Origin of the sequence: Bradyrhizobium sp. KB893862 SZCCT0404, assembly GCF_018130885.1 — a bacterium.
Taxonomy (GTDB): Bacteria; Pseudomonadota; Alphaproteobacteria; order Rhizobiales; family Xanthobacteraceae; genus Bradyrhizobium; species Bradyrhizobium stylosanthis.
Genome location: NZ_JAFCLT010000010.1, coordinates 113,961 through 227,002 on the forward strand (window position 1 = coordinate 113,961; position 113,042 = coordinate 227,002).

General features: G+C 65.3%; 106 protein-coding genes (2 of these 106 cut by a window edge). 64 read left to right on the forward strand and 42 right to left on the reverse strand.

Translation table 11 applies throughout. The features are described 5' to 3' along the window. From JQ617_RS32360 to JQ617_RS32370, 3 genes are all read left to right on the forward strand, one after another. Positions 1–311: the 3' end of an aldo/keto reductase gene (locus JQ617_RS32360; protein WP_212029910.1), read on the forward strand. The gene continues 529 nt to the left of window position 1, outside the view; only the last 311 of its 840 coding nucleotides appear in the window; the start codon falls outside the window, past its left edge; it ends in the stop codon at positions 309–311. Between the two features lie 187 nt (positions 312–498). After that, positions 499–1,443, forward strand: coding sequence for a DMT family transporter (locus JQ617_RS32365; protein WP_212029911.1), 945 nt, complete (start codon positions 499–501; stop codon positions 1,441–1,443). 58 nt (positions 1,444–1,501) lie between these two features. After that, positions 1,502–2,581, forward strand: a complete 1,080-nt coding sequence (locus JQ617_RS32370) for a zinc-binding dehydrogenase (protein WP_212029912.1) — start codon at positions 1,502–1,504, stop codon at positions 2,579–2,581. A 99-nt stretch (positions 2,582–2,680) separates the two neighbouring features. Here JQ617_RS32370 and ppk2 read toward each other — a convergent pair whose 3' ends face one another. After that, a complete protein-coding gene (gene ppk2 / locus JQ617_RS32375) occupies positions 2,681–3,601 on the reverse strand; it encodes a polyphosphate kinase 2 (protein WP_212029913.1) in 921 nt (306 codons plus the stop codon). 119 nt (positions 3,602–3,720) lie between these two features. Continuing rightward, a complete protein-coding gene (locus JQ617_RS32380; protein ID WP_027546512.1) occupies positions 3,721–4,182 on the reverse strand; it encodes an Lrp/AsnC family transcriptional regulator in 462 nt (153 codons plus the stop codon). A 135-nt stretch (positions 4,183–4,317) separates the two neighbouring features. Between JQ617_RS32380 and JQ617_RS32385 the strand changes: the two genes are divergently transcribed. Both JQ617_RS32385 and JQ617_RS32390 read left to right on the forward strand, forming a co-directional pair. Then, positions 4,318–6,681, forward strand: coding sequence for a thiamine pyrophosphate-binding protein (locus JQ617_RS32385; RefSeq protein ID WP_212029915.1), 2,364 nt, complete (start codon positions 4,318–4,320; stop codon positions 6,679–6,681). Positions 6,682–6,984: 303 nt separating this feature from the next. Further along, positions 6,985–8,415, forward strand: a complete 1,431-nt coding sequence (locus tag JQ617_RS32390; RefSeq protein WP_063691364.1) for an aldehyde dehydrogenase family protein — start codon at positions 6,985–6,987, stop codon at positions 8,413–8,415. A 270-nt stretch (positions 8,416–8,685) separates the two neighbouring features. Here the strand turns inward: JQ617_RS32390 and JQ617_RS32395 are convergent, their stop codons facing one another. Then, positions 8,686–9,663 carry an SMP-30/gluconolactonase/LRE family protein gene (locus JQ617_RS32395; RefSeq protein ID WP_212029917.1) on the reverse strand — a complete coding sequence of 326 codons (978 nt, stop codon included), beginning with the start codon at positions 9,661–9,663 and terminating at the stop codon, positions 8,686–8,688. A gap of 89 nt (positions 9,664–9,752) precedes the next feature. On the opposite strand from JQ617_RS32395, the gene JQ617_RS32400 reads away from it, so the two are divergent. Next, the gene (locus JQ617_RS32400) at positions 9,753–10,577 is read left to right on the forward strand and encodes an NAD-dependent epimerase/dehydratase family protein (RefSeq protein ID WP_212029919.1); all 825 of its coding nucleotides are present in this window, start codon (positions 9,753–9,755) and stop codon (positions 10,575–10,577) included. A 124-nt stretch (positions 10,578–10,701) separates the two neighbouring features. On the opposite strand, the gene JQ617_RS32405 is transcribed toward JQ617_RS32400, so the two are convergent. Together JQ617_RS32405 and JQ617_RS32410 are read right to left on the reverse strand one after the other, a co-directional pair. After that, positions 10,702–11,532 carry a potassium channel family protein gene (locus JQ617_RS32405; protein ID WP_249157725.1) on the reverse strand — a complete coding sequence of 277 codons (831 nt, stop codon included), beginning with the start codon at positions 11,530–11,532 and terminating at the stop codon, positions 10,702–10,704. Positions 11,533–11,563: 31 nt separating this feature from the next. Next, the gene (locus JQ617_RS32410) at positions 11,564–12,469 is read right to left on the reverse strand and encodes a transglutaminase family protein (protein ID WP_212029921.1); all 906 of its coding nucleotides are present in this window, start codon (positions 12,467–12,469) and stop codon (positions 11,564–11,566) included. A gap of 134 nt (positions 12,470–12,603) precedes the next feature. Here JQ617_RS32410 and JQ617_RS32415 point away from each other — a divergent pair, with 134 nt between their 5' ends. After that, positions 12,604–12,864, forward strand: a complete 261-nt coding sequence (locus JQ617_RS32415) for a GlsB/YeaQ/YmgE family stress response membrane protein (protein WP_212030037.1) — start codon at positions 12,604–12,606, stop codon at positions 12,862–12,864. 59 nt (positions 12,865–12,923) lie between these two features. Here the strand turns inward: JQ617_RS32415 and JQ617_RS32420 are convergent, their stop codons facing one another. Beyond that, entirely contained in the window at positions 12,924–13,901 is a 978-nt protein-coding gene (locus JQ617_RS32420) for a LysR family transcriptional regulator (protein ID WP_212029922.1), read from the reverse strand. Between the two features lie 215 nt (positions 13,902–14,116). Here JQ617_RS32420 and JQ617_RS32425 point away from each other — a divergent pair, with 215 nt between their 5' ends. The 4 genes from JQ617_RS32425 to JQ617_RS32440 all read left to right on the forward strand — a co-directional run bounded on the left by JQ617_RS32425 (position 14,117) and on the right by JQ617_RS32440 (position 17,133). Continuing rightward, on the forward strand, positions 14,117–15,337 hold the full coding sequence (locus JQ617_RS32425) for an ABC transporter substrate-binding protein (RefSeq protein ID WP_212029924.1): 1,221 nt from the start codon (positions 14,117–14,119) through the stop codon (positions 15,335–15,337). Further along, complete coding sequence (locus JQ617_RS32430) at positions 15,313–16,041, forward strand: nitroreductase (protein ID WP_212029926.1); 729 nt, start codon at positions 15,313–15,315, stop codon at positions 16,039–16,041. The genes JQ617_RS32425 and JQ617_RS32430 overlap by 25 nt, the downstream gene beginning before the upstream one ends. Before the next feature lie 24 nt (positions 16,042–16,065). Then, on the forward strand, positions 16,066–16,608 hold the full coding sequence (locus tag JQ617_RS32435; protein ID WP_212029927.1) for a 4-hydroxylaminobenzoate lyase: 543 nt from the start codon (positions 16,066–16,068) through the stop codon (positions 16,606–16,608). A 111-nt stretch (positions 16,609–16,719) separates the two neighbouring features. Continuing rightward, a complete protein-coding gene (locus tag JQ617_RS32440) occupies positions 16,720–17,133 on the forward strand; it encodes a hypothetical protein (RefSeq protein ID WP_212029928.1) in 414 nt (137 codons plus the stop codon). Between the two features lie 36 nt (positions 17,134–17,169). Here JQ617_RS32440 and JQ617_RS32445 read toward each other — a convergent pair whose 3' ends face one another. Both JQ617_RS32445 and JQ617_RS32450 read right to left on the reverse strand, forming a co-directional pair. After that, positions 17,170–18,108 carry a translation factor GTPase family protein gene (locus tag JQ617_RS32445; RefSeq protein WP_212029929.1) on the reverse strand — a complete coding sequence of 313 codons (939 nt, stop codon included), beginning with the start codon at positions 18,106–18,108 and terminating at the stop codon, positions 17,170–17,172. Between the two features lie 31 nt (positions 18,109–18,139). Beyond that, complete coding sequence (locus tag JQ617_RS32450) at positions 18,140–18,817, reverse strand: GntR family transcriptional regulator (RefSeq protein WP_212029930.1); 678 nt, start codon at positions 18,815–18,817, stop codon at positions 18,140–18,142. A gap of 172 nt (positions 18,818–18,989) precedes the next feature. Here JQ617_RS32450 and JQ617_RS32455 point away from each other — a divergent pair, with 172 nt between their 5' ends. The 4 genes from JQ617_RS32455 to JQ617_RS32470 all read left to right on the forward strand — a co-directional run bounded on the left by JQ617_RS32455 (position 18,990) and on the right by JQ617_RS32470 (position 23,796). Continuing rightward, positions 18,990–20,702, forward strand: a complete 1,713-nt coding sequence (locus JQ617_RS32455; protein WP_212030038.1) for an IlvD/Edd family dehydratase — start codon at positions 18,990–18,992, stop codon at positions 20,700–20,702. Positions 20,703–20,759: 57 nt separating this feature from the next. Continuing rightward, positions 20,760–21,755: a TRAP transporter substrate-binding protein gene (locus JQ617_RS32460; RefSeq protein WP_212029932.1), complete on the forward strand. Its 996-nt coding sequence runs from the start codon at positions 20,760–20,762 to the stop codon at positions 21,753–21,755. Between the two features lie 125 nt (positions 21,756–21,880). Then, positions 21,881–22,459 (forward strand): TRAP transporter small permease, encoded by a 579-nt coding sequence (locus JQ617_RS32465; protein WP_212029933.1) that lies wholly within the window; start codon positions 21,881–21,883, stop codon positions 22,457–22,459. Then, positions 22,456–23,796, forward strand: coding sequence for a TRAP transporter large permease (locus tag JQ617_RS32470; protein WP_212029934.1), 1,341 nt, complete (start codon positions 22,456–22,458; stop codon positions 23,794–23,796). The genes JQ617_RS32465 and JQ617_RS32470 overlap by 4 nt, the downstream gene beginning before the upstream one ends. Before the next feature lie 4 nt (positions 23,797–23,800). On the opposite strand, the gene JQ617_RS32475 is transcribed toward JQ617_RS32470, so the two are convergent. Then, entirely contained in the window at positions 23,801–24,373 is a 573-nt protein-coding gene (locus tag JQ617_RS32475) for a histidine phosphatase family protein (RefSeq protein ID WP_212029935.1), read from the reverse strand. Then, positions 24,370–25,164 (reverse strand): enoyl-CoA hydratase/isomerase family protein, encoded by a 795-nt coding sequence (locus JQ617_RS32480; protein ID WP_212029937.1) that lies wholly within the window; start codon positions 25,162–25,164, stop codon positions 24,370–24,372. Before JQ617_RS32480 ends, JQ617_RS32475 begins: the two co-directional genes overlap by 4 nt. Positions 25,165–25,454: 290 nt before the next feature. On the opposite strand from JQ617_RS32480, the gene JQ617_RS32485 reads away from it, so the two are divergent. After that, the gene (locus JQ617_RS32485) at positions 25,455–26,675 is read left to right on the forward strand and encodes an NAD(P)/FAD-dependent oxidoreductase (RefSeq protein WP_212029938.1); all 1,221 of its coding nucleotides are present in this window, start codon (positions 25,455–25,457) and stop codon (positions 26,673–26,675) included. Here JQ617_RS32485 and JQ617_RS32490 read toward each other — a convergent pair. Together JQ617_RS32490 and JQ617_RS32495 are read right to left on the reverse strand one after the other, a co-directional pair. Next, positions 26,672–27,604 carry a ribokinase gene (locus tag JQ617_RS32490; RefSeq protein WP_212029939.1) on the reverse strand — a complete coding sequence of 311 codons (933 nt, stop codon included), beginning with the start codon at positions 27,602–27,604 and terminating at the stop codon, positions 26,672–26,674. The genes JQ617_RS32485 and JQ617_RS32490 overlap by 4 nt on opposite strands. Beyond that, the gene (locus tag JQ617_RS32495; protein WP_063691337.1) at positions 27,605–28,498 is read right to left on the reverse strand and encodes a sugar kinase; all 894 of its coding nucleotides are present in this window, start codon (positions 28,496–28,498) and stop codon (positions 27,605–27,607) included. 208 nt (positions 28,499–28,706) lie between these two features. On the opposite strand from JQ617_RS32495, the gene JQ617_RS32500 reads away from it, so the two are divergent. From JQ617_RS32500 to JQ617_RS32550, 11 genes are all read left to right on the forward strand, one after another. Next, positions 28,707–29,555 (forward strand): VOC family protein, encoded by an 849-nt coding sequence (locus tag JQ617_RS32500; RefSeq protein WP_063691335.1) that lies wholly within the window; start codon positions 28,707–28,709, stop codon positions 29,553–29,555. Between the two features lie 243 nt (positions 29,556–29,798). After that, positions 29,799–30,458 carry a TetR/AcrR family transcriptional regulator gene (locus JQ617_RS32505; RefSeq protein WP_063691334.1) on the forward strand — a complete coding sequence of 220 codons (660 nt, stop codon included), beginning with the start codon at positions 29,799–29,801 and terminating at the stop codon, positions 30,456–30,458. Between the two features lie 314 nt (positions 30,459–30,772). After that, complete coding sequence (locus tag JQ617_RS32510; RefSeq protein ID WP_145663816.1) at positions 30,773–31,582, forward strand: ABC transporter permease; 810 nt, start codon at positions 30,773–30,775, stop codon at positions 31,580–31,582. Positions 31,583–31,691: 109 nt separating this feature from the next. After that, complete coding sequence (locus JQ617_RS32515; protein WP_212029940.1) at positions 31,692–32,684, forward strand: ABC transporter substrate-binding protein; 993 nt, start codon at positions 31,692–31,694, stop codon at positions 32,682–32,684. A gap of 129 nt (positions 32,685–32,813) precedes the next feature. Next, the gene (locus JQ617_RS32520; RefSeq protein ID WP_502754905.1) at positions 32,814–33,650 is read left to right on the forward strand and encodes an ABC transporter ATP-binding protein; all 837 of its coding nucleotides are present in this window, start codon (positions 32,814–32,816) and stop codon (positions 33,648–33,650) included. A gap of 203 nt (positions 33,651–33,853) precedes the next feature. Further along, positions 33,854–35,260, forward strand: a complete 1,407-nt coding sequence (locus JQ617_RS32525; protein ID WP_212029942.1) for an enolase-like domain-containing protein — start codon at positions 33,854–33,856, stop codon at positions 35,258–35,260. Then, on the forward strand, positions 35,257–36,408 hold the full coding sequence (locus JQ617_RS32530; RefSeq protein WP_212029943.1) for a Gfo/Idh/MocA family protein: 1,152 nt from the start codon (positions 35,257–35,259) through the stop codon (positions 36,406–36,408). The genes JQ617_RS32525 and JQ617_RS32530 overlap by 4 nt, the downstream gene beginning before the upstream one ends. 127 nt (positions 36,409–36,535) lie before the next feature. Then, the gene (locus JQ617_RS32535) at positions 36,536–37,726 is read left to right on the forward strand and encodes a dihydrodipicolinate synthase family protein (protein WP_212029944.1); all 1,191 of its coding nucleotides are present in this window, start codon (positions 36,536–36,538) and stop codon (positions 37,724–37,726) included. Further along, positions 37,726–38,589 (forward strand): sugar phosphate isomerase/epimerase family protein, encoded by an 864-nt coding sequence (locus JQ617_RS32540; RefSeq protein WP_212029945.1) that lies wholly within the window; start codon positions 37,726–37,728, stop codon positions 38,587–38,589. Before JQ617_RS32535 ends, JQ617_RS32540 begins: the two co-directional genes overlap by 1 nt. A gap of 723 nt (positions 38,590–39,312) precedes the next feature. Then, positions 39,313–39,576: a DUF3551 domain-containing protein gene (locus tag JQ617_RS32545; protein ID WP_212029946.1), complete on the forward strand. Its 264-nt coding sequence runs from the start codon at positions 39,313–39,315 to the stop codon at positions 39,574–39,576. A gap of 157 nt (positions 39,577–39,733) precedes the next feature. Next, entirely contained in the window at positions 39,734–39,934 is a 201-nt protein-coding gene (locus JQ617_RS32550; RefSeq protein ID WP_212029947.1) for a hypothetical protein, read from the forward strand. A 164-nt stretch (positions 39,935–40,098) separates the two neighbouring features. Here JQ617_RS32550 and JQ617_RS32555 read toward each other — a convergent pair whose 3' ends face one another. From JQ617_RS32555 to JQ617_RS32565, 3 genes are all read right to left on the reverse strand, one after another. Further along, positions 40,099–41,598, reverse strand: coding sequence for a Spy/CpxP family protein refolding chaperone (locus JQ617_RS32555; protein WP_349630667.1), 1,500 nt, complete (start codon positions 41,596–41,598; stop codon positions 40,099–40,101). Between the two features lie 423 nt (positions 41,599–42,021). Beyond that, entirely contained in the window at positions 42,022–43,236 is a 1,215-nt protein-coding gene (gene rocD / locus JQ617_RS32560; protein ID WP_212029948.1) for an ornithine--oxo-acid transaminase, read from the reverse strand. A gap of 225 nt (positions 43,237–43,461) precedes the next feature. Then, the gene (locus JQ617_RS32565) at positions 43,462–44,682 is read right to left on the reverse strand and encodes a cytochrome P450 (protein WP_212029949.1); all 1,221 of its coding nucleotides are present in this window, start codon (positions 44,680–44,682) and stop codon (positions 43,462–43,464) included. Positions 44,683–44,802: 120 nt separating this feature from the next. Between JQ617_RS32565 and JQ617_RS32570 the strand changes: the two genes are divergently transcribed. The 9 genes from JQ617_RS32570 to cnbZ all read left to right on the forward strand — a co-directional run bounded on the left by JQ617_RS32570 (position 44,803) and on the right by cnbZ (position 56,279). Beyond that, entirely contained in the window at positions 44,803–45,345 is a 543-nt protein-coding gene (locus JQ617_RS32570; RefSeq protein WP_212029950.1) for a phosphonopyruvate decarboxylase, read from the forward strand. Continuing rightward, complete coding sequence (locus JQ617_RS32575) at positions 45,342–45,932, forward strand: thiamine pyrophosphate-dependent enzyme (protein WP_212029951.1); 591 nt, start codon at positions 45,342–45,344, stop codon at positions 45,930–45,932. Before JQ617_RS32570 ends, JQ617_RS32575 begins: the two co-directional genes overlap by 4 nt. Positions 45,933–46,080: 148 nt before the next feature. After that, complete coding sequence (locus JQ617_RS32580; protein WP_063691310.1) at positions 46,081–46,782, forward strand: TetR/AcrR family transcriptional regulator; 702 nt, start codon at positions 46,081–46,083, stop codon at positions 46,780–46,782. Position 46,783: 1 nt separating this feature from the next. After that, positions 46,784–47,977 (forward strand): efflux RND transporter periplasmic adaptor subunit, encoded by a 1,194-nt coding sequence (locus JQ617_RS32585; RefSeq protein ID WP_186467498.1) that lies wholly within the window; start codon positions 46,784–46,786, stop codon positions 47,975–47,977. A gap of 71 nt (positions 47,978–48,048) precedes the next feature. Further along, positions 48,049–51,144 carry a MexW/MexI family multidrug efflux RND transporter permease subunit gene (locus JQ617_RS32590; RefSeq protein ID WP_063691307.1) on the forward strand — a complete coding sequence of 1,032 codons (3,096 nt, stop codon included), beginning with the start codon at positions 48,049–48,051 and terminating at the stop codon, positions 51,142–51,144. A 163-nt stretch (positions 51,145–51,307) separates the two neighbouring features. Next, a complete protein-coding gene (locus tag JQ617_RS32595; protein ID WP_212029952.1) occupies positions 51,308–53,890 on the forward strand; it encodes a sensor histidine kinase in 2,583 nt (860 codons plus the stop codon). Then, positions 53,887–54,276 (forward strand): response regulator, encoded by a 390-nt coding sequence (locus JQ617_RS32600; RefSeq protein ID WP_212029953.1) that lies wholly within the window; start codon positions 53,887–53,889, stop codon positions 54,274–54,276. The genes JQ617_RS32595 and JQ617_RS32600 overlap by 4 nt, the downstream gene beginning before the upstream one ends. Further along, positions 54,273–55,523 carry an adenylate/guanylate cyclase domain-containing protein gene (locus JQ617_RS32605; RefSeq protein ID WP_212029954.1) on the forward strand — a complete coding sequence of 417 codons (1,251 nt, stop codon included), beginning with the start codon at positions 54,273–54,275 and terminating at the stop codon, positions 55,521–55,523. Before JQ617_RS32600 ends, JQ617_RS32605 begins: the two co-directional genes overlap by 4 nt. Before the next feature lie 9 nt (positions 55,524–55,532). Next, positions 55,533–56,279, forward strand: coding sequence for a 2-amino-5-chloromuconate deaminase CnbZ (gene cnbZ, locus JQ617_RS32610; protein ID WP_212029955.1), 747 nt, complete (start codon positions 55,533–55,535; stop codon positions 56,277–56,279). Positions 56,280–56,500: 221 nt separating this feature from the next. On the opposite strand, the gene JQ617_RS32615 is transcribed toward cnbZ, so the two are convergent. The 12 genes from JQ617_RS32615 to JQ617_RS32670 form a co-directional block, all read right to left on the reverse strand. After that, positions 56,501–57,388: an ABC transporter permease gene (locus JQ617_RS32615; protein ID WP_212029956.1), complete on the reverse strand. Its 888-nt coding sequence runs from the start codon at positions 57,386–57,388 to the stop codon at positions 56,501–56,503. 4 nt (positions 57,389–57,392) lie between these two features. Continuing rightward, the gene (locus JQ617_RS32620) at positions 57,393–58,334 is read right to left on the reverse strand and encodes an ABC transporter permease (protein WP_212029957.1); all 942 of its coding nucleotides are present in this window, start codon (positions 58,332–58,334) and stop codon (positions 57,393–57,395) included. Positions 58,335–58,341: 7 nt separating this feature from the next. Beyond that, a complete protein-coding gene (locus JQ617_RS32625) occupies positions 58,342–59,850 on the reverse strand; it encodes an ABC transporter substrate-binding protein (protein ID WP_212029958.1) in 1,509 nt (502 codons plus the stop codon). Between the two features lie 24 nt (positions 59,851–59,874). Continuing rightward, positions 59,875–60,984: an ABC transporter ATP-binding protein gene (locus tag JQ617_RS32630; RefSeq protein ID WP_212029959.1), complete on the reverse strand. Its 1,110-nt coding sequence runs from the start codon at positions 60,982–60,984 to the stop codon at positions 59,875–59,877. 175 nt (positions 60,985–61,159) lie between these two features. Next, positions 61,160–62,149: an ABC transporter ATP-binding protein gene (locus JQ617_RS32635; protein ID WP_212029960.1), complete on the reverse strand. Its 990-nt coding sequence runs from the start codon at positions 62,147–62,149 to the stop codon at positions 61,160–61,162. After that, the gene (locus JQ617_RS32640) at positions 62,146–62,856 is read right to left on the reverse strand and encodes a DUF1028 domain-containing protein (protein WP_212029961.1); all 711 of its coding nucleotides are present in this window, start codon (positions 62,854–62,856) and stop codon (positions 62,146–62,148) included. The genes JQ617_RS32635 and JQ617_RS32640 overlap by 4 nt, the downstream gene beginning before the upstream one ends. A 9-nt stretch (positions 62,857–62,865) precedes the next feature. Continuing rightward, on the reverse strand, positions 62,866–64,671 hold the full coding sequence (locus JQ617_RS32645; RefSeq protein WP_212029962.1) for a gamma-glutamyltransferase family protein: 1,806 nt from the start codon (positions 64,669–64,671) through the stop codon (positions 62,866–62,868). Positions 64,672–64,753: 82 nt separating this feature from the next. Beyond that, the gene (locus tag JQ617_RS32650; protein ID WP_212029963.1) at positions 64,754–65,743 is read right to left on the reverse strand and encodes an ABC transporter ATP-binding protein; all 990 of its coding nucleotides are present in this window, start codon (positions 65,741–65,743) and stop codon (positions 64,754–64,756) included. Continuing rightward, positions 65,740–66,726, reverse strand: a complete 987-nt coding sequence (locus JQ617_RS32655; protein WP_063691283.1) for an ABC transporter ATP-binding protein — start codon at positions 66,724–66,726, stop codon at positions 65,740–65,742. The genes JQ617_RS32650 and JQ617_RS32655 overlap by 4 nt, the downstream gene beginning before the upstream one ends. A gap of 4 nt (positions 66,727–66,730) precedes the next feature. Continuing rightward, on the reverse strand, positions 66,731–67,699 hold the full coding sequence (locus tag JQ617_RS32660; RefSeq protein WP_212029964.1) for an ABC transporter permease: 969 nt from the start codon (positions 67,697–67,699) through the stop codon (positions 66,731–66,733). Positions 67,700–67,709: 10 nt separating this feature from the next. After that, on the reverse strand, positions 67,710–68,690 hold the full coding sequence (locus JQ617_RS32665) for an ABC transporter permease (RefSeq protein ID WP_212029965.1): 981 nt from the start codon (positions 68,688–68,690) through the stop codon (positions 67,710–67,712). Between the two features lie 103 nt (positions 68,691–68,793). Continuing rightward, positions 68,794–70,389, reverse strand: coding sequence for an ABC transporter substrate-binding protein (locus tag JQ617_RS32670; RefSeq protein ID WP_212029966.1), 1,596 nt, complete (start codon positions 70,387–70,389; stop codon positions 68,794–68,796). A gap of 307 nt (positions 70,390–70,696) precedes the next feature. Here JQ617_RS32670 and JQ617_RS32675 point away from each other — a divergent pair, with 307 nt between their 5' ends. The 6 genes from JQ617_RS32675 (at position 70,697) to JQ617_RS32700 (ending at position 78,457) form a co-directional block, all read left to right on the forward strand. Then, on the forward strand, positions 70,697–70,954 hold the full coding sequence (locus tag JQ617_RS32675; protein ID WP_018648137.1) for a DUF6489 family protein: 258 nt from the start codon (positions 70,697–70,699) through the stop codon (positions 70,952–70,954). Next, on the forward strand, positions 70,954–71,754 hold the full coding sequence (locus tag JQ617_RS32680) for an esterase/lipase family protein (protein ID WP_212029967.1): 801 nt from the start codon (positions 70,954–70,956) through the stop codon (positions 71,752–71,754). The genes JQ617_RS32675 and JQ617_RS32680 overlap by 1 nt, the downstream gene beginning before the upstream one ends. Before the next feature lie 48 nt (positions 71,755–71,802). After that, complete coding sequence (locus tag JQ617_RS32685) at positions 71,803–73,353, forward strand: WS/DGAT/MGAT family O-acyltransferase (protein WP_145663743.1); 1,551 nt, start codon at positions 71,803–71,805, stop codon at positions 73,351–73,353. A 10-nt stretch (positions 73,354–73,363) separates the two neighbouring features. Further along, on the forward strand, positions 73,364–74,359 hold the full coding sequence (locus tag JQ617_RS32690; protein ID WP_212029968.1) for an alpha/beta fold hydrolase: 996 nt from the start codon (positions 73,364–73,366) through the stop codon (positions 74,357–74,359). A 135-nt stretch (positions 74,360–74,494) separates the two neighbouring features. Next, positions 74,495–77,734 (forward strand): bifunctional cytochrome P450/NADPH--P450 reductase, encoded by a 3,240-nt coding sequence (locus tag JQ617_RS32695; RefSeq protein WP_212029969.1) that lies wholly within the window; start codon positions 74,495–74,497, stop codon positions 77,732–77,734. A 48-nt stretch (positions 77,735–77,782) separates the two neighbouring features. After that, a complete protein-coding gene (locus JQ617_RS32700; protein ID WP_212029970.1) occupies positions 77,783–78,457 on the forward strand; it encodes a spermidine synthase in 675 nt (224 codons plus the stop codon). A 106-nt stretch (positions 78,458–78,563) separates the two neighbouring features. On the opposite strand, the gene JQ617_RS32705 is transcribed toward JQ617_RS32700, so the two are convergent. Together JQ617_RS32705 and JQ617_RS32710 are read right to left on the reverse strand one after the other, a co-directional pair. Then, positions 78,564–79,028, reverse strand: a complete 465-nt coding sequence (locus JQ617_RS32705; RefSeq protein ID WP_212029971.1) for a nuclear transport factor 2 family protein — start codon at positions 79,026–79,028, stop codon at positions 78,564–78,566. A 136-nt stretch (positions 79,029–79,164) separates the two neighbouring features. Further along, on the reverse strand, positions 79,165–80,079 hold the full coding sequence (locus tag JQ617_RS32710; RefSeq protein WP_212029972.1) for an alpha/beta fold hydrolase: 915 nt from the start codon (positions 80,077–80,079) through the stop codon (positions 79,165–79,167). A 164-nt stretch (positions 80,080–80,243) separates the two neighbouring features. Here JQ617_RS32710 and JQ617_RS32715 point away from each other — a divergent pair, with 164 nt between their 5' ends. From JQ617_RS32715 to JQ617_RS32790, 16 genes are all read left to right on the forward strand, one after another. Continuing rightward, the gene (locus tag JQ617_RS32715) at positions 80,244–80,627 is read left to right on the forward strand and encodes a hypothetical protein (protein WP_212029973.1); all 384 of its coding nucleotides are present in this window, start codon (positions 80,244–80,246) and stop codon (positions 80,625–80,627) included. Then, complete coding sequence (locus JQ617_RS32720; protein ID WP_212029974.1) at positions 80,624–81,706, forward strand: PHA/PHB synthase family protein; 1,083 nt, start codon at positions 80,624–80,626, stop codon at positions 81,704–81,706. Before JQ617_RS32715 ends, JQ617_RS32720 begins: the two co-directional genes overlap by 4 nt. Further along, positions 81,703–82,296 carry a GNAT family N-acetyltransferase gene (locus tag JQ617_RS32725; RefSeq protein WP_063691260.1) on the forward strand — a complete coding sequence of 198 codons (594 nt, stop codon included), beginning with the start codon at positions 81,703–81,705 and terminating at the stop codon, positions 82,294–82,296. Before JQ617_RS32720 ends, JQ617_RS32725 begins: the two co-directional genes overlap by 4 nt. A 236-nt stretch (positions 82,297–82,532) precedes the next feature. Further along, positions 82,533–82,988, forward strand: a complete 456-nt coding sequence (locus JQ617_RS32730) for a phasin (protein ID WP_212029975.1) — start codon at positions 82,533–82,535, stop codon at positions 82,986–82,988. A gap of 245 nt (positions 82,989–83,233) precedes the next feature. After that, on the forward strand, positions 83,234–84,520 hold the full coding sequence (locus tag JQ617_RS32735) for a DUF445 domain-containing protein (RefSeq protein WP_212029976.1): 1,287 nt from the start codon (positions 83,234–83,236) through the stop codon (positions 84,518–84,520). Positions 84,521–84,707: 187 nt separating this feature from the next. Next, positions 84,708–85,478, forward strand: a complete 771-nt coding sequence (locus tag JQ617_RS32740; protein WP_212029977.1) for an esterase/lipase family protein — start codon at positions 84,708–84,710, stop codon at positions 85,476–85,478. A 260-nt stretch (positions 85,479–85,738) separates the two neighbouring features. After that, positions 85,739–86,605: a phenylacetic acid degradation operon negative regulatory protein PaaX gene (gene paaX / locus JQ617_RS32745; protein ID WP_063691252.1), complete on the forward strand. Its 867-nt coding sequence runs from the start codon at positions 85,739–85,741 to the stop codon at positions 86,603–86,605. 76 nt (positions 86,606–86,681) lie between these two features. Beyond that, entirely contained in the window at positions 86,682–87,674 is a 993-nt protein-coding gene (gene paaA, locus JQ617_RS32750) for a 1,2-phenylacetyl-CoA epoxidase subunit PaaA (protein ID WP_212029978.1), read from the forward strand. Positions 87,675–87,684: 10 nt separating this feature from the next. Beyond that, positions 87,685–87,972 (forward strand): 1,2-phenylacetyl-CoA epoxidase subunit PaaB, encoded by a 288-nt coding sequence (paaB, locus tag JQ617_RS32755; RefSeq protein ID WP_008136594.1) that lies wholly within the window; start codon positions 87,685–87,687, stop codon positions 87,970–87,972. After that, a complete protein-coding gene (paaC, locus tag JQ617_RS32760) occupies positions 87,972–88,748 on the forward strand; it encodes a 1,2-phenylacetyl-CoA epoxidase subunit PaaC (RefSeq protein WP_212029979.1) in 777 nt (258 codons plus the stop codon). Before paaB ends, paaC begins: the two co-directional genes overlap by 1 nt. Continuing rightward, entirely contained in the window at positions 88,742–89,245 is a 504-nt protein-coding gene (paaD, locus tag JQ617_RS32765; protein ID WP_212029980.1) for a 1,2-phenylacetyl-CoA epoxidase subunit PaaD, read from the forward strand. Before paaC ends, paaD begins: the two co-directional genes overlap by 7 nt. 2 nt (positions 89,246–89,247) lie before the next feature. After that, positions 89,248–90,330: a 1,2-phenylacetyl-CoA epoxidase subunit PaaE gene (paaE, locus tag JQ617_RS32770; protein ID WP_212029981.1), complete on the forward strand. Its 1,083-nt coding sequence runs from the start codon at positions 89,248–89,250 to the stop codon at positions 90,328–90,330. Positions 90,331–90,385: 55 nt separating this feature from the next. Further along, complete coding sequence (gene paaI, locus JQ617_RS32775; protein WP_212029982.1) at positions 90,386–90,835, forward strand: hydroxyphenylacetyl-CoA thioesterase PaaI; 450 nt, start codon at positions 90,386–90,388, stop codon at positions 90,833–90,835. A 39-nt stretch (positions 90,836–90,874) separates the two neighbouring features. Beyond that, positions 90,875–92,206: a phenylacetate--CoA ligase PaaK gene (gene paaK / locus JQ617_RS32780; RefSeq protein WP_212029983.1), complete on the forward strand. Its 1,332-nt coding sequence runs from the start codon at positions 90,875–90,877 to the stop codon at positions 92,204–92,206. 53 nt (positions 92,207–92,259) lie between these two features. Continuing rightward, on the forward strand, positions 92,260–93,264 hold the full coding sequence (locus JQ617_RS32785; RefSeq protein ID WP_212029984.1) for a quinone oxidoreductase family protein: 1,005 nt from the start codon (positions 92,260–92,262) through the stop codon (positions 93,262–93,264). 2 nt (positions 93,265–93,266) lie between these two features. Continuing rightward, positions 93,267–94,325 carry a YeeE/YedE family protein gene (locus JQ617_RS32790; RefSeq protein ID WP_212029985.1) on the forward strand — a complete coding sequence of 353 codons (1,059 nt, stop codon included), beginning with the start codon at positions 93,267–93,269 and terminating at the stop codon, positions 94,323–94,325. On the opposite strand, the gene JQ617_RS32795 is transcribed toward JQ617_RS32790, so the two are convergent. Further along, on the reverse strand, positions 94,304–95,218 hold the full coding sequence (locus JQ617_RS32795) for a DMT family transporter (RefSeq protein ID WP_212029986.1): 915 nt from the start codon (positions 95,216–95,218) through the stop codon (positions 94,304–94,306). The genes JQ617_RS32790 and JQ617_RS32795 overlap by 22 nt on opposite strands. A gap of 100 nt (positions 95,219–95,318) precedes the next feature. On the opposite strand from JQ617_RS32795, the gene pdxR reads away from it, so the two are divergent. Further along, entirely contained in the window at positions 95,319–96,749 is a 1,431-nt protein-coding gene (gene pdxR, locus JQ617_RS32800) for a MocR-like pyridoxine biosynthesis transcription factor PdxR (RefSeq protein ID WP_212030040.1), read from the forward strand. A gap of 4 nt (positions 96,750–96,753) precedes the next feature. Here the strand turns inward: pdxR and JQ617_RS32805 are convergent, their stop codons facing one another. The 5 genes from JQ617_RS32805 to JQ617_RS32825 are packed head-to-tail and all read right to left on the reverse strand — an operon-like array spanning position 96,754 to position 101,529. Further along, a complete protein-coding gene (locus JQ617_RS32805) occupies positions 96,754–97,977 on the reverse strand; it encodes a bifunctional alpha/beta hydrolase/OsmC family protein (RefSeq protein ID WP_212029987.1) in 1,224 nt (407 codons plus the stop codon). A gap of 26 nt (positions 97,978–98,003) precedes the next feature. Next, entirely contained in the window at positions 98,004–98,669 is a 666-nt protein-coding gene (locus JQ617_RS32810; RefSeq protein ID WP_212029988.1) for a sulfite oxidase-like oxidoreductase, read from the reverse strand. 17 nt (positions 98,670–98,686) lie between these two features. Further along, positions 98,687–100,009, reverse strand: a complete 1,323-nt coding sequence (locus tag JQ617_RS32815) for an MFS transporter (protein WP_212029989.1) — start codon at positions 100,007–100,009, stop codon at positions 98,687–98,689. Between the two features lie 33 nt (positions 100,010–100,042). Further along, a complete protein-coding gene (locus tag JQ617_RS32820) occupies positions 100,043–101,263 on the reverse strand; it encodes a cytochrome P450 (RefSeq protein WP_212029990.1) in 1,221 nt (406 codons plus the stop codon). A gap of 56 nt (positions 101,264–101,319) precedes the next feature. Next, positions 101,320–101,529, reverse strand: coding sequence for a ferredoxin (locus JQ617_RS32825; RefSeq protein WP_063691226.1), 210 nt, complete (start codon positions 101,527–101,529; stop codon positions 101,320–101,322). 156 nt (positions 101,530–101,685) lie between these two features. Here JQ617_RS32825 and JQ617_RS32830 point away from each other — a divergent pair, with 156 nt between their 5' ends. Continuing rightward, a complete protein-coding gene (locus tag JQ617_RS32830; RefSeq protein WP_063691224.1) occupies positions 101,686–102,333 on the forward strand; it encodes a TetR/AcrR family transcriptional regulator in 648 nt (215 codons plus the stop codon). Here the strand turns inward: JQ617_RS32830 and JQ617_RS32835 are convergent. The 4 genes from JQ617_RS32835 to JQ617_RS32850 all read right to left on the reverse strand — a co-directional run bounded on the left by JQ617_RS32835 (position 102,330) and on the right by JQ617_RS32850 (position 106,401). Continuing rightward, positions 102,330–102,980, reverse strand: coding sequence for an aspartate/glutamate racemase family protein (locus tag JQ617_RS32835; protein ID WP_212029991.1), 651 nt, complete (start codon positions 102,978–102,980; stop codon positions 102,330–102,332). The genes JQ617_RS32830 and JQ617_RS32835 overlap by 4 nt on opposite strands. Before the next feature lie 172 nt (positions 102,981–103,152). Next, positions 103,153–104,163 (reverse strand): amino acid ABC transporter substrate-binding protein, encoded by a 1,011-nt coding sequence (locus JQ617_RS32840; RefSeq protein ID WP_212029992.1) that lies wholly within the window; start codon positions 104,161–104,163, stop codon positions 103,153–103,155. Between the two features lie 12 nt (positions 104,164–104,175). Further along, positions 104,176–105,525: an aspartate aminotransferase family protein gene (locus JQ617_RS32845; protein WP_212029993.1), complete on the reverse strand. Its 1,350-nt coding sequence runs from the start codon at positions 105,523–105,525 to the stop codon at positions 104,176–104,178. Positions 105,526–105,528: 3 nt separating this feature from the next. Continuing rightward, on the reverse strand, positions 105,529–106,401 hold the full coding sequence (locus JQ617_RS32850; protein WP_212029994.1) for a MurR/RpiR family transcriptional regulator: 873 nt from the start codon (positions 106,399–106,401) through the stop codon (positions 105,529–105,531). 88 nt (positions 106,402–106,489) lie between these two features. Here JQ617_RS32850 and JQ617_RS32855 point away from each other — a divergent pair, with 88 nt between their 5' ends. The 3 genes from JQ617_RS32855 to JQ617_RS32865 all read left to right on the forward strand — a co-directional run bounded on the left by JQ617_RS32855 (position 106,490) and on the right by JQ617_RS32865 (position 109,122). Beyond that, positions 106,490–107,677, forward strand: a complete 1,188-nt coding sequence (locus JQ617_RS32855; RefSeq protein WP_212029995.1) for an amino acid ABC transporter permease — start codon at positions 106,490–106,492, stop codon at positions 107,675–107,677. Positions 107,678–107,679: 2 nt separating this feature from the next. After that, positions 107,680–108,789: an amino acid ABC transporter permease gene (locus JQ617_RS32860; RefSeq protein ID WP_212029996.1), complete on the forward strand. Its 1,110-nt coding sequence runs from the start codon at positions 107,680–107,682 to the stop codon at positions 108,787–108,789. Between the two features lie 123 nt (positions 108,790–108,912). Further along, complete coding sequence (locus JQ617_RS32865) at positions 108,913–109,122, forward strand: hypothetical protein (protein WP_212029997.1); 210 nt, start codon at positions 108,913–108,915, stop codon at positions 109,120–109,122. 103 nt (positions 109,123–109,225) lie between these two features. On the opposite strand, the gene JQ617_RS32870 is transcribed toward JQ617_RS32865, so the two are convergent. Together JQ617_RS32870 and JQ617_RS32875 are read right to left on the reverse strand one after the other, a co-directional pair. Next, the gene (locus JQ617_RS32870; protein WP_212029998.1) at positions 109,226–110,644 is read right to left on the reverse strand and encodes an amidase; all 1,419 of its coding nucleotides are present in this window, start codon (positions 110,642–110,644) and stop codon (positions 109,226–109,228) included. Between the two features lie 116 nt (positions 110,645–110,760). Beyond that, complete coding sequence (locus JQ617_RS32875; RefSeq protein WP_212029999.1) at positions 110,761–111,537, reverse strand: SDR family oxidoreductase; 777 nt, start codon at positions 111,535–111,537, stop codon at positions 110,761–110,763. 155 nt (positions 111,538–111,692) lie between these two features. On the opposite strand from JQ617_RS32875, the gene JQ617_RS32880 reads away from it, so the two are divergent. Continuing rightward, positions 111,693–112,766: a tartrate dehydrogenase gene (locus tag JQ617_RS32880; protein ID WP_212030000.1), complete on the forward strand. Its 1,074-nt coding sequence runs from the start codon at positions 111,693–111,695 to the stop codon at positions 112,764–112,766. Between the two features lie 132 nt (positions 112,767–112,898). On the opposite strand, the gene JQ617_RS32885 is transcribed toward JQ617_RS32880, so the two are convergent. Further along, positions 112,899–113,042, reverse strand: partial view of a suppressor of fused domain protein gene (locus JQ617_RS32885; RefSeq protein WP_212030001.1) — the final stretch only. It continues 498 nt past the right edge of the window; only the last 144 of its 642 coding nucleotides appear in the window; its start codon lies beyond the right edge, outside the window — the gene reads right to left on this strand; the stop codon is at positions 112,899–112,901.

Sequence of the window (113,042 nt, forward strand, 5' to 3'; positions counted from 1 at the left end):
GGTGCGAGAAGCATGATGTCGCCGTCGTCGCGTACTCGCCGTTCGGGCACGACGATTTCCCGGATGAGCGCAGCAAGGGCGGCGCAGTGCTCGCGCGCATTGCTGATGCGCGTCGCGCGACGCCGCGTCAGGTCGCCCTGAGCTTCCTCACCCGTGCGACTACGGTGTTCACGATCCCAAAGGCGTCATCCGCCGAACATGCCGCCGAAAATGCGGCCGCCGGCGATCTCGTGCTGACGAAAGAGGAGATTTCGGCGCTTGATGCGGCGTTTCCGCGCGGTCCGAAGCCGCGCGGTTTGCCCATGCTGTAGCGCACAAACCCCTATTATTAATGGAGTATTGACGCGCGCGGACCTGAGCGCATATCGGCATCCTGTTTTCGGAAGTTGTGAAAGCGGCGCTTTTGTCGTTTTTTACACTCGTTCCCGAATCGCATTTTCCCAGGTTCCAGCCGTGACGCCGCCCCCCGCCGTAGCCGCAAGGCTCGACAGTATTCCCATGCCTGCCGTGCCGGAGAAGAAGCAGGAGGCTCGCCGTGCGCCTGCGCGCGTCGATCATCCCTTCAAGGGCATCGCGCTGGTTCTGCTGTCGACGATCTTCCTCGGCTGCTCCGACGTCACTTCGAAATATCTGTCGTCGAGCCTGCCGTCGATCGAGATCACCTGGATCCGGATGGCCACCTTCGCGCTGATGTTCACGCCGGTGATGCTGCCGGGCTCGCCGCTGCATGCGATGCGTACCGAGCGTCTCGGCCTGCAACTGATGCGCGGCACGGCGTTGCTCGGCTCTTCGCTGTTCTTCATCACGGGCTTGAGCTTTCTCCCCATTGCGGAAGCCTCCGCCACCGGCTTCGTCTCGCCGCTGTTCGTCACGGCGCTCTCGATCATCTTTCTGAGCGAGAAGGTCGGCATGCGCCGCTGGATCGCGACCGCAATCGGCCTGATCGGCGTGATCATCATCATTCGTCCCGGCTCGAGCGCGTTTCACGTTGCCGCGTTCTTTCCGATCGTCTCTGCGTTCTGCTGGGCTGCGGCGTTGATCATGACGCGCATGATGAGCGGTCGCGAGGCCGTGGTGACCACCATGGCTTACTCCGCGCTCACGGGCTTTGCGATCATGAGCCTGATGGTGCCGTTCGTCTGGGTGACGCCGAGCTGGAGCGCGATCGGGTTCGGAGTTCTGATCGGCGTTGCCTCCACCGTCGGCCAGTGGATCGTCGTGCTCGCCTATCGCTACGGCGATGCCTCCGTGCTGGCACCGTTCTCCTACACGCAATTGCTGTGGGTCAGCATTCTCGGCTTCTTCATCTTCGGCGAGCTGCCGGATATCTGGACCATCACCGGCGCCGCCTTCATCGTCGCCAGCGGTCTCTACATCGCCCATCGCGAGCGCATCCGCCGCTCCCAGCTGCTGGTGCTGGAAGAGCGTTCCCCGAACCCCTGACGCAAGTTCGCGCGTCCTGCTTCTGCTATGAACGGCTCCAGCAACAGGGGAGAGCCGGATGCGCGCTGCGATTTTCAGGAACGGTGAGATTGTCGTCGATGGGATCGCCGAGCCGAAGCCTGGCCCCGGCCAGGTTCTGGTCAAGACGCTCGCCTGCGGCATCTGCGGCTCCGATCTGCACGCGCGTCAGCACGCGCCCCGCATGGTCGAGATGGCGAAGATGGTCGGGCGGAAGCCGATGGACCTCAGCCGCGACGTCGTGTTCGGCCACGAATTCTGTTGCGAGGTCGTCGAATTCGGCCCCGGCACGTCGCGCAAGCTCAAGCCGGGAACGCGCGTCTGCTCTTTGCCGGCCCTCGTGACGCCGCAGGGCATCGAGGGCATCGGCTATTCCAACGAGAATGTCGGCGGCTACGCCGAGGCGATGCTGCTCAGCGAAGCGCTGTTGCTCGAAGTCCCGAACGGCCTGGCGCCGGAGCACGCTGCGCTGACCGAGCCGCTCGCGGTCGGTGTTCACGCCGTGGCCAAGGCCAACATCCGGGGCGGCGAGGTGCCGCTCGTGATCGGCTGCGGCCCGGTCGGGCTCGCGGTGATCGCGGCGCTGAAGATCAGGGGGCTGCATCCGATCGTCGCCGCCGACTATTCGCCGGCGCGGCGCGCGCTCGCGGCAAAGCTCGGCGCCGACATCGTCGTCGATCCCAGGGTGTCGCAGCCCTACGCGACCTGGGCCGAGCACGCGCAGATGTCGGAGGCCGAGAAGGCGGCGCGGCCGCCGCTGCAGGCGATGCTGCCGGCGCTCAAGCCCGCGATCATCTTCGAATGCGTCGGCGTGCCCGGCTTGCTGCAGCAGGTGTTCGAAGGCGCGCCGCGCGATGCGCGCATCGTCGTGGTCGGCGTCTGCATGGAGACCGACCGAAGCGAGCCCATGCTCGGCATCATGAAGGAGCTGAACGTCCAGTACGTGCTCGGCTACACGCCGGACGAGTTTGCGGCCTCGCTGCGCCTGATCGCGGAAGGGCAGGTGGATGCAGCGGCGATGGTGACGGCGGAGGTCGGCATCGACGGCGTCGCCAAGGCGTTCGCCGATCTCGCCAATCCCGAAGCGCACACCAAGATCATCGTGCAGCCGTGGCGGTGATGGTCCCGTAGGATGGGTAGAGCGGAGCGAAACCCATCATCTTTCCGCGTATGACGGCGATGGGTTTCGCTCCGCTCTATCCATCCTACAAGTCGTCCCTCAATACTTCGACGGCACGTACATCTCCGCCGGGACCGGGCCGCGGTGATAGTCCGGGTTGCGCACGCGCGCCGGCAGCACCACCGGGGTCCGCCCCACCTCCTGGTACGGGATCTGGGTCAAGAGATGCGAGATGCAGTTGAGCCGGGCGCGCTTCTTGTCCACGGCATCGACGATCCACCACGGGCTGTCCGGCAGGTGGGTGTGCTCGAGCATGGTCTCCTTGGCCTTGGTATAGGCCTCCCAGCGGCTGCGGGCCTCGACGTCCATCGGGCTCAGCTTCCACTGCTTGAGCGGATCCTTGATGCGCATCGTGAAGCGGAACTGCTGCTCGTCGTCGGTGATCGAAAACCAGTACTTGACCAGGATGATGCCGGAGCGGATCAGCATGCGCTCGAACTCCGGCACCGTCTTGAAGAACTCCTGGTAGTCCTCCTCGGTGCAGAAGCCCATCACCCGCTCGACGCCGGCGCGGTTGTACCAGCTGCGGTCGAACAGGACGATCTCGCCGCCGGCGGGCAGATGCGAGACGTAGCGCTGGAAGTACCATTGCGTGCGCTCGCGCTCGCTCGGCGCGGGCAGGGCGGCGACGCGGCAGATGCGGGGATTGAGGCGCTGGGTGATGCGCTTGATGACGCCGCCCTTGCCAGCGGAGTCGCGGCCCTCGAACAGCACGACGACCTTCTTCTTCTCGGCTTGCACCCAGTCCTGCAGTTTGACCAGCTCGCCCTGGAGGCGGAGCAACTCCCGGAAATAGAGTTTGCGGTCGACCGCCGGGCCGGCGGCGTCGGTCTCGTCCAGGAGCTCGTCGAGACGGGCGTCATCGAGCTCCATCTCCAGCTCCTCGTCGAGATCGTCGGTCATCTCCCGGATGATGCGCTCGCGTTTGGCCATTTCGGGGGTGCGGTCGGATGCAGTCATGAGTCTCTCTCTCGGGCCAAGGATGGCAGTCGCCCCGAACATCAACGGGGTTTATTGCGCCCATGTGACACCGGCGGCCGCCCGGGCCGAGGGAGCTCAAAATGGCCCGGGACGGCCGGTCAGACCGGAAGCGCGATCGAATACTTCACCTGGCTCAGCGCAAAGCTGGACTCGATCGAGGCGATGCCGTCGAGCCGGGTCAGCTTGGTCTTGAGGAAGGTCTCGTAGGAGGCGAGGTCGGCGGCGACGACGCGCAGGAGATAGTCGCGGTTGCCGGTCATCAGATAGCACTCCAGCACCTCGTCCCATTTCGAGATCGCGCGGGCGAAGCGGTTGAGGTCCTCTTCCTTCTGCCGCGCCAGCTTGATCGAGATGAAGACGCTGACATGCAGTCCCAGCGCCTTCTGGTCCACGGTCGCGATATAGCGCGAGATGACGCCGCGCTCCTCCAGCAGCTTGACCCGGCGATGGCAGGGCGAGACCGACAGCCCGACCTTGTCGGCGAGCTCCTGCATGGTCAGGCGGCTGTCGTTCTGGAGATAGCTGAGGATTTTGCGGTCGATGGCGTCGAGCTCGGGCATTGGGATGGAACCTGTATCAGGAGGCATTTGATTGGGAAATTATCCCAATATTGGCAGGTATGGTGCGAAAAATTGAGAAGTTTGGCGCTGCCCGCAGGCGTATCATCGCCACACCTATTTTCCGGGAGCATTGCCATGCCCGTTGATTCCGCCCGTCTGGACACGTTGACCGCACTGGCCCGCAAGGCACTCTGGCTGTCGTCATGGACCATCCATCACGCCAATCACGTCCGCCCCAATGCGGATGGCCTCAAGGTCGGCGGCCACCAGGCCTCCTCAGCCTCGCTCGCGACCATCATGTCGGCGCTGTATTTCAGCGTGCTGCGCCCTGAGGACCGCGTCGCGGTGAAGCCGCATGCGAGCCCGGTGTTTCACGCCATCCAGTATCTGTTCGGCCGGCAGAGCCGCGAGAAGCTGGAGAATTTCCGCGGCTTCAAGGGCGCGCAGTCCTATCCCTCGCGCACCAAGGACGTTGACGACGTCGATTTCTCCACCGGCTCGGTCGGCCTCGGCGTCGCGCAGACGCTGTTCGCCTCGCTGGTGCAGGACTACGTCAAGGCGCATGGCTGGATGAAGGATCGCCGCGAGGGGCGGATGATCGCGCTGGTCGGCGACGCCGAGATGGACGAGGGCAATATCTTCGAGGCGCTGGCCGAGGGCTGGAAGCACGGCCTGCGCAACACCTGGTGGGTGGTGGACTATAACCGCCAGTCGCTCGATGCCGTCGTGCGCGAGGGCCTCTGGGAAAAGTTCGAGACCATGTTCCGCAATTTCGGCTGGGACGTCGTCATCGTGAAATACGGCCGGCTGATGCGCGAGGCCTTTGCCGAGCCCGGCGGCGAGGCCTTGAAGCGCTGGATCGACAATTGCCCGAACGCGCTCTACGCCGCGCTGTGCTTCCAGGGCGGCGCCGCCTTCCGCAAGCATCTGCATGACGAGATCGGCGACCAGGGGCCGATCACGAAACTGATCGACAAGCGCAGCGACGAGGAGCTGCTGGCGCTGATGTCGAACCTCGGCGGCCACGACATGGCGAGCATGCTGGAGGCGTTCGAATCCATCGATCACGATCGCCCGGTCTGCTTCATCGCCTACACCATCAAGGGCGTCGGCCTGCCGTTCCAGGGCCACAAGGACAACCATGCCGGCCTGATGACGGTCGCGCAGATGGAGAAGTATCGCGACAGCCAGAACATCCGTCCCGGCCATGAGTGGGACAAGTACGAGGGCCTGACGCAGGATGCGGCCGAGCTCGACGCGTTCCTCGCGCGCGTGCCGTTCAACAAGGATGGCCGCAGGCTGACTGCTCCGGCGGTCGAGGTCCCGCAGCAGCTCGCCTTCAAGCCGTCGCCGCAGATGTCCACGCAACAAGGCTTTGGCCTCGTGCTGAACGAGATCGCGCGCGGCGACAGCGAACTCGCCCAGCGCATCGTCACGACCTCGCCCGACGTCACCGTTTCGACCAATCTCGGTCCGTGGGTGAACCGGCGCGGCCTGTTCGCGCGCGGCGAGAAGGCCGACTTATTCCGCAGCGAGAAAATTCCCTCCACCTTCAACTGGGACTTCTCGCCCAAGGGCCAGCATCTCGAACTGGGCATTGCCGAGATGAACCTGTTCATCATGCTCTCGGCGCTCGGCCTGTCACACCAGATCAACGGCGCCCGGCTGCTGCCGGTCGGCACGCTCTACGACCCCTTCATCGAGCGCGGTCTCGATGCGCTGAACTATGCCTGCTACCAGGATGCGCGCTTCATGGTGGCGGCGACGCCATCGGGCATCACGCTCGCGCCCGAGGGCGGCGCCCACCAGTCGATCGCGACACCGCTGATCGGCATGGCGCAGGACGGGCTCGCCTCGTTCGAGCCGGCCTTCGTCGACGAGCTCGCCGTGATCATGGGCTGGGGCTTCGAGCATATGCAGCGCGACCCCGGCGAGGGCGGCTCGGTTTACTTGCGTCTTTCGACGCGCAGCATCGAGCAGGCGCAGCGGATCATGACGCCGGAGCTGCAGCAGGGCATCACCGATGGCGCCTATTGGCTGCGGAAACCCGGCCCCAATGCCGAGGTCGTGATCGCCTATACCGGCGCGGTCGCGCCCGAGGCGATCGAGGCCACCGGCTTCATCGGCGAAAGCCGGCGCGATATCGGCCTGCTCGCGATCACCTCGGCGGATCGCCTGCATGCGGGCTGGACTGCCGCGCGAAAATTGCGGCGGGACCGGCGCGGCGTGCAGCATCTCAGCCACATTGAAAAGCTGCTCGCGCCGCTGCCGCGCGACTGCGGCATCGTGACCGTGATCGACGGCCATCCCTCCGCGCTCGGCTGGCTCGGCAGCGTCCGCGGCCATCGCGTCGAGGCGCTCGGCGTCGAGCAGTTCGGCCAGACCGGCAGCATCGCGGACCTTTATCGGCACTACGGCATCGACGCCAACGCCATCATCGATGCGGCCGAAAGCCTCACCACCGGCGCGCCGGTGCTGCATCGGAAGATGGCGGTGTAGTCGGGGTAACCGGCCGCATGGGCCCCGGCTCAGCAGCGCATCACTGAAGAAGTGCTGCGCTGCGTCCGGGGCACGAGAGTGTTTACACACGCTCTAATTTCGTGTCCCGGGCGAACTGCGGCGCGAAGTGCCGCGGTGCTGAACCGGGACCCATGGCCGCGCTTGCCTCAGTTCAAACCAAGTCCCATATTCCGCGCGTCCGCCGCAACGCTGGCCCCGCATATGGCGGGTTCAATTGCTGGCGCTTTCGTGCAAGGATGCCTGCCGAAACGCCCCCTCCAAGCCCCCAAGAAGAGGTTAACGATGGTCAATCGCATGCAATTCTACATCGACGGCGCCTGGGTCGATCCCGCCGTCAAGAAGTCCACCGCCGTGGTCAATCCCGCGACGGAAGAGGCGATGTACGAGGTTGCGCTCGGCTCCAAGGCCGATGTGGACAAGGCCGTTGCCGCCGCCAAGCGCGCCTTCGCAACGTTCTCCCAGACCAGCCGCGAGGAGCGCGTCGCGCTGCTCTCGAAAATCATCGAGATCTACAAGGGCCGCCTCAAGGAGATCGGCGCCGCCGTCTCCGACGAGATGGGCGCCCCGCTGCCGATGGCGGAGAAGCTGCAGGCCGGCGCCGGCCTCGGTCATCTCATGACCACCCTCGACGTGCTCAAGAACTATCATTTCGAGGAGCCGGTCGGCACCGCCATGGTGCTGCGCGAGCCGGTCGGCGTGGTCGGCATGATCACACCCTGGAACTGGCCGCTCAACCAGATCGCCTGCAAGGTCGCGCCCGCGCTCGCGGCCGGCTGCACCATGATCCTGAAGCCCAGCGAGTTCACCCCGACCTCGGCGCTGATCTTCGCCGAGATCCTGCATGAAGCCGGCGTGCCGAAGGGCGTGTTCAACCTCGTCAACGGCCTCGGCCCCGAGGTCGGCGCCGCCATGAGCGAGCACCCCGACATCGACATGATCTCCTTCACCGGCTCGACCCGCGCCGGCATCGACGTCGCCAAGCGCGCGGCGCCCACCGTGAAGCGCGTCAGCCAGGAGCTTGGCGGCAAGTCGCCGAACGTGATCCTCGAAGGCGCCGACCTCACGAAGGCGGTGACCGGCGGCGTGATGCACATGTTCAACAACTCCGGCCAGTCCTGCAACGCGCCCTCGCGCATGATCGTGCCGGCCTCCAAGATGAAGGAAGTCGCCGCGATCGCGAAGGCCGTCGCCGACAAGACCAAGGCCGGTGATCCGCGCGGCGAAGGCACCACCATCGGCCCGGTCGTCAACCGCGGCCAGTGGGACAAGATCCAGGCGCTGATCAAGAAGGGCATCGACGAGGGCGCAACCCTCGTCGCCGGTGGCCCGGGCCTGCCCGAGGGCGTCAACAAGGGCTTCTATGTCCGTCCGACCATCTTCGCCGACGTCACCCCCGAGATGACGATCGCGCGCGAAGAGATTTTTGGACCGGTGCTGACCATCCTCGGCGCCAAGGACGAAGCCGAGGCGGTGCACATCGCCAACGACACGCCCTATGGCCTCGCCGGCTATGTCTCGGGTCCGTCGGTCGAGGACGCCAAGCGCGTCGGCCGCCAGATCCGCGCCGGCAACGTCAACCTCCAGGGCGTGCCCAACGACCGCACCGCGCCGTTCGGCGGCTACAAGCAGTCCGGCAACGGCCGCGAGTGGGGCAAGTACGGCCTCGAGGACTTCCTCGAAGTGAAGGCGGTCGCCGGCTTCAACGCGGCGTAAGCTTTAGCGCGTGAATAACAGAGCGCCGGAGCGGGCAACCGCTCCGGCGCTTTTCGTTTCGTCATTGCGAGGAGCGAAGCGACGAAGCAATCCAGAGTGCGCCCGCAGCGGCAGCCTGGATTGCGTCGCTACGTTCGCAATGACGGAAGACGGTGCCGTAGGGTGGGCAAAGGAGCGTTAGCGACGTGCCCACGATTTTGCGCGACGGTTAGGAGATGGTGGGCACGCTTCGCTTTGCCCACCCTACGGGATCGTCGCTTGTGGCGGCGCTTATCCCCCCAACGCGCCCTGAGTGTTCACATACAGCGCGTAGATCGACTGGCTCGCCGCCATGAACAGGCGGTTGCGCTGGACGCCGCCGAAGCAGACGTTGGCACACCGTTCGGGCAATGCGATACGCCCGATCATGACGCCGTCGGGCGCGAACACCACGACGCCGTCGAGCTCGGGATCGCCCATGCCCCAGCCGCACCAGAGATTGCCGTCGATGTCGCAGCGCATGCCATCAGGCGTGCCTGGACCCGCATCGATGTGGACACGCTTGTTGGAGATCGTGGTGCCCTCAGGCGAGACGTCATAGGCTAGGATCTTGCGGTTCGGCACGCCGCGGGATTCCACGACATACAAGATCTTCTCGTCCGGCGAGAAGCACAGCCCGTTCGGCCCCAGCACGCCCTCCGCGACGATGGTCGCCTTGCCCGTCGCCGGATCGAGCCGGTACACGTTCGGATCGATCTCGCTCTCGGACTTGTAGCCTTCGTAATTGCCGAGCAGGCCGAAGGTCGGATCGGTGAACCAGATCGAGCCGTCCGATTTAACAACGACATCGTTCGGCGAGTTCAAGCGCTTGCCGTTGAATTGATCCATCAGCACGGTGATGCTGCCGTCGTATTCGGTGCGGGTCACGCGGCGGCCGCCGTGCTCGCAGGTGACGAGCCGGCCCTGCCGGTCGCGCGTATTGCCGTTGGCGAAATTGGAGGGCTTGCGGAACACGCTGACCGCGCCGGTCTCTTCCTCCCATTTGAGGATGCGCTGGTTGGGGATGTCGCTGCACAGCAGATAACGCCCGTCGCCGACCCACACCGGCCCCTCGGCCCAGCGCAGCCCGGTCGCGATCCGCTCCACCGCCGAGAGCTTCAGCCAGTATTTTTCGAAGCGGGGATCGAGCGCCTTGATCGCGGGATCGGGGTAATAGCTCGCCGGCCGCCAGCCTGGCCGCTCCTGGGGGTGGGACGATGCCTCATTCATGTCGGTTCTCTCGTTTCGTTCCCTCTGGACAATTCTGCTATCATTAGAGACACGTGACCGCAAATCGGTCACCAACGGCGAGGGAAGACATGCCGCGTATTCTGATGACGGGAGCTTCGGGCGGAATCGGCACGAGCTTGCGAAAACTGCTGCCGCCGATCTATCCGGATCTCCTGCTCTCCGACATCAAGCCGCCGGCCGATCTCGGCGCGAACGAGCAGTTTAGGGCGGCCGACCTTGCCGATCTCGCGCAGTGCGAGGCGATCTGCGAGGGCGTCGACGGCATCATCCATTTCGGCGGCTATTCGGTCGAGGGCACCTGGGACCAGATCCTGCAGGCCAACATCATCGGCGGCTACAATCTGTTCGAGGCAGCGTACCGCAAGGGCGTCAAGCGCGTGGTGTTCGCCTCGTCGAACCACGCCGTCGGCTTCTATCCGCGCCACCACAAGATCGGCACCGACGTCACCCCGCGTCCCGACGGCCGCTACGGCGTCAGCAAGGTGTTCGGCGAGGCGGTCGGCGCGCTCTACGCCGACAAGCACGGGCTGAAGGTCACCTGCCTGCGCATCGGCAATTTCGGCGACATGCCGCTCGACCAGCGCCGGCTCTCGATCTGGCTCAAGCCTGACGACCTCGTGCAGCTCTGCCGCATCGGGCTCGAGCATCCCGACATCCATTTCGAGGTGTTCTACGGCGCCTCGCTGAACGAGCGCGCCTGGTGGGACAACCATCGCGCCTACGAATTCGGCTATCGCCCGACGGGGCGCGCCGAGGATTTCCGCGAGCACGCGATGGCCGAGCAGGCCAAGCTGAAGCCCGATCCCGTCGGCGATTATTTCCAGGGCGGCACGTTCTGCAGCATGGAGTTCGACGCCGACCCGGGCCGCATCATCGACTGGAAGAAGCGGTAGGCTTTTGCCTGTAGCCCGGACGGAGCGCAGCGTAATCCGGGACAATTGCTAGTCGTCACGCGGAGACCCCCGGATTGCGCTGCGCTCCATCCGGGCTACGCTGACTGCCGCGGCGCGTCCCAGCCTAATCCGCGCCTTCGTCGGGAATGTTCAATACGGTCCCGCAGGCCTTGCAATGCACCGCGTCCACGTCGTGGCGCTGCAGGCCGCAGACCGGGCAGGGAAAGCGCACCTTGGAAGGCGCGAGCAATGCCTTGGCGAGATTCAGGAACAGCGTCACGCCGAAGATCATGATGACGACGGTGATCAGGCGTCCGACGGTGCCGGGCAGGGTGATGTCGCCGAAGCCGGTCGTGGTCAGCGCGGTGACCGTGAAATAGAGCGCATCGGCATAGTTGGCGATCTGCTGGTTGTGGGACTTCTGCGTCTCGTAGACCACGCCCGTCATCACGAAGATGAACACGCCGAGATTGGCGACGGCAAAGACGACCTCCTCGTTGCGCCGGAAGAACGCGCTGTCGATCCGCAGGCGCGCCACCATCTGGTAGTCGCGCAGGAGCCGCAGGGTTCGAAAGGCGCGCAGGAATCCGCCGGCTTCTCCGGCGAGCGGCGCGAGGAACGAGACGATGACCACGATGTCGGTCCAGGTCGAAAGCCGCGCGAGGTCTCGCAGCGGTTGGCGGCTGATGATCATCCGTGCGGAGAAATCCGCAAGGATCAGGATGCCGAACACGACATCGAGCGTCTCCACGACCTTGGTGCGCGGCAGGAACGACGTCGCGATGATGAACAGCACCGTGACGATGTCGAGCACCAGCAGGGCGTAGCGGAATCGGATGCAGCCGAACGTGTCGCCTTCGTAGAGCTGCCGGAGCCTGCCCTTCAGGACCTCGAACGGCGTGGTGACGGCGTCCACCAGCCCATGTCCCCCCTTGCTGTCGTGATCGAACACCATGGTCAGCGGCCGCCGCGCGTCTGCCGGCAGCCTATCCCTCCGACGGATCGAGCATTTCGCCGAGCTTGTTGACGGCGACATTGATCGACATGCCGAGATAGTCGCCGGCATCGCCGAACCAGGAGCCCTCCAGCGGCACGGCCTGGGCCGGATGCCGCGCAATGGCCACCGGGATGAGGTCGAAGCCGGCGCTCAGGCTGTTGGTCGGATCGTAGTCGAGCCAGCCGGCGCCGGGCAGGAATACCTGCACCCATGCATGCGTCGCGCCGGAGCCGCTCATGCCCACCGCGCCGCCGTCGAGCGCGGCGTCATAGAGATAGCCGCTGACGAAGCGCGCGGCAAAGCCGAGCCGGCGCAGCGTCTCGATCATCAGCCAGGCGAAGTCCCGGCAGGTCCCCGATCTCGCGCGCAGCGTTTCGCCCGGAGACTGGGTGCCTTGCGCCTCTCGCCCGCGATAGTCGAAGTCGCGGCGAAACGTGGCCAGCATCCGGTGCAGCAGGTCGGCGGTCCGGTCCTGATCGCCGGCGACGAAGCTCTTGGTCCAGACCGCATGCGTGCCGTCCGCGTCGTCGGCATGTGGGCGCAGGTAGCCGGCGAGGTCGGTCCACTCGTCCGGCGTATACTGCACCGGCACTTCCTCGGCCCGGGGCTCCAGCGGAAACGCCTCCAGACCTTTGATGCCGAAATAGACCCCGCGCACCTTGAAGGTGAATGTCAGCTCGCTGCCGGGTTCGCTGAAATCCATCACCGTGACGGCATTGGAGCGGGAATCGGTGATCCAGAGCACCTTCGACGGCAGGCTGGTGTGAGCCGACCAGCGCAGCAGCCGGGTCGAGGCGCCGCGCTGCGGCAGGAACATGGCGCGATGCGTGCCGAACGTCACCGGCTTTGCATAGCGGTAGGTCGTGGTGTGCGTGATCTCGCCGATGATCGCCATGCATCGAGCTTTCGGTCCGGCCGCTTCCGCCCATTGATCTAGATCAACGTTGACCCCGGCACCGTCCCGATCTTCAGGCGATCGCGCGTTCGGTCTGACATCGATGCGCGTCCTGGCCGAATGGAGCGGTGGACATGGGCATCCTGTGGACGATCATCATCGGATTCATCGTTGGACTGATTGCGAAGTTCATCATGCCCGGCGACAATGAGCCGAGAGGATTCATCCTGACCACGGTCCTCGGGATTGTCGGTGCATTCGTCGCGACCTGGCTCGGTCAGGCCGTAGGATGGTACCGGTTCGGCGAGGGCGCCGGATTCATCGGAAGCGTGGTCGGTGCCATCATCCTTCTCTTCCTCTACGGCCTTGTCATCGGTCGCCAAGGGCGCGCTTAAGCGATCCAGCGAGGCCCATGCCGGCGAGAGCTACGAGCCCTGACGTGGCCCGTGCGCGCCTAAATTCCGCGTCTGAGGTTCTCGGCCGCGCGTCGCAGGACGTCATGCAGCCACTCGTGCGCCGGCTCGCCGTCGACGCGGTCATGCCATAGCAGCCGCACCTCGAGCGGTGTCGCCGCATAGGGAAGTTCATACGTCGCGATGGGGTAGTTCCGCGCCAGTGCCTTCGCAAGCGGGCGCGGGACGATGGCCGCGAGCTCGGTGTCCTCTAGCAGTCCGGGGACGGCGAGGAAATGCGGCAATGTCACCGCCATCCGCGGCGGCCGGTCGCTCTCGGCGAGCGCTCGCTCGAGCGCGTCGCGGTCGTACATTTCCGAGCGCCGCGCCAGGCCGCGCTCGGAAATGAAGCCGCCGATCGCGCCCTCCTGCTCGCCGCCGAAGGAGACCACCACCAGCGGCAGCCCCGCCAGCATCGCCTTGTCCAGCCGGCCGAGCTTGCGCTTCTTGCTGGCGATCAGCACGTCGTCATATTCGAACAGCAGTGATGTGCGGAAGCGGCCCGGCGGGAGCGAGAACACGCCGATGGCAACGTCGATGCGGCCGAGGTCGATCTGCTCGGCGAGGTCGATCCGCGTCACCGGCTTGATGGTCAGGTCGATGTGCGGCGCCTCGCGCCCGAGTATCTGCAGCAGTTGCGACGCCAGCACCATCGTGGCGAAATCGTTGGCGGCGAGCGTAAACTGCCGGGTCGAAGTCGCGGGTACGAAAGTCGGCAGCTCCACCGCCGCTTCGAGCACGCGCAGCGCCTCGCGCACCTGCGGGGCCATCGTCAGTGCCCGCGCCGTCGGTTGCATGCCCGCGGCCGTGCGCACGAACAATTCGTCCTCCAGCATCTCGCGAAGCCGGGCGAGCGAATGGCTGACGGCGGACTGGCTGAGCGCGACCTTCTGGCTGGCGCGCAGGACGCTCCTCTCTTCCATGACGGCGTCGAACACCTTGAGCAGGTTCAGGTCCAACGTCTTGAATGAAACCGACACGGTGAGGGTCCCGTTGCTGGCTGACGGCGCGGCCGCGATGGCGACCAGTTAAGGTCAGGCCCGCCTTGGATGCAACCGGCGCAGACGACCGAACCGGGCCTCGAGCGGCCCGCCGGGCAAACTGAAGGGCGTTCAGGATCAACCTGCAAGAGTTTCACTTCCGCAAAAAACCGATCCCGGCATTATCCGGTCGCGGTGTTCGGAGGAGGTGAACCATGAGGTCGACCACGACGACAGGTACCGGCAAGGCGGCCATTGCGACGCTGCTGTCGTTGATGCTCGCGAGCACAGCGATCGCCGAGGAGGGGCCGGTCAAGCTCGGGGTGCTGACCGACATGTCCTCGCTCTACGCCGACAATGGCGGGCAGGGGTCGGTGGTCGCGGCGCAAATGGCCGTCGACGATTTCAAGGGCAAGGTTCTGGGCCGCCCGATCCAGATCGTTGCCGGCGACCACCAGAACAAGGCCGACGTGGGATCGGTGATTGCACGGCGCTGGATCGAGAACGAAGCTGTCGAGGTCATTCTCGATGTCCCCAATTCGGCCGTCGCGCTCGCCGTCCAGGGCATTACCCGCGACAAGAAGAAGCTGTTTCTCGCCACCGGCGCCGCCACGTCGCGCCTCACCGGTGACGAGTGCTCGCCCACCGGCATTCACTGGACCTACGATACCTACGCCCTGTCGCAGGGCACGACGAAGGCGATTAGCCGGCTTGGTGCCAAGAGCTGGTTCTTTCTCTCCGCCGACTATTCGCTTGGCACGCAGCTCGAAGCGGACAGCCGCAAGGTGATCGATGCGACCGGCGGCAAGGTCAAGGGCGCCGTGAAGCATCCGATCAACACGCCTGATTTCTCCTCCTTCCTGCTGCAGGCGCAGTCTTCGAAGGCGGATGTGATCGCACTGGCGAACGCCGGCGGTGATTTCATCAATGCCGTCAAGCAGGCTGGCGAATTCGGCATCACGCGCGAGCAGAAGCTTGCCGGCCTGATCGTCTTCATCGCCGACATCCACAGTCTCGGGCTGCAGAATGCACAAGGCCTGATGCTCAGCTCGGCATTCTACTGGGACACGAACGATGAGACCCGCGCATGGTCGGCTCGCTTCATCGAGAAGACCCAGAAGGTCCCGACCATGATCCATGCGGGCACCTATGGTGCGGTGATGCACTATCTCAGGGCGGTCGAGGCGGCGGGCACGCTGGATGGACCGGCCGTTGCCGCCAAAATGCGCGACCTGCCCGTGAATGATTTCATGACGAAGAACGGCCGTGTCCGCCAGGACGGCAGGTTGATCCGCGACATGTATCTGTTCCGGGTCAAGTCGCCGCAGCAATCGAAATACAGGTTCGACTATTACGAGCTGCTCGCGACCATTCCCGGAGAGGAAGCCTTCAAGCCGATGGAGGAGGGAGGATGTCCGCTCCTGAAGCAGCCGTGATGGCAATCGAGGAAGCGTGCGTCGCCGCGCCGAACCCGATCGACGGGATCCTGACCGCCCGGTTCGCATGCCGCGACTTCTGCGACGCTCCGGTTGCCCGGCAAGCGATCGAAGAGATCCTCCGTGTCGCGCGATACGCGCCCAGCGGTGCGAACATCCAGCCCTGGCACGTCTACGTGCTGACCGGCGAGATCAAGCACAGCGTCTCGGCGGCGCTGCTGGAGGCGCACGAGACCGCTCGCGACGCGCATGTCTCGGAGTACAAATACTACGCCAGCGATTTGCCTGATCGCTATCTCAGGCGGCGGCAGGAGTTCGGCCGGCTGTTCTATGGCTCGCTCGGGATTCATCAAGCCGATGCCGAGGGCAGGAGCAGGCAGACCGCGAAGAACTACTCGTTCTTCGGCGCGCCCGTGGGATTGATTGTGACCATCGACCGGCGCCTCGAGGTCGGAAGCTGGCTCGACCTCGGGATGTTCGTGCAGAACGTCATGCTCGCGGCGGCGGGACGCGGGCTGCAGTCGTGTCCGCAGGAAACGTTCGCGAAGTACCACCGGATCCTGCGTCCGCTGCTGTCGATTCCGGCGGAGCAGATGGTGGTGTGCGGCATGTCCGTCGGCAAGGCCAGGGGGCAGAGCCCGGACAGATTGATGCCGCGGGCCGAGATCGACGAGTTCGCGACGTTCCTTGGTTTCGAAGATTGAAGCTTGATCGAAGAGGAGATCACCATGGCAAGCCGGGAAGACCTGATTCAGCGCAGCATTCCGTTTCTCCGTGAGGTCAAGGACATGACCCCCGGGGCCGAGATGGAGCGTTGGCTCAACAAGACATATGGCGAGGACAGCGCGCTCTATCAGGACCTCGCCCGCCTCATCAAGATCGGCGTCGAGGAAGGATGGGCGGCAAACCAGGAGGTGGAAGGCCCGAACTACCGGCGCAGCCGCATCCTGGATCCGGTTGCCGAGACATTCCAGTTCAGCATCACGGCCGTGTACATGAACAGTGCCGATCCACGCCGCTTCAAGGACGAGGACGACCACGACGTGTTGCGCGGACAATATCACGGCCATCCCTATGGCGAGCTGAACCTCGTGGTGCCCCTGAACAAGGGCGCGGAGTTGAAGGGATTGCAGGGATGGCAGGGACCCGGCTGGACCGCGCCCGATCCAGGCAGCAGGCACTATCCCGAAGTCAGGGGCGGCGCGGTCATCGCGCTGTTCTATCTGCCGGCCGGGCGCATCTCATACGATTTCAAGGCGCCGGCCGCATAAAGCCGCGGTCCGGGCTTTTGCCTCGCTCGTTGATCTGGATCAACGGCACGCCGCCCATGGTGGGGCTCTCGAAGGGTTGCCCGCAATTCGACGGCAGCGAGAGCCCCGAGAATGAAAATCAAATTGTCTGCTGTCGCGGTGCTCGCGATCCTCTTGCCGGGATCGGCGCGCGCCGCGACGCTCAGTGATGCCGAAGCGACGTTTCTCGACCAGCTCGTCACAGCATCCGTCGTGCTCGAGCAGCGATGCGACGGCTATGAGGTCGACGGCAGCGGCGGCGTCCAGCTCGGCGCGCGGCTGCTCGGCAGCCCCGAGGCCGCGATGGCCATGATTGACGCCTATGCGGCAGCCATCAAGGCCCGCGACGGCGAGAGCTACGATCCCGGAAAATTCCGCCCCGAGGTGCTGGAGGCCGCCGGCAATACGTTCAAGCGTGTCCGGACGGATTTGATCAGGAATCCGCAAAGGGCCTGCGCCGACTATGGCGAGACCAGCGTGGAGCGGGGCTTGCTCAGGCGGTATTGATCGTTGCGCTCCGCGGCGCGCCTGCCGCAGGCTCCGTCAAGCTCGCATCCCGACCGCGGGACGAAATGGCGGGTTGTCCCAGGGCCGCGGCGCCGCGCCATAGTAGTCGAACCGCATTGTGTGGGTGGCGAGTCCCTGGCTCATCGCGCGCAGGCTGTTCGCGTAGCCGAACATCGTTATCAGCGGCACGGTCGCATCGATCGCGACAATGTCGCCTTCGACGGTCCTGAAGTGGCCTGTCCCGCGCCGTGCCTTCAGGTCGTCGGCGATGAGGTTCGCGAACGGCGAGGGCGTCGCCACTTCGACCTTCATGATCGGTTCGAGCAACACCGATTCCGCTCTTTGCAGGCCCTCGCGGAAAGCCGCGCGTGCCGCAATCTCGAAAGCGCGTACTGACGAGTCGACGTCGTGGTACTTGCCGTCGATCAGCTCAACCCTAACGTCGATCACCGGAGATCCGGCGACGACACCGCACGCAAGGACGCTTTCGAGTCCCTTCTCGATACCGGGCATATATTCGCGCGGCAGCGCATTGACGCTGACCTTGCAGTCGAACTGATACCCCTTGCCGAGCTCATTCGGTCCGATGATGAGCTTCAGCGCGGCAAACTCACCCTTGGGTCCGTAGATCTTCTTGTGGACGTAGTCCACCTCCGCACGTTTGGTCGGACGTTCGAGGAACGCCACCTGCAATGCGCCGACATTGACGGCCATTCCAAGGATCTGGCCGAGGTTATCGATTGTCCTTTTGAGATGGTCCTCGCTTGTTCCCTTGAGGATGATCTGGCCGGACATTTCATCGAGCCGTACGACCAGCGCCCGGTCTTCAGCGGCGAGCCCTGCAAGCGCGGCGATGAGTTTCTCGTGGTCGGCCTTCGATTTCGCCTCGACAGCGACTTCGACGAGCAGAGGTTCAACATCATGAGGCATAGTTCGTCTAAGCCCGACTACCTTTGAAGAACCTATGCCAACCAAGCTTGATCGGCAATGCGGACGAAGGTTCGCGCTAGACGTCGGCAGCAATCCTTCCCAGATAATCCTTCTTGCTGAATTGCATGTGGTCCACGCACAGCTGCGCCAGCGCCCAGCTGTCGCGTCCCCTGAGCAACTCGATCATCAGCTCGTGCTGCCGTCGCGATTGCGCCAGCCCGGTCGGGTCGGCAAGGTTCTTCGCGCGCATCGGCAGCGTCAGGTTCATGTAGTCCTGCAGCGAGCGCACCAGATAGGGATTGCCGCAAGCCGAGAACAGCGCGAGGTGGAAGGCGTCATTGGCTTCGTGGATGCCGCGCAGATCCTGCAAATCGGCCTTGGCGCAGTACTGCCGTTGCAGGGTGGTCAGCTCGTCGATCAGGGCTTGCGGCGCGGGCAGGGGGATCATCAGCGCGGCCTGCCGCGTCAGCATCTCCCGGACCTCGTAGATCTGCCGGACTTCCTCGGCCGAGTAGAACCGCACCGTGGCGCCGACGTTCTTCTCACGGCGGACGATGCCGCGCCGCTCCGCATCCACCAGCGCCTGGCGCACGAAATGGCGCGAGGTGCCGTAGCGCGACATCAGCGCGTCCTCGGTCAGCCGCGCGCCCGGCGCGAGGCGGCCGAAGATGATGTCCTCCTCCAGCCGCGCGACCACGTCGTCCGGGTCGTCGCGGCGGACCGGCATGGCATCTGCGGTGCGAATGTCGGACATGCCCTCGGCCTCCGGCGTTGGCCGGTCCGCTCTGTGGAGCAGGGAAGGGGTGGATTGTCAATAATTTGTGTCGTAAGCGGTGCCAGAACCCAGAAAGTGCGACGATATGGACCAATCTTATTGACAATCGAGGGGCAGGCTGTACCACAATGGCAAGTGAAGGAGTGGCATGATGACGAGTGGTCTGCGCAAGGGTCTGACGAGCTATGGCGATGCTGGCTTCTCGCTGTTCCTGCGCAAGGCGTTCATCAAGGCCATGGGCTATTCCGACGATGCGCTGGAGCGCCCGATCGTCGGAATCACCAACACCTATAGCGATTACAATCCCTGCCACGGCAACGTTCCGCAGATCATCGAGGCCGCCAAGCGCGGCGTGATGCTGTCGGGCGCGATGCCGTTCGTGTTCCCGACCATCTCGATCGCCGAGAGCTTTGCGCATCCGACCTCGATGTATCTGCGCAATCTGATGGCGATGGACACCGAGGAGATGATCCGGGCCCAGCCGATGGATTCGGTGATCGTCATCGGCGGCTGCGACAAGACGCTGCCGGCGCAGGTCATGGCCGCGATCAGCGCCGATCTGCCGACCGTTGTCATTCCCGTCGGTCCCATGGTGGTCGGCCATCACAAGGGCGAGGTGCTCGGCGCCTGCACCGATTGCCGTCGGCTCTGGGGCAAGTATCGCGCAGGCGAAATGGACGATGCCGAGATCGAGGCCGTGAACGGCCGCCTCGCGCCGTCGGTCGGCACCTGCATGGTGATGGGCACGGCCTCGACCATGGCCTGCATGATCGAAGCCATGGGTCTGTCGCTGCCGATGAGCGCGACGATCCCCGCGCCTCATGCCGAGCGTTTCCGTCTCGCCGAGGCCAGCGGCCGGGTTGCCGCCGAGATGGCCAAGACCAAGGGGCCGAAGCCGAGCGAGCTGCTGACGCCGGCGTCGTTCAAAAACGCGCAGGTCGTGCTCCAGGCGATCGGCGGCTCGACCAACGGCCTGATCCACCTGACTGCGATGGCGCATCGCTCGCCGCACCGGCTCGATCTCGAGAAGTTCGACCAGATCGGTCGCGAGGTGCCGGTGCTGGTCGATCTCAAGCCGTCCGGCGAGCATTACATGGAGCACTTCCATCACGCCGGCGGCGTGCCGAAGCTGCTGGCGCAGCTCGGCGATCTCATCGATCTCGACGCAAAGACGATCTCGGGCCAAACGCTGCGCGAGATCGCAGGGAATGCCGAGGACGTGCCCGGCCAGGACGCGATCCGCCCGCGCGACAATCCGATCAAGAAGGAAGGCGGCCTCGCCGTCCTGCACGGCAATCTCGCCCCGCGCGGCGCGGTGATCAAGCAGTCGGCCGCGAGCCCGAAACTGCTGCAGCATACCGGGCGCGCCGTCGTATTCGAATCCGTCGAGGACATGACGCTGCGCGTCGACGATCCCGATCTCGACGTGAACTCCGACGACGTGCTGGTGCTGCGCAATGCCGGCCCGAAGGGCGCGCCCGGCATGCCGGAGGCAGGTTATCTGCCGATCCCGAAGAAGCTCGCACGCGGCGGAACCAAGGACATGGTGCGCATTTCCGACGCACGCATGAGCGGCACCGCGTTCGGCACCATCGTGCTTCACATCACGCCGGAATCCGCCGTCGGCGGGCCGCTGGCGCTGGTGCGGAACGGCGACATGATCCGCCTCGATGTTGCCAAGCGCAGCATCGAGCTGCTGGTCGATGCCGCCGAGCTCGAACGGCGGCGCGCGGCGCTGAAGCCGGCCGCCGCAACGCACGAGGCCAAGCGAGGTTATGCCTGGCTGTTCGACAACACCATCTTGCAGGCCGACGAGGGCTGCGACTTCGACTTCATGCAGAGGACTGGACCTAAGACTGATTAGCGATGTGAATTGACGCTCAGACCGCACAAGCGGCGGGCGATAAAACAGGGGGAAACGATGATTGCACGATCCATGCGTGGGTTGGCGGCTATGGCTGCCGTGCTGTTCGTCACGGGGGCCGGAGCACAGGAGGTGAAGCATTATCGCTTCGCCTACGACCAGCCGCGCAACACCGGCTATTCCATCGCGGGCGACCTCTTTGCCGAAAAGCTCAAGGAATTGAGCAAGGGCACCATGATCATCGACCAGTATCCCGGCGCACAGCTCGGGCAGGAGCCACAGGTGCTCCAGCTCGTGAAGGCCGGAGACGTCGAATTCTCGATCATCTCCTCCGCCAATACCGCGACGATCTCCCCGCAGGCCGGCGTGATGTCGCTGCACTACCTGTTCCGCGACGAGAACCACGTGGTCAAGGGATTGGCCGATCCAAAGGTGTTCGAGGCGCTGAAGACCCTGATCGACGAGACCACGCAGGGCCTGCACGTGATCGCCACGGGATCGCAGGGCGTGCGCCACATGTACTCGAAGCGCGAAATCCGCAATGTCGGCGACGTCAAGGGCCTGAAGGTCCGCGTGCAGGCGACCGCGACCGAGGACACCATGTTCCCGGCCTACGGCGCCCAGACCGTGCACATGCCGTTCGGCAGCGTCTACACCAGCCTGCAGACCGGCGTCGTCGACGTCGCCGAGAACAGCATCAACGTTTATCTCGTCAACAAGCACTACGAGGTCGCGCCGGTTCTCAACATCACCGAGCACGAGGCCAACAACGCGCTGGTGTTCATCTCCGACAAGCTCTGGCAGAGCCTCTCGGCCGAGCAGAAGCAGTGGGTGATGACCGCGGCCAACGAGATCAGCACCAAGGAGCCGCAGAAGGCGTTCGACCTGGAGCGCAGTGCGGCCGACAAGCTGAAGAAGATGGGCGTGAAGATCGTCGACAACGTCGACAAGAAGAGCTTCACGGCGATCGCCGATCCCTATCTCGACAAGCTCGCCAAGGATCTCGGCCCGCACGCCGAGAAGATCAAGAATTTGATCCGGTCGGTGAACTGACTGCCAAGAAGGTCGTCATGCCCGGGCTTGTCCCGGGCATCCACGTTCTTCCTTCAATCCCGCGCCAGGAGCGTGGATGGCCGGGACAAGCCCGGCCATGACGGAAAGCCATAGCGGGAGCAACAATGGCCATCGCCGACAAACTGCTCGTGCAACGCCAGCGCCACCTGAAATGGCGCGGGCTCGACTGGCTCGAGCTCACCCTGATGATCCTGTGCGGCGTGCTCTGCTTCGGCTTCTCGCTGTCGGTGACCGCCGACATCGTCACCCGCACCATCGGCCATCCCTGGCTATGGCTGCAGGAGGTCACCTCGACGCTGTTCATCTACGCGATCTTCATCGGCACGGCGGCGGCGACGCGGCGCAATGACCACCTGTATCTCACCGCGATCTCCGAGGCGATGCACGGCACGTCGCGGCTGATCGTCGAGGTCATCATCCGCCTGGTCGTGCTCGGCGTCGCCTTCTGCCTGATCTGGTACGGCTATCAGAACTATCTTCGCGGCTTCGGCAGCTTCCGTCTGCCGTCGGGCACCCCGATTGCCTCGCTCTACGCCATCATCCCGCTCTCGGGCGTGCTGATCGGCCTGTTCACCATCGAGCAGCTCGTCAACGGCCTGCGCAACGGTTTTGACCATCCCGAACCGCCGGACGAGGATGCAACGCCCGCCGTCACCGAGGCCCAGGTGAGGGCGCAGCCGTGAGCGCACCTGTTGTCCTGGCGCTGATGTCGATCTGCTTCCTGTCGTTCGGCTATCTCGGCGTGCCCGTGCCGTTCTCGCTGATGGCCGGCGTCTTCATCGGCGCGATCCTCTCGGACGTCTCGCTCGCCGCGATCATCCAGAAGATCTTCGACGGCGTCGATTCCGAGGCGCTGGTGGCGATCCCGTTCTTCCTCCTGGTCGGCGAGCTCATGAGCTCGGCCAACGTGGTGGTGCGAATAGCCAATTTGTCGGTGTCGCTTGTCGGGCATATCAGGGGCGGGCTGTCGCAGGTCGTCGTCGTCTTCAGCATGTTCTTCTCGGAAATGTCCGGCTCGACCACCGCCGACGTCGCGGTGATGAGCCGCGCGCTCGGCGGCCCGATGAAGCGCGAGGGCTACGAGCCGGCCTTCATCGCCGCGATCATCGCCTCCGCCTCGACCATTGCGGCGCTGGTGCCGCCGAGCATCACGGCGGTGGTCTATGGTGCGGTCGGCAACGTCTCGATTGCTGGCCTGTTCATGGCGGGTGTCGTGCCCGGCCTGATGATCGGCTTTGGCCTGATGATCTACTGTTATTTCTTCGGCCCGTCCGGCCTGCGCAAGCCGCGCGCGCCGCTCCGGCAAGTGGCGTTCGCGGCCGGCGATGCCGCCCTGCCGCTGATGATCCCGGTGATCCTGCTCGGGGGCATCCTGACCGGCTGGTTCACGCCGACCGAGGCCGGCGTCGTTGCCGTGGTCTGGATCGTCCTGGTCGTGATCCCCGCGCTCAACCGCGGCCATATCAGGAAGATCCCGTATGATTTCTGCCTCGCCGGTCTGATCTTCTCGCTGCCGCTGATCACCATCGGCGCCGCCAATGCCTTCGGCTGGATGCTGGCCTATTTGCGCGGCGCGACCTACATCGCCGAGTGGATCACCTCCATCGCCGGCAACGATCCGCACCTGATCATGCTGCTGATGGTGCTGCTGTTCACCGTGGTCGGCGACTTCATCGAGCCGGTGCCGACCATCATCATCTTCATGCCGCTGGTCAACGCGCTGACGGAAGCCGGCGACATCAATGCCGTGCACATGGGCGTGGTGCTGATCGCAACGCTCGCCTTCGGCCTGATCACGCCGCCTTACGGGCTGGTGCTGCTGATGGCCTCGAAATTCGTCGGCATCAGTTTCGCCAAGGCCTTGCGCGCCGCATTACCGATCTATGTGGTGTTCCTGGCGACGATCGCGTTCGCGATCTACTTCCCGAGCGTGGTGCTGTGGCTGCCGCGGCACGTGCTCCCGGAGTCCGTCGGCTGCTTCAAGTCGCCGGCGGGGACGGGCTATATCTGTCCGCAATAGCGCCTTAAACGACGACCTGTTCGATCCGCCATTGCGGATCGCCGCAGACATAGCGGAACGGCGTGCCGTGGCTGTTCTTGAAGTAGCTGCCTGTGAGCACGTTCGCCATGCCCTGCATCACCGCGTCGTGGCAGACGAACAGGATGTCGTCGCCGGGATAGCGCGCGAGCCAGCCTGACACGCTGCGCAGCGACCGTTCGGCCATGGCGTCCCAGCGCTCGCCGTCGGCCGGCAGGATCGAGACGAGGCCCGTCGCCGATGTGACGCCGTGCTTGATCATGAGGTCGCGGACGGGCAGGCCCTCGAAGCTGCCGAAATCGAACTCGATGATTCCGTCGTCGATGCTAAGCGGCACCGCGATCACGTCCGCGATGATCTCGGCCGTTCGCGCCGCGCGCACCAGCGGGCTTGCGACGATGCGGCTGATGCCGGCATCGCGCAACATGTCTGCTGCCTCGTGCGCCTGCCGCAGGCCGTCCTCGTTCAGCGGATTGTCGGTGCGGCCCTGGAACAGGCCTTTGCGATTCCAGTCCGTCGCGCCGTGACGAAGGCCGTAGAAGCTGCGCGCGGGCGTCACTTCGACTTGCTCGTGAACTTCTTCACGGCGGTGCGGAATGCCTCCGTGTTCATCGCCATGATGATCTTGTGCTCCTCGGCGTCGAGCTGCTGCTTCACGGGCGTGGTGGCGGCCGCATAGACCAGCGATTTGGTGCCGGCGATGGCCGCCGGCGCGTTCTGCGCCAGCCGCTCGGCCAATTGTCGCGTCGCCGCCTTGAGCTCGGTCGCAGGAACCGTCTTGGCGACGAGGCCCCATTCATGGGCCTGCTGCGCGGTAAAATTGTCCTCGGCGAGAAAGATCTGCAGCGCACGGCGGGAGCCGACCGTGCCGACGATGCCGACCGTCGAGCCGCCGTCCGGCGACACCCCGATCTTGGCGTAAGCGGGCGTGAACTTGGCGTCGTCGGCGGCGACGCAGAGATCGGTGACGAAGGCGAGGCCCATGCCGGCGCCGGCGGCCGAGCCGTGTACGCTCGACAGCGAGATCTTCGGCATCCGCCTGACGATCTCGATGAAGGCGTGGTAGTGCTTGAGCAGCTCGCCGACGACGGGCGTCACCGTGTTCGCCTCGGCCGCAGCCCCGATCGTCTGCAGATCGCCGCCGGCCGAGAAGGCGCGGCCTTCGCCCTCGATCACCACGACGCGGATGGCGTCGTCGCCCTCGATATAAGCCGCGAGCTGCTCGAGCTTCTGCGCGATGGCGAGGTTGATCGAGTTGAAGGCGGCGGGGCGATTGAGCGTGATGGTTGCAATAGCGCCGTCGATCCGCAGCAGCGCGGGATCGTCGGGCTTTGAGACGGGAGCTGGCATTTGGAATATCCCCGGGAAGAGGTTCGTTGCTGCAACTAAATCGCAGAAGGTGAGGGGTGACAATCCCTGGGCGCCAGTCCCCTGGGCGACAGTCCCGGGCCGACAGTCCCCCGGCCGCCGGCGCGTGCCCTGCCGACGGCTCTTGCGCCGGACGGAGCGATCGGCTCAAATGGGGCTGCCTTCGTTTAGGGACGGACACGAGCGCCGGCTCCTCCTGGGCAAGCCAAGCCAAACTCAGTGAGAGGAGACGACATGGGTCACGCTCGTGTCTTGCGGAAATGGGCTGTCCGATGACGAATGGTCCAGTGATCATCGTCGGTGCCGGCCATGGCGGCTACCAGGTCGCGGCATCCCTGCGTCAGGCGGGATTTGCCGAACCCATCAGCCTGATCAATGACGAGGCGCATCTGCCCTATCAGCGGCCGCCGCTGTCCAAGGGCTATATCAAGGGGTCCGCCGGGCCCGAGAGCCTGATGTTCCGCCCCGAAAAATTCTACCAGGATCAGAAGATCGAGCTGATCTCCGGGCGTGCGGTGTCGATCGACCGCGTGGGGCACAAGGTGCTTCTCGCTTCGGGCGCGACGCTGCCTTACGGCCATCTCGTGCTGGCGACGGGCGCGCGCAACCGGCTGCTCGACCTGCCCAATGCCAATTTGCCCGATGTGAGATATTTGCGCATCCTCGACGACAGCGAGGCGCTGCGGCAGATCATGCCGTCCAAGACGCGCGCCGTCATCATCGGCGCCGGATTCATCGGCCTCGAATTCGCCTCCACCGCGCGGATCAAGGGGCTCGAGGTCGACGTGCTCGAGCTCGCCCCGCGCGTGATGGCGCGGGCGGTGACGGCGGAGGTCTCCGAATATTTCCAGGACCGGCATCGCGAGGCCGGCATCCGCATCCATCTCGGCGTGCAGGCCACGTCCATCGAGGCGGAGGGCGGCAAGGTCACCGGCGTCTCCTTGAGCGACGGCCGGCATCTGCCCGCCGACCTCGTCGTGGTCGGCGTCGGCGTGCTGCCGAACATCGAGCTCGCGGCCGAGGCGGGGCTGCCGGTCGCGGCCGGCATCGTCGTCGACGAATATCTCTCAACAGTCGATCCCGATATTTCCGCGATCGGCGACTGCGCGCTGTTCGCAAGCCCGCGTTTCGGCAGCTCGCTGCGGCTGGAATCGGTGCAGAACGCCACCGACCATGCCCGCTGCCTCGCCGCGCGCCTGACCGGCGACAGGAAGCCGTACGACAGCCATCCCTGGTTCTGGAGCGACCAGGGCGACGACAAGCTCCAGATCGCCGGCCTCACCACCGGCTACGACCGAGTCGTGCTGCGCGGCAGCCCTGCGAAGAAGGCGTTCTCCGCGTTCTGCTATCACGGCGACAGGCTGCTCGGTATCGAATCGATCAACCGCGCCGGCGATCACATGTTCGGCCGGAGATTGCAGGCCATGGACCGCTCGATCACGCCGGAGCAGGCTGCGGACGAAAGTTTTGACCTGAAGAGCGCGCTGGCTTAGCTCGAGCTGGGCCGCTCCGCACGAAGCGCTGCCGAGACTTCAGCAATCGTCGGCATCGACGGAGCGGCGCCCATCCGTTGCACGCTGACCGATGCGGCGACATTGGCGTAGCCCAGCGCGCTCTCGATCGGTTGACCGTCGGCGAGCAGTGCCGCGACCGCGCCGACAAAGCAATCACCCGCGCCGGTGGTGTCAACAGGGGTTACATTGCGGCCTTGGATAGACACAAATCGGTCGCCGACCAGTGCAATCACACCGCGCTTACCCAGCGTGACGCAGATGATCTGATCACGGTTCACCTGGATGTGCCTCGCTGCATCGGCAATGCGCTCATATGGATCGTTGTCCGTAAGCTCGGCGTCGGCCAGCAAACCCAGCTCGGTCTCGTTGAGCACGAGGACATCCACGAGCGCGAGCAGCTCGCTCGATATCTTCTGCGCCGGCGCCGGGTTAAGCACGGTCGTGGCTCCTGCCTCACGCGCCCGCGCAAAGAACGCGGCGATGGTCGGCAGCGGGATCTCGAACTGGCTCACAGCGACATCGCCCTTCACCAGCGGCACGTCCGCGACGTCATCCGCGCTGACCAGACCGTTGCTGCCGGGAATGACGACGATGGTGTTGTCGGCCTCCGCGACCGTGATGATGGCGGTGCCGGTGTGCGCCTCCGGCGTCTCGCGCACCGAGTCGAGATCCACGCCCTGCGCACCGAGGAACTTCCGCAGCTCTGCCCCGAAGGCGTCCTTCCCCAGCCGGCCGATCAGCGTGGTTGGCGCTTCGAGCCGCGCCGCCGCGACCGCCTGGTTGGCGCCCTTGCCGCCCGGAAAATACAGCACCTCACGCCCCGCGACTGTCTCGCCGACGCGCGGATGGCGGTCGGCCGTCGCCACCACATCCATGTTGATGCTGCCGGCGACGAAGACGCGCCCCATCTAGACCCTGACCTCGAACTCGTGCCTGACCTTCGCGATGTCGACGAGAGTCGGCAGGCCGGCCTCGTTGCCGAGACGCTGGATCTTGTAGGTCGAGGCGGCTCGCGCGAAATCGAAATGCTCGCGCCAGCTTTTGCCGGGATGGGCCAGATAGGAATAGACATAGGCACCGTGGAACACGTCGCCGGCGCCGTTGGTGTCGATCACCCGCTCGCGCGGGATCGGCATCGCCGGCATGACTTCGACTGCGCCTGTTTCGTTGTACCAGAGCAGGCCCTTCTCACCCATGGTGACGCCGCCGATCTTGCAGCCGCGGCCCTTGAGGTAGTCGAGCATCTTCTCCGGCGTCAGGTCCATCTGTTCGCAGAGACGCTCGGCGACGATGGCGACGTCGATGAATTCCAGCAGCTCATGCGTGTTGGTGCGCAGGCCGCCGCCGTCGAGCGAGGTCAGGATGCCGGCCTCGCGGCACACCTTGGCATAGTGGATCGCGGCATCCGGCTGGTGGCCGTCGACATGCAGCGCGCGGCAGCCGCCGAGATTGAGCATCGGGAAGGGGTGGATGTGCTCGTCGTCGCGGCAGCGGACGATGGCGCGCTTGCCGTCCTTGGGCATGATGAAGGACAGCGAGGACTGGTTCACCTTCCGCCCGTGCAGCGAAATCGCGTATTTCGCGCACATGTCCTGGAACATGCGTCCGAGCCAGTCATTGGCCGCGGTCGCGATCAGGTCGGGCACGATGCCGAGCTTGGCGCAGCAGAACGCCGCCGTCACCGCATTGCCGCCGAAGGAGACCGCGTAGTCGGAGGCCACGTGCTTCTCGTCGCCGGTCGGCATGTGGTCGGTGATGAAGACGACGTCGATGTAAGTCTGTCCGATAAAGAGAGCCTGCATTGCCTATCCGTGATGCGCTGGGTGGTCCCGACCGGCGGATTTACTCTAACACCGGTTCCGCGTCTGGGCCGCTGAAATTATTCGCAAAACCGCCCCTGGGCGCTTGAGGTCGGCATGTGGCCGGAATACGACCATGTCGGGCCGATGCCAAGCCCGGGCAAACGCCGACTTTCGGCTCACGGTTCCAGGTCGATCAAAAGGGACAAGCATGATCACCGGCCTCGATCACATCGTCGTTCTGGTCAGGGATATCGGCGCGGCGAAAGCGGCCTATCAGACGCTGCTCGGACGTAGTCCGGCCTGGCAGAACTCGGGTGAGGGCGCCGACCGGGTGCTGTTCACCCTCGACAACATGACCATCGAGCTGATGGCGCCGAACGGCTTCAGCGTCACCGCCGACCGCATGCGCGCGCTGCTCGACGACCAGGAGGGCGTGCTCGCCAGCCTGTGCTTTCGTGTCGCGGACATGGGCAAGATGCATCGCCGGCTGGAGCGGGTGGCGCTCAAGCCCGATCCGGTGGCCGAGGTCGAAAGCACCGATTCCGAATCCGATGCCGTCCTGCACTGGAAGCGCACCCGCGCCGCCACCGAGCTGACGCGCGGCGTGCGCATGTTCTTCCTCGAGCTCGCGGACGAGCGCCCCAAATCGGTTGCAACCGACATCGCGCCGATCGACGGGCTCGACCATGTCGTGATCACGACGGAGGATTCCGAGCGCGCCGCCGCGCTCTACGGCGCGCGGCTCGGGCTCGATCTCGCGCTCGACCGCTCGCACCAGGATTGGGGCCAGCTGATGTTCTTCCGCTGCGGCGACCTCATCGTCGAGGTGGTGCGCCGCCCCGTGGCGGGCGGCGATGCCGCCCGTGACCGGCTCTGGGGCCTGAGCTGGCGCGTCGCCGACATCGACGCCACCCGCGCCCGCCTGATCGCCGCTGGCCTCGACGTCACCGAGGTCCGCAACGGCCGCAAGCCCGGTACGCGCATCATGACGGTGCGCAACGGGACGTGCGGCATCCAGACGGTGCTGCTGGAGCGCTCGCCGAAGCCGGTGGAGTAGGCTCCGCTCTCTCCACCCGTCATTGCGAGGAGCCCTTGCGAGGAAGCAATCCAGACTGCCGCCGAGGAGGGATTCTGGATTGCTTCGCTGCGCTCGCAATGACGGTGTTGAGGCAGTTGCCCGCCTCTCTCCTATGCGGCGGCCCGCGCGCATGATAAAGGCGATCTGACGACCATCCAGCGAGCACCCGGTTTGGCGGCAAAGGCAAAGCGAACTCTGAAATGGCAGCGCGATCCCGAGGGGATGCGGCTGCGCATTCTCGAAGCCGCCAAGCAGGAGTTTTCCGCCCATGGCCTTGCCGGCGCGCGCGTCGACCGCATCGCGGCCAAGGCCGGCGCCAACAAGCGCATGCTGTACTATCACGTCGGCAACAAGGACGAGCTTTATCTGGCGGTGCTCGAAGGCGCCTATGACAAGATCCGCAGCGAGGAGCGCGGGCTCGATCTCGAGCATCTCGATCCGCCCGAGGCGATCCGCCGCCTGATCGAGTTCACCTGGACCTACTTCCTGCGCAACCCCGAATTCCTCTCGCTGCTGCAGACCGAGAACCTGGCGCGGGCAAAGCACCTGAAGAAATCGACCAAGGTCAAGTCGATGCATTCGCCCTTCGTCGAGATGATCCGCACCGTGGTGCGGCGCGGCGTCGACAGCGGCGACTTCCAGGTCGCGGTCGATCCGGTCCAGCTCTACATCTCGATCGCCGCGCTCAGCTTCTTCTATCTCTCCAATTCGGCGACGCTGAGCGTGATCTTCGGCCGCGATTTGCTGGACAAGAAGGCCAAGGACGAGCGCCTCGCCCACATGGCCGGCCTGGTGCTGGCGGCGCTCACGGGGCGGTCGTCGGAACTGTTCGAGATCGCGAAAGCGCCAAAACCGCGCGCCGCAGTGGCGCAGACGGTGTAGCCAAACTCTCCGCTGTCATCGCCTGCTTTCGCAGGGAATGACATCGAGGGTAGGGCGCGCGCTCTCGTGTCCCGGGCGCGCTGCGGCACGTAGTGACGCTGCGCAGAACCGGGACCCAGAGGTTACGTGCTCCGCCGTTAGATGGGCCCCGGCTCTGCAGCGCACCGCAAGAGCGCTGCGCTGCGTCCGGGGCACAGACCTCATAACCGATACCCCCGGAACCCGCCACAAATCGCCACAGGAAGACCCCTAGACAGTATTTATCCAACGAGTTAATTTCTCCCCACAACGAAGAAGACTGCCGGGAGTGAAAATTGGCCGAGCCGAAGCCACAGAATGCGATCTCCAAGTTGCTGAATGCGGCGTGGGTTCGGCCGTTCTTGTTCCTTGTCTTCATCGTCGTGGCCTGGGATCTCGCGATCCGCCTGTTCAGGATTCCCGCCTACCAGATCCCGTCGCCGGGCGATGTGCTCGCCGTGCTCCGCACCGAATGGCCGGAATTGCTGCGCCAGTCCTGGCCGACCACCTACGCGACCGTCTGCGGCTTCCTGCTGTCGGCGCTGTTCGGCATTCCCGTGGCGATGCTGATCGCGGGCTCGAAGACGGTGGAGAGCTACGTCTATCCGCTGCTGGTGTTTTCCCAGTCCGTGCCGAAGATCGCGATCGCCCCGCTGTTCGTGGTGTGGTTCGGCTTCGGCATCATCCCGAAGGTGATTTCGGCCTTCCTGCTCGGCTTCTTTCCCGTCGTGGTCTCGGCCGTGCAGGGTTTCAAGTCGGTCGATCCTGACATGGTCGACCTCGCCCGCGCCATGCAGGGCAGTCGCCTGCAGGTGTTCCGCGCCGTCAACCTGCCGCACGCGCTGCCCGCGATCTTTTCCGGCCTCAAGGTGTCGGTGACGCTGGCCGTGGTCGGCGCCGTCGTCGGCGAGTTCGTCGGCTCCAATTCCGGCATCGGCTATGTGATGCAGCGCTCGATCGGCACCTTCGACCTGCCGACGATGTTCGCGGCCCTCGTGATCCTGGCGCTGCTCGGCGTCATCCTGTTCTGGATCGTGGACCGGATCGAGAAGCTGGTCATTCCCTGGCATGTCAGCCAGCGCGAGGACGTGATTTTCGCCTCTTAGAGCATGATCCGGAAAAGTGTGTAGCGGTTTTCCGACAAGATCATGCTCGAACGACAAGTGAAGCAACGGCCACCAACGGCCGAAACATAACGACAAAGGGAGAGTGACGATGAAGCGGTTGATTGGGGCTGCAACGGTTGCGCTGATGGCGTTTGCCGCAATGCCGGCGCAGGCTGCCGACAAGGTTGTGCTGATGCTCAACTGGTATGTCTATGGCGAGCATGCGCCGTTCTATTACGGCAAGGCCAAGGGCATCTATGCCGCCGAGGGCATCGATCTCGAGATCCAGGAAGGCCGCGGCTCGGCCGCGACCACGCAGGCCGTCGCCGCCAAGACCGCGGACTTCGGCTATGTCGACGTTCCCACCATGATGCGCGCCGCGATCAAGGGCGCACCCGTGGTCGCGACCGGCGTGCTGCTGCAGACCTCGCCGATGTCCGCCATGGGCTTTGCCGACAAGAACATCAAGAAGCCTGAGGACATCAAGGGCAAGACGGTGGCGATCACGCCGGCCGATTCCATGACCCAGATCTGGCCGCTGTTCCTGAAGAAGACCGGCCTCAAGGAAAGCGATTTCCAGACGGTCGCCGGCGACGGCCAGACCAAGCTCAACGCCGTCATCAACGCCCAGGCCGATCTGCTGCTCGGCTACGTCATGGACCAGTCGATGAAGATCAAGGACGCCACCGGCAAGGACGTGTTCCCAATCAAGTTCGCCGACTACGGCATCAACATGGTTTCGTCGGGCATCATCGCCAATGCCGACTACGTGAAGGCCAATGCCGACCTCGTCCGCCGCTTCATGTCGGCAACGACCAAGGCGGTCGAAGCCGCCGAGAAGGAGCCGAAGGCCGCGGCGCAGTCGATCCTCGATGCCAACCCCAAGGGCGGCAAGATCGACACGCTGACGCAGGGCTTTGAGCTGACCATTCCGCTGTACCGGACCGCCGAGACCAAGAGCAAGCGGCCGTTCCAGGTCACCGACCAGAACATGACCGACTCGGTCAACCTGATGGTCGAATATGGCGGTCTCGACGCCAAGGCCAAGGAGAACCCGAAGGCCTTCTATACCAACGACTACCTGCCGAAGAGCGGCTCGTGAGCCAGCAACCACTGTCATTCCGGGATGGTCCGAAGGACCAGACCCGGAATCTCGAGATTCCGGGTTCGCCCTTTGGGCGCCCCGGAATGACGGTTTCTATCGCCGATTGGACTTGAGATGACCCCAGCAATGAAGGTGGTAGGTGAGATGCAACCGGCCGCGCATCTGAGACTGGTGAGCGACCGGGCTGCCGGCGATGCGTCGGGCATCAAGCTATCAGGCGTGTCGAAGACCTACCGGACGCGCGATGGCGATGTGCCCTCGCTGCGTCCGCTCGACTTCCACATCAATGACGGCGAATTCTTCGTCGTGGTCGGCCCCTCCGGCTGCGGCAAGTCTACGCTGCTCAAGCTGATCTCGGGATTGCTGCCGCCGACCACCGGCGAGGTCCTGGTCGAGGGCGAGAAGGTAACGACGCCGCATGGCAATGTCGGCATCGTCTTTCAGAACGCCCTGCTGCTGCCCTGGCGCAACATCCTCAACAACGTGATGCTGCCGATCGACATGAAGCGGTTGCCGCGGCAGGAATATCTCGCCCGCGCCAAGTCGCTCCTGAAGCTGGTCGGGCTCGAAGGATTCGAGAAGAAGCTGCCCTGGCAGCTCTCCGGCGGCATGCAGCAACGTGCCTCGATCTGCCGCGCGCTGGTGCACGACCCCAGGATCATGCTGATGGACGAGCCGTTCGGCGCGCTCGATGCGCTGACGCGCGAGCGGATGAATGTCGAATTGATGCGGATCCAGCGCGAGACCAGGAAGACGGTGCTGCTGATCACGCATTCGATTCCGGAGGCCGTGTTCCTCGCCGACCGCGTGCTGGTCATGACCGAGCGGCCCGGCGCGATCGCCGCGATCTACGACGTGCCGCTGCCGCGCCCGCGCTCGCTCGACGTGATGGCCGATCCGGTGTTCACGGAGCTCGTGCAACGCATCCGCAAGCATTTCTTCTCGCAAGGTTCGCTGGACTAAGGCAATGCGTTTCGTTTCGGTCGCAACCACGACAACGGTGGGCTCCCTCTCCCGCTTGCGGGGGAGGGTTAGGGAGGGGGTGTCTCCACTCGCGAGGACCCCCAAGAGGAGAAAACCCTCACCCGGCGCGTTGCGCCGACCTCTCCCGCAAGCGGGAGAGGTGCACCGCCGCCTTGGCCAGATCTTCGGGACCAATTAACACCATGGCGCCGCGCCTGAAGCTGCGAGACATCGCTTTCTTCGAACGTCCCGTGCAGTTCGCGCGGCCGTTCCGCTTTGGCGCGATCACGATCAACGCGACGCCGCAGCTCTTCGTGCGGGTCGAGATCGAGGTCGAGGGCAGGGGGACGGCAGTCGGCGCCAGTGCCGAGCTGCTGGTGCCGAAATGGTTCGACAAACGGCCGGAGCTGTCGCCGGCGCAGACGGTCGACGGCTTGCGGCGGTCGCTTCAGATCGCGCGCGGGCTCTATCTGGCGCGGACCGGATTCCAGACCGCGTTCGATCTGCACGCCTCGTGCATCGGTGCCCAGATCGCGACCTGTGCCAAGAAGAACATTCCGGCGCTTGCCGCGGCCTATGGTCCTGCGGAGATCGACAAGGCGATCCTCGATGCGCTGCTGCGTGGCGTGGAGACGAATTTTTTCAACGGGATGGCCGGCAATATCGCGGGCATCGATGCACGGCTCTCGCCGGACTTGGATGACGCCGGCATCGCGCGGTTTCTGGTTCATGCCAATCGGCACCGGTCGGAACGCGTTGCCATCCGCCATACTGTCGGCCTCGACGACAAGGTCGAGGGCGACGGAGGCGTGGCCGATCCGAAGGAAAACGCCGGCGCGCGCTATTTCAAGCTGAAGCTTGGCGGCGATCCCGAAGCGGATGCCATCAGGCTAATCCGTATCGGCCGCGAGCTGGCGACGTTGCCGTTTGACTACAAGGTGACGCTTGACGGCAATGAGCAGTATGCGGACCTGACTGCGCTTGCGACACTGGTCAGCCGGCTGGAACGCGACAGCGCGCTGGAGCCGATCTTTCGCAAGCTGATCTACATCGAGCAGCCCATGCCGCGCGACGTCACGCGTCAATCGCCGCTCGGCGATACCCTGCGCCGCCGCGGTTTCATTATCGACGAGGCGGATGATTCATATGACGCCTGGCCGACCGCCCACAAGCTCGGTTACAGCGGCATCTCGTCGAAGTCCTGCAAGGGGATCTACAAGTCGATCGTGAACTTCACCCGCATCGCCAAGCTGGACGAAGAGGGGGCGGAGTGCTTCGTCACGGGCGAAGACTTGACCTGTCAGCCCGGACTCGCTCTTCAGCAGGACCTGGCGCTCGGCGCACTGCTTTGCCTCGAACATGCCGAACGCAACGGCCACCATTATGTCGACGGCTTTGACGAGACGCCTCTCGCCGAAGCGCAGGCCTTCGCGGCCGCGCATCCCGATCTCTATGCCGATGCCGGGCAGGGCATCCGCCTCTCCATTCACGACGGCGATCTCCTGACGGGATCGCTCAACACAGTGGGCTTTGCGACGTCGGTCCATCCGGACTGGTCGGCGCTCCGCCCGCTCGAACAGCCAACATCACTTCAGGAGTATCTGGCATGACCACCCAACGCCTCGGCCTCATCATGAACGGCGTCACCGGCCGCATGGGGCTCAACCAGCATCTGATCCGCTCGATCGTCGCGATCCGCGACCAGGGCGGCGTCCGCCTGAAGAACGGCGATCGCGTGATGCCCGACCCGATCCTGGTCGGCCGCAGCGCCGAGAAGGTCGAGGCACTGGCAAAACGCTACAACATCACGCGCTGGACCACCGATCTCGACGCCGCGCTCGCCGACAAGAACGACACCATGTTCTTCGACGCCGCGACCACGCAGGCCCGTCCCGGTCTGCTCACCCAGGCCATCAATGCCGGCAAGCACGTCTATTGCGAGAAGCCGATTGCGACCAATTTCGAGGAAGCCGTCGAGGTCGTGAAGCTCGCCAACGCCAAGGGCGTCAAGCACGGCACGGTGCAGGACAAGCTGTTCTTGCCCGGCCTGAAGAAGATCGCCTTCCTGCGCGACTCCGGCTTCTTCGGCCGCATCCTCTCGGTGCGCGGTGAGTTCGGCTATTGGGTGTTCGAAGGCGGCTGGCAGGAGGCGCAGCGGCCGTCCTGGAACTATCGCGACGAGGACGGCGGCGGCATCATCCTCGACATGGTCTGCCACTGGCGCTACGTGCTCGACAATCTCTTCGGCAACGTCCAGAGCGTGGTCTGCATCGGCAACACCGACATTCCCGAGCGTTTCGACGAGCAGGGCAAGAAGTACAAGGCGACCGCGGACGACTCCGCCTACGCGACCTTCCAGCTCGAAGGCGGCGTCATCGCCCACATCAACATGTCCTGGGTCACGCGCGTCTATCGCGACGACCTCGTCACCTTCCAGGTCGACGGCACGCTCGGCTCGGCGGTCGCAGGGCTCACCGACTGCATGATCCAGGCGCGGCAGGCGACCCCGCGGCCGGTCTGGAATCCCGACGAGAAGCGGCTGCACGATTTCTACGGCGACTGGCAAAAGCTGCCGGACAACGTCACCTACGACAACGGCTTCAAGGAGCAGTGGGAGATGTTCATCCGCCATGTCTACGAGGATGCGCCCTACAAGTTCACGCTGCTCGAAGGCGCCAAGGGCGTGCAACTCGCCGAATGCGCGCTGAAGAGCTGGAAGGAGCGGCGCTGGATCGACGTCGCCCCGATCAAGGTCTGAGATAAGCCCCGATGTCTACCAAGCCGTCATTACGAGCGAAGCGAAGCAATCCAGCGTCTTTCCGCAGAGGCAGTCTGGATTGCTTCGTCGCTTCGCTCCTCGCAATGACGGGGAGAGGTTCGAAGTCATGAACAAGCCCGTCCAACCCATGTCGTCATTGTCGCTCAAGCTGCCGAAGGCCGATCGGTCGATCGAGACCTACCGGTTGGCTGCCTCGCGCACATTCCCGGCAAAGCTCGAGGGACCGCTGAACCGCATCGCCTTCTCGGCCGTGCACACGGTCGCCGATCCCTTCGCCGACAACGACCCCTGGCTGTCGGTCGCCGTCGACTGGGACAAGACCATCGCCTTCCGCGAGCACGTCTGGGATCTCGGCCTCGGCGTTGCCGAAGCGATGGACACCGCCCAGCGCGGCATGGGGCTGGACTGGCCGACCTCGCTGGAGCTGATCACGCGCTCGGTCGGCGCAGCCAAGCGGCGCAACGCGCTGGTGTTCTCTGGTGCCGGCACCGATCATCTCGCGGTGGAGGATGCCAAAAATCTCGACGACGTCATCCGCGCCTACGAGGAGCAGCTCTCGGCGGTCGAGAAGGTTGGCGGTCGCATCATTTTGATGGCCTCGCGCGCGCTGGCAAAGCTCGGCCGCAGCGCCGACGATTACGCCAAGGTCTATAATCGCGTGCTGTCGCAGGTCCGCGAGCCCGTCATCATCCACTGGCTCGGCGACATGTTCGATCCTGCCCTGTCCGGCTATTGGGGCACCAAGGATCTCGACAAGGCGATGGACGTTGCGGTGGCCATCATCAACAACAACGCGTCTAAGGTCGACGGCGTCAAGGTCTCGCTGCTGGACAAGCAGCGCGAGATCGACATGCGCCGCCGCCTCGACGAGCGCATCAAGATGTATACCGGCGACGATTTCAATTACGCGGAGCTGATCGCCGGCGACGAACAGGGCTTCTCGCATGCGCTGCTCGGCATTTTTGACGCCATCGCACCGGCGGCGTCCTACGCGCTGTCGCGGCTGGCTGCCGGCGACGAGGCCGGCTTCCACGACGTGCTGGGGCCGACCGTGCCGCTGTCGCGGCACATCTTCAAGGCGCCGACGCGCTTCTACAAGACCGGCGTGGTGTTCATGGCCTATCTCAACGGCCACCAGGACCACTTCACCATGGTCGGCGGCCAGGAGAGCACGCGCTCCACGCTGCATCTCGCCGAGTTGTTCCGTCTGGCTGACAAGGCCGGCCTGCTTGCCAACCCCGAACTCGCGACGCAGCGGATGAAGACCGTGCTCGCCACCCACGGTATCGAATCCTGATGCGCGATTTTTCGTCCGACCATCGCTGGCTGTCGCTGAACACGGCGACCGTCCGCAAGCAGGGTGATTTGGTAGAGATCATCGATGCCTGCGCGAAGCACGGCATTCGCGCCATCGATCCCTGGCGCGACCAGGTCGCTTCCGTCGGTCTCGACCGCGCTGCGCGCGCGGTGCGCGACGCTGGTCTCGACCTCTCCGGCTATTGCCGCGGCGGCATGTTCACCTCCGACGCATCGCGCCGGGGCGAAGTGCGCGACGACAACCGCCGCTGTGTCGATGAAGCCAAGGCGCTGGGCGCGTCCTGCATCGTGCTGGTCGTCGGCGGCCTGCCGCAATATTCGCGTCCGGGCAGTGAGCCGTCGAAGGACATCGTGGCGGCGCGCGGGCAGGTCGAGGAAGCCCTTGCGGAGATGCTCGACTACGCCAGACAGGCAAAGTTGCCGCTGGCGATCGAGCCCTTGCATCCGGCCTATGCCGGCGACCGCGCCTGCGTGAATACGACGAAGCAGGCGCTCGACATCTGCGATCGGCTTGACCCCGGCCGCAGCGGCATGCTCGGCGTCGCGCTCGACGTCTATCACATCTGGTGGGATCCGGAGCTGATGGGGCAGATCGCGCGCGCCGGCAAGGATCGGCTGCTCGCGTTCCATGTCTGCGACTGGCTGGTGCCGACCAAGGACATTCTCAACGACCGCGGCATGATGGGCGACGGCGTCATCGACATCAAATCGGTGCGCAAGGCGGTCGAAGCGCAGGGCTTTGCCGGCTATTCCGAGATCGAAATCTTCTCCAACGATTGGTGGGGCAGGCCGATCGACGAGGTGCTGCGCATCTGCATCGAACGCCACAAGACGGTGGTGTAGAGTTACCAGAAGTGCGGCTTTTACGGGCCTGCGGCCTGGTGCCGCGTGTCGGAGCGGGCCTTCTGCTCACTGCTCAGCGTGGCATGGAGCTCATCTAGGCCGGGGCGCCCCGCTCGGCGGCTCGTCAGTGTGCCCGTCGAGCGAGCCGGCGAAGCAGCGAGCTGGTCGGAGTACCACCAATGATGAGGTGGACCGACATCAGCATTCAGGCAGAATGTCATCATTACGATGCCGCAGCTTCGTCACAGTCTGTGCCAGATCGGATGCGGTAATCAGTGGCATCAACGTTCAGCAGGCGCGGCGGATGTACCCATGCCTGTTGATCTTGAATGGCCCCGACGTGCAACCGTCGGGGCCATTGCTGTGATCGGCGTGACAGGGCTGGCGAACTTTGGCCGCGTTTGTCGCAGCCCACCTCGAGGCTGTCCCTCCAAGGAAATCAATCAGGGATCGAAATAAGTACTAGGTGGATGGCGCCTGTTATCCCGGAAAGCCGAGTCCGGTTGTGGCCCATCGCGACATATGCGCTGCCGTACTTTGCCGCTGTGGGGTGCAGCGGACATTCAGCTTTCCGCGCGGAAACCCACCTTCGCCCTGCGGCGTGCGTTGAATCACCACAGCCCTGGCCCCGGCCACTCGCACGAATGTGAATTGATCTGAAGCAATCGGCTTTGTCTGCTTCGATGCGCTGGGGCGATGGCGTCGATCCGTGAGGAAATTCTGATGCGCATTTCAGCTTTGGCGATTTGGGCAACGATCGCGGTTTTAACGGCCGCACCAACTCAGGCCCAAACATTTGGCGGAAATGCTCCGGTTTGCCTGCAACGTTGGTACTGGGGCGGAAACGAAACTTTCTATTGCGGCTATAGCTCGATGGCGCAGTGCCACGCCACTGCTTCCGGCCTCTCCGCCACGTGTGTTACCAATCCATACTTTGCGAACGCACAAGCGTTACCAGCCTATCGGCAGCATCGTCGCGCCCACTAGCTTTGCGATCAAAGTTGCTGGGCTCGGTGAAAAGTCAGACGATTGCGCTATCATCGATTCACCGTCAAACACCGGGCTATCACTCGTCAATTCGATCTGCGAAGCTGTGACAACACAAATGCGCTTGCAAACAAGCAAGCGCGAAGGGAGGTCCGCAGTGGATAAAGTTCGACGGTTGCGTGCGATGAGCTCACTGTGCCGCCAACAGGCCGCCTACAACAGCATGAACAAGTGGAAGCTGCTTGCAGAGGCAGAATACTGGGATCATCTGGCCGAGCTTGCGTTGTCTTCTCACTTCCAGCAATGCAACGCGACCACAAGCACGAATGATGCCGAGCGGAAGACGATTTCCGCGTGATGTCAAAAACGAGGCTGTGGCTTCCGTGACGTGCCGCTGCACCCTCACGGAGGGTGCGCGGAAGGGACATACATGGTCTCGTCGAGCCTTGAAGCAGGACGATTACGTCGCCCCGCTTCGCTCGACCGCCGCGCAAATCGCAACGAGAGAATGCGACGCCGTCCTCACTGCCCTGCGACCTGCTGCAGCGTGTTGAAGCGCGCCTTCTGCTCGCTGCTCAGCGTCGCGTAGAACTCGTCCAGCGCAGGTTCGACAAGCTTGGCGGCCGTCAGCATGGCCTCGAGCCGGTGCTGCATCGCCTCCAGCCGTCCAACCGGCGTGAGCGGCACATCGTTCGGACAGGCCGCCTGCAAGCCGTCAACGCCCTTCGCCGTTGCTTCGCTGAGGCGGTCGAGCGCCTCCTTCTGCTTGCCTGCGGGGTGGAGCACAGCCTCGATCCTCTGGATCGGCAACTGCGTCAGGCCGGATTTTGGATCACCGCAGCCCGCGGTGCTGACCTCCTGCTGCTGCGGCGAGCGCTCGCCGACATTGGGACCGAGCGCGTTGAAGCGGGCCTGCTGCTCGTCACTGAGCGAGTTGTAGAAATTATCGAGCGCCGGCCGAACGATCTTGACGGCCTCCAGCGTCGCGTTGACTCGGTTCATCATCGCGCGCAAGCGGCCAGGGGGTGTCAGTGCATAAGTCTCCGCGCAGGAGTCCTTGAACACGGCGGCAGCATTGGCCGCCGCGGTCTTCAATTCGTCGAGCAGTGCGCGTTGCTCCGTCGTCGGCCGCACCGCCCGCGCGATGTCGGCCAGGGGCCAAGCGGTCACGCCCTTGTCCGGTGTGCCGCACAATTGCTGAAGCGTCTGCGGGCTCACGCTGGCGCGCGAGCGCGCGCGGGTGCCGCCGCCGGCCTGCGGAGAGTCATAGGGATTGATGCTGGCATAGGCGGAATAGGGGCCGTCACCGCCCCAGAACACGGTGTCGACGAAGTCGTCATAGGCGTACGCCCAATAGCCGGGCTCATAAGCATAGGACCAGAACGTGTAGTCAAAAATGTCGGAATAGGCGTATGGCCAGAACACCGGCCCGAGCCACGCCACGAACACTGCGGGATGGCGGTGACGCCAGGCCTGCCGGGGAGCCCAGCCGCTCTGGCGGGTGGTAAGCGCCGCCTGGGTCTGCGGGTTGGTCTGCTCACGGAAGCGCTCGGCAAACCGGCCGCGCTCGGCGGCCTGTGCGGCGGCCGTGGCGGTCGCGGTGCGCCCACCCGGAGCCAGCAGTCCAAGCCGCTGCTGACGCGCCAGGTCGCTCTGCTGCGCGCGCTGCTCACGGCCCAACAAGCGGTTCTGTGCCTGCAGCATCCGCTGCTGCTCGCGTTGCGCCCGCGCGCCTTCCGGCTTTTGCGATTGCAATTGCTGTACGCGCTGCTGCAGGCGATCGATGCGGGTCTGACGCTCCGTCGTCTGGCGCGACAGCATCTCGCGCTGCCGCTGCTGCACCATCTGCTTGTGCTGTTGCGCGCGCTGTTCGATCTGATCCCGCCGCGACAGCCGCTCGTTCACGGCTGGCGCCGCGCTTGGCCGTGAGGGGGCGGCGATGTGCGGTGTGGGCCGCGGTGCCATGGCCGGGCGTTGCGGTGGTGCCGGCGCCCGATGGAATTCAGGCCGCGGCGCCGCCACGTGCGGGGCCGCTCGCGGCGGCGGTGCAGCGAAATGTTGGGTCGGGCGCGGTGGCGGTGAGGCGATATGCGGCGCAGGATGTGGCGCCATGGCCGGGGGATGAAATGCCGGTGCGGCGGGACGCGCCATGGCAGGCGGCGCCGCCGGACGGGCCATTGCAGGTGGTGCTGCCGGCCGAACTGCCGGTGCTGCGGCCGCCCCTGGCGGCCCACCTCGACCGTGTCCCTGGCCGGGTCCTTGGGCGAACGCGCCGACGCTCGTCGCCAGCATCGAGACACCAATGAAAACAGCCGTAAGACAAAGGCCACGCGGAAGCATGATTGAAGCTCCCAGCTCGTAATCGCCCACGACTGTCAACGCACAGGCAGAGGAATCGTTCGTTGTCGGCCGCGGTCGGCATGCGATCTTCCGACGCAGGCAGGCTCAGGAGAAATCCTGGGTCAGGATCGTGGCGAACCGCTCCAGCGCCCAATCGACCTGGTCGCTGGTGATGACCAGCGGCGGGGCGATTCGGATCGTGTGCTCATGGGTATCCTTGGCGAGGATGCCCTTGCCCTGGAGCGCCTCGCAGTAGTGCCGGGCGCGCCCGGCCTCGGGATGCAGTTCGACCGCCAGCATCAAGCCGCGTCCGCGCACCTCGCGGATCGTGTTGGCGCGAATGTCCTTCAAGCCTTCCAGAAACCGCGCGCCTTGCCTCGCCGCGTTCTCGATCATGCCTTCCTCGACCAGCACGCGCATCGCCGCACGTGCTATCGCGCAGGCAAGCGGGTTGCCGCCGAAGGTCGAGCCGTGCTGCCCGGGCTTCAACGTCCCGAGCACGTCGTTGTTCGAAAGCACGGCCGACACCGGGTAGAAGCCGCCGGACAGGGCCTTGCCGAGCAGCGTCACGTCCGCCTCTATGCCCTCGTGCTGTTCGGCGAGCAGCTTGCCGGTGCGGCCGAGCCCGGTCTGGATCTCGTCGAGCACCAGCATCAAATTGTTGGCGGTGCAGAGCTCCCGCACTTTCGGAAAATAGCCGGCTGGGGGAATGACGACGCCGGCTTCGCCCTGGATTGGCTCGACCAGGAAGGCGACCGTGTTCGGGGTGATTGCTTGCTCCAGCGCTGCGGCGTCGCCGAACGGGATGATCTTGAAGCCCGGCGCGAACGGCCCGAAGTGCCCGTGTGTCTCGGCGTCGGTTGAAAAGCCGACGATGCCCAGCGTGCGTCCGTGGAAATTGTTGGCGCAGACGATGATCTCGGCCTGGCCGTCCGGCACGCCCTTCACCTCGTAGCCCCATTTGCGCACCGACTTGATCGCGCTTTCGACCGCCTCCGCGCCGCTGTTCATCGGCAGCACCTTGTGGGAGCCGGTGAGCGCTGCGATCTCCTCGTAGAACAAGGCGAGCTGGTCGTTGTGGAAGGCCCTCGAGGTGAGCGTCAGCCTGTGCGCCTGTTCGACCATCGCCGCCAGGATCTTGGGGTGGCAATGGCCCTGGCTGACGGCCGAGTAGGCCGAGAGGCAATCGAGATAGCGGTTGCCTTCGGTATCCCAGACCCAGACACCTTCGCCGCGCGAGAGGACGACCCCGATCGGCGCGTAATTATGCGCCCCAAAGCGTGCTTCCGTTGCGATGAAATCAATGACCGACGAGCTCATCTGTCGTCACTCCATTGCTGCGCGCCGGGGTCAAGCGACCGCGCCGGCCGCGCTCAAGCTGATGTGGGTATCAGTCTGCCCGCGCGGAAGCCTTCATGTGCCCGATGCGCGTCCCGGCCTGATTTGCCCGACATGTCAGATGGTTCTGCCGAACCACAGGGTATCGCTCGTGGACCTGCCGCCTACTGTGCATGGGGTTGTTTTCGACGTTTTGTTTTGGGACCCCTAGCCGAGCGCGCAGGGCACGCTCAGGAATCCGCGGAACCGCACCCGTCCGCCCCGCACCGGCTGTCCGCTCACGGTATAGTCCGGGAAGCGCGCGAGGAAGCGTGAGATCGCAATGGCACCTTCCAGCCGCGCCAGCGCCATGCCCGCGCATTGATGCGCGCCGGTGGCAAACGCGAGATGCCGGTTCGGCGTCCGCGCGATGTCGAAGCGCTCGGGGTCCGGGAATTGCGCGGGATCGCGGTTGGCAGCCCCGATGCACAAGGTCACCGACGTGCCGGCCTCGAGCATGACGCCGCCGAGCTCGACCTTTTCCGTGGTCATGCGGTTGCCGAGCTGGTTCGAGCTCTCGTAGCGCAGCATCTCCTCGACGGCGGTCTTGATCATATCGGGGTTGTCGATCAGGCGTTGCTTCTGGTCCGGATTGCGGTCGAGCGCGACGAGGCCGTTGCCGATCAGGTTGGTGGTGGTCTCGTGGCCGGCATTGAGCAGGAAGATGCAATTGTGCAGCAGCTCCTTCTCGGTCAGCCGTTCGCCGTTCTCCTCGCCCTGGATCAGCCGCGTCAGCACGTCTCTATCAGGGTTGCCCGGTTTCGCGCGCCGCCGCGCCACCAGCGTTTCGAGATAAGCGAGGAAGTCCGTCACCGCTCTGTTCCCGCGCGCGGCGACGTCAGGCGACACCACGGGCTCGAGCGCCCCGAGGATCGCGAGCGACCAGTCGCGCAGCGGTCCGCGTTCCCCGTGGGGAACGTCGAGCAGATTGCCGATCACCTCGATGGGAATGGACGCGGCGAAATCCTCGATCAGCTCGCACGCGCCTTTGGCGGCGATGGCGTCGAGCAGGCCGTCGACCAGCTTGACGAGATCGCCTTCCATCCCCGCGATCGCGCGCGGCGACAGCGCACCCATGATCAGGCGCCGCACGCGGGTGTGCGCCGGGGGATCGTTGAAGACGAGGCTGGTGGTGTGATGCTCGTAGAGCGGCGTGTCGCCGTATTTCGGCGCGAACTCGCGCTTCTTGTCCGAGCTGAACGACTTCGTGTTCTTGTAGGTGGTGACCAGATCGTCGTAGCGGGTCAGGAACACCGTGCCGTTCGGCAGGCGCTTGACCGGCTCGTTCTCCCGCAGTGCACGATAGGTCGGGTAGGGGTTGTCGTAGAAGTCAGGCGTCAGCTTCTCGAGGTCGAAGCTGGCGGCCAGCGCCTTCGCATCTGCGTTCATCCCGTTATACTCGCCGGTTAAAGCCGTTATGCCGTTTTTGTTGTTCTGGTCGGCGCATGCATGCGTCTACAGTCTTGGCATCTTTAGTCTTGGCACCTTGCTAGCCGACCGGACAGGAAAATGCACGCACGCGCTGACGCTTCCGACACGGCGCCAAATTGGCCCGATGATATTTTCGCAACCTTGCAACGCTTCGACGTCCGGCAGGTGCCTTATGTGCCCGATGCCGGCCACTCGAAACTGATCGAGCGCGTGCTGGGCTCCTCCACCATGCGCGGCATTCCGCTGACGACGGAGGAGGAGGGCGTGGCCCTGCTCGCCGGTGCCTGGGCGGGCGGCCAGCGCGGCGTACTGCTGATGCAGTCGAGCGGCGTCGGCAATTGCATCAACATGCTGTCGCTGATCCCGATCCTGCGCTTCCCCTTCCTCACGCTCGTGACCATGCGCGGCGAGTGGGGCGAGTTCAATCCGTGGCAGGTGCCGATGGGATCGACCACGCAGGGCGTGTTCGAGCTCTCGGGCGTCCAGGTGCTGCGCGCCTCCAGCGCGGCCGAGGTGCCGGCGGTGATCGAGGCGGCCGCCTCGCAGGCCTACAACGCGCTCACGCCCACCGCCGTCCTCCTGTCGCAGCGCCTGATCGGCGCCAAGGTGTTCACCAAATGAGCAAGGCCAATCTCCTCGACCGCCGCCAGGTGGTGTCCACCCTTTTGGCGAACCGCAAGGACGTCGTCGCGATCGGCGGCCTGGGGGCCTCCACCAACGACATGTGCGCCGCCGGCGACCACGCCCGCAATTTCTATCTCTGGGGCGGCATGGGCGGCGCCGCGATGATCGGCCTCGGCCTGGCGCTGGCGCAGCCGAAGCTGCCGGTGCTGGTCATCACCGGCGACGGCGAGATGCTGATGGGCCTGGGCAGCTTTGCCACCATCGGCCTGCAGAAGCCGGCCAACCTCTCGATCGTCGTGCTCGACAACGAGGCCTATGGCGAGACCGGCGGCCAGACCAGCCACACCTCGGCCGCCGCCGACCTCGTCGGCGTCGCCAAGGCCTGCGGCATCGCAGACAGCCGGTCCGTCACGACCATGGCCGAGGTCGAGGCTTTTGCGAAGGCTGTCCACGACGTCTCGGCGGGGCCGCGCTTTGTCAATGTGAAGATCGACAACGCCAGCCTCGAGCGGATCTTGCCCACCCGGGACGGCACTTACATCGTCAACCGGATCCGCGGCGATCTCGGCTTCCAGCCGATCTAGGCCGGCCCTGCTCCTCATCAGGCCTGCGAGCACGATCATGCTCGCGGGCCGTGCAGGCGCGACTGATTTCCACTGATTTTACAACGCATTCTGGTTGCGATGCAGCATAGTGCTTGACTTTTGCGTGGGTGAGTGCTTACTCACTAGCATGAGCTCATTGCGAATGACGAGCGACCTGAGGCGTCAATTGATCCTCGGCGCCGCGAAACGCTGCTTTGCCCGACACGGCTATACCGGCACCACGACCAAGAGCGTGGCGGCCGCCGCAGCCATTTCCGAAGCGCTGCTGTTCAAGCACTTCCCCTCCAAGGCGGCGCTCTACGCCGAAATCCTCAGCGACGAATGCGAGGCGGACCCGGCCTTGATGGAGCTGCTCGAGCGGGAGCCGTCGACGGCGGCCCTGGTCGAGCTGATCCGCGGCATGGTCGAGCATTTTCTCGAGGTCGCCGACGGGCCGGACCAGGAAGAGGCGCAGCGCCTGCGACTGATGGCCACGAGCCATTTGGATGATGGCGAATTCGCCCGTCTGCTATATGCCAAGATCGAGAAGCTGATCGGGGCGGTCTTCGTCACCTCGCTCGAGCGCGCAGTGGCCAGCGGTGACGCGCGGCCATTCAGCGGCGATCCGCTCAACCTGTTCTGGTTCGCGCATCACACGGTGATGATGGCTGCGCTGACCAGGCTGCCGGCCACGCCTTGCCTCGCTTACGGCAAGGCTGGCGACCTCGAGCGGCAGCTCTGTGAGTTTCTCCTGAGGGGTATCGGACTTAACGACGCCGCAATTGCTTCGCATTTGGGCCGCGATCAGGCCGCGGATGCGGGCAAGCCGGCGATTGCAGAAAGTGCATGACATGAACATCGTAGCCGAACACAAGATTTCGGGCGAACCGATCGACAACAAGGCTCCCAAGCGTCCGGTCCGGCCGGTGCTCTGGTTCATCATCGTCGGCGCGCTGCTCGCTGCGCTCGTCGGTGGTCTCGTCTGGTTCAATTATTTCCGTGGCCAGATGATCAAGCAGTTCTTCGCCAACAACAAGCCGCCGCCGACGGCCGTCAGCGCAGCCGAGGCCAAGTCCGAGGTGGTGCCGAACCTGCTCACCGCAGTCGGCGGCCTCGCCGCCGTTCACCAGGTCGACGTCAGCGCCGACGTCAACGGCCGCGTCACCGAGATCAAGTTCGAGCCGGGCACGCATGTCGAGGCCGGCACGCCGCTGGTGCAGTTCTTCGACATGCCGGAGCAGGGCGACCTCGCCAATTACAAGGCGCAGGCCACCGTCGCGCAGCTCTCGCTCGACCGCGCCAAGCAGCTGGCTTCCCGCCAGTTCGGTCCGCAGGCGACCGTCGACAACGCGCAGGCCGCCTACGACCAGGCGCTGGCAGGCATCGCCAAGACCGAGGCGGTGATCTCGCAGAAGCTGGTGCGCGCGCCGTTCTCCGGCGATCTCGGCGTCCGCAAGGTCGAGGTCGGCCAGTACCTGACGGCCGGCACGGCGATCGTCTCGCTGACCGACCTGTCGGAACTGTGGGCCAACTTCACGGTGACGGAAAAGGATTCCGGCAGCCTCAAGGTCGGCCAGCTGGTCCGCTTGAAGGTCGACGCCTATCCGGGCCGCACCTTCGAGGGCAAGATCACCACGATCGAGCCGCAGATCGCTGCCGACACCCGCAACATCCGCGTGCAGGCCACGATCGCCAATCCCGAGAAGATCCTGAAGCCCGGCATGTTCGTGACCACGACGGTGGTGCTGCCGGAGAAGCCGGCGGTGATCACCGTTCCCGAAACGGCGGTCGACTACACGCTGTACGGTGACTCCGTGTTCGTGATCACCGAGAAGAAGGAAGAGGACGGCAAGACCAGCCTCTCCGCGGTGCGCACCTTCGTGCAGACCGGCAACCGCGTCGAAGGCCGCGTCGAGATCGTCAAGGGTCTCAAGGCGGGCGACAAGGTCGTCGCCGTCGGCCAGCTCAAGCTGCAATCGGGTGCGGCGGTGTCGATCTCGACCGACCCCGCTCCGCAGATCCCGGCGCAGCCGCCCCGCTACTGATCCAAATACATCCAAGTGATCCGGCCCGGCCGGATCACTTTTCTTGAGACAAAGAAATCGAGATCGCCGCGATGCGCTTTACCGATATTTTCATCAAACGCCCGGTCCTGTCGGTCGTGGTCAGCCTGCTGATCCTGCTGATCGGCCTGCGCGCGGCGATGGTGCTGCCGATCCGGCAATATCCGAAGCTGTCGAACACGGTCATCAACATCACGACCGTCTATCCCGGCGCGTCCGCGGACCTGATCCAGGGCTTCATCACCACGCCGATCGAGCAGGCGGTCGCCTCCGCCGAAGGCGTTGATTACATGACCTCGTCCTCGGTGCTCGGCACCTCGACGATTCAGGTCTACATCAAGCTGAACTTCGATCCGAACCAGGCGCTTACCGAGGTGCTGGCCAAGACGAACTCGGTCAAATACCTGATCCCGAAGGAATCGAACGACCCGATCGTCACCAAGACCACGGGCCAGACCACGGCCGTGATGTATCTCGGCTTCTCCTCCGAGGAGCTGTCGGGCTCGGCGATCTCGGACTATCTGACGCGCGTGGTGCAGCCGGTGCTGTCGACCGTCGACGGCGTCGCCTCGGCCGATATCCTCGGCGGCCAGACCTTTGCGATGCGGCTGTGGCTTGATCCCATGAAGATGGCCGGCCGCAACGTGTCGTCGGCCGATGTCGCGGCCGCGATCACGGCCAACAACTTCCAGTCCGCGGCGGGACAGACCAAGGGCTATCTGATCGTCTCCAACATCTCGACCAACACCAGCCTCACCGACGTCAACCAGTTCAGGAAGATGATCGTGAAGGCCAAGGACGGCGGTTTCGTCCGGATGGAGGACATCGCCACCGTCGAGCTCGCCGCGCAGAGCACCGATGCGAGCGTCGCTTTTAACGGCGAGCGGGCGATCTTCATCGGCGTGAACGCGACGCCGCAAGGCAATCCGCTGACGTTGGTCAAGGGCGTGCGGGCACTGTTCCCGGAACTCGAGCGCAACCTGCCGCCCTCGATGAAGATGAAGGTCGCTTACGATTCGACCAAGTTCATCCAGTCCTCGATCGACGAGGTGGAGAAGACGCTGGGCGAAGCCGTGATCATCGTGATCGTGGTGATCTTCCTGTTCCTGGCCTCGCTGCGCTCGGTCATCATCCCGGTCGTCACCATCCCGCTGTCGATGATCGGCGTCTGCACCCTGATGCTGGCACTGGGCTTCAGCTTCAACCTGCTGACCCTGCTCGCGATGGTGCTCGCGATCGGCCTCGTGGTCGACGACGCCATCGTGGTGGTGGAGAACATCCATCGCCACCTGGAGGAGGGGAAGACACCTGTGCAGGCGGCGATGGAGGGCGCGCGCGAGATCGTCGGCCCCGTCGTATCGATGACCATCACGCTCGCGGCGGTGTACGCTCCGATCGGTTTCCTCGGGGGCCTCACCGGTTCGCTGTTCCGCGAGTTCGCCTTCACACTCGCGGGCTCCGTGATCGTATCCGGCGTGATCGCGCTGACGCTGTCGCCGATGATGTGCTCGGTGCTGCTGAAGAACACCGAAGAGGGCCGTTTCGCCAAGCTGGTCAACCGTGTGTTCGGCGCGATGACGCGCTGGTATGGCCGCAGGCTCGACCGCTCGCTGGACTACAAGGCGATCACCGGCCTGTTCGCGATCACGATCCTCGGCCTCGTCGGCTTCCTCTACATGCACACGTCGAAGGAGCTGGCGCCCGAGGAAGACCAGGGCATCGTGTTTGCGGTGACCAAGGCGCCGAAATACGCCAACATCGACTATGTCGATTTCTACGGTGACAAGCTCGACAAGGAATTCCAGAAGTTCCCCGAGACCGATTTCCGCTTCGTGCTGAACGGCATCAACGGCCCGCAGGGCGGCATCGCGGGTTTGCTGCTCAAGCCCTGGGAGGAGCGCAAGCGGTCGTCGATCCAGTTGAAGCCGCTGGTGCAGGCCGAGCTCTCCAAGATCGAGGGCGTGCAGGCCTTTGCGTTCAACCTGCCGCCGTTGCCGGGCGGCCCGGGCGGTCTGCCGGTGCAGATGGTCATCAACTCGACCGCCGGCTACCAGACCGTCTATGAGCAGATGGAGAAGCTGAAGGATGCTGCGCGCAAGAGCGGCATGTTCATCGTCTCCGACAGCGACCTCGCCTACAACCAGCCGAACGTTCAGGTCACGATCGACCGTAGCAAGGCGCAGGATCTCGGCGTCAACATGCAGAACCTCGGCTCTACGCTCGCGGTGCTGCTCGGCGGCAACTACATCAACCGCTTCAATCTCGAAGGCCGGTCCTACCAGGTGATCCCGCAGGTGCCGCGCGGCCAGCGGCTCTCGCCGGAATCGCTCGGCGGCTATTATGTGACGACCAATACCGGCCAGCAGCTCCCGCTGTCGACCGTGGTGTCGATCAAGACCAAGACCGATCCGAACTCGTTGACCCACTATAATCAGCTCAACTCGGCCACGTTCTCGGCCGTGCCGATGCCGGGTGTAACAGTGGGTGCGGCAGTGGACTTCCTCGAAGGTGAAGCCAAGAAGCTGCCCGCGGGTTTCAGCCACGATTATCTGGCCGACTCCCGGCAATATGTGCAGGAAGGCAACCAGCTCGCGATCACCTTCGGCTTCGCGCTGATCATCATCTTCCTGGTGCTGGCGGCGCAGTTCGAGAGCCTGCGCGACCCGTTCGTGATCATGATCTCGGTGCCGATGGCGATCGTCGGTGCGTTGATCCCGCTGTTCTTCGGCATGGCGACCATGAACATCTACACCCAGGTCGGTCTGCTCACCCTGGTCGGCCTGATCACCAAGCACGGCATCCTGATGGTGGAGTTCGCCAACGAGCTCCAGATCAAGGAGCGGCTCGACCGCCGCTCGGCGATCGAGATGTCGGCCCGCATCCGTCTGCGGCCGATCCTGATGACCACGGCCGCGATGGTGACCGGCCTGATCCCGCTCTTGACCGCCACCGGCGCCGGCGCGGCCAGCCGCTTCTCGATCGGTCTGGTCGTCGTCGCCGGCATGTCGATCGGCACGCTGTTCACGCTGTTCGTGCTGCCCGCGGTCTACGTGGTGCTGGCGACCGACCACCGCGCGGCGGCCGATTCCGACCGGAACAAGCAGCTCAACGAGCTCGACCTTGGTTCCAAGGCGCTGCGGCCGACCTGAGGCCGGACGCGAGCCAACCTTGGGGCGGCAGCGGAGGGGTCCGCTGCCGCCCTTTTTCATTGGGGGGCGGCACCAGTCCTGACGCCAGGGCCGCAGTCACAGGCCGGGCCCCCGGCGGCGCAGGCGAGAGACAAGGTCGGGTCTTCTTGCTAGGTTCCGGGGGATGACTCTCTCCCTCCATCCCGACACCCCGCAAGCCACGACGTCGCCGAGCGCGGCCACGGATCGCGTCGCGCCCGGTGAAGGCGCGGGGCGGGGGATCAGGACCCGGTTGTTTGCCAAGTATGTCGCGCTGTTCGTGGCGGTGGTCGCCATCGCGTTGCTGGCCAACGGCCTGTTCGAGGTCTTTTTCTATTACCGCGAGCACAAGGCCTCGCTGATCCGGGTCCAGCACGAGCAGGCCGAGGCGGCTGCGGCCAAGATCGGGCAGTTCGTCAAGGAGATCGAGAGCCAGCTCGGCTGGACCACGCAGCTGCCCTGGTCGGCCGGCTCAATCGAGCAGCGCCGGTTCGACGCGCTGCGGCTGCTGCGCCAGGTGCCGGCGATCACCGAGCTTGCCCAGGTCGATGCGACCGGCAGGGAGCGGCTGCGGGTGTCGCGGCTCGCGATGGACGCGATCGACAGCGGGATCGATTTGTCCGACGACCCCAAATTCACCCAGGCGGTCGCGCACAAGGTGTTCTACGGGCCGGTCTACTTTCGCAGGGACTCCGAGCCCTACATGACGCTGGCGCAGGCCGGGTCGCGCAGGGACGCCGGCGTCAGCATCGCGGAAGTCAATCTGAAGCTGATCTGGGACGTCGTGTCCCAGATCAAGGTCGGCCAGCGCGGGCACGCCTACGTCGTCGGCCCGGAAGGGCGGCTGATCGCGCATCCCGACATCAGCCTGGTGCTGCGCAACACCGATATGTCGAACCTGGCACAGGTGCGCGCCGCGCTGACGGGCGGCGGCACGATGAGCGACGAATTGTCCGAAGCGCGCAATATCCAGGGACAGAAGGTGCTGACCGCATCGGCTCCGATCGAGCCGATGCACTGGACCATGTTCGTCGAGCTGCCGGTCGAGGAGGCCTATGCGGCGCTCTATGCCGCGCTGGAGCGACTCGCATTGGTGCTGCTCGCGGCGTCGGTCTTCGCGGTGCTGGCCGGGATGTTCCTGGCGCGCCGCATGGTCGGCCCGATCCAGGCGCTGCGCAGCGGCGCCGAGCGGATCGGCGGCGGCGATTTCGCTCAGCGTATCTCGATCAAGACCGGCGACGAGCTGGAGGGGCTCGCGGATCAGTTCAACCACATGGGCGAGCGCTTGCAGGAATCCTATGCCGGCCTCGAGAACAAGGTCGAGCAGCGCACCGCCGAGTTGCGGGAAGCGCTGCAGCAACAGACCGCAACCGCCGATGTGCTGAAGGTGATCAGCCGCTCGACCTTCGATTTGCAGACCGTGCTCGATACGCTGGTCGGTTCCGCGGCCCGCTTGTGCGACGCGGATGAAGGAACGATCTTCCGGCCCCGCGACGGCGCCTTCTATCTGGCAGCAAGTTGCGGTCTTGACGCGGAGCAGGAGACCAAGCTTCGGACATTTGCGTCCGTGCCGGAGCGGGGAAGTGTCGTTGGACGTACCTTGCTGGATTGCAGGACAGTTCATGTCCCGGACGTGCAGGCCGACCCGGAATTCGCCCCTTCGTCTGCGCGCAGACGTTCCAACGTCCGCACGATGCTGGGTGTGCCCCTGCTTCGAGAGGGGACGCCCATCGGTGTGTTCGTGCTGACGCGGCACGTCGTGCGTCCCTTCAGCGAGAAGCAGATCGAGCTCGCCACGACCTTCGCGGACCAGGCCCTCATTGCGATCGAGAATGTCCGGCTGTTTGAGGAAGTCCAGGAGCGCACCAGAGAACTGTCGCGGTCTCTGAACGAATTGCGCACCGCCCAGGATCGCCTGGTGCAGACCGAGAAGCTGGCCTCGCTCGGCCAGCTTACTGCCGGCATCGCGCACGAGATCAAGAATCCGCTCAACTTCGTCAACAATTTCTCCTCGGTCTCGACCGAGCTGATCGACGAGCTCAACGAGGTCCTGCAATCGGCCGCGCTCGACGACAAGTCCAGGGAAGAGGTCGGCGAGTTGACCGCTATGCTCAAGGGCAATCTCGAGAAGGTGGTGCAGCACGGCAAGCGCGCCGACTCCATCGTCAGGAACATGCTGCTGCACTCGCGCCAGGGCTCCGGCGAGCATCGCCCCGTCGACATCAATGCGGTGGTGGAGGAGAGCCTCAATCTCGCCTATCACGGCGCGCGCGCCGAACGGCCCGCATTCAACGTCACGCTCGAGCGCGCCTTCGACCCCGCCGCCGGCATGGCGGACATCTATCCGCAGGAGATCACGCGCGTTCTTCTCAACCTGATCTCGAACGGCTTCTATGCCGCGGCCAAGCGCAAGGGAGACGCGGCGGGAGGTTTCGAGCCGACCCTGAGCGCGACAACCAGGAGCCTCGGCGACAAGGTCGAGATCCGGATCCGCGACAACGGCACCGGCATTCCGCCCGAGGTGAAGGAGAAGCTGTTCAGCCCGTTCTTTACGACCAAGCCGGCCGGTGAAGGCACCGGGCTCGGCCTGTCCATGAGCCACGACATCGTGGTGAAGCAGCATGGCGGCACCATCGACGTGAAGACCGACCCCGGTGTATTCACCGAATTCATCATCACGCTGCCGCGGACGATGGCAGCGGACGACACTCCCGGAGGCAAGACTTGAACGTTTATATCCTGGTCGTCGATGACGAGCCCGACATCGAGCCGCTGTTCAGGCAGCACTTCCGGCGCGACCTGCGTGCCGGCCGTTTCCAGATGGAGTTTGCGCCCTCCGCGGCCGATGCGCTGAGGCGCGCCGCCGAGGTCCGCGATCCCTCGCTGATCCTGATCCTGTCCGACATCAACATGCCCGGCATGAGCGGGCTCGACATGCTGCCGAAGGTGCGCGCCGACTATCCGCACATTCCGGTCATCATGATCACCGCCTATGGCGACGCCGAGACGCGCCGGAAGGCGATCGAGCGCGGCGCCCACGGGCTCCTGACCAAGCCGATCGATTTTGCGCTGCTGCGTCAGGAGATCGATACGAGGCTCGAGCAAGCCGCATGACCGCGACCATCCTCTTCGTCGACGACGAGCCGGACCTCGAGGCGCTGATCCTGCAGAAGTTCCGCAGGCAGATCCGCGACGGGCAACTCGCTCTGATGTTCGCCCGCGACGGCATCGAGGCGCTGGAGGCGCTGGAGCAGAATCCGCATGTCGACATGGTGGTCTCCGACATCAACATGCCGCGGATGGACGGATTGTCGCTGCTGGCGAAGCTGCAGGAGGCCGAAGAGAAGAAGTCCACCATCATCGTCTCGGCCTATGGCGACATGAGCAACATCCGCACCGCCATGAACCGCGGCGCGTTCGACTTTCTGACCAAGCCGATCGATTTCGCCGACCTGGAAACCACGATCCAGAAAACCATTCGCCACGTCGAGATGCTGCGCGACGTGCGGCAGCGCCAGGCGGAGGCCGAGCGCGCCCATGCCGCGCTGTCGCGCCATTTCTCGCCGCAGCTCGCCAAGCGCCTGGCAGCGAGCGGCGAGAGCGACGGAATCGAAGTGCAGTGGCGCGAGGTCGCGACCATCTTCACCGATATCACCGGCTTCACCTCGCTGGTCGAGAGTGCGCCGCCGGAGACACTCGGCATGCTCCTCAACGAATATGTGGGCGGCATGACCGAGATTGCCTTCACCCATGAGGGGACGGTCACCAAGATCATCGGCGATGCGATCCAGGTGCTTTTCAACGCACCCGGCGACCAGCCGGACTATGCGACGCGCGCGGTCGCCTGTGCGCATGATCTCGACGTCTGGGCAGAGGCGTTTTCGGCACGCTGGAGGGCAAGGGGCGTGAGTTTCGGAACGACCCGCATCGGCGTCCATGCCGGTCCCGCGCTGGTCGGCAATTTCGGCGGCAATCGCTTTTTCGACTACACCGCTTACGGCGACACCATCAACATCGCGGCACGGCTGGAAGCCGCCAACAAGCAGTTGGGGACGCGCATCTGCGTCAGTGCCACCGTGGCGAAGGAGGCCGATAATTTCCGCGGCCGGCCCGTCGGCGAGCTCATGCTGCGCGGACGCAGCGAACCGCTGCGCGCGTTCGAGCCGCTGCCGCAGCAGAAGTTCGAGGCGCCGGAGACGGCGCAATATTCCGACGCCTTTGCCAAGATGGAGGCCGGCGATGCCGCGGCCATGCCGGCCTTTGCCGCGCTGGTCGGCATGCACGCCGACGATCCGCTGGCCGGTTTTCACCTGAAGCGCCTGCTCAACGGCGCCAAGGGCATTCGCATGCAACTGGACTAGGAGCTCGTTATGGTCAGTGAATTCTCCGCCGGCAATTATCGTTTCATCCCGTCCGTGTTCCAGTATTCGGCCGGTGCCGCCGCGGATGCAGGCTACGAGATCGAGCGCGTGCGGTTCGACCGCCTGGTGCCGCTGGCCGAAGGATTTGCGCTGGCCGCGAAATTCATCCAGGAAGCCGGGCGTCCGCTGACGGCGTTCTGCGCCTGCGAGTTGCGCTCACCGGCGGCCTTCAGCGAAGAGGGCTTTCGCGCGTTCAACCTGCACTACGTGAAGACACTGTCGGAATGGGGCATCTTCGACGGCACCACCAATCCGGTGGCGCGCAGCAACGTCTGTCCGGAGATCGATCCGCCGTCCGAGCCCTCGTTCTACGCGTTCTCCTTCACGCGCCCCTCGCGCTCGAGCGCGCCCAGCTTCGTCATCGCCGGCGGCGCCGAGGCCCGCGAGGGCAGCGGCACATATGTCGAGCGCACCGTGCGCTACCGCGATCTCAGCCCGGAGGGGCTGCGCGAGAAGGTGCGCTTCACCACCACGTCGCAGATGGAAAACCGGATGGCGGCTTTCGGCTTCGGCTGGAAGGACACGACCGGCGTGCAGGCCTATTCGGTGCACGACTTCCACCACGCGCTGGTGGACGAGCTGGTCCGCCGCGGCGCGCTGCGCTCCGGCCTGACCTGGCATTTCGCCCGGCCTCCGGTGGTCGATCTCGAATATGAGATGGATTGCCGCCGGGTGCTGCGGGAGGTGGTGATCTGAGATACGCGACAGCGACGCTCTCTCCGTTCCCTCCCCCCTTGCGGGGGAGGGGCAGGGAGGGGGGTGCCACACGGGGATTCTCTCCTCCGCGCACCGAGCGTCGGTGCATCCCCAACCGCTGAAACCTTTTGCTGGGCTACCCCTCTCCCTAGCCCTCCCCCGCAAGGGGGGAGGGAACGCACCTGGGTCGGAGCGTCAGGGGAGCCTCATTTCTTCAGGCGTCAGCGCTGCCTTGGATCCAGCGCGTCGCGCAGGCCGTCGCCGAGCAGGTTCAGCGACAGCACCACCAGGAAGATCGCAAGTCCCGGCCAGATCGCCATCCACGGGGCCTGCGTCAGGAAGCGCTGGGCCGCATTGAGCATGCTGCCCCAGGACGGCGCCGGCGGCTGCTGGCCGAGGCCGAGGAAGGACAGCGCGGCCTCGGCGATGATGGCCGCCGCGATGGAGAGCGTGGCCTGCACCAGCAACGACGGCAGGATGTTCGGCAGGATGTGCGAGAACGCGATCCGCCACGGCGGATTGCCGAGCGCACGCGCGGCCTCGACATAGTCCTCGGCCTTGACGCTCAGCACCTGGCCGCGGGTCAGGCGGATGAAGATCGGGGTCGCGGAGATGCCGATCGCGATCATGGCATTGCCGAGGCTCGGACCGAGGAAGGCGGCGAGCGCAATCGCCAGGATCAGGAACGGGCAGGCCAGCATCGCATCGGTGATCCGGCTGATCAGCGCGTCGACGAAGCCGCCGCGATAGCCGGCGAGCAGGCCGAGCGGCACGCCGATGCCGAGCGCGATCGCAACCGAGATCAGGCCCGCGAGCAGCGAGGCGCGCGCGCCGTAGACGACGCGGCTGAGGATGTCGCGGCCGAGCTCGTCGGTGCCGAACCAGTGCGCTGCGGTCGGCGGCTTGCGCACGAGGCTCCAGCTCGTCGCGATCGGATCATAGGGCACGATCAACGGGGCGAGCAGCGCGAGGAGGATGAACGCCGTGAGCACGACGAGCCCGAACACCGCCGCCTTGCGCTTGAACAGGCGCCGCCGCGCGCGGCGGGCCGGGCTGTCGAGCTCGTAGGTTTGTGTGGCGAGGGCGGCTGGCAGCGCTGCGTCGGTCATCGCCTCACCCCCGCAGCCGCGGATTGACGAGGATATAGGCGATATCGGCGATGAGGTTCAGCGTGATGTAGACCGTGGCGGTCACCAGCACGACGCCCTGCACGACGGCATAGTCCCGGTTGAACACGGCGTCCACGATCAGCTTGCCGAAGCCGGGAATCGAGAAGATCTGTTCGGTCAGCACGGCGCCCGAGAGCAGCGTGCCGAGCTCGAGCGCGCCGAGCGTGATGATCGGCGTCAGCGCATTGCGCATGGCGTGCTTCAGGATCACCGAGTGCTCCAGCAGCCCCTTGGCGCGTGCAGTGCGGACATAGTCGCTTTCCAGCACCTGCAGCATGGCGCTGCGGGTATGCCGCATCAGGATCGCGGCAATGGCATTGCCGAGCACGAAGGCCGGCATGATGGTCGCCGCCAGGCTCGCGCGCCAGTTCTCGGTGAGCGGCACATAGCCCGAGGCAGGCAGCCAGCCGAGCTCGATCGAGAACAGGAAGATCAGCATGATGCCGAGCCAGAAGTTCGGCGTCGAGATTCCCCACAGCGCGAAGAAGTTGGCGCCATAGTCCCACGCCGTGCCTTTCTTCACGGCCGCGACGATGCCCGCGGGAATGCCGATCAGGAAAGCGATCAGGATCGCCATCGAGCCAAGCTGGAGCGTGACCGGCAGCTTCTGCGCGATCAGCTCGCGCACCGGCATCTTGTTGCGCAGCGACTCGCCGAAATCGCCCGACAGCACGCCCTTGATCCAGTAGGCGTACTGCACCGGGACCGGCTGATCGAGCCGGTACTGGTGCCGGATCTGCTCGATCACGGCGGGGTCGCGCTCTTCACCTGCCATCACCAGCGCCGGATCGCCGGGCAGCAATTGCTGCAGCGAGAAGATCAGCACCGAGACGAAGAACAGCGTCGGCACGATCTGGACAAGGCGGCGGGCAAGGAAGTTCAGCATCCTCTCGTCACTTCAGTTTGAGGCCTATAACGCGCACGAGGCCGTCGGGCATCTGCCTGTAGCCTTCGAGCTTCGTCGTGTGCGCGATGATGATGCGGCGGTGGTAGAGGTACAGCAGCGGCTCTTCGTCCTGGACCAGCTTGGCCAGCGTCTCGTAGCTCGCCTTGCGCTTGGCGGGATCGGTGACGAGCCGCGCGTCCTCCAGCGCCTTGTCGGCCTGTGGATTGTTCCATGCGCCGTAGTTCTGCGGTGCGCCGCTGTGCAGGAACACGAAGGTGTTGCCATCGGGATCGACGCGGCCGCTCCAGGCGAGCATATAGGCCTGGTAGTCACCGGCTTCGGCCTGCTTCAGCCCAGTCGCGAATTCGGTGACGCGGATCTTCATGTCGAAGCCGGCTTCCGCCGCCATCGACTGGATCACCTGCGCCGGCGTCTCGGTCTCCGCGCCCTTCGGCACCAGGAAATCGACGCTGACCGGCGGTGTCACGCCGGCTTCCTTCAGCAGTGCCTTGGCCTTCTCGACGTTGCGCGGCCGGACCGGCAGGGACTTTTGATAATAGGGATGATCGGGGTTGACCCACTGATTGCCCACTTGGAACTCGCTGTTGAACACGACCTGGTTGACCGCCTCGCGGTCGATGGCAAGGTCGAGCGCCTGCCGCACCTTGGCGGACTGGCTGAGCGGGCCCTTGGCCTTGTCCTTGCCGATGTTGAGCGTGATGCCCTGATAGCCGAGCTCGATCGCGGTCGCGACCTTCAGCCGTGAATCCGCGCGCACCTCCTTGAGGTCGGTGGCAAGCACGCGCTCGATCAAGTCGAGACCGCCGGACTTCAGGTTCGCCAGCCGCACGGTGGCGTCGACGATCGGCTGGAACACGATCTTGTCGATGAAGACGTTGTCCTTGTTCCAGTAGTCGGCGAACTTCTCGAACACGATGCGGTCCTGCTGCACGCGCTCGACGAACTTGTAGGGGCCGGCGCAGACCGGGCGCAGGCCGAACTTGTCGCCGGCCTCCTTGGCCGCCTTCGGCGACACCATCATGCCGGCGCGGTCGGTGAGCTGGGCGAGCAGCGGGGAGAACGGCGACTTCAGCACCAACTTGACGGTGAGGGGATCGACGATTTCGATGTGGTCGACCGAGGCCAGCTCCGGCTTGCGGAACGAGCCCGGGAAGGTGAGGTGCCGTTCCAGCGAGAATTTGGCGGCCTCGGCGTCGAACGGCTCGCCGTCGTGGAATTTCACGCCGGGGCGGAGCTTGATGACGAGCGCCTTGCCATCATCGGCCGTTTCGCTGGAAAGCGCGAGCTGCGGCACGATGTTGAGCTTCTCGTCGATGTCGAACAGCTTGTCGCAGAACGCGGAGAATACGATGCGGCCGACATAGGTGCGCGCCATGGTCGGGTCGAGGATATCGGGGTCTTCGGCGAGGCCGATGCGCAAGGTGGTCTGGGCCTGCGCGGCGCCGAGCGACAGCAGGAAGGCGGCGGCCGTTGCGGCCAGGCGAAACATCTTCATCGGACAGTCCCCATTGCTGCGGCTTTAAGTCGTTGCAGGCCTTGCACTCTGTATACCAACCCCGGCGGGGTTCGCGCCTTCCGTCTTTCGGCTGAAGGCGGCGACCAATTTTGCCAGCGCGGGCGGAAACTCGCTGGTCGCGGGCACGATGGCGTCGGCCGGCGGCAGCTCGCCGACGCGGTGACAGGCGGCGGCATGACCGGTGGGGCCAGCCACGAGTTCCGGCATTTCGCTGCGGCAGCGCTCGATCACGAACGGGCAGCGGGTGTGAAAGCGGCAGCCGGCCGGCGGATTGAGCGCACTCGGGATCTCGCCCTGCAGGACGACCTTCGCGCGCTTGGCGCGCGGCTGCGGCAGGGGGATCGCGGACAGCAGCGCCCGGCTATAGGGATGGCGCGGTGTGGCGAACAAATCGTCGGCATCGGCTTCCTCGACGATCTGGCCGAGATTCATCACGGCGACGCGGTCGGCGATGTGCTTGACCACGGCGAGGTCGTGCGAGACGAAGATATAGGCGAGGCCGAGCCGGTCCTGCAGCTCGCGGAGCAGGTTCAGGATCTGCGAGCGGATCGAGACATCGAGCGCCGAGACCGGTTCGTCGCAGATGATCAGCTTCGGCTCGACCGCGAGCGCGCGGGCAATCGCGATGCGCTGGCGCTGGCCGCCAGAGAATTCGTGCGGATAGCGCCGGGCGAGCCGCGGCTCGAGGCCAACCAGCCGCAGGATCTCCGCAACGCGCTCGGCCCGCTGCGCCGGCGGAACGAGATCGTGCAGCGCCAGCGGCTCGGTCAGGATCTGGCCAACCGTCATGCGCGGATTGAGCGAGGCGTAGGGGTCCTGGAAGATGATCTGCGCCTCGCGACGGAATTTTCGCAGCGCGTCGGCATCGAGCGAGAGAAGGTCGCGGCCGTCGAAGCGTATCGCGCCGGCGTCCGGCTCGATCAGCCGCAGCACCAGCCGGCTGACGGTGGATTTGCCGCAGCCGGATTCGCCGACCAGCGCCAGCGTCTTGCCGGCGTCGAGCGAAAAGGACACGCCGTCGACCGCTTTGACATGGGCCAGCGCGCGGCCGAACAGCGAGCGCTCGGCGACGAAATGCTTGACCAGGCCTTTGACCTCGAGCAGCGCGGTCATCGCGTTCGCTCCTTGCAAACACCGGTCTCGTGTCCCGGGCGCGGCGCAACGCGAAGTGTTGCGACGCTGAACCGGGACCCAGATTGTTGTTGCATGGGCCCCGGTTCAGCAGCGCACCACTGCGCTTCGCTCGTGCTGCGCCGCGCCCGGGGCACGAGAGGAGAGCGTGTGGCCATCACGACACCAGCAGTTCGAGCGGCGCGCGGATGCAGCGCGAGAGGTGGCCGGGGCTGACTTCGACCAGTGGCGGCGGCGCCTTGGTGCAGGCGTCCAGCACGAACGGACAGCGCGCGGAAAAGCGGCAGCCGGCGGGCGGCTGCGCCATGTTCGGGACCATGCCCTCGATCGTCGCCAGCTGCTCGGTACGGTGGTCGAGCCGAGGGATCGAGCCGAGCAGGCCGACGGTGTAGGGATGCTGCGGCATGGAGAACAGCTCGTCCACCGGCGCGCGTTCGACGATCTCGCCGGCATACATCACCGCGACCTCGTTGCAGACTTCGGCGACGACACCGAGATCGTGCGTGATCAGGATGATGGCGGCGCCGCTCGCAGCCTTCAATTCGCGCATCAGCTCAAGGATCTGCGCCTGCAGGGTGACGTCGAGCGCGGTGGTCGGCTCGTCGGCGATCAGGAGGCGCGGATCGCAGGCGAGCGCCATCGCGATCATCACGCGCTGACGCATGCCGCCGGAGAGCTTGTGCGGATATTCGTCGATCCGCCGCTCCGGCGAGGGAATGTGGACGCGGCGCAGGAGCTCGATCGCCCGCTCGCGCGCGCTCTTCCGCGAGCCGCCGCGGTGACGCAAAATCGTCTCGATGATCTGGTCGCCGATGGTGAAGCTCGGATTGAGCGAGGTCATCGGCTCCTGGAAGATCATCGCCAGCCGGTTGCCGCGCAGGTCGCGCAGGGTCTGGTCGGGCGTCTGCAGCAGGTCAAAGCCATCGAAGCGGATAGCACCCGATATTTCCGCGCTCCGCTTCGGCAACAGGCCCATGATCGCCAGCGAGGTCACGCTCTTGCCGCAGCCGGATTCGCCGACGAGGCCGAGGGTCGCGCCATTGGCGACGCTGAGATCGACGCTGTCGACCGCGTGGGTGATGCGGCCGTCGTCGCCGTGGAAGCGGATGCGCAGATCCTTGATCTCGATGAGGGGGCTCGTGCTCATGCTTGTCTTGCGCGCGCGGCGGCGATGGTGGCCTCGATGACGCTGCGATCGGTGTTGCCGGCCGGGTTCTGCCGCGTCGGCATGGAAGGACGGAAATGCACCCACAGCTCCTGGCTGACGCGTTCGAGCCGTTCGAGCTCGCCGAGCGGATCGGGATGATCGTCGGCGCGAATGTCCAGCGCCGGCCATTCCTCCTCGCCGTGGATCAGGAGCGCGGCGGACTGCTTGCCGCGCTTGTCGCCACCGGCGGCTTCGCCGGCGCGCATCGCCGCGAGCAGGCGGCGCGGAAAGGGCAGGCTGTCATTGGCGATGTAGGTTTTTGCGGTCTCGTCTAGCACGTCGGCGCCTGCCAGCATGTTGCCGGCGATCGAGAAGCCGCTGCCGGCAACGTGGCCGCACCAGTCGACGCAGTCGCGCCCGGTATGCGCCGCGATCTCGCCGCCGGCATCCATGATGTGGAGCTGGCGGCTTTCGCGGCCATCGTCAGTCGCCAGCAGCGTGGCGAGCACGTCATGGACGTTGAGGCCCTCGCGCAAGAGCTTGACGCCGTCGATGCCGTAATAGGGATTGACGAAGGCCTGGGTCGCGATCGCGCCGAGTCCGGCGGCGATATAGGGTACGCGCGCGCCGACCGCGAAGAAGCGGGTCGCAACCGCGATGCCGAACTGGCCGGTGGCAGGGTCTCGCGCGATGATCGACCAGGTCATGTGCTGCCTTCAACGTCCCGCGGCGTAGCCTTGCATGCCGCGCGGATTGGCGGCGGCACGCCGGCGTACGCCGACGCGCGAGGCCGCGGTGAGACGGCCTTCCGACCAGTCGGGGCCGACCTCGACGATGTGTCCGCGTTCGCGCAGATTCTCGATCGTCGCCTTCGGCACGCGGTTCTCGACCACGAGCACGCCGGGGCGGGCGGTGCGCGGCCAGAACGAGATCGGGAAGTGCTCGGAATGCCAGGCCGGCGCGTCGATCGATTCCTGGAGATTGAGATTGCAATGGACGTGGCGCAGGAAGAACTGCGTGATCCACTGATCCTGCTGGTCGCCGCCGGGCGAACCCCAGGCGAGGTAAGGCTCGCCGTCGCGCAGCGCCATGGTCGGCGACAGCGTGGTGCGCGGCCGCTTGCCCGGCGCGAGCGAGCCCGGTTGATTCTCCTCCAGATCGAACATCTGCGCGCGGCTGCCGAGGCAGAAGCCCAGCTCGGGAATGACAGGCGAGGATTGCAGCCAGCCGCCCGACGGCGTCGAGGACACCATGTTGCCGGCCTTGTCTATGATGTCGAAATGCACGGTGTCGCCGCGCACCTCGCCGAAGCGCCCCACGGTTGGCTCGCCGGCGCCGAGCGCGCCGACGGCCTCGCGTTGGCCTTCCGCGCGGCGCAGCTTGACCACGCCGCCGAAGCCCTCGACCGTGCCGGGCCGGAGATCGAGCGAAGCCTTCTCGGTGACGAGCTTGCGGCGCTCGTCGTTATAGGCATCCGACAGCAGCGTCGCGATCGGGATCTCGCTGAATTTGGGATCGCCGTAGAATTTTTCGCGGTCGGCGAAGGCGAGCTTGGCACATTCGATCTGGAGATGGATGAATTCGGGCCCGGTCGGATCGAGCCCATCGAGCGCAAAGCCCTTCAGCAGCGCGAGCTGCTGCAGCGTGACCGGTCCCTGGCTCCAGACGCCGGCCTTGCAGACGGTGTAGCGACCGTAGTCGTAGGTCAGCGGCGCCTCGACCGTCGGCTGCCAGCGCGCCATGTCGTCGGCTGTGAGCACGCCGCGATGCGGCGAGCCGCTGACATCCATGACCTCTTGCGTGCGGCAGAACTTGTCGATCGCTTCGGCGACGAAGCCTTGCGACCATGCCTTGCGTGCGCGCTCGATCTCGGCATCGCGGCCGCCGCCGCCGCTCTCGGCTTCGTTCAGGATCCGGGTGTAGGTCGCAGCCAGCGTCTTGTTGGTGAAGATCGAGCCGGGCTTCGGCACCTCGCCGTTCGGCAGATAGACCGCGGCCGATGTCGGCCAGTGCTTGCGGAACAGCTGCTCGACGGTCTGGATGGTGGCGCAGGCGCGCTCGACCAGCGGATAGCCGTCGCGGGCATAGGAGATGGCGGGTTCCAGCACGTCGCGCACGCGCATCGTGCCGTAGTCGCGCAGCAGCATCATCCAGGATTCGAAGGTGCCGGGAACGCAAGCCGCGAGCAGGCCGGTGCCGGGCACCATATCGAGGCCTTCGCTCTTGTAATGCGCGATGGTGGCGCGGGCCGGGGCCGGGCCCTGGCCGCAGATCACTTCGGTGCGGCCGCGGTTGACGTCATGGACGATAATGGGGACGTCGCCGCCGGGGCCGTTCAGATGCGGTTCGACCACCTGGAGCGTGAAGGCGGTGGCGACGCCGGCGTCGAAGGCGTTGCCGCCCTTTTCCAGGATGGCCATGCCGACGGCGGTCGCGATCCAGTGTGTGGTGGCGACGACGCCGAACGTACCCTCGATCTCGGGACGCGTCGTGAAGGGATCGGGATTGACGTTGCTGGCCATGGGCTACCTCATTTGCGGCGCGCGCAATTGATCACAACCGGCACTGGGATGCCAAATGCACAGGCCGCATGGCACGCGCGCGTTAGGCCGGGACCGGCGCGGTGTTCACCGCGTGGCAGGCGACGCCGTCGATCAGTTCCGGGGTTTCCTTGCGGCAGAGATCGAACGCCAGCGGGCAGCGCGGATTGAAGGCGCAGCCAGGGGGCGGATTGATCGGGTTCGGAATCTCGCCCTTCACCGGAATGCGCTGGCGGCCGCTCATCGCCAGATCCGGCACGGCGCCCAATAACATCTTGGTGTAGGGCATGCGCGGGCGGGAAAACAGCTCGCGTCCCTCCGCGATCTCGACGATGCGGCCGAGATACATCACCCCGACGCGGCTCGCCATGTGACGGACCACGGCGAGGTTGTGGCTGATGAACATGTAGGTCAGGCCGAACTTGTCCTGGAGGTCGCGCATCAAGTTGAGGATCTGCGCCTGCACGGAGACGTCCAGCGCCGAGGTCGGCTCGTCGCAGACGATGAACTCGGCATTGGAGGCGAGCGCCCGCGCGATCGCGATACGCTGGCGCTGGCCGCCGGAGAATTCATGCGGAAACTTCAGGCGGTCGTCGGGGTGCAGGCCGACGAGGCTGAGCAGTTCGCCGACGCGCGCCTGGATGTCGCGCTCGCCCTGGATCAGGTCGAAGGCGCGGATCGGCTCGGAGATGATGGCATCGACCCGGAAGCGCGGATTCAGGCTGGCATAGGGGTCCTGGAAAATCATCTGAATGCGGCGGCGCAGCTTGCGCCGCGCCGGCGCCTGCCTGGGATCGGCCATCGAGACGCCGTCGATCAGCACGTCGCCGGAACTCGGCGGCAGCAGGCCGACCACCATCCGTGCCACCGTGGTCTTGCCCGAGCCGGACTCGCCGACCAGCGCAAAGGTCTCGCCCTTCCGGATGTCGAAGGTGACGTGATCGACGGCCTTGAGGTATTCGAGATGGCCGCCTTCCAGCACGCGGTTGAGCCAGGGCTTCGAGACGTCGAAGACGCGGCGCAGATTGGTGGCCTGGACGAAGGGCGTGCTCATGCCGCGGTCTCCGCCGGCGCAGTGTCATAGAGATGGCAGGCCACGGACTGTGTGCCGCGCGACAGCGGCTCCGGCCGGTCGACCCGGCAGCGATCGAAGGCGGATGCGCAGCGCGGGTTGAACGAGCAGCCGCGCGGGATCGCCGACAGGCGCGGCATCGAGCCGGGGATCTGCACCAGGCGCTTGTCCTCGCCGGCCAGCGTCGGGATCGCGCCCATCAGCCCCTTGGCGTAGGGATGCAATGGATTTCTCACGACGTCCTGCACCGGGCCGATCTCGGCGACGCGGCCGGCATACATCACCGCGACGCGGTCGGAGGTTTCGGCGATCACGCCCATGTCATGGGTTACCAGCATCACGGCGGTGCCGTGGTCGCGGCCGAGCCGCTTGATCAGCGAGATGATCTGGGCCTGCACGGAGACGTCGAGGGCGGTGGTCGGCTCGTCCGCGATGATCAGTTCGGGCTCGGCGCAGATGGCAAGCGCGATCACCACGCGCTGGCGCATGCCGCCGGAGAATTCGTGCGGATAGCCGTCGATGCGCTTCTCCGGCGCGGGGATGCCGACCTCGGCCAGCAGGTCGATGGCGCGGCGGCGGGCGGCCGTTTCGGAGAGATTGAGATGGGTCCGGATCGTCTCCACGATCTGGTCGCCGACCTTGTAGAGCGGATTGAGCGAGGTGAGGGGGTCCTGGAAGATCATGCCGATGCGTTTGCCGCGGACGCGGCGCATCTCCTCCGGAGGGAGGTTGTCGATCCGCATTCCTGCAAGGCGGATTTCGCCGCCGGCAATGCGGCCGGGCGGATCGATCAGGCCGATCACCGCGAGGCCGGTGACGGACTTGCCGGCGCCGGATTCGCCGACCACGCCGAGCACCTCGCCCTTGGCGATATCGAAGGAGACGTCGTCGATGGCGCGCAGCGTGCCGCGGCGCGAGGCGAACTCGACCTGAAGGTTACGCACGGAGAGAACGGGTTCGGTCATGGCCTCAGCGAAGTTTCGGGTTGAGCGCGTCGCGCAGCCAGTCGCCGAGCAGGTTGATCGACAGGATCAGGGCTGCGAGCGCGAGCCCGGGGAAGGCGACGATCCACCATTCGCCCGCGAACAGATAGTTGTTGCCGATGCGGATCAACGTGCCGAGCGAGGGCATGGTGTCGGGCAGGCCGACGCCGAGGAAGGACAGCGTCGCCTCCGTGATGATGGCGAGCGCGAGGTTGATGGTGGCGATGACCAGGATCGGGCCCATCGTGTTCGGCAGCACATGCCGCAGCATGATCTTGGGTGCGGGCAGGCCGATCAACTGCGCAGCGGCCACATAGTCCTTGTTCTTCTCGACCATCACGGAGCCGCGCACGGTCCGGGCGTAACCGACCCAGAAGCTGAGGCCGATCGAGATGACCAGCACGAACAGCATGCTGGTGGCATCCAGTCGATTGCCGAGGATCGATTTCGCGATGCCGTTGACCAGCAGCGCGATCAGGATGGCGGGGAAGGTGAGCTGAACGTCGGCGATCCGCATGATCACGCCGTCGACCGCGCCGCCGAAATAGCCGGCGATGAGGCCGAGCGCGATGCCGAGCGCACCGGCAAAGATCACGCCCGCGACGCCGACGGCGAGCGAGATGCGCATGCCGTAGAGGATGGCGGAGAACACGTCGCGGCCCTGCTCGTCGGTGCCGAGCAGGAACGGGCTCTGGCCGTCGGCGGTCCAGAGCGGCGAGATCCGCGAATTCATCAGCTGGAGTTGTGCCGGATCGAACGGGTTCTGCACCGCTAACACGGATGCGAAGATCGCCAGCAGGAAGAACAGGATCGTGATGGTGGCCGCGACCATGGTAAGCTTGGAGCGGCGGAACGAATAAAACACGTCGCTGTCGAGCGCGCGGCTGAGCCAGCCGCGCGCGTGCGCCGGCTGCGTGCTTTGCCCGTTGGAATTGGAGACGACTGCGTCGGACATGCAGGCTGCCTTATGCGGCGCGGCCGACCGTCGCGCGCAGGCGCGGGTCGACCACGGTGTAGAGAATGTCGACCACCAGATTGATGGTGACGAAGATCAGCGAAACCATCAGCAAATAGGCGGCCATGATCGGGATATCGACGTTTTGCACGGCCTGGACGAACAGAAGTCCCATGCCCGGCCACTGGAACACGGTTTCGGTGATGATCGAAAATGCAATAACCGAGCCAAACTGAAGTCCGGCCACCGTGATTACGGGAATGAGGGTGTTCTTCAGCGCGTGGCCGAAATGGATCGCACGGGTGGTCAGCCCTCGCGCGCGCGCGAAGCGGATATAATCGGTCCGCAGCACTTCCAGCATCTCCGCGCGCACCAGCCGCATGATCAGGGTCATCTGGAACAGGCCGAGCGTGATCGAGGGCATGATCAGCGCCTTGAGGCCCGACAGCGTGAGCAGGCCCGTCGTCCACCAGCCGAGCTTCACCACCTCGCCGCGGCCGAACGAAGGCAGCCAGCCCAGTGTGACCGCGAACAGATAGATCAGCAGGATGCCGATCAGGAAGGTCGGCAGCGAGATGCCGATCAACGAGACCGCCTGGAATAATTTCGCGAGTGCGGTGTCGCGCTTAAGCGCGGAATAGACACCCATCAGGATGCCGAACACCATCGCGAACACGGTCGCGCAGATCGCAAGTTCCAGCGTCGCCGGCATGCGTTCGCTCAACAGCGCCGAGACCGGCTGGCGAAACTGGTAGGAAACGCCGAACTTGAACTGCGCGGCATCGACGAAATAGCGCACGAACTGCACCGGCACGGGATCGTCGAGTCCGAGCGACTTGCGCACGATCGCGCGCTCCGCCGCCGAAGTGTCGATCGAGACGATCTGGTTGACGGGGTCGCCGGCGAAACGGAACATCGAAAACGCGATGATGCCGACGGCGAACATGACGCCGATGGCCTGAACGGCGCGGCGAAGCGTGAAAGCGAGCATGCCTTCCACTTTCCTTGGTAAGCAGACGGCCGACGTCCTTGTCGGCCGGAAAAGGAAAGGTCCCGGAAGCCTGACGCTGCCGGGACCTCGTGTTCAATCGACGCTATTCCTTCTTGGTCGCCCAGTGGAACATGACGAGATTGTCGGCACGCTGCGGCAGGTTGACCTTCTTCGAGACGCCCCAGGCGAGAGCCTGCTGGTGCAGCGGGATGTACGACCAGTCCTTGATGCCGATCTCGTAGGCCTCCTTGATCAGCTGGTTGCGCTTCTCGGCGTCTGTTTCGACCAGCACCTTGTCGGTGATGGCGTCGAACTCCTTGTTGCAGTAGCCGCCGAGATTGGCCTCGCCCCGCGAGGATTTCGCATCGTCGCGGCAGCCCATGATGTCATAGAGCACGTTGTGGGAGTCCATCGTGCTCGGCGTCCAGCCCAGCAGGTAGAACGAGGTCTGGTAGCCGCCCTGCTTGAGCACCTTGGCGAAGTACTGCGCCTTCGGCTGCGCCAGCAGATTGATCTTGACGCCGATGCGGGCGAGCATGCCGACCACGGCCTGGCAGATCGCGGCGTCGTTGACGTAGCGATCGTTCGGGCAGTCCATGGTGACCTCGAAGCCGTCGGGATAACCGGCCTCGGTCAGGAGTTTCTTGGCGCCGTCGGGATCGAATTTCGGACGCGTGAAGCTCTTGGACAGTGCGAACAGTTCCGGCGCGATCATCAGCGCCGACGGCGTCGACAGCCCGCGCATGACGCGCGTCTTGATCAGCTCGATGTCGATCGCCTTGTAGAAGGCCTCGCGGACGCGGGCGTCCTTGAACGGGTTCTTGCCCTTGATGTTGGAGTAGAGCAGCTCGTCGCGCACCTGGTCGAAGCCGATGAAGATGGTGCGCAGCTCCGGTCCCTTCAGCACCTGGGCGTTCGGGCTGGAATCGACCCGGGAGATGTCCTGGATCGGCACCGGCTCGATGACGTCGACCTCGCCCGAGAGCAGCGCGGCGACGCGGGTGGCGTCGGAGGAGATCGGGGTGAAGATGATCTCCTTCAGATTGCCCTCGACCTTGCCCCAGTAATTGGGGTTGGCCTTGAACACCGTCTTCACGCCGGGCTGATGGCTTTCGATGATGAAGGGCCCGGTGCCGTTCTCATGGAGCGAGGCGTAGCTCGGCGTGGTCGCCGCCACCGGCGTCGGGTCGACGACGTTGTTCTCCTCGGCCCATTTCTTGTCCATGATGTACCAGACATCCCACGAGTTATGCAGGATGGGATTGGGCGAGGGCAGCACGAAATCGACGGTGTAGTCGTCGACCTTGACCACCTTGACCTCGGGCGCAAGGCGGGTCTGCATGTTGGACCCCTTCTTGCGGACGCGATCGGCCGAGAAGACCACGTCGTCGGCGGTGAAGGGGTCGCCGTTGTGGAATTTCACGCCCTTGCGCAAATGGAAGCGCCAGCGGGTCGGCTCCGGGGTTTCCCAGCTTTCGGCCAGCGCCGGGATGATCTTGAGGTCCTTGTCGCGTGCGGTGAGGCCTTGATAGACGTGGCCGAGATGGGCGTGGGTGGTGCTCTCGTTGAGCGTATAGGGATCGAGCGACTTCAGGTCACCCTGGTTGGCATAACGTAGCGTCTGGCTCCACGCCGACGTGACCGTCAACGCAAGCGTACCGGCGAGCGTCGCCGCAAACAGACTTCGACCGACTGACATTCTTGACCCTCTCCACACCGCCTCGCCGGTGATTTTTGATTGTTCGGCGGGGCTGACTGATCCATGTTGCCCAGAGTTATCGACCCGTGCAAGCGCCATTCCAGCAAGGAACGCGCCAAGTTGCACCGCTGTGCAGCAATGCTGCCCCCGCATTGACGGGCGGATGGATGCGGGTGCAGGCGATTTGATTGACCATACCCGGCGATTGCGCAAGCCGGCGCCCGGCCGCCGCCATCAGGTCGCTTGCGTCGCACCACAACTCGCGGCGATACTCCGCCAGGCCGCTCGAATCTGATCCGGAGGGGACATGAAAGTTAACATCGAAATCGACTGCACCCCCCTTGAAGCCCGCCAGTTCTTTGGCTTGCCCGACGTGGCGCCGATGCAGACGGCGGTGATGGACAAGCTGCAGCAGCAGGTCCTCAGCAACATCGAGAAGGTCTCGCCGGAATCGCTCATCCAGAGCTGGTTCACCTTCGATCCCAAGATCGCCGAGCGGTTTCAGGACATGTTCGTCACCATGGCCGGTCTCGGCAGCCCGCGCAGTAGCGACAAGAAGAAATAGTGCGGTCCGGGCCGGACGGAGCTCAGGATTCGGGCCGGCTTCGTCCGCCGGCTCTCGGCCTGCTGCTGGCCGAAGCCCGCGGACTGTTCGAGTTCAACGCCAGCCTGCTGCTCTCGCCGCTCCTGATGCGCGCACCGAGGGGTGACGGCCATCCGGTGCTGGCGCTGCCCGGCTTTCTCGCCAGCGATTTGTCGATGGCGCCGATGCGGCGCTATCTCAGCGAGCTCGGCTACGAGGCACATGCCTGGCGGATGGGCCGCAATCTCGGCGGGCTGGGACGGATGCGGGATTCGCTGCGGGCCCGGCTCACCGAAATCCATGCCGCGACGGGGCGCAAGGTCAGCCTGGTCGGATGGAGTCTTGGCGGGGTCTATGCCCGCGATCTCGCGCTCTGGGCGCCCGACAAGGTCCGCTATGTCATCACGCTCGGCAGCCCTTTTGCCAACGACGTGCGGGCAACCAACGCCACGCGGCTCTACGAGGCGCTGTCCGGCGAGCGGGTCGAGGATCTTGCGGAAGCGCGCGAAGCCATCGCGGGCGATCTGCCGGTGCCGGCGACGTCGATCTATTCGCGCGCCGACGGCGTCGTGAACTGGCGGACCTGCCTGCTCAGGCCCTCGGACCGCGCCGAGAATATCGAGGTGCATCTGGCGAGCCATCTCGGGCTCGGCGTTAACCCTGCGGCGCTGTGGGCCGTGGCGGACCGGCTGGCGCAACCGGAAGGGGAGTTCTGGCCATTTGACCGGGCCGGGCCCTTTGCCATTGCATATGCCCCGCCGGAGCGGGCAGTATTGGCCTGACGAGAAGCGCCGGCAAAAGGTGCCCGTCAAATAAGAGCGGAGGGAACTATGGCTGACGGTAAGAAACTGTCGTCGCTGGACGCGTCATTTTTGTATCTGGAAACGCCCGAGATGCCGATGCATGTCGGCAGCATGGCGATCTTTCGCCTGCCCGACGACTACAAGGGCGACTTCTTCGAAGACTTCAAGGCGATGATCGTCTCGCGCCTCCACATCGCGCCGATCCTCAAGGCGCGGCTGGAGAAAGCGCCGCTCGACATCGACCATCCCTCCTGGGTCGAGGACGACCAGTTCGATATCGATCGTCACATCTTCCGCGCCAGCCTGCCGCAGCCGCGCGACCGCGCCACCCTCGAGCGCATCGTCGGCTGGATGCACGCCAAGCTGCTGAACCGGGCGCGCCCGCTCTGGGAATTCTATGTCTTCGAAGGCATGAAGGACAACGAGGTCGGGCTCTATTCCAAGATGCACCACGCCGCGATCGACGGCGGAGCCGGCGCTGCGCTGACCAACATGATCTACGACATCTCGCCGATCCCTCGGCAGGTCGACCCGCCGACGGGTGGGAGCAAGCCGGGGCAGGAGCCGCGCGACATCGCCGCGAACCTGCTCGATTCCTATCAGCAGCTGTTCAACCAGCCGCTCGATGCCGGCAAGGCCGCCCAGAACCTGCAACTGCCGCGCACCGGCAAGAGCGATATCGGCTCGATCCTGTTCGACAACGCGATGTACCAGATCGAGAGCGCGGTGCGCTTTGCCGGCAACATCCCGACCATGGTCAAGAGCGTCTCCGAGGTGCTCGGCAAGGTCTCCGATCCCAAGTCGCGCGAGAGCCTCGCCAGCATGGTGTCGCCGCCGACCATGCTCAACAAGACGATCTCGTCGGAGCGCAGCTTTGCCGGCGTGTCGATCCCGCTGTCTCGCGCGAAGGCGCTGGCCAAGCAGGCGGGCGGCAAGCTCAACGACGTCGTGTTGGCGCTCGCCTCCGGCGTGGTCCGCCGCTACCTCCTGCAATACGGCACGCTGCCGGCGAAATCCCTGACCGCCGCCGTGCCGATCTCGCTGCGCGAGGAGGGCAACACCGAGGCCAACAACCAGGTGTTCGGCATGATCTGCGCGATCGCGACCAACATCGACGATCCCAAGGCGCGGCTCGAGGCGATCATCGCGCAATCGACCAAGTCCAAGGAGATGTCGCATCCGCTGCGCGCGCTGATGCCCCAGGTCTCCAACATCTCGATGCTGGGCGCGCCGATCATGGTGCAGATCCTGGCGCTGCTCTACAGCCGCTCCAATTTGTCGGACGTGCTGCCGCCGGCGGCCAACATCACGGTGTCCAACGTGCCGGGGCCGCGGCAGACGCTCTATGCCGCCGGCGCCGAGCTGCTGCACATCTTCCCGGTGTCGATCTCGACGCACGGGCAGGCGCTCAACATCACCGTGCAGAGCTATCGCGACCAGCTCGATTTCGGCTTCATCGTCGGTGCCAACATCATTCCGCATGTCCAGGTGATGTGCGACATGCTGCCGGAGGAGTTCGCCGCGCTGGAGGCGGCCTACGCGCCGCCTGCGTCGAACATCAAGGGCGCGGCCGAGTAGGAAGTTCGTGATGATTGAAATGCCGCCGCTCAAGTTCGCGCAGACGAACGGAATCCGCATGGGCTATTATGAGGCTGGCCCGGCCGACGACAAGCCGCCGGTGGTGCTGTGTCACGGCTGGCCCGAGCTCGCCTTCTCCTGGCGCCACCAGATCAAGGCGCTGAGCGAGGCCGGCATCCGCGTGATCGCGCCCGACCAGCGCGGCTACGGCGCGACCGACCGGCCCGAGCCGGTCGAGGCCTACGACATGGAGCATCTGACCGGCGATCTCGTCGGGCTGCTCGATCATCTCAAGATCGACAAGGCGATCTTCGTCGGTCACGACTGGGGCGGCTTCGTCGTCTGGCAGATGCCGCTGCGGCATCCCTCGCGCGTCGCCGGCGTCGTCGGCGTCAACACCCCGCATTGGGACCGCGCTCCGATCGACCCGATCGCGCTGTTTCGCCAGCGCTTCGGCGACCAGATGTACATCGTCCAGTTCCAGGATCCCGCGCGCGAGCCGGACAGGATCTTCGGCAGCCGGGTCGAGCAGACCTTCGATGCCTTCATGCGCAAGCCGCTGGCGCGGCCGCCGGCGAAACCGGACGAGCCGCCGGTCGCGGGGGTCGGCGCCTCGTCGAAGACCAATCTGGCCTTCCCGCAGATGATTGCGGCCTATGACGCCAAGGTCGATCCGCGCACGCCGATCCTGTCGGCCGAGGAGAAGAAGGTGTTCGTCGACACCTTTACGGAGACCGGCTTCACCGGCGGCATCAACTGGTATCGCAATTTCACCCGCAATTGGGAGCGCGCGAAGGGGCTGGATCACCACATCCACGTGCCGTCTCTGATGATCATGGCCGAGAACGACGCGGTGCTGCCGCCATCTGCGGCCGACGGCATGGAAAAGCTGATCTCCGACCTCGAGAGATATCTGGTGAAGGACAGCGGCCATTGGACGCAGCAGGAGAAGCCGGAAGAGGTCAGCGCCAGGCTGATCGAATGGCGTAGAAGGCGGTTTGGCTAGCTCGTTGTTGCGAGCCCGTCATTGCGGGGAGCGAAGCGACGAATCAATCCGGACTGCTTCCGCGGACACTTCTGGATTGCTTCGCTTCGCTCGCAATGACGGCAGGGAATTTCGATTCAGGGGGAAGCACTTTTCATGTCGTCATCCAAGAACCGTCTGGACCCGATCCCGCAGCCGCCGACCAAGCCGGTGGTCGGCAACATGCTGTCGCTGGACTCGGCTGCCCCGGTACAGCACCTGACGCGGCTGGCGAAGGAGCTCGGGCCAATCTTCTGGCTCGACATGATGGGCTCGCCGATCGTCGTCGTCTCCGGCCATGACCTCGTCGACGAGCTCTCCGACGAGAAGCGTTTCGACAAGACGGTGCGCGGTGCGCTCCGGCGCGTGCGCGCGGTCGGCGGCGACGGCTTGTTCACCGCCGACACCAGGGAGCCGAACTGGAGCAAGGCACACAACATCCTGCTGCAGCCGTTCGGCAACCGCGCCATGCAGTCCTATCACCCGAGCATGGTCGATATCGCCGAGCAGCTCGTGCAGAAATGGGACCGGCTCAACGCCGACGACGAGATCGACGTCGTCCACGACATGACGGCGCTGACGCTCGACACGATCGGCCTGTGCGGCTTCGAGTACCGCTTCAACTCGTTCTACCGGCGCGACTACCACCCCTTCGTCGAGTCGCTGGTGCGCTCGCTCGAAACCATCATGATGACGCGCGGCCTGCCGTTCGAGCAGCTCTGGATGCAGAAGCGGCGCAAGACCATGGGCGAAGACGTCGCCTTCATGAACAAGATGGTCGACGAGATCATCGCCGAGCGCCGCAAGAGCTCGGAAGGGATCGACGACAAGAAGGACATGCTCGCCGCGATGATGACCGGCGTCGACCGCTCGACCGGCGAGCAGCTCGACGACATCAACATCCGCTACCAGATCAACACCTTCCTGATCGCAGGTCACGAGACCACCAGCGGCCTGTTGTCCTACACGCTCTATGCGTTGCTCAAGCATCCTGAGATTCTCAAGAAGGCCTATGACGAGGTCGACCGCGTCTTCGGTCCTGATGTCAACGCCAAGCCGACCTACCAGCAGGTGACGCAGCTCACCTACATCACCCAGATCCTGAAGGAGGCGCTGCGGCTGTGGCCGCCTGCGCCCGCCTATGGCATCTCGCCGCTCGCCGACGAGACCATCGGCGGCGGCAAGTACAAGCTCCGCAAGGGCACGTTCATCACCATCCTGGTGACCGCGCTGCATCGTGATCCCAGCGTTTGGGGTCCCAATCCCGATGCATTCGACCCCGAGAATTTCAGCAAGGAAGCCGAGGCCAAGCGGCCGATCAACGCCTGGAAGCCGTTCGGCAACGGGCAGCGCGCCTGCATCGGCCGCGGCTTCGCCATGCACGAGGCTGCGCTCGCGCTCGGCATGATCCTGCAGCGCTTCAAGCTGATCGACCACCAGCGCTACCAGATGCATCTGAAGGAAACGCTGACGATGAAGCCGGAAGGCTTCAAGATCAAGGTCCGGCCGCGCGCCGACCGCGAGCGCGGCGCCTATGGCGGGCCCGTCGCGGCCGTATCCTCGGCGCCGAAGGCGCAGCGCCAGCCCACGACGCGGCCCGGCCACAACACGCCGATGCTGGTGCTGTACGGCTCCAATCTCGGCACCGCCGAGGAACTCGCAACGCGCATGGCGGACCTCGCGGAGATCAACGGCTTTGCCGTGCATCTCGGTCCGCTCGACGACTATGTCGGCAAGCTGCCGCAGGAAGGCGGCGTGCTGATCATCTGCGCCTCCTACAACGGCGCGCCGCCCGACAATGCGACGCAGTTCGTCAAATGGCTCGGCGACGAGATGCCGAAGGACGCCTTCGCCGGCGTGCGCTACGCCGTGTTCGGCTGCGGCAACAGCGACTGGGCCGCGACCTATCAATCGGTGCCGCGCTTCATCGACGAGCAATTGTCCAAGCATGGCGCGCGCGCGGTCTATCCGCGCGGCGAGGGCGATGCGCGCAGCGATCTCGACGGCCAGTTCCAGAAATGGTTCCCGGCGGCCGCACAGGTTGCGACCAAGGAATTCGGCATCGACTGGAATTTCACCCGCACGGCGGAGGACGATCCGCTTTACGCAATCGAGCCCGTCGCGGTCACCGCCGTCAACACCATCGTCGCCCAGGGCGGCGCGGTGGCGATGAAGGTGCTCGCCAATGACGAGCTTCAGAACAAGAGCGGCGCCAATCCGTCGGAGCGCTCGACGCGCCATATCGAGGTGCAGCTGCCGGCCAATATCACCTATCGCGTCGGCGATCATTTGAGCGTGGTCCCGCGCAACGATCCGACCCTGGTGGATTCGGTCGCCCGCCGCTTCGGCTTCCTGCCGGCCGACCAGATCAGGCTTCAGGTCGCAGAAGGCCGCCGCGCGCAACTGCCGGTCGGCAATGCCGTGTCGGTCGGACGCCTGCTCAGCGAGTTCGTCGAGCTGCAACAGGTCGCAACCCGCAAGCAGATCCAGACCATGGCCGAGCACACCCGCTGCCCGGTGACGAAGCCGAAACTGCTCGCCTTCGTCGGCGAGGAGCCCGAGCCGCTCGAGCGCTACCGCGGCGAGATCCTGGCTAGGCGCAAATCGGTGTTCGACCTGCTGCTCGAACATCCCGCCTGCGAATTGCCGTTCCACGTCTATCTGGAAATGCTCTCGCTGCTGGCGCCGCGCTATTACTCGATCTCGTCCTCGCCGTCGCTCGACCCGGCGCGTTGCAGCGTCACGGTCGGCGTGGTCGAGGGACCGGCCGCCTCGGGGCGCGGAACCTACAAGGGCATCTGCTCGAACTATCTCGCCAATCGCCGCGCCGGCGATGCGATCTACGCCACCGTTCGCGAGACCAAGGCCGGCTTCCGCCTGCCGGACGATCCATCCGTGCCGATCATCATGATCGGCCCGGGCACCGGCCTCGCGCCGTTCCGCGGCTTCCTCCAGGAGCGCGCCGCGCGCAAGGCGAAGGGCGCCACGCTCGGTCCGGCCATGCTGTTCTTCGGCTGCCGCCATCCCGACCAGGATTTTCTCTACGCGGACGAGCTAAAGAAGCTGGCAGCAGACGGCATCACCGAGCTGTTCACCGCATTCTCGCGCGCCGATGGACCGAAGACCTATGTGCAGCACGTCCTCGCCGCGCAGAAGGACAAGGTCTGGCCGCTGATCGAGCAGGGCGCGATCATCTATGTCTGCGGCGACGGCAGCAAGATGGAGCCCGACGTGAAAGCCGCGCTGGTCGCGGTCCATCGCGAGAAGACCGGCAGCGATGCCGCCGCCAGCGCCCGCTGGATCGAGGAGATGGGGACGAAGAACCGCTATGTGCTCGACGTCTGGGCGGGCGGGTAGGAAACCCGGGCTACGAAGCCACGAAGAAAATCGTGCTAAACGTCGGGCATGATTCCCTGGGAAAAACTCGACACCGCCAAGATCCCCGGCTCCAACGAGGAGCTCCGCCTGATGCGGCGGGGCAAGGAATTCTCGATCAAGCTCGGCACCAACGAGCTGATGAACAGCCGCCTGTCGGGTTCCGAGGCGGCGCTCGCGACGCTGGCGGCAAAACAGATCGAGAAGGTCGCAAAGCCCGTCGTCCTCATCGGCGGCCTCGGCATGGGCTTTACCTTGCGCGCGGCGCTCGCGGTGCTCGGCGCCAAGGCGAAGATCGTGGTCTCCGAACTCGTCCCCTCGGTCGTTGCCTGGGCGCGCGGGCCGATGGCAGAGGTCTTTGGTGGCAGTCTCGACGATGCGAGGGTGAGCATCCGCGAGATCGACGTCGGCGAAGTGATCGGCGCCAAGAGCTCGGCGTTCGATGCCATTCTGCTCGACGTTGACAACGGGCCGGAAGGGCTGACACGGAAGGGCAATGATGCGCTCTACAGTGCCAGCGGATTGCAGGCGGCGAAGACGGCGCTGCGTCCGGGGGGCGTGCTCGCCGTCTGGTCGTCGGGACCCAACCCGGCCTTCACCAAGCGCCTTAAGCGCGCTGGCTTCGACGTGAACGAAGTCAACATCCGCGCCACCGGCAGAGGCGGTGGCGCGCGCCACGTGATCTGGATGGCGAAGAAGAGCTAGGTGGTCTTTGTAGCCCGGATGGAGCGAAGCGTAATCCGGGGGCGACGCATCTGCCGAGAGAGTGGTCCCGGATTGCGCTGCGCTCCATCCCGGCTACCTCATCGCGCTAGAACATCGTGTTGCCGTTCGCCGGGTTTTCGGGAATCTCCTGAACGACGTCCCAGTGCTCGACGATCTTGCCGTTTTCCAGCTTGAAGATGTCCACGATCGCGCGCCCCTTGGTGCCGGGCTCGCGAACGGAGTGGACGTGCAGGATGACGTAGTCGCCGTCCACGAAGCTCCGCTTGATCTCGCTGCGTGAGTTCGGAAACTTTTCACGCAGGAAGCCGATGAACTTCCGGAAGCCCTCCGCGCCGTCGGCGGCATTCGGATTGTGCTGGACGTAGCGGTCGCCGACATAGGCGAGAGCCGCATCGACGTCCTTCTGGTTGAGGCCCTTCTCGTAGAACGCAAGCACGGCGGTGCGATTGGCCTCTTCCTGCGCGCTGCCCGCCATTGCGGCGCTGCTGCCGAGGGACATCATGAAGATCGAAGCCGCAATCATTGCGGCGGGCCGGATGATGGGATGCATGGGGGCTCCGAGAGGCCGCAGCCTCTTTATCTTGCGACTGAGTGAAGCCTGTATAGCTTCCGGGCGGGCGCGCCGTAAGTGAGTACCCGTCGCCTCACAAGGTCACCGCGAGGAAACCTGAGGAGGCCGGGGCGGTCTACGCTGCCTGCGCCGCCGCGCCGTGCGCATGCTTGTCGATGGCGCGGATGATCTCCGGCCAGAACCGCATCGGCAGGGCGTGGCCCATGCCGTCGATCATCAGCAGCTTCGCGCCCGGAATGGACTCTGCCGTGTCCTTGCCGCCTTCGGGGCGCACCAGCGGATCGACCGTGCCGTGGATCACGAGCGTCGGCGTCTTCACGTTGCGCAGCCGCTCCTTGCGGCTGCCGGAGGCGAGCACGGCGCGGAGCTGCCGGCCCACGCCGGCCGGATTGAGCCCGCGCGCGAACACGCGTTCGGCACGGCCGAGGTCGAGCGCTTCCTCTTCCGGGAAGGAGCCGACGCGCAGGACTTTCCAGGTCTGGCCGAAGCGGACGATGAACTCCTCCTTGCTCTGCGGCGGGGGTGCCATCAGCATGGCGGCGGCTTCGCGGGTCGGGGGCGGCACGCGCGGATTTCCCGTCGTCGACATGATCGAGGTGAGCGAGCGCACGCGATCGGGGAACGACAGCGTCACCTCCTGGGCGATCATGCCGCCCATGGACGCGCCGACCAGATGTGCCGACTTGATGCCGAGCGCATCCATCAGGGCGACGGTGTCCTTCGCCATGTCGATCAGCCTGTAAGGCGCGGCCACGGGAATCCTGAGGAAGCGCAGCTTCAGCAGTTCGAGCGGCGTCAGGCGCTTGCCGCCGGTGAGATGGCTCGACTTGCCGATGTCGCGATTGTCGAAGCGGATCACGCGGAAGCCGTGCGTGGCGAGCTGCTCGCAGAACGCATCGTCCCAATGGATCATCTGCGCGCCGAGCCCCATGATCAGCAGCAGCGGCTCGGCATTGTCGTTGCCGAAGATCTCGTAGCAGATGTCGATGCCGTTGGCGCGGACGGTCTGGGGCGGCTGATGGGCGGTCACGGATGCGTTCCCTCTCTGCTGGCTGATGCTGTATCGCACGGTTTCACGCGGCAAAGAAGCCGTGTGCGCCGCACCGGGCGACCTGCCGGTTGACCGCTCCCTCGCAACGGTGTGGTATGGCGAAAAAGAAGGGCGTCGAAGCTCTCGGTACCAGGAGGACGCCGATGACCGACAAGACCAACGACCCGGTCGCCATGTGGCAGAAGATGGTGGGGGATATGGAGAAGGGGTTCAACACCTTCGCCAACCAGGCCATGTCTTCGCCCGAGTTTTCACAGGCGATGAACCGCGCGGGCGGAGTTGCTGCAGGTGCTCAGAAGCAGCTCGGCGAGCTCATGGAGAAATACCTCGTCACGATGAACCTGCCGAGCCGGGAGCAGGTGACAGGCCTTGCGGAACGGCTGCAGTCGATCGAAGCCCAGATCGGCGAGATGAAGTCGATGCTGAGCCAGATCGCGGCAAGTTCCGGCATCTCGCAAGGCTTCGACGGGGCACCGAAACCGCCGCGGACCAAGCGTCCGCCCTCCGAAAACGGAGGACAGTCATGAACGCGCCGACGGGACTTGATTTCGCAGCAATCCCGGAGCGCATTCAGACCGAGGTGCAGCGCGCGATCCAGCGCAGCATCAAGGGCGTCGAATATTTCTCGACCTCCGGACCCACGCTCGGCTCGACGCCGAAGGACGTGCTGCATTCGCGCGGCACCATGAGCCTCTATCACTACCGGCCGATGACCGACGAGATCTATCGCGTGCCGGTGCTGATCGTGATGGCGACGACCAATCGCGGCTACATCCTCGACCTCGTGCCGGGCCAGAGCTTCATCGAGTTCCTGCTGAAGCGCGGCTACGACGTCTACATGCTGGACTGGAGCGCGCCGCGGCCCGAGGAGAAGAGCCTGCGCATGGAGGACTATGTCCTCGACTTCATCCCGGATTGCGTCCGCCGCGTGCAGGCCGATTCCGGCGAGCAGGACGTTTCCGTCATCGGCTATTGCTTCGGCGGGGTGCTGTCGCTGCTCTACGGTTCGATCCACAAGGACGGGCCGATGAAGAACCTGATCTGCTTCACCACGCCGATCGACTTCCGCGAGATGAAGCTGTTCTCGAACTTCTCCGATCGCCGCTATTTCGACGTCGATCGCCTCGTCGACAGCGTCGGCAACGTGCCGCCGGAGATGATCCTGTCCTCGTTCGAGATGCTGCGGCCGGCCTCGCGCACGGTGAGCCAGATCCAGCTCTGGGAAAACATCTGGAACGACGAGTTCGTCAAATCCTACCGGATGTTCGATCGCTGGGCGACCGACACGCTGCCGCTTGCGGGCGAATATTTCCGCACCATCACCAAGGATCTGATGTGGGACAACAAGCTGTTCAACGACACGATGTCGGTCGGCGGCCGCGCGGCGAAGCTCGAAGACATCAAGGTGCCGATGCTGCATGCGGTCGCCGAGCACGACCACATCGTGCCCTATGACGCCGCCAAGCACTTGATCGCCAAGGTCGGCTCGGTCGACAAGGAAGAGGTGATGCTGAAGGGCGGTCACGTCTCGCTGGTCGCCGGCGCCAACGCGGTCAAACGGCTGTGGCCGAAACTGGACTCCTGGCTGGGGAAGAGATCGACATGAACGAGCAGCGTTCCTATCCGCGTCACGTCAAGACCGACGCCGGCGATATCGAGATCCGCCTGATGTCGCCCGCGGACGAAGCCGCGGTGCTCGCCTTCGGCAAGGGCCTGCCGACCCATGACCTCTTGTTCCTGCCGCGCAACATCAGCGAGCCGAAGGTGCTGTCGGCCTGGGTCAAGGAGATCGAGCGCGGCGCCATTCAGAGCCTGCTCGCGGTGAGGGACGGCAAGGTCGTCGGCTGCGGCACGCTGGTGCGCGACCCGCATTCCTGGTCGCCCCATGTCGGCGAGATCCGCATGGTGGTCTCGGTCGACGTGCGCGGGAAGGGGGTGGGCAAGGCGCTGTCCCAGGAGACCTTCGCCCTCGCGCTCGGCGCGGGCCTCGAGAAGCTCTCGGTTCAGATGACGGTCGACCAGCAGGCGGCGATTGCCCTGTTCGAGAGCCTCGGCTTCAAGGCCGAGGCCCTGCTGCGCGACCATGTCAGGGATGTCGGGGGCAAGACCCATGACATCGTCGTGCTCGGCCACAACGTCGCGCAGGTCCAGGCCCAGATGGAAGCCTATGGGCTGCCAGGCGCCGTCCAGCACTAAGCGAGCCGTCCAGCACAAGAGCGCCGTCCAACATAGGCCCGGATCGGGCCTATGTCTGGGCGGTTGGCGAGAGAGGCATCACGATGCCGCTCGTTAAGGCTGTTCACGATTTCGTGATGCCGCAGTGCAATACGAATATTGCATCGCACAATTAACCGTGCCATATAAGCCGTGCCCCGGGCCAACGCGGACGGGGTGAGCCCATAGCTCAACCCAATGAGGATGGAGAGAACCCCATGACCACTGAAACCAACACCGCTTTCGAGGGCTTCAAGGACGCTTTCAAGAACATCCAGAACCTGGAAGTTCCCGAGGCTGCCCGTGAGTTCGTCAAGAAGAGCGCGAACACCGCCAAGGACCGTGCTGCCGAGGCTTTCGCCGGCTCCGAGCGCGTGACCGCCGCCGTCGAGAACGCCGTGACCGAGTCCGTTGCTCAGGCCGGCAAGATCAGCCGCAACATCCAGCAGGCGATCTACGAGGACGCCGAGGCGTTCTTCTCGGGCATCGACAAGCTCGCGTCCGCCAAGTCGGTCAGCGAAGCCGTCGAGATCCAGTCGAGCCTGCTCCGCGCTCGCGGCGAAGTGTTCGTCTCGCGCGCCAAGGCGACCGCCGACTATCTCGGCAAGCTCGCCGCCAACGGTGCGAAGTCCGCTCAGGACAACTTCGCCAAGGTCTACAACAAGACCGCCTGATCCGGCGCTCTGAGTGCAAACTGAAATTTGAGGCCCGCTTCGGCGGGCCTTTTGTTTTTCTCCTGCGTTCCCCGGATGCAGTGCAGCGCGCCCCTGGCGATGCGAAGCATCGTCCAGTGGCGTGGTGCACTGCTGATCCGGGGTCCATCTTCCTTTGGGTGTTGCTGGGTCCCGGCTCTGCGGTGCATCGTTGCACGCTGCACCGCGTCCGGGACACGCCGAGACTGACGCGCTAAGAATTCACCATGAACGCTCCCGCCACCTTCTCCTTCGACACCCCGGGCGACGCCGAACGCGCGGCCGAGCTGCGCCGTGTGAAGGCGTTGGCGACGCTGGTGCTGGCTTCGACGCTGGCGCTGTTCGTGATCGCGAAATGGCTGCTGCCCGTGCACCCCATGTTCGGCTTCATCGCGGCCTTCGCGGAGGCCGCGACCATCGGCGGGCTCGCCGACTGGTATGCCGTGGTCGCGCTGTTCAAGCGTCCGCTCGGCCTGCCGATCCCGCATACCGCGATCATCCAGAGCAACCAGGCCCGCATCGCCGATAAGCTCGGCGAATTCATCCAGGTGCATTTCCTCGAGGCAGGTCCCGTCGAGGCCAAGCTGAAGGAGATCGACTTCGGCTCCTTCGTTGCCGACTGGCTGCGCGACCGCAAGCGCAGCGACGACCTTGCACGCTTCGCCCTGCGCCTGCTGCCGGAGGCCGTGTCCGCGACGGAAAGTTCCGGGCTGATGACCTTCATCATCCGCCGCATGTCCTCGCAGCTCCAGGCGATCGATCTCGCGCCGCTTGCCGCCGGCACGCTGCGCGGCTTCGTCGCGGAGGGCCGGCACCAGATCCTGTTCGACGATCTCCTGCGCGTGATGCACGAGACGCTGAACCAGAAGGAAACGATGGCGATGATCCGCGAGAAGGTGCGCGCGGAGTTGCCGACCCTGCTCACGCTCTACCGCGCCGACAAGTTTCTGGTGAACAAGATCGTGGCCTCCGCCACCGCCTTCTTCAACGAAGTGCGCAGCGATCCCAAGCATCCGTTCCGCGGCGAGTTCGATCGCATGGTGCTGAGCTTCGTCGACCGGCTCGGCACCGACCAGGCCTATATCGACCGCATCGACGGCCTGAAGCGCGACCTGCTCGCGCGGCCGGAGCTTGCCGACCTCGCCCGCACCGTCTGGTCCAATACGCGCTCCTTCATCGAGCGCAGCGCGAGCGGCGAGACGCAGGTGCTGCAGCATCATCTCGCCGGCATGTTCGCCTCTGCAGGCGAGGCGCTTGCCGGCGATGCCGAGCTGCGCGGCGAGATCAACAAGGGCGTGGTGACGGTGTTGCGCAGCTTCGTTGCCGATCAGAAGAGCGGCGTCTCGACCTTCATCTCCGATCAGGTCAAGGCGTGGGACATGGCGCAGCTGATTTCGCTGATCGAAATCAACATCGGGCGCGACCTGCAGTACATCCGATTCAACGGCTCGCTGATCGGCGGGCTCGCCGGACTTGCGCTCTACTCCGTAGAATTCCTGCTTCGCTTGCTGTGACTTTTGCGTCACGGCCGTTAGCATTAACGCGTGGGCCTATTGTCGCCCCGCGACTCTCCCGCTTGAATGTCGGGAACCGGCCGCCTAGCTGATTCATGTTGCGCTGCGGAACGTTCAAGAAGCCGGCGTATTGGAATTCATGCCCATTGCCGGCTCAAAGCCGGCGCCTTCTCCAGGGGATCCATTGATGACCGCTACTGCCCAGACGCTGCGTCCGCCGTCCCGTACTCTGATGTTTCTCGAAGGACGCGCGATCCACGAGTTCGGCGCATTCCTCGGCGCGCTGCCGCTCCTGAGCCTCGCGCCGCGCGGCGACGGGCATCCGGTGCTGGTGCTGCCGGGCCTCGTGGCCTCCGATGCGTCGACGCGCGCGTTGCGCAGCTTTCTGACCAGCAAGGGCTACGCGGTCAGCGGCTGGCGCCAGGGCCGCAATTACGGCCTGCGCGAGGGCGTGCAGCATGCGATGGTCGATCTGGTCGAGGAGCTCAGCGACACGCACGGCCGCAAGATCAGCCTGGTCGGCTGGAGCCTAGGTGGCCTCTACGCACGCCAGCTCGCCAAGATGATGCCCGATCGCGTGCGTCAGGTGATCACGCTCGGCAGCCCCTTTGCGGGCAATCCCCATTCGACCAATGCCTGGCGTGTCTATGAATGGGCGAGCGGCCGCAAGGCTGACGAGGTCGATCCGCAGTTCGGTGGCGAGCTTGCCGTGCCGCCGCCGGTGCCGACCACCGCCATCTTCAGCCGCACCGACGGTGTCTGCGCCTGGCAGGGCTGCATGGAGAAATCAGGCGCGCAGACCGAGAGCATCGAGGTCGAGAGCAGCCATTGCGGCATGGGTCATCACCCCGCCGTCGTCTACGCCGTGGCCGACCGCCTCGCGCAGAAGGAAGGCCATTGGCGCCCGTTCGACCGCGGCGGCTGGCGGAGCCTCGCCTATCCCGATCCGCATCGGTAGCACTTCTCTTCACCTCGCCCCGCTTGCGGGGAGAGGCATAGGCCGCCTTCGGCGGCCATACGTAAGAACGCCGAAGCAAGGCTTCGGCTACGTCGCATCGGAGATGCGATCCGGGTGAGGGGGTACAGGTCTCACGTTCATCTCATGCGCGGAGAGAGGCCCCTCATCCCACCCCTCTCCGCGTGAGAACGGCGAGGGAGAGCAAGACCGTCGTTTCCGTCCATTGTCGCGGCCGCATCAAACGCGCTAAGCCATGCCGCATGGCGCATCCGCTCTCCCGCATCATCGACCAGCTCAAGCGCGAGCCCTCGCGCACCGGCTCCATCGTCATCACCGTGTTCGGCGATGCCATCGTGCCGCGCGGCGGCTCCGTGTGGCTGGGCACGCTGCTGGAATTCTTCGAAAGCCTGGATATCGACAGCGGCGTAGTGCGGACCGCGATGTCGCGCCTTGCCGCCGACGGCTGGCTGACGCGCGAAAAGGTCGGCCGCAACAGTTTCTATCGCCTGGCCGACAAGGGCCGGCAGACGTTTGAAGCGGCGACGCACCACATCTACGGTTCCCCGCCGTCGGATTGGACCGGGCGTTTCGAGCTGCTGCTGATCGGCAATGGCGAGGACCGTGACGCCTCGCGCGAAGCGCTGCGCAATGCCGGCTTCGGCAGTCCGCTGCCGGGCGTCTGGGTTGCGCCGTCGGGCGTGCCGGTGCCGGACGAGGCCGCCGGCGCGATCCGTCTCGAAGTCTCAGCGGAGGACGACAGTGGCCGCCGTCTGCTCAGCGCGAGCTGGCCGCTGGAGCGCACTGCGGATGCCTATCTGAAATTCATGAAGACGTTCGAACCGCTGCGCGCCGCGATCGGCCGCGGCACGGATCTGTCCGAAGCCGACGCCTTCACCGCGCGCATCCTGCTGATCCATCATTACCGTCGCGTCGTGCTGCGCGATCCGCTGCTGCCCGACAGCCTGCTGCCGGCGGATTGGCCAGGCAGGGCCGCCCGTGCGCTCTGCGGCGAGATCTATCGCGCGCTGCTTGCCCCGTCCGAACAATGGCTTGACGGTCATGGAACCAATGAAAAGGGGGCGCTCCCGCCGGCCCGAAAGCTTCTGGAGCGGCGGTTCGGTGCCTGATCTTTATGTTACAGAAATATCTTGCATGACGTAATTTTTGTTATATATTGCCTCCCAATAAAACGGGAGGACGCGCATGTATACCCAGGCGCTGAACACGGCCGAGACCGACGATCGCGGTCTCGAGGACGCGGCCAAGGCCGCGCAGTTCCAGGCCCGCATCGATGCCGAGGAGCGCATCGAGCCGAACGACTGGATGCCGGCGGCCTATCGCAAGACGCTCACGCGCCAGATCTCCCAGCACGCCCATTCCGAAATCGTCGGCATGCTGCCCGAGGGCAACTGGATCACGCGCGCGCCGACGCTGCGCCGCAAGGCGGCGCTGCTCGCCAAGGTGCAGGACGAGTGCGGCCACGGGCTCTATCTCTATGCCGCCGCCGAGACGCTCGGCACCTCGCGCGAAGAGCTGGTCGACGCGATGCTCGCGGGCAAAGCCAAATATTCCTCGATCTTCAATTACCCGACGCTGACCTGGGCCGACATCGGCACCATCGGCTGGCTGGTCGACGGCGCCGCGATCATGAACCAGATCCCGCTCTGCCGCTGCTCCTACGGTCCTTACGCGCGCGCGATGATCCGCGTTTGCAAGGAGGAGTCGTTCCACCAGCGCCAGGGCTACGAGATCATGCTGACGCTCTGCCGCGGCTCTGACGAGCAGAAGGCGATGGCGCAGGATGCGCTGAACCGCTGGTGGTGGCCGGTGCTGATGATGTTCGGCCCGCCCGATGCGACGAGCCAGCACAGCGACACGTCGACCAAATGGAAGATCAAGCGCTTCTCCAATGACGAGCTGCGCCAGAAATTCATCGATGCCACCGTGCCGCAGGCGCAGTATCTCGGCCTCGCCATTCCCGATCCCGGCATGACCCAGGATGCGGACGGGCACTGGCGCTACAGCGAGATCGACTGGACGGAGTTCAAGCAGGTGCTCGCCGGCAACGGCCCGTGCAACCGCGACCGCATCGCGGCGCGACGCAAGGCCCACGACGACGGCGCCTGGGTGCGCGAGGCCGCAGCCAGCTACGCCGCCAAACGCGCGCAGCGCCAGACCGCGCAAGCCGCCGAATAGGGAGATCGATATGGCCACGCCGAACACGCCGCTGTGGGAAGTCTTCATTCGCAGCCGCAACGGGCTCGCGCACAAGCATGTCGGCTCGCTCCATGCGAGCGACGCGACCATGGCGTTGCAGGCCGCCCGCGACATCTACACCCGCCGCGGCGAGGGCCTGTCGATCTGGGTCGTGCCGTCGACCGCGATCACCGCGAGCGATCCTGCCGAGAAGGGCATGATGTTCGAGCCGGCGGAATCGAAGATCTACCGGCACCCGACGTTCTATGAGGTGCCTGAGGAAGTGGGGCATATGTGATGGCCGTCGCCAACATCGAGGTCACCGAGACGCCGCTGGTGCTCTACGCGCTGCGCCGCGCCGACGATGCGCTGATCCTCGGCCATCGACTTTCGGAATGGTGCGGCCACGCGCCGATGCTGGAAGAGGACATGGCGCTTTCCAACATCGCGCTCGACCTCATCGGCCAGGCGCGCGAGCTCTACACCTACGCCGCCAAGGCCGAAGGCAAGGAGAATGACGAGGACAAGCTCGCTTATCTGCGCGACGTGCGGCAGTACCGGAACCTGCTGCTGGTCGAGCAGCCCAACGGCGATTTTGCCCAGACCCTGGTGCGGCAGTTCTTCTATTCCGCCTTTGCCGATCTCTACTGGCGCGCGATGATGACTTCGCGCGATGCGACGCTCGCGGCCATTGCCGCCAAGTCGGAGAAGGAAAGCGCCTATCATCTGCGCCACGCCTCGGAATGGATGATCCGGCTCGGCGACGGCACCGACGAGAGCCATCGAAGGGCGCAGGCCGCCATCGATCATCTCTGGGCCTTCACCGGCGAGATGTTTGCCGTCGACGACGGCGAGCGCGGCCTGATCCATGCCGGTATCGCCGTCGATCCCGGCACCTTGCGCGGCCGCTGGCTGACGACGCTGTCCGGTGTCATCGGGGAAGCGACGCTCACGCTGCCGCAGACCGACTGGATGCAACAGGGCGGTCGCTCCGGTCGCCACAGCGAGCATCTCGGGCACCTCCTGTCTGAGTTGCAATCGATGCAGCGAACGTTCCCGGGGCAGACATGGTGATTGTGGCCGAAGACAGCACCGCACTGCGCCAGCGTGCCTGGGACGCCGCGGCGAGCGTGGTCGATCCGGAAATTCCGGTGCTGAGCATTGCCGATCTCGGCGTGCTGCGCGATGTCGTGCTCGACGGCGATCGTGTCGAGGTCGCGATCACGCCGACCTATTCGGGCTGCCCGGCCATGAACATGATCGCGCTCGAGATCGAGCTGGCGCTGGAGCGCGCCGGTTTCCGCCAGCCGAAGGTGCGGACGGTGTTGTCGCCGGCCTGGACCACCGAGTGGATGAGCGAGGAGGGACGCCAGAAGCTGCGTGCCTATGGCATCGCGCCGCCGCAAGCCTCCCACTCGCGCCGCGCGCTGTTCGGCGAGCAGGCCGTCGCGTGCCCGCAATGTGGCTCGGACAAGACCGAGCTGTTGTCCGAATTCGGCTCGACTTCCTGCAAGGCGCTCTGGCGGTGCAGGTCCTGCCGCGAACCCTTCGACTATTTCAAGTGTCATTGACCATGTCAGCAGCCGCACCGCGCTTCCATCGCCTGGCCGTCAACGACCTCCGCCGCGAGGCCTCCGACGCCGTTTCCATGACCTTCGCCATCCCCGGCGAACTCGCCGGCGATTACGCCTTCACGCCCGGTCAGTACCTGACGCTCCGCACCATGCTGGATGGCGAGGAGGTGCGGCGCTCCTATTCCATCTGCTCCGGCCCCGATGACGGCGAGATCCGTATTGCCGTGAAGAAGGTCGACGGCGGTGCGTTTTCGAACTGGGCGGCCGACGAGCTGAAATGCGGCGACGAGCTCGAGGTGATGACGCCGACCGGGCGCTTCGGCGTGGTCCCGCCGGCAGATGGCCGGCGCATCCACGTCGGCTTCGCCGCGGGCTCCGGCATCACGCCGATCCTCTCGATCGTGAAGGGCATTCTCGCGGGTGAGCCCGACAGCCGCTTCTTCCTGTTCTACGGCAACCGCGCGACCGACAACATCATGTTCCTCGAGGCCCTCGAGGAGCTGAAGGATCGCTTCATCGATCGCCTGTCGCTCTTCCACGTCATCTCCGGAGAGGAGCAGGACATTCCGATCCTGCATGGAAGGCTCGACGGCGACAAGGTGAGGGTGCTGCTGCGCTCGCTGGTGCCAGCGGGAAGCGTCGATCACGTCTTCATCTGCGGCCCCCTTGGCATGAGCGAGGACATCGAGGCGACCTGCCGCGAACTCGGCATCGCTGCCGAGCGCATCCATGTTGAGCGCTTCGTCTCCGAATTCGGCGGCAAGCCGCGGCCGAAGAAGATCGTTGCGCCCGATGCGCCGCCAAAAGCCATTGCGTCGCTGATCATCGACGGCAAGCGGCGCGACGTTCCGGTCGCGGAGGACGAGGCGATCCTCGATGCTGCGTTGCGCGCCGGCGTCGATCTGCCCTTCGCCTGCAAGGGCGGCATGTGCTCGACCTGCCGCGCCAAGCTGGTCGAAGGCGAGGCGCCGATGGATCTCAACTATTCGCTGGAGCCCTGGGAGCTGAAGGCCGGTTTTGTCCTCACCTGCCAGGCCAAGCCAACGACCGAGCGCGTGGTGGTCGACTACGACCACGTTTGACAGTTTTGGCCAACCAGCAGAACATCATGAGCAAACACCTGGCCGGGAGAAGCGCGTGAACGTCAAAGCCGCCCTGTCGCCTGAGGATATCGCCCGCGCCTGCGCCGATGCGATGTGGGGCGAGGATGACGCCTCCAAGGGTCTCGGCATGGAGATCGTCGAGATCGGCCCGGGTTTTGCGACGCTGGCGATGACGGTGCGGCCGGACATGGTCAACGGCCAGCGCATCGCCCATGGCGGCTTCATCTTCACGCTCGCCGATTCCGCCTTTGCGTTCGCCTGCAATTCGCACAATGAGCGCGTGGTCGCGGCGCAGGGCCAGATCACCTTCATCAAGCCGGGCAAGCTCGGCGACCGGCTCATCGCCAGGGCGCGGGAGATCACCCGCGGCGGCCGCTCGGGAATCTACGACGTGCGCGTGACCGCCGGAGATGTCGTCATCGCGGAGTTCCGCGGACATTCGCGGGTCATTCCCGGCAATTGGTTGCCGGCGCAAGATCAATAAAACCAAAGAAAAAGAACGAATCAATGTGGGGAAACGAGAATGGCTTCGACGAAGCTGAAGGAAGGCGGCCACAGCTATAAGGCCGAGATGGATGCGCATGAGCGCGCGTCCCGCGACGAGATCATGGCGCTGCAGACGCAGCGTCTGGCCTGGTCGTTGAAGCACGCCTACGACAACGTCGCGCACTATCGCAAGGCCTTCGACAAGGCCGGTGTGCATCCGTCCGACTTTCGCGTGCTGTCCGATCTCGCGAAATTTCCGTTCACGGTGAAGACGGACCTGCGCGACAACTATCCCTTCAACATGTTCGCCGTGCCGCGCGAAAAGCTGGTGCGCGTGCATGCCTCGTCCGGCACGACCGGCAAGCCGATCGTCGTCGGCTATACGCAAGCCGACATCGACACCTGGTCGCAGGTGATGGCGCGCTCGATCCGCGCGGCCGGCGGGCGCACCGGCATGATCATCCACAATGCCTATGGCTACGGCCTCTTCACCGGCGGGCTTGGTGTGCACTACGGCGCGGAAAAGCTCGGCTGCACGGTGGTGCCGATCTCCGGCGGCATGACCGAGCGGCAGGTGCAGCTCATCAACGATTTCCGGCCCGACATCATCACGGTGACGCCGAGCTACATGCTGGCGATCCTCGACGAGTTCAAGCGGCAAAGGCTCGATCCCCGCCAATGCTCGCTGAAGGTCGGCATTTTCGGCGCCGAGCCCTGGACCAATGCGATGCGCGGCGAGATCGAGGACGCCTTCGACATGGATGCGACCGACATCTATGGCTTGTCCGAGGTGATCGGCCCCGGCGTCGCGCAGGAATGCATCGAGACCAAGGACGGCCTCCACATCTGGGAGGATCATTTCTACCCTGAAGTGATCGATCCCGAGACCGGCGCGGTGCTGCCGGACGGCGAGAAGGGCGAACTGGTCTTCACCTCGCTCACCAAGGAAGCGTTTCCGGTGATCCGCTATCGCACCCGCGACCTGACGCGGCTGCTGCCGGGCACCGCGCGGCCGGGCATGCGGCGCATGGAGAAGGTGACGGGCCGCTCCGACGACATGATCATCCTGCGTGGTGTCAATCTGTTCCCGACCCAGATCGAGGAGGTGCTGCTTGCCACCGACTGGTGCGGCGGCCACTTCGTTCTCGAACTGACCCGCGAAGGCCGGATGGACGAGCTGACCATCATCGCCGAGGCGCGGCCCGAGAGCTGGGACGGCAGGGGCCTCGTCGATCATGCCGACCGGATCTCGACCCATATCAAGAACACCATCGGCGTCAGCTCGAGGGTTCAGGTGGTTGCCCCCGCCACGCTGGAGCGCTCCCTGGGCAAGGCCAAGCGGCTGTACGACAAACGGCCGAAGGATTGACTTGACCGTCCCCAGGGGCGACAAGGCCCGCGAGAAAATCGCGGGTTTTTCCTATGTCACCAGCCGATACCAAAACGGTCGAAGCGCGCTGTGTGCGCCTCCACGTCAAAGCCGAAAACGCTGCTGCGCTTGCGCCGGCCGTCGAGCGCCAGACGCTCACGCGCGGCCCGAACGATCTCCTGATCGAGGTGAAGGCCGCCGCCGTCAATCCGTCCGACGTCAAGGCCGCGACCGGGCTGATGCCCTATGCCGTGTTCCCCCGGACCCCCGGCCGCGACTACGCCGGCGTGGTGATCGACGGTCCCACCGGCACGATCGGCCGCGAGGTGTTCGGGTCTTCCGGCGATCTCGGCATCCGCCGCGACGGCACGCATGCAAGCCATCTCGTGGTCGAGGCCGACGCGGTGGTGGCGAAGCCCGGGACGGTGTCGTGGGAGGAGGCCGCCGGCATCGGCGTGCCCTTCGTCACCGCGATGGAAGGCTTTCGCCGCGCCGGCGTGCCGAAGAGCGGCGAGACCGTGCTGGTGTTCGGCGTCAACGGCAAGGTAGGGCAGGCCGCGGTGCAAATCGCGACCTGGCAGGGCGCGGGCGTCATCGGCGTGGTGCGCAAGGCGGAGGCCTATGAAGGTCACGCCAATGCGCCCATCGAGGTGATCGATGCCTCCGTCACCGACGTGGCCACGCGTGTGCGCGAATTGACCGGCGGCAAGGGCGCCGACATCGTCTTCAACACGGTCGGCGATCCCTACTTCCAGGCGGCGCACAAGGCGCTCGCCTTGCGCGGGCGCCAGATCCTGATCGCCGCGATCGACCGCATCGTGCAGTTCAACATCCTCGAATTCTACCGTGGACAGCACACCTATGTCGGCATCGACACGCTCGGGCTCTCGTCGGCGGCGACGGGCGCCGTGCTGCGCGATCTCGGTCCGGGCTTTGCGAGCGGGCACCTCAAGCCGTTTCCGATCAAGGCGAATGCAATCTATCCGCTGGAGCGCGCGAAGGAAGCGTATGTCGCCGTCGCCGGCTCGTCGCGCGACCGCGTGATCCTGAAGCCGTAACGATGGAGTCCTCCACCCAACTCGTCATCCTCGTCGGTCTCGCCATCGGCCTCGTCTACGGCGCCGTCGGCCTGCTCAGCGGCTTCTGCCTGATGAGCAGCATGCGCGGCTGGCTTGCGGATGGTGACGGGCGGCTGGTGCGGACCTATGCGCTGGCGATCGCTGTTGCGGTCGCCGCGAGCCAGTTTCTCGCCGGCAGCGGCACGGTCGATCTCGGCAGATCGATCTATCTGCAGCAATCCTTTTCCATTCCGGTGCTATTCCTCGGCGGCCTGCTGTTCGGCTATGGCATGGTGCTGTCGAATGGCTGCGGCTCGCGCGCGCTGGTGCTGCTCGGGCGCGGCAATCTTCGCTCCTTCGTCGTCGTGATCGTGCTGGGCATCGCCGCGCAGATGACGCTGAAAGGTCTGATCGCGCCTGCGCGTATCGCGCTGGTCCAGGCCTCGCAAACCACGGTCAGCACCAATTCGCTGCCCTCGCTGCTCGCGACGCTCGGTCTCGCGGAAGGGCCCGCGCGCGCGCTGGCTGCCGCGGCGATCGCGATCGCGCTGCTCCTGTTTGCCTTCGCGCATCCTGCGTTTCGCCGCTCGCCGGGCCAGATCGCGGCAGGTGTCGTCGTCGGTCTCCTCGCCGCCGGCGGCTGGTACGTCACCGGCTTTCTCGGTGCGGACGACTTCAGCCCGGTCCCCGTGACCTCGCTTACGTTCATCGCGCCGATCGCGGATGCCCTGCAATACGCCATGCTCTCGACCGGCCTGACGCTCAATTTCGGCATCGCCACGGTTGCCGGTGTCTTCGCCGGCAGCCTCGTCACGGCGCTCGCGACGGGCCGCTTCAGGCTCGAAGGCTATTCCTCGCCGCGCCACATGCTGCGCTCGGGCACCGGCGCCGCGCTGATGGGGATCGGCGGCGTGATGGCATTCGGCTGCTCGATCGGGCAGGGGCTCACCGGTGTCTCGACCCTCGCGCTGGGCTCGTTCGTGGCGGTCGCCGGCATCCTGCTCGGCACGACGGCGGGATTGCGCGGAAGCTTGCGCGTTCAGCCGCTCGCGGTGGCCTGACCGCGCAACAGCCGGTCGCCCAGCGTCGCAAGAGCAATGCCGGTGACGATCAGCCCGGCCGCGATGGCAAGGCTCATGTCGACGGGCTCGCCGAGCAGGATCGCCGCACTGGCGATGCCGACGAGCGGCGTCCCCGTTGTGCCGAGCGAGGTCGTCAGGGCCGAGATGCTCTTGTTGACCATCGACATCGCCCAATAGGCCAGCGCCGTTCCGATCAGGCCGGAATACAGGAACAGCAGGATGAGCTTCCACGACCATTCGGCGTGGGGCAGGCCCTCCGTGGCGAGCGCCGAACCGGTCAGCACGATGGTTGCCGTGAGCACCTGCCAGATCAGCAGTTGCAGCGGCGAGGCGATCCAGCGGTGCGCGCGGATATAGATGATGTTCGCTGCCCAGGAGATCGCGGCCAGGATGACCATGGCTGCGCCGAGCAGGACGTTCGCATTGGTCCAGTCGATGGACGCGGGGTTCAGGATCACGGCAAGCCCGACCAGTCCGAGCAGGGCGCCCGCGAGCTTCGGCGCGGTCAGCGTATCCTTCCCCAGCAAGGGCGCTGCGATCGCCACCCAGAGCGGCGTGGTGTAGCCGAGCACGATCGCCTTGCTCGCGGGCAGAAAGCGCACACCGGACGCAACCAGGACGGAGAACACCGTCATGTGCAGCACCGCCACGCTCAGGACCACGGGAATGTCGCGCCGTTCCGGGATCACCAGATTCCCGCTCAGTCCGAGGATCACGAACAACGCGGCCAGTGCGATCCAGCTCCGGATCGCCGACGTCCACAGCGGCGGAAGGAACTGGACGAGTTGTTTCGTCACCGACCAGTTCACGCCCCAGGCCAGCACGACGATCAGGAACAGGCCGACGGCGGCGCGGGAGGACAGGGAGTTCATCGCATTATCCTTGAAGCAGTCCAGCCCGGCGGATAGCATCTCATCTGGCACCTGAAGAAGTGCCAGATTGGAGAAGAATAAGGTGCCAGTTTCCGACGGCATGATCGCCGGCCTGATCGACCTGATCCGCGCCGACGGCGAGGGACTGGCGGCGCAACTGACGGGGCAGCTTCGAGGTCTGATCGCGAGCGGCCACCTCGGCAAGGGGCGCGCGCTGCCGTCGAGCCGGCAGCTTGCAGCCGATCTCGGCGTCTCCCGCAACACCGTCACCTATGCGTTCGAGCAGCTCGCCGCGGAGGGATATCTCGCGGCGTCGCACGGTCGCCGTCCGGTGGTGACGATCGACGGCGGCGAACGGATCGAAGGGTTGGGCACAGTCGCGTCGAGCCCGCGCGCCGCGAAACCCCGGCTCTCAGCCTGGGCCTCGAAGCTCCAGCAGACCGACTGGCCGATGTCCTATCAAGCGCCGTTCAAGCCGCTGCGCCCGGGGCATGGCGACGCCAGGGAGTTTCCGAACGAGATCTGGGGACGCTGCCTGCGCCGCAGTGCCGTTTGGGCGGCGAGGCGCGAACTCGGAGCTGTGAACCGGCCGCGCTTGCGCGAGGCGCTGGCGCACTATCTCGCAACCAGCAGAGGCGTTCGCGCGGACGCGGACCAGATCCTGATCCTGCCGAGCGCGCAGGCCGCACTGACCCTGATTGCGGCTGCCGTGATCACGCCCGGCGACGAGGTCTGGGTCGAGGATCCCGGCTATCCCGGCGCCGCAGCCGCCTTCCGCGCCTGCGGCGCGCGCGTGAGCGGCATCAGGCTGGACGAGCAGGGGATGCAACGGATGCCCGGGCCCGCAGCGCCAACGCTGATCTTCATGACGCCATCGCATCAGCATCCAACCGGCCGGCTGATGTCGCTGACCCGCCGCACCGAGTTTCTCAGGGCAAGCCGGCCCGGCAGGACCTGGATCGTCGAGGACGATTACGACGGCGAATTCCACTACGACAGCCGGCCGGTGCCGGCGTTGCAAGGCTTGGACGCCCACGGCCGCGTGTTCTATGTCGGCACGTTCTCGAAGGCGATGACGTCGGACATCCGGCTCGGCTATCTCGTCGCGCCGCCGGCGCTGGTGTCTACGCTGGAAATCGCGCAGCGGCATATCGGGCTGATCGCCGCCAGCCACATCCAGGAAGCGTTGGCCGAATTCATCGCCGACGGTCATTTCCTGGCGCATCTGCGCCGGGTGCGGCGGCTCTATCACGGGCGCCGCGATCATCTCGTCGCCGGGCTTGAGCGCCATCTTGGCGAGGTGCTCTCGGCCGAGGTGCCCTCGGGCGGCATCCAGCTCGTGGCGCGTCTCAAGCGCGGCCGCGCCGATCAGGCGACGGTGAAGCGGCTCGTCGAGGCCGGCGTCGTCACGCGAGCCCTGTCCAGCCTGGCGCTCGGCAAGCCGCGCGATCACGGCCTGCTGCTCGGCTTCGCGGCGTGGCGCGAGAACGAGATCAGCGCGGCGTTGCGCACGATGGCATCGTGCTTCTAGAGCGCTAGTCGACGGCCTTCGTCACGATGCGGATCTCCGATGTCAGCGTACGGTGCACCGGGCACTTGTCGGCGATCTCCATCAGTTTCTTGCGCTGTTCGGCATCGAGGGCGCCCTCCATCGCGATGTCGCGTTCGATCTGGTCGAGCATGCCCTCGCGCGTCTCGCACTCCGCGCAGTCCTTGGCGTAGATCTTGGAGTGCTTCAGCGTGACCGTGACACGATCGAGCGGCAGCGATTTGCGGTCGGCATAAAGACGCATGGTCATGGAGGTGCAGGCACCGAGGCCTGCAAGCAGGAAATCATAGGGACCGGGGCCGGCATCCTCGCCGCCGGCAGCTTTCGGTTCGTCCGCCACCATATGATGCGGGCCGACGGTGATGATCTGGTTGAACTTGCTCTTGCGGGTCTCCTGCACCACGACCTTCCGCGGCTCTTCGGGCAGATCCATTGCTTTTGCGGGCTTTGCCATCTCGATGTAACGGCTCGCCCAGGCGGTGATCACGTCGGCCGCGTAGAGCGCGTCGGCCGGCTTGGTCAGGAGATGATCGGCGTGGTCGAGCGAGACGAAGCTCTTGGGGTGTTTTGCCGCAACGAAAATCCTGGTCGCATTGTCGATGCCGACGGTGTCGTCGACGGGGGACTGCATGACCAGCAGCGCCTTGTGCAGGCCGGTGATGTCCTTCATCAACTCGTGCTCGGCGATATCATCGAGGAATTCGCGCCTGATCCGGAACGGGCGGCCGGCCAGCGAAACCTCGACCTCGCCTTGTGCGCGGATGTTGTCGAGATGCTCCCTGAACAAGCCGGTGACATGGGCGGGATCGGACGGCGCGGCAATGGTCGCGACCGCCCTGGCCTCGGGAATTTGCCCGGCTGCAGCGAGCATCGCGGCGCCGCCAAGGCTGTGGCCGATCAGAAGTGATGGCGCCTTGCGGACGCTGCGCAGATGATCCGCCGCACGGACGAGATCGGCGACGTTCGACGAGAAGGTCGAATTGGCGAACTCACCCTCGCTGGAACCGAGCCCGGTGAAGTCGAAGCGCAGCACCGCGATGCCCCTGGCGGCGAGGGCGACCGAGATGCGCTTGGCCGCCAGCGTGTCCTTGCCGCAGGTGAAGCAATGCGCAAACAGCGCGAAAGCCGCGGGCTCGCCGTCCGGCAGCTCCAGCGCGGCTGCGAGCTGATGGCCGCCTTCGCCGGTGAATTGAAAGCGTTCCGTCGGCATGGGCTTCCCCCGTTGCTTGTTCGAACCTAATCGCCTGAATAGCGCTGCTCGGCCCAGGGATCGCCGCGGTTGTGATAGCCGCGGACTTCCCAGAAGCCCGGCGCGTCCTCGGTGAGGAATTCAATGGCCTGGAGCCATTTCGCGCTCTTCCAGAAATAGAGATGCGGGACGACCAGCCGCACCGGGCCGCCGTGCTCCTCCGTCAGCGGCTGGCCCGACCAGCTATGGGCGAGCAGGGCGTCCTCGGCGGCGAAGTCCTCCAGCGCGAGGTTGGTGGTGTAGCCGTCGTAGGAATGCAGCACGACGAAGCGCGCGTCCTCGCGCGGCTGGCAGACGGCGAGCAGCTCGCGCGTCGAGAGGCCTTCCCAAAGATTGTCGTAGCGCGACCAGGTCGTCACGCAGTGGATGTCGGAGGTGAACTGCTCCTGCCTCTGCGCGGCGAATTCGGGATAAGTCCAGAACACGGGATTGTCGACCGCGCCGTAGACGTCGAGCCGCCAGCGCTCCCGCGACACCGGCGGCATGACCCCGAGATCGAGCACCGGCCAGTCCTTGGTCAGGTGCTGGCCGGGCGGCAGGCGCTGGTCTTCGGAACGCGTGATCCTGCCGGTGAGAAAGCGGCCCTCGCGCGCCCATTTCTCCTTGGTGCGCGTCAGCTTGCTGTCGGGCGGCGGCTGGTCGTCGTCGGCCATAGGCTACTCGTGATGAGCTACTCGTGGCGATGCATTGCGGAGGCGTGCTTGGTGTCGCGCATGGTGGAATAGATGATCAGCGACAGGAAGATGACGCCGGCGAGATAGTAATAGAACCATTCCTCATGCCCGATGGTCTTGAAGTAGAGCGCAATCGCGGGCGCGGTTCCGCCGAAGATCGAGACCGTGATCGCGTAGGGCAGGCCGACGCCGAGCGCGCGGACATTGGTCGGGAACAGCTCGGCCTTCACCACCGCGTTGATCGAGGTGTAGCCGGCGACGAACAGCCAGGCACAGCAGATCAGGATGAACGCCATGAAGGGCGACTTGGTCTCCTTCAGGGTCATCAGCAGCGGCACGGTCGCAAGCGTGCCGGCGACACCGAAGAAGATCAGCAGCGGCTTGCGCCCGATCCTGTCGGAGATGGCGCCGTAGATCGGCTGCAGGATGGTCGCGAAGATCAGCGTGCCGAAGATCACGAAGGTGGTCTGGTCCTCGGTCAGGCCGACCGAGAGCTTGACGAAGGTCTGCATGTAGGTGGTGAAGGTGTAGAACGCGGCGGTGCCGCCGGCGGTGAGGCCGACGACCAGCAAGAGCTCGCGCGGATAGCGCAGCAGGTTGGTGATCGAGCCGGTCGGCTTCACCACCTTCTTGGCTTCTTCGAAGGCCTCGGTCTCGTGCAGATTGCGCCGCATCACCGCGGCGAAGATTGCGAGCGCAGCGCCGATCGCGAACGGGATGCGCCAGCCCCAGGCCTTCAGCTCCTCCGGCGTGAGGAAGACCTTTTGCAGGAGCAGCAGCACGATGATGGCGGTGAGCTGGCCGCCGATCAGCGTGACGTACTGGAAGCTCGAGTAGAAGCCGCGATGCTTGGGATCGGCGACCTCGCTCAGATAGGTGGCGCTGGCGCCGTATTCGCCGCCGAGGCTCAGGCCCTCGATCACGCGGGCCAGCGCCAGGATCACCGGCGCGGCAAAGCCGATCGTGGCATAGGTCGGCGTCAGCGCGATGATCAGCGAGCCGAAGCACATGAAGACGACGGACAACGTCAGCGAGATGCGCCGGCCGAAATGGTCGGCGAGATAGCCGAAGAACCAGCCGCCCAGGGGGCGCATCAGGAAGGTCGCCGCGAATACCACGGCAACGTTCAATTGCTGGACGACGGGATCGTTGCCGGGGAAGAACGCCGGCGCGAAATAGAGTGCGAAAGCCGTATACGCGTAAAAGTCGTACCACTCGACGAGATTGCCAATCGAGCCGATCAGGATCGCCTTGATCCGGCGCTCGGCGTCGGCAATGTCGATGTGGTCGGAGGCCGGTTTGATTGCTTGCTCAGTCACGTCCGGCCTCTCTTCCGCTGGTCTTGGAAAGGCCTACATCGCCTTTCCCAGCAGAAATGGCAACTGCCGGGGGCCTCTCACGGTGCCTTGCGACCAGGTCACGGTGCCTGCCGGATCAAGGCGGAAATCCGGGATTCGCTTCAGCCATTCCTCCAGCGCAACCTGCATCTCCATGCGCGCAAGGTTGGAACCGACGCAGCGGTGAATGCCGAGGCCGAAGGCGGCATGGCGGTTCTCCCGGCGGTCGATCACGACTTTGTCAGCTTCGGGAAACATCTTCGGGTCGCGGTTGGCGGCCGGGAAGGACAGCAGCACCATGTTGCCCGCCTTGACCGGGCAGCCCGAGATCGTGGTCTCCTTGACCACCTCGCGGGCCATGGTCACCGGCGAATAGGCCCGCAGCAGCTCCTCCACGGCGACCGGGATCAGCCTGGGCTCGGCAATCAACCGCTCGCGGTCGGCCGGCGTTCTGGCCAGATGCCAGAGCGAGGAGCCGATCGCGCTCCAGGTGGTGTCGATGCCGGCGATCAGGAGGAGGCGCAGCGAGCCCAGCACGTGCGAATCCTCGAGCGGGTTGCCCTCCTTGTCCTTGGCGTTCATCAGGTAGGAGATCAGGTCGTCGGTCGGCTTCGTCTTGCGCTCTTCGATATGCGTCCTGAAATAGTCGCTCATCTCGTGCACCGCCTGGAGCAGCATGTTCTCGTCCTTGATGCCGAGCTCCAGGATCATATGGATCCAGTTGATGAAGAGATCGCTGTCGGACTCGGGAATGCCGAGCATGTGGGCGATGGCCTGGACCGGGATGTATTTGCTGTAGCGCGCGGCGGCGTCGACCTTGCCGTCGGCGATGAACCCGTCGATCAGCTCGTTGCAGATCGCGCGCATCCGCGGTTCCAGCTTCTTCATCGCATCCGGCGTGAACGGCGGCAGCAGCAACTGCTTGGCCGGCTTGTGCACGGGCGGATCGGAGGTGATCGGCGGGGCGGCGTTTCTGGCAACCTCCGGCCGCACGTCGCGGACGATGATCCGCCGCGAGGAGAAATGCTCGGTGTCGTTGGCGATTTCGCGCACGGCCTCGTAGGTCGTGGGCATATAGCAGCCGAGGAATCGCTCGGTGTGCACGACCGGGCTTGCGGCACGCAGCTCGTCCCAGATCGGGAAGGGATCGTCCGTCCACTGCGGATCGGTGTGGTCGAAATCGTTGACCCAGTCGGTGACGGGCGGATGGGCGACAGGCTGGCTGACGTCGGACATCTCAGGAAAATCCCTCGGGGCTCGTGTTGGCTGAAGCGGGGCGGACAGCGGCCGCGCTACTCCTCGATCACGTCGATAGCGATTTCCGGACAGTTGGATTTGGCAAGCCAGGCCTTGTCCTCGAGCCCCGGCGGGACCGTGCCGTCGCCGGCTTCGCGGGCGTTGCCGTATTCGTCGAGCTCGAACAGCTCCGGCGCCAGCGCCTTGCAGCGCGCGTGGCCCTGGCATTTGTCGGGATCGACGTGAACCTTCAGTCGCTCTGCCATTGCGGCTTCCCTGGTCGTGCGCGCGAGCACGAAGGCGCCCCGCGTTCCTCATGTCAGTTTTATCGGCGGCACGTGCCGCTGCACTTTAAGTTATATGCTATTACATTCGCGTCGGGCTTCCCCTGTCAAGCGCAAACTTATAGGCTTCGCCGTAACATGCGTTCACAACTCGCCCGCAAGTCCGAGAACACTTACCATCATGGCGATCTCCGCGACGCCCTGATCAAGGCCGCACTGCGTGAGGCGGAGCAGGGCGGAGCGGAAGCGATCAGCATCAAGGCACTGGCAAAGCAGCTCGGTGTCTCGCAGCCGGCACCGTACCGGCACTTCGCGGATCGGGACGCCTTGCTGACGGCGGTGACGGCGGAGGCGTTCCGCCAGCTCAGTGCCATCCTGCGCGAAGCGATGGCAAAGCCGTCGAAGCAATCAAAGCTGTCGCGGCTGGCGCAGGCGACGCTCGATTTCGGCCTGCGTCGCAACGGCATCTACCGCCTGATGTTCGCCTCGCGCACCGTCTCCTGCGCGGCCAAGGGCAGCGAGCTGCACGAGGCGACGCGCGAGACGTTCGGGCTCGTGGTCGAAGCCCTGGAAGCACCGGCGGTCGGCTATTTGCGCGAACGGCAGGCGCTCAAGATCTGGGCGGCGATGCATGGCGTGGTGATGCTGGCCGAGCAGGGCATGTTCACCGGTGAACCGGCACATGCGACGCGCGAGGAGCTGGTCGAGGATTTTGTGAGCGAGACCAAGGCTGCGCTTGCACTCGCCATCAAGAACGCGCGGCGCCGGACGAAGGCGGGCGCCTAGGCCTTCGCCTTCAGTAGTCTCATCAGCTTCTCGACAGCACTATCGGGAGTGGTCACGACCGGACGGCCGGTGGCCTCCGCGACCAGCGGCGCCGCCGCCGCGATGCTGAACTGCGCCAGCGCAATGACGTCGCAATCGCGCAAGTCGCGCGAGGCTTCCGCGATCAGCCGGTCGTGCGTGGCGCGGTCACCGCGGTCGAGCGCCGCCAGCGCGCCTTCAGCGAGCTTCGGCACCACCTGGACGGAGGAGGGAAACTCCGGCGGCATCGAGACCAGCGTCGGCGGGAAGGTCGAGAGCAGGCCGATCCGCTTGCCCATCGTCACCGCGCGCTCGATCATGGCTTCGTTCGGCTTCAGCACCGGCATCGGCGCGTGCGCGCGTGCGACCGCCTCGATGCAGGGGCCGAACGCCGAGCAGGTGAACAGGATCGCGTTCGCCCCCGTCGCCGCCGCGTAGTCGCCAAGCGCGAGGAAGCGCTCGGTCATGGCATCGTTGAGCGTGCCGTCGCGCGCCAGATCCGCCGACAGGCTGTCGTCGAGCAGGTTCATCAGCCGCGCTTCCGGCCACGCCTTGGCGAACGCCGCCTCGATCGGGGCGATGGAGTGCTTGAGGGCGTGGATGAGGGCGATGCGAGGGGGCGTCGTCATTGAAGATGATTACCTGAGAGGTCTCGTGCCCCGGACGCAGCGCAATGCGGAGTATTGCGCTGCAGAGCCGGGGCCCATTCGCGATGACTGGGTCCCGGCTCTGCGCGGCAGCGCTCCGGACGATGCTCTGCATCGCCGGGACGCTGCAGCGCGTCCGGGACACGCAAGACGTTTACTTGAACGGAATGGCGTACATCAAGCCGCCCTTGCTCCAGAGGCCATTGAGGCCGCGATCGAGCTTGAGCGGGCTCGCCTTGCCGACATTGCGCTCGTAGATCTCGCCGTAATTGCCGGTGGCCTTGATCGCCGTGACCAGCCATTTGTTGTCGAGCCCGAGCCGCGAGCCGAGGTCGCCCGTGGCGCCCAGCAGGCGCTGGATGGCGGGGGTCTGCGACTTCGACATCTCATCGACATTGGCTTGCGTCACGCCGAGCTCCTCGGCCTCGATCAGGCCGTAATGCAGCCAGGTGATGATGTCGCTCCAGACCTCGTCGCCGTTGCGGGTGAAGGGGCCGAGCGGCTCCTTGCTGATGGTCTGCGGCAGCACGACGTAGTCGGCCGGGTTCGGCGCGGCGGTTGTGACGGCGCCGGCGAGCGCGGAGGCATCCTGGGTCATTGCATCGCAGCGGCCGCCGAAGAAGGTCTGGTACATGGTGTCGACGCGGTCGAACACCAGCGGCTTCCAGTCGATACCGTTGGCGCGGCCGTAATCGCCGAGCGTGACTTCGTGCGTCGTGCCTTGCGCGACGCAGACGGTGGCGCCCTTGAGGTCCTTCAGCTCCTTCACGCCGAGGTCCTTCTTCACCACGAAGCCCTGGCCGTCGTAGAAGTTGACCGGCCCCTGCCGCAGGCCGAGCGTGACGCCGCGCAAATAGGTCTGCGTCGAGTTGCGGTAGAGCACGTCGATCTCGCCCGACTGCAGCGCGGTGAAGCGGTTCTGCGCCGTCAGCGAGACGTAGCGCACCTTGCTGGCGTCGCCGAGCACGCCGGCGGCGAGCGCGCGGCAATAGTCGACGTCGAGGCCCTTGTAATTGCCTTGCGAGTCCGGCGCGGAGAAGCCGGCGAAGCCGGCGCTGACGCCGCACACCAGCGTGCCGCGGCTCTTCACCGTGTCGAGCGTCGCCGCCGACGCGATCACCGTCGATGCTGCGAGCACGCCCGCTGCGATAGCCACTTTCCTCATACTACTCTCCCCTCAGTGATTGACACTACGCAACACGTTGTCGACGGCCGTGCCGAGCTTGTCGACGATCTGGTCGATCTCATCCGCTGACGCGATATAGGGCGGCGCCAGCAGGACGTGGTCGCCGCGAACACCGTCCACGGTGCCGCCGCCGGGATAGCAGCCGAGCCCGTTGGCAAAGGCTTCGGCCTTGATCTTCTGGTGCAGCTTGAGCGCCGGATCGAACGAGGTGCGGCTGGCGCGATCGGCGACCAGCTCGATCGCCCAGAACAGTCCACGGCCCCTGATGTCGCCGACATGGCGGTGGTTGCCGAAGCGCTCGGTCAGGCGCTGCTCGAGCTGCTTGCCGCGGGCTTTGACCTGCGCGAGCAGATTATCGTCGCGGATCACGTCCTGCACCGCCAGCGCAGCCGCGCAGGCGAGGGGATGTGCGAGATAAGTATGGCCGTGCTGGAATGCGCCCGAGCCCGAGCGGATGGTGTCGATGATTTTCCCGCTCGCGAGCATCGCGCCGATCGGCTGGTAGCCGCCGCCGAGACCTTTTGCGATCGCCTGGATATCCGGGGCGACGCCCTCCTGCTCCCAGGCGTGCGTGGTGCCGGTGCGGCCCATGCCGCTCATGACCTCGTCGAGGATGAGCAGCGCACCATGCCGGTCGCAGATCTCGCGCACGGCCTTGAAGTAGCCGTCGGGCGCGGTCACCGCACCGGCGGTGGCGCCGACCACGGGCTCGGCCAGGAATGCCGCGACAGTGCCGGGGCCAAGCCGCTGAAACTCGGCTTCGAGCTCGGCGGCGAGCCGTGCAACGAACTGCGCATCGGATTCGTCGTCGTGCTTCTCGTGATAGGCAAAGGCCGGGGTCACATGGCTGAACGCGGCCGAGAGCAGCGGCGCATAAGGCGCGCGCCGCCAGGCGTTGCCGCCGGCGGCGAGCGCCCCGAGCGTATTGCCGTGGTAGCTCTGCCGCCGCGCGATGAAATGCTGCCGCTGCGGTTCGCCGCGCTCGATGAAATATTGCCGCGCCAGCTTGATGCTGGCTTCGATGGCTTCCGACCCGCCGCTGACGAAATAGGCGTAGGCGAGACCGCCGGGCTCATGCCCGACCAGCCTCTCGGCCAGCGCCTCGGCCGGCTCCGACGAGAAGAAGGCGGTGTGGGCGTAGGCGAGCGTCGAGGCCTGCTTGGCCATCGCCGCGATCACGCGCGGATGCTGGTGGCCGAGGCAGGAGACCGCGGCGCCGCCGGAGGCGTCGATCACACGGCGGCCGTCCTCCGCGAACAGATAGACGCCTTCGCCGCCGATCGCCTTGGGCGGCGTTTCGCGCAGCGAGCGGTGCAGCACGCGGCTGGTGCGAGTGCTCATGGGTCAACCTTTCTCCGAGACGTAGGTGGAGGCAGCAGTCAGTCGCGCCTCGGTATGTTCCAGACGCTTCTTGGCGGCGACGCCGCCGAGCGAGAACGTGACCGCGGCGAGCGATTGCGCGATCGCGATCGCGCCGGTGAGACTGGGGAAGAAGCCGGGGGAGGAGGCAGCCTCGAACAGCAGCACATGGTCGGCGCCCTCGGCCATCGGCGCCGAGAGGCTGTCGGCGATCGCGATCAGCGTTGCGCCGCTGCGATGAGCGGCCTGCGCGACGCGAACGCTCGCATGTGTGTAAGGCAGGAAGCCGACGACGATGACGGCTTCGTCGGTACGGAACGCGCCGAGATCGAGATCATCGGGACCGGATGCGCCGACGAGCTGCACCTGCTCGGGGCGGAACAGCCGCAGCTCGTAATTCAACAGCTCGGCGACGCTGCGGCAGCTCCGATAGCCCGCGATCCAGACCCGCTTGGCGTCGTGAAGGGCGCGGGCGGCCTCCGCAATCGGTTGCGCCGGAATGCGCGGCAGGCCGGCGGCCTCGGCCTCGAGCTTGTCGATGACCAGTGCGACATCGGCATTGGGACCATGTCGCCGGCTCTTCGCCCTGGCGGAGAAGGGCGAGGTCTGCGACGGCCGTCGCGCTTCCGTCAGCGCGGCACGCAGCGCGTCCCAGCCGGAATAGCCGATCGCCTTGGCGAGGCGCGTGAACGCGGCGGGATCGGCGCCGGCCTCGGCCGCGAGATCGCGCATCGAACGGGTGGTGGCGTCGTAATCATTGGCGGCGACGAAGCGGCCGACCTCCTGCAGGCGCAGGGGGAGCGATGGCAATGCGATGCGCAGTTCGCTCAGCGGCGAGGATTTCGCGGGCTCGGCCATGAAACATTTGTTGCACGCTTTTCAGATTGGTGCAACAGTTGACGTGCCGCTGCCGGAAATCGTTGCCTTCGAGAAGGATTTTTGTGCTGTGACCACGGACACGCCGAGACCGCCGCCGCGCCGCAGCCTGTTCGGTGCATGGGGCCCCCGCGAGCTGAAGGGCCTGTTCTGGCAGGTGCTCGTGGTCGGGATCGCGGTCGGCGTCGTGGCCTTCCTCTGGTCCAACACCGTCACCAATCTGTCGGCCCGCCGCATCACCACCGGCTTCGCCTTCCTCGGCCGCGAGGCCGGCATGCCCATTGCCGACAGCCTGCTCGCCTATAGTCCGCGGGACACCTACCTGTGGGCCTTCGTCGTCGGCATCGCCAACACCCTGCGCGTCGCGGTGATCGGCATCGTGCTCGCGACCATCCTGGGCACGCTGGTCGGCATCTCCCGGCTGTCGGCCAACTGGCTGCTGTCGCGGCTCGCCGCGGTCTATGTCGAGACGCTGCGCGACATTCCGCTGCTGCTTCAATTGCTGTTCTGGTACGTGCTGATGCAGGCTTTGCCGGCCGCGCGCGCGGCATGGCGGCCGCTTGAGGGCGTGTTCCTCTCCAATCGCGGCCTGATCCTGCCGGCGATCCCGTTCGGGACGGCGCAGCTCTGGGTGCTCGGCACAGCCGCGCTGGGCCTGGTTGCGTTCTATGTCATCCGGCGATGGCTGATCGCCCAGCAGATGCGCGACGGCAGGCCGCGGCCGGCCTGGCCGTTCGCGCTCGGTCTCGTCGTCGCGCTGCCGGCGGCGGTCTCGCTGGTGCTCGGCGTCTCCTGGACGATCGAATGGCCGGAGCTGCGCGGCTTCAACTTCGTCGGCGGCCTGACGCTGGCGCCGGAATATTTCGCGCTGCTGATCGCGCTCGTGACCTACACCTCGGCCTTCATCGCCGAGATCGTGCGCAGCGGCATCCAGTCCGTGCCGCGCGGCCAGTGGGATGCCGCCAACGCGCTCGGCCTGCGCCGCAGCTTCATGCTGCGGCAGATCATCCTGCCGCAGGCGCTGCGCGTGATCGTGCCGCCGATGACGAGCCAGTATCTCAACCTGACGAAGAACTCCTCGCTCGCGGTCGCGATCGGCTACCAGGACGTGGTCTCGGTCGCCAACACCACGCTGAACCAGACCGGGCAGGCGATCGAGGCCATCGCGCTGATCATGGCTGTGTTCCTCACCATCAGCCTTTCCATCAGCTTCTTCATGAACTGGTTCAATGCGCGCATCGCGCTGGTGGAGCGCTGAGCATGACCGCGATCACCGACATCCCCGATGCACCCCGCGCCGCCCGCCGGCCGCAGGCTGGCAATCCGGTGCTGCGCTGGCTGCGCCAGAACCTGTTCTCGTCGATCCCGAACGGCATCCTCACGGTGGTGCTGGTGGCGCTGCTCGCCAAGGGCGTCTTCAGCTTCGTGCAATGGGGCATCGCAAATGCGGTCTGGCTGACGCCGGCCAACGACTCCAGCGCCTGCCGCGCGGCGCGCGGCGTCGGCGCCTGCTGGGCCATCATTCCCGAGAAATACCGCTTCATCCTGTTCGGCACCTATCCGTTCGACGAGCAGTGGCGGCCGGCGCTGTCGGTGCTGCTGTTCATCGCGCTGTATTTTCTCTCGACCCGTCGCGCCCTGTGGCGGCGCGAACTCGTCTATCTCTGGATCGGCGCGCTGGCGCTGATCAGCGTGCTGATGTGGGGCGGCGTCTTCGGGCTCTCCTTCGTCTCGCAGGATCGTTGGGGCGGCCTGCCGGTGACGCTGATCCTGGCGACGTTCGGATTGGCGTTCGGCTTCCCGCTCGGCATCCTCGTGGCGCTCGGCCGGCGCTCGAAGCTGCCGGCGATCCGCTCGCTCAGCGTGCTCTATGTCGAGCTGATCCGCGGCGTGCCGCTGGTCAGCCTGCTGTTCATGGCGAGCGTGATGTTTCCGTTGTTCATGCCCGCCGGGTTCAACATCGACAAGCTCCTGCGCGCGCAGATCGCGATCATCCTGTTCGCGGGCGCTTACCTCGCCGAGGTCATCCGCGGCGGTCTCCAGGCCGTGCCGCGCGGGCAATACGAGGCGGCCGACGCGCTGGGCCTGTCCTACTGGCGCAAGCACCGGCTGATCGTCCTGCCGCAGGCGATCCGCCACGTCATCCCGCCGCTGGTCAACACCTTCATCGCCTTCTTCAAGGACACCAGCCTCGTCCTGATCATCGGCATCTTCGATCTCCTGACGACGGCCAAGACCGCGATCATCGATCCGGCGTGGCAGCAGTTCTCGGTGGAGGTCTATATCTTCGTCGCGGCGATCTATTTCGTCTTTTGCTTCGCGATGTCGCGCTACAGCCGCAGTCTCGAGGCGAGCACCGCTTCGAGGTAACCTAGGGAACACGAACTCTTTATGCCGTGCCTATAACGCGACACGGGATTTCGACTGGGAATCCTACGTTGCGAGATCCACCTCTATCTTGCTGGTGGCACTCAACAAGAGGCACGTCGAATCATGATGAAGTCTGTTCTCGCCGCGTCGGCCGTCCTGGTCGCGCTTTGCTCCGCCGCCTCAGCCCGCGAGGTGCACCATCCCTATGTCGCTTCGGAATCCGCTGCCGGGATGTCGCAGGTCCATCCGGGCTCAATGGGCTACGCGGCCATGTCGGAGGACGCGGGCTACGATGCGCATCAGTACCACGGCGGCCCGAAGGTGAACGATTAGTAGCTCCCAGGGCGCCGAGACCCTGGTGACCGCGCTGAGGTGATCGACGGCGGAAATGCCGGCATCGGCGAAGGCGTGAAGTCCCCGCCGATGCGGCCCCGCTTTATGCCTTCACCTTCGGATCGATCGGCGTCGTGCCGCGGAGGTTCAATATATCTTCCAGCACCTTCGCGCCGGCGAGCACCTGCGCGTCCGCGCGCGGCGCGCCGACCACCTGCACACCGACCGGCAGGCCCGACGCCGTGAACCCGCACGGCAGCGACAGCGATGGGCAGCACGCGAGCGTGATGGCGTAGACGATGCCAAGCCATTCGACGTAGTTCTCGAACCGCTTGCCCGCGCATTCGGCGACATAGCGGTTCTCGATCGGGAACGGCGGCACGATCGTGGTCGGCGTCAGCAGCAGGTCGTATGTCCTGAAGAATTCGACCGCGCGGGCGGTCATGCCAACGCGCTGCGCCTGGGCGCGCGCGAACTGATCGACCGTGAGCTTGAGGCCCTCCTCGATGTTCCAGATCACCTCGGGCTTGAGCAGGTCGCGCTTGGTGCGCAGCAGATTGGCCTTGGTGATCGCGAAATCGAAGGCGCGCAGCACGTGGAAGCATTCATGCGCCTCGCGCCAGTCCGGATGCGCCTCCTCCACGATGACGCCGGCCTCCGCGAAGCGTTCCGCGGCCTTGCGCGTGATGGCCTTCACCTCGGGATCAACAGGCGTGATGCCGAGATCGGGCGAATAGGCGATGCGCTTCGGCTTCTTGCCCGCCTGTGCCGCCGACAGGAACGAGGTTAAGGGGGCCGGCAGCGACAGCGGATCGTCCGCATAGTCGCCGCTCATGGCATCCAGCAGCAGCGCGAGATCCTCGACGTTGCGCGCCATCGGGCCGACCACGCCGAGATTGCGGTCGATGCCCGACTTCGGGGTATGTGCAACGCGGCCGATGCTCGGCCGCATGCCGACGACGCCGCAGAATGCCGCAGGGCTGCGCAAGGAGCCGCCCATGTCGGAGCCCTGCGCCAGCCAGGCCATGCCGGTTGCGAGCGCCACGGCCGCGCCGCCCGACGAGCCCGCAGCCGATTTCGTCGTGTCCCAGGGATTGAGCGTCGCGCCGAACACCTCGTTGAAGGTGTTGGCACCCGCGCCGAACTCCGGCGTGTTCGACTTGGCGTAGACCACCGCGCCGTTGGCCTCGAGGTTCTCGACCATGAGGTCGGACTTCGAGGGGATATTGTCCCTGAAGATGGGCGAGCCCTGCGTGTTCAGGACGCCCGCGACGTCGGTCAGGTCCTTGATCGGCAGCGGCAGGCCCGCGAGCAGGCCGCGCGCGCCGGCCGGCTTCTGCATCAGCGCCTTCGCGCTATCCCGCGCCCGGTCAAAGCACAGCGTCGGCAGCGCGTTGACCTTGCCGTCGACCTCCTTGACGCGCTTCTCCACCACATCCAGCAGCTCGAGCGGCGAAACGTCGCCGGAGCGCAGCTTGTCGACGACGGTGCAGGCGGTTTCGCGGATCAGGTCCTGAGACAATATTTTACTCCCGTGCTTATTCAATCGTCATTGCGCGCGCAGCGAAGCAATCCAGACTGTTGCCCAAAGATGCACTGCTGGATTGCTTCGCTGTGCTCGCAATGACGCAGATAGAGTTAACCCCAACCCGCGCTGATGCCGCCATCCACCGTATAGATGACACCCGACGTATAGCCGGCACGATCCGAGGCGAGGAACGCCATGAGATCGCCGATCTCGCGCGCATGGGCGGGGCGGCCGAGCGGCAGGCCCTTCTGGAATTCCTTGTAGCGGCTCTCGTCGCCGAACTGGTGCTTTGCCCGGGTCTTGAGCAGGGTGACGTGACGGTCGGTGCCGACCGGACCGGGGTTGATGCCGACCACGCGGATGTTGTCGCCGAGGCTCTTGCCGCCGAGCGCGCGGGTAAAGGCCATCAGCGCGGCATTGCCGGCACTGCCGCAGACATAGTTGGCGTCGAACTTCTCGCCGGCCGCGCCGATGTCGTTGACGATCACGCCGCCGCCTCTGGCCTTCATCTGCGCGTAGATCTGCCGCGTCAGGTTGATATAGCCGAACACCTTCAATTCCCAGGCGTGCCGCCAGGTCGCCTCGTCGATCTTGTCGATCGAGCCGCCGGGGATGTCGCCGGCATTGTTGACGAGCACGTCGATATCGGCGGCTTCCTTGGCAAGGCGCGCCAGATCCGCGGCATTGCGCAGATCGACCACGCTGGTCGCTGCGTCGATCTGGTGCGCGGAGCGCAACCGGTCGGCCAGTGCCTTGAGCTGATCGCCGTTCCGGGCCGCCAGCAGGAGGTGCGCGCCTTCCTCGGCGAACGCCTCGGCGGCGGCTGCGCCAATGCCCTTGGACGCGCCGGTGATCAGGACGCGCTTGCCACGCAGATGCAGATCCATGGGGAGTACTCGCAGGACAGGAACAGGATCAAATCAGTAGGCGCTCGGCCGCGCCATGGTCAACATTGCAGTGCAGCGTTGCGCTGCCCGCGACTTTGGTCCATTGCAGTGCGATCAAAGCGCGGCGGCTGCCGGACCAACCAAGGACGTTCTCGATGAGCAAGAAACAATATCGGATCGCGGTCATTCCCGGCGACGGCATCGGCAAGGAAGTCATGCCGGAGGGCCTGCGCGTCCTGGAGGCGGCGGCGAAGAAGCATGGCGTCTCCGTGCATTTCGACCATTTCGACTTCTCGTCATGGGACTATTACGAGAAGCACGGCCAGATGATGCCCGATGACTGGAAGGACAAGATCGGCAAGCACGACGCGATCTATTTCGGCGCCGTGGGCTGGCCGGCCAAGATTCCGGATCACGTCTCGCTGTGGGGCTCGCTGATCAAGTTTCGCCGCGAGTTCGACCAGTATGTGAATTTGCGTCCGGTGCGGTTGATGCCCGGCGTGCCGTCGCCGCTCGCGAACCGCAAGCCCGGCGACATCGATTTCTGGGTGGTGCGCGAGAACACCGAAGGTGAATATTCCTCGGTCGGCGGCCGCATGTTCCCGGACACCGACCGCGAGTTCGTCACCCAGCAGACCGTGATGACCCGCACCGGTGTCGATCGCATCCTGAAGTTCGCCTTCGAGCTCGCACAGTCGCGGCCGAAGAAGCACCTGACCTCGGCGACCAAGTCGAACGGCATCTCCATCACCATGCCCTATTGGGACGAGCGCGTGGAGGCGATGGCCAAGAAGTTTCCGGGTGTGAAGTGGGACAAGTACCACATCGACATCCTGACGGCGAACTTCGTGCTGCATCCGGACTGGTTCGACGTCGTGGTCGGCTCGAACCTGTTCGGCGACATCCTCTCCGACCTCGGCCCGGCCTGCACCGGCACCATCGGCATCGCGCCGTCGGGCAACATCAACCCCGAGGGCGATTTCCCATCGGTGTTCGAGCCGGTGCACGGCTCGGCGCCTGATATCGCGGGGCAGGGCATCGCCAACCCGATCGGCGCGATCTGGTCGGGTGCGATGATGCTCGAGCATCTCGGCGAGAAGGAAGCCGGCAAGTCGATCGTCGATGCGATCGAGCGCACGCTCGCCGAACGCACGCTGCGCACCAAGGATCTCGGCGGCAACGCCGACACCACCGCCTGCGGCAAGGCGGTCGCGGATATGGTGGATTGAGGAGGAGCAAACGCTGCGTAGGGTGGGTTAGCTGGCGACTGCGCGAAGCGCAGCCGCCGGCGTAACCCACCTCTTCTGTCTCTGCGGATGCGAACAGTGGTGGGTTACGCCTCCGGCTAACCCACCCCACGATTACACATACGACTTCCGTGCCGGATCGAAGATCGGCGGATAGTCATTGTCATCGAGCAGGTCGAGAAACGGATCGAGCCCCCTGGATTTGATCAGCGCGAGCTCCTGATGCGAGATCAGGTTCACGGTCAGGATCTCCACGGG

Excerpts from the sequence above, each read along its gene's own strand:
- JQ617_RS32365 (WP_212029911.1), top strand. The coding sequence starts at position 499 with ATGCCTGCCGTGCCGGAGAAGAAGCAGGAGGCTCGCCGTGCGCCTGCG.
- JQ617_RS32370 (WP_212029912.1), top strand. The coding sequence starts at position 1,502 with ATGCGCGCTGCGATTTTCAGGAACGGTGAGATTGTCGTCGATGGGATC.
- ppk2 (WP_212029913.1), bottom strand. The coding sequence starts at position 3,601 with ATGACTGCATCCGACCGCACCCCCGAAATGGCCAAACGCGAGCGCATC.
- JQ617_RS32380 (WP_027546512.1), bottom strand. The coding sequence starts at position 4,182 with ATGCCCGAGCTCGACGCCATCGACCGCAAAATCCTCAGCTATCTCCAG.
- JQ617_RS32385 (WP_212029915.1), top strand. The coding sequence starts at position 4,318 with ATGCCCGTTGATTCCGCCCGTCTGGACACGTTGACCGCACTGGCCCGC.
- JQ617_RS32390 (WP_063691364.1), top strand. The coding sequence starts at position 6,985 with ATGGTCAATCGCATGCAATTCTACATCGACGGCGCCTGGGTCGATCCC.
- JQ617_RS32395 (WP_212029917.1), bottom strand. The coding sequence starts at position 9,663 with ATGAATGAGGCATCGTCCCACCCCCAGGAGCGGCCAGGCTGGCGGCCG.
- JQ617_RS32400 (WP_212029919.1), top strand. The coding sequence starts at position 9,753 with ATGCCGCGTATTCTGATGACGGGAGCTTCGGGCGGAATCGGCACGAGC.
- JQ617_RS32405 (WP_249157725.1), bottom strand. The coding sequence starts at position 11,532 with ATGGTGTTCGATCACGACAGCAAGGGGGGACATGGGCTGGTGGACGCC.
- JQ617_RS32410 (WP_212029921.1), bottom strand. The coding sequence starts at position 12,469 with ATGGCGATCATCGGCGAGATCACGCACACCACGACCTACCGCTATGCA.
- JQ617_RS32415 (WP_212030037.1), top strand. The coding sequence starts at position 12,604 with ATGGGCATCCTGTGGACGATCATCATCGGATTCATCGTTGGACTGATT.
- JQ617_RS32425 (WP_212029924.1), top strand. The coding sequence starts at position 14,117 with ATGAGGTCGACCACGACGACAGGTACCGGCAAGGCGGCCATTGCGACG.
- JQ617_RS32430 (WP_212029926.1), top strand. The coding sequence starts at position 15,313 with ATGTCCGCTCCTGAAGCAGCCGTGATGGCAATCGAGGAAGCGTGCGTC.
- JQ617_RS32435 (WP_212029927.1), top strand. The coding sequence starts at position 16,066 with ATGGCAAGCCGGGAAGACCTGATTCAGCGCAGCATTCCGTTTCTCCGT.
- JQ617_RS32440 (WP_212029928.1), top strand. The coding sequence starts at position 16,720 with ATGAAAATCAAATTGTCTGCTGTCGCGGTGCTCGCGATCCTCTTGCCG.
- JQ617_RS32450 (WP_212029930.1), bottom strand. The coding sequence starts at position 18,817 with ATGTCCGACATTCGCACCGCAGATGCCATGCCGGTCCGCCGCGACGAC.
- JQ617_RS32455 (WP_212030038.1), top strand. The coding sequence starts at position 18,990 with ATGACGAGTGGTCTGCGCAAGGGTCTGACGAGCTATGGCGATGCTGGC.
- JQ617_RS32460 (WP_212029932.1), top strand. The coding sequence starts at position 20,760 with ATGATTGCACGATCCATGCGTGGGTTGGCGGCTATGGCTGCCGTGCTG.
- JQ617_RS32465 (WP_212029933.1), top strand. The coding sequence starts at position 21,881 with ATGGCCATCGCCGACAAACTGCTCGTGCAACGCCAGCGCCACCTGAAA.
- JQ617_RS32480 (WP_212029937.1), bottom strand. The coding sequence starts at position 25,164 with ATGCCAGCTCCCGTCTCAAAGCCCGACGATCCCGCGCTGCTGCGGATC.
- JQ617_RS32485 (WP_212029938.1), top strand. The coding sequence starts at position 25,455 with ATGACGAATGGTCCAGTGATCATCGTCGGTGCCGGCCATGGCGGCTAC.
- JQ617_RS32490 (WP_212029939.1), bottom strand. The coding sequence starts at position 27,604 with ATGGGGCGCGTCTTCGTCGCCGGCAGCATCAACATGGATGTGGTGGCG.
- JQ617_RS32495 (WP_063691337.1), bottom strand. The coding sequence starts at position 28,498 with ATGCAGGCTCTCTTTATCGGACAGACTTACATCGACGTCGTCTTCATC.
- JQ617_RS32500 (WP_063691335.1), top strand. The coding sequence starts at position 28,707 with ATGATCACCGGCCTCGATCACATCGTCGTTCTGGTCAGGGATATCGGC.
- JQ617_RS32505 (WP_063691334.1), top strand. The coding sequence starts at position 29,799 with ATGCGGCTGCGCATTCTCGAAGCCGCCAAGCAGGAGTTTTCCGCCCAT.
- JQ617_RS32515 (WP_212029940.1), top strand. The coding sequence starts at position 31,692 with ATGAAGCGGTTGATTGGGGCTGCAACGGTTGCGCTGATGGCGTTTGCC.
- JQ617_RS32520 (WP_502754905.1), top strand. The coding sequence starts at position 32,814 with ATGAAGGTGGTAGGTGAGATGCAACCGGCCGCGCATCTGAGACTGGTG.
- JQ617_RS32525 (WP_212029942.1), top strand. The coding sequence starts at position 33,854 with ATGGCGCCGCGCCTGAAGCTGCGAGACATCGCTTTCTTCGAACGTCCC.
- JQ617_RS32530 (WP_212029943.1), top strand. The coding sequence starts at position 35,257 with ATGACCACCCAACGCCTCGGCCTCATCATGAACGGCGTCACCGGCCGC.
- JQ617_RS32535 (WP_212029944.1), top strand. The coding sequence starts at position 36,536 with ATGAACAAGCCCGTCCAACCCATGTCGTCATTGTCGCTCAAGCTGCCG.
- JQ617_RS32540 (WP_212029945.1), top strand. The coding sequence starts at position 37,726 with ATGCGCGATTTTTCGTCCGACCATCGCTGGCTGTCGCTGAACACGGCG.
- JQ617_RS32545 (WP_212029946.1), top strand. The coding sequence starts at position 39,313 with ATGCGCATTTCAGCTTTGGCGATTTGGGCAACGATCGCGGTTTTAACG.
- rocD (WP_212029948.1), bottom strand. The coding sequence starts at position 43,236 with ATGAGCTCGTCGGTCATTGATTTCATCGCAACGGAAGCACGCTTTGGG.
- JQ617_RS32565 (WP_212029949.1), bottom strand. The coding sequence starts at position 44,682 with ATGAACGCAGATGCGAAGGCGCTGGCCGCCAGCTTCGACCTCGAGAAG.
- JQ617_RS32570 (WP_212029950.1), top strand. The coding sequence starts at position 44,803 with ATGCACGCACGCGCTGACGCTTCCGACACGGCGCCAAATTGGCCCGAT.
- JQ617_RS32575 (WP_212029951.1), top strand. The coding sequence starts at position 45,342 with ATGAGCAAGGCCAATCTCCTCGACCGCCGCCAGGTGGTGTCCACCCTT.
- JQ617_RS32580 (WP_063691310.1), top strand. The coding sequence starts at position 46,081 with ATGAGCTCATTGCGAATGACGAGCGACCTGAGGCGTCAATTGATCCTC.
- JQ617_RS32585 (WP_186467498.1), top strand. The coding sequence starts at position 46,784 with ATGAACATCGTAGCCGAACACAAGATTTCGGGCGAACCGATCGACAAC.
- JQ617_RS32590 (WP_063691307.1), top strand. The coding sequence starts at position 48,049 with ATGCGCTTTACCGATATTTTCATCAAACGCCCGGTCCTGTCGGTCGTG.
- JQ617_RS32595 (WP_212029952.1), top strand. The coding sequence starts at position 51,308 with ATGACTCTCTCCCTCCATCCCGACACCCCGCAAGCCACGACGTCGCCG.
- JQ617_RS32605 (WP_212029954.1), top strand. The coding sequence starts at position 54,273 with ATGACCGCGACCATCCTCTTCGTCGACGACGAGCCGGACCTCGAGGCG.
- cnbZ (WP_212029955.1), top strand. The coding sequence starts at position 55,533 with ATGGTCAGTGAATTCTCCGCCGGCAATTATCGTTTCATCCCGTCCGTG.
- JQ617_RS32615 (WP_212029956.1), bottom strand. The coding sequence starts at position 57,388 with ATGACCGACGCAGCGCTGCCAGCCGCCCTCGCCACACAAACCTACGAG.
- JQ617_RS32620 (WP_212029957.1), bottom strand. The coding sequence starts at position 58,334 with ATGCTGAACTTCCTTGCCCGCCGCCTTGTCCAGATCGTGCCGACGCTG.
- JQ617_RS32625 (WP_212029958.1), bottom strand. The coding sequence starts at position 59,850 with ATGAAGATGTTTCGCCTGGCCGCAACGGCCGCCGCCTTCCTGCTGTCG.
- JQ617_RS32630 (WP_212029959.1), bottom strand. The coding sequence starts at position 60,984 with ATGACCGCGCTGCTCGAGGTCAAAGGCCTGGTCAAGCATTTCGTCGCC.
- JQ617_RS32635 (WP_212029960.1), bottom strand. The coding sequence starts at position 62,149 with ATGAGCACGAGCCCCCTCATCGAGATCAAGGATCTGCGCATCCGCTTC.
- JQ617_RS32640 (WP_212029961.1), bottom strand. The coding sequence starts at position 62,856 with ATGACCTGGTCGATCATCGCGCGAGACCCTGCCACCGGCCAGTTCGGC.
- JQ617_RS32645 (WP_212029962.1), bottom strand. The coding sequence starts at position 64,671 with ATGGCCAGCAACGTCAATCCCGATCCCTTCACGACGCGTCCCGAGATC.
- JQ617_RS32650 (WP_212029963.1), bottom strand. The coding sequence starts at position 65,743 with ATGAGCACGCCCTTCGTCCAGGCCACCAATCTGCGCCGCGTCTTCGAC.
- JQ617_RS32655 (WP_063691283.1), bottom strand. The coding sequence starts at position 66,726 with ATGACCGAACCCGTTCTCTCCGTGCGTAACCTTCAGGTCGAGTTCGCC.
- JQ617_RS32660 (WP_212029964.1), bottom strand. The coding sequence starts at position 67,699 with ATGTCCGACGCAGTCGTCTCCAATTCCAACGGGCAAAGCACGCAGCCG.
- JQ617_RS32665 (WP_212029965.1), bottom strand. The coding sequence starts at position 68,690 with ATGCTCGCTTTCACGCTTCGCCGCGCCGTTCAGGCCATCGGCGTCATG.
- JQ617_RS32670 (WP_212029966.1), bottom strand. The coding sequence starts at position 70,389 with ATGTCAGTCGGTCGAAGTCTGTTTGCGGCGACGCTCGCCGGTACGCTT.
- JQ617_RS32675 (WP_018648137.1), top strand. The coding sequence starts at position 70,697 with ATGAAAGTTAACATCGAAATCGACTGCACCCCCCTTGAAGCCCGCCAG.
- JQ617_RS32685 (WP_145663743.1), top strand. The coding sequence starts at position 71,803 with ATGGCTGACGGTAAGAAACTGTCGTCGCTGGACGCGTCATTTTTGTAT.
- JQ617_RS32690 (WP_212029968.1), top strand. The coding sequence starts at position 73,364 with ATGATTGAAATGCCGCCGCTCAAGTTCGCGCAGACGAACGGAATCCGC.
- JQ617_RS32695 (WP_212029969.1), top strand. The coding sequence starts at position 74,495 with ATGTCGTCATCCAAGAACCGTCTGGACCCGATCCCGCAGCCGCCGACC.
- JQ617_RS32700 (WP_212029970.1), top strand. The coding sequence starts at position 77,783 with ATGATTCCCTGGGAAAAACTCGACACCGCCAAGATCCCCGGCTCCAAC.
- JQ617_RS32705 (WP_212029971.1), bottom strand. The coding sequence starts at position 79,028 with ATGCATCCCATCATCCGGCCCGCCGCAATGATTGCGGCTTCGATCTTC.
- JQ617_RS32715 (WP_212029973.1), top strand. The coding sequence starts at position 80,244 with ATGACCGACAAGACCAACGACCCGGTCGCCATGTGGCAGAAGATGGTG.
- JQ617_RS32720 (WP_212029974.1), top strand. The coding sequence starts at position 80,624 with ATGAACGCGCCGACGGGACTTGATTTCGCAGCAATCCCGGAGCGCATT.
- JQ617_RS32725 (WP_063691260.1), top strand. The coding sequence starts at position 81,703 with ATGAACGAGCAGCGTTCCTATCCGCGTCACGTCAAGACCGACGCCGGC.
- JQ617_RS32730 (WP_212029975.1), top strand. The coding sequence starts at position 82,533 with ATGACCACTGAAACCAACACCGCTTTCGAGGGCTTCAAGGACGCTTTC.
- JQ617_RS32735 (WP_212029976.1), top strand. The coding sequence starts at position 83,234 with ATGAACGCTCCCGCCACCTTCTCCTTCGACACCCCGGGCGACGCCGAA.
- JQ617_RS32740 (WP_212029977.1), top strand. The coding sequence starts at position 84,708 with ATGACCGCTACTGCCCAGACGCTGCGTCCGCCGTCCCGTACTCTGATG.
- paaX (WP_063691252.1), top strand. The coding sequence starts at position 85,739 with ATGGCGCATCCGCTCTCCCGCATCATCGACCAGCTCAAGCGCGAGCCC.
- paaA (WP_212029978.1), top strand. The coding sequence starts at position 86,682 with ATGTATACCCAGGCGCTGAACACGGCCGAGACCGACGATCGCGGTCTC.
- paaB (WP_008136594.1), top strand. The coding sequence starts at position 87,685 with ATGGCCACGCCGAACACGCCGCTGTGGGAAGTCTTCATTCGCAGCCGC.
- paaC (WP_212029979.1), top strand. The coding sequence starts at position 87,972 with ATGGCCGTCGCCAACATCGAGGTCACCGAGACGCCGCTGGTGCTCTAC.
- paaD (WP_212029980.1), top strand. The coding sequence starts at position 88,742 with ATGGTGATTGTGGCCGAAGACAGCACCGCACTGCGCCAGCGTGCCTGG.
- paaE (WP_212029981.1), top strand. The coding sequence starts at position 89,248 with ATGTCAGCAGCCGCACCGCGCTTCCATCGCCTGGCCGTCAACGACCTC.
- paaK (WP_212029983.1), top strand. The coding sequence starts at position 90,875 with ATGGCTTCGACGAAGCTGAAGGAAGGCGGCCACAGCTATAAGGCCGAG.
- JQ617_RS32785 (WP_212029984.1), top strand. The coding sequence starts at position 92,260 with ATGTCACCAGCCGATACCAAAACGGTCGAAGCGCGCTGTGTGCGCCTC.
- JQ617_RS32790 (WP_212029985.1), top strand. The coding sequence starts at position 93,267 with ATGGAGTCCTCCACCCAACTCGTCATCCTCGTCGGTCTCGCCATCGGC.
- JQ617_RS32795 (WP_212029986.1), bottom strand. The coding sequence starts at position 95,218 with ATGAACTCCCTGTCCTCCCGCGCCGCCGTCGGCCTGTTCCTGATCGTC.
- pdxR (WP_212030040.1), top strand. The coding sequence starts at position 95,319 with ATGATCGCCGGCCTGATCGACCTGATCCGCGCCGACGGCGAGGGACTG.
- JQ617_RS32805 (WP_212029987.1), bottom strand. The coding sequence starts at position 97,977 with ATGCCGACGGAACGCTTTCAATTCACCGGCGAAGGCGGCCATCAGCTC.
- JQ617_RS32810 (WP_212029988.1), bottom strand. The coding sequence starts at position 98,669 with ATGGCCGACGACGACCAGCCGCCGCCCGACAGCAAGCTGACGCGCACC.
- JQ617_RS32820 (WP_212029990.1), bottom strand. The coding sequence starts at position 101,263 with ATGTCCGACGTCAGCCAGCCTGTCGCCCATCCGCCCGTCACCGACTGG.
- JQ617_RS32825 (WP_063691226.1), bottom strand. The coding sequence starts at position 101,529 with ATGGCAGAGCGACTGAAGGTTCACGTCGATCCCGACAAATGCCAGGGC.
- JQ617_RS32830 (WP_063691224.1), top strand. The coding sequence starts at position 101,686 with ATGCGTTCACAACTCGCCCGCAAGTCCGAGAACACTTACCATCATGGC.
- JQ617_RS32835 (WP_212029991.1), bottom strand. The coding sequence starts at position 102,980 with ATGACGACGCCCCCTCGCATCGCCCTCATCCACGCCCTCAAGCACTCC.
- JQ617_RS32840 (WP_212029992.1), bottom strand. The coding sequence starts at position 104,163 with ATGAGGAAAGTGGCTATCGCAGCGGGCGTGCTCGCAGCATCGACGGTG.
- JQ617_RS32845 (WP_212029993.1), bottom strand. The coding sequence starts at position 105,525 with ATGAGCACTCGCACCAGCCGCGTGCTGCACCGCTCGCTGCGCGAAACG.
- JQ617_RS32850 (WP_212029994.1), bottom strand. The coding sequence starts at position 106,401 with ATGGCCGAGCCCGCGAAATCCTCGCCGCTGAGCGAACTGCGCATCGCA.
- JQ617_RS32860 (WP_212029996.1), top strand. The coding sequence starts at position 107,680 with ATGACCGCGATCACCGACATCCCCGATGCACCCCGCGCCGCCCGCCGG.
- JQ617_RS32865 (WP_212029997.1), top strand. The coding sequence starts at position 108,913 with ATGATGAAGTCTGTTCTCGCCGCGTCGGCCGTCCTGGTCGCGCTTTGC.
- JQ617_RS32875 (WP_212029999.1), bottom strand. The coding sequence starts at position 111,537 with ATGGATCTGCATCTGCGTGGCAAGCGCGTCCTGATCACCGGCGCGTCC.
- JQ617_RS32880 (WP_212030000.1), top strand. The coding sequence starts at position 111,693 with ATGAGCAAGAAACAATATCGGATCGCGGTCATTCCCGGCGACGGCATC.